The organism is Pantoea sp. EKM20T (assembly GCF_011800485.1).
GTDB classification, from domain to species: domain Bacteria; phylum Pseudomonadota; class Gammaproteobacteria; order Enterobacterales; family Enterobacteriaceae; genus Pantoea; species Pantoea agglomerans.
Genome location: NZ_JAALFW010000001.1, coordinates 363,161 through 476,617 on the forward strand (window position 1 = coordinate 363,161; position 113,457 = coordinate 476,617).

At 55.4% G+C, this 113,457-nt stretch carries 113 protein-coding genes, 2 tRNA genes, 1 pseudogene and 1 other annotated feature (1 of these 117 running past the window's edge); of the genes and pseudogenes, 61 read left to right on the forward strand and 55 right to left on the reverse strand.

The window, feature by feature from the left end:
- Positions 1-2 precede the first annotated feature (2 nt).
- A tRNA-Gln gene (locus HFD94_RS01740) sits at positions 3-77 on the forward strand.
- 99 nt (positions 78-176) lie between these two features.
- Here the strand turns inward: HFD94_RS01740 and ubiF are convergent.
- Positions 177-1,349, reverse strand: coding sequence for a 3-demethoxyubiquinol 3-hydroxylase (gene ubiF / locus HFD94_RS01745; RefSeq protein ID WP_167432721.1), 1,173 nt, complete (start codon positions 1,347-1,349; stop codon positions 177-179).
- Between the two features lie 172 nt (positions 1,350-1,521).
- On the opposite strand from ubiF, the gene miaB reads away from it, so the two are divergent.
- From miaB to HFD94_RS01790, 9 genes are all read left to right on the forward strand, one after another.
- Positions 1,522-2,946 (forward strand): tRNA (N6-isopentenyl adenosine(37)-C2)-methylthiotransferase MiaB, encoded by a 1,425-nt coding sequence (miaB, locus tag HFD94_RS01750; protein ID WP_122889102.1) that lies wholly within the window; start codon positions 1,522-1,524, stop codon positions 2,944-2,946.
- A gap of 209 nt (positions 2,947-3,155) precedes the next feature.
- On the forward strand, positions 3,156-4,217 hold the full coding sequence (locus HFD94_RS01755; protein ID WP_010258952.1) for a PhoH family protein: 1,062 nt from the start codon (positions 3,156-3,158) through the stop codon (positions 4,215-4,217).
- A complete protein-coding gene (gene ybeY, locus HFD94_RS01760) occupies positions 4,214-4,687 on the forward strand; it encodes an rRNA maturation RNase YbeY (RefSeq protein WP_010671280.1) in 474 nt (157 codons plus the stop codon). The genes HFD94_RS01755 and ybeY overlap by 4 nt, the downstream gene beginning before the upstream one ends.
- An 82-nt stretch (positions 4,688-4,769) precedes the next feature.
- Entirely contained in the window at positions 4,770-5,651 is an 882-nt protein-coding gene (gene corC, locus HFD94_RS01765) for a CNNM family magnesium/cobalt transport protein CorC (protein WP_008925004.1), read from the forward strand.
- A gap of 4 nt (positions 5,652-5,655) precedes the next feature.
- Entirely contained in the window at positions 5,656-7,179 is a 1,524-nt protein-coding gene (gene lnt / locus HFD94_RS01770; protein ID WP_010258955.1) for an apolipoprotein N-acyltransferase, read from the forward strand.
- 440 nt (positions 7,180-7,619) lie between these two features.
- Positions 7,620-8,516, forward strand: coding sequence for an amino acid ABC transporter substrate-binding protein (locus tag HFD94_RS01775; RefSeq protein WP_010258958.1), 897 nt, complete (start codon positions 7,620-7,622; stop codon positions 8,514-8,516).
- 280 nt (positions 8,517-8,796) lie between these two features.
- Entirely contained in the window at positions 8,797-9,537 is a 741-nt protein-coding gene (locus HFD94_RS01780) for an amino acid ABC transporter permease (RefSeq protein ID WP_010258960.1), read from the forward strand.
- Positions 9,537-10,214: a glutamate/aspartate ABC transporter permease GltK gene (gene gltK / locus HFD94_RS01785; protein WP_010258961.1), complete on the forward strand. Its 678-nt coding sequence runs from the start codon at positions 9,537-9,539 to the stop codon at positions 10,212-10,214. The genes HFD94_RS01780 and gltK overlap by 1 nt, the downstream gene beginning before the upstream one ends.
- Positions 10,215-10,940, forward strand: coding sequence for an amino acid ABC transporter ATP-binding protein (locus tag HFD94_RS01790; RefSeq protein WP_010258962.1), 726 nt, complete (start codon positions 10,215-10,217; stop codon positions 10,938-10,940). It begins immediately after the preceding gene.
- A 58-nt stretch (positions 10,941-10,998) separates the two neighbouring features.
- Here HFD94_RS01790 and HFD94_RS01795 read toward each other — a convergent pair whose 3' ends face one another.
- Positions 10,999-11,481, reverse strand: a complete 483-nt coding sequence (locus tag HFD94_RS01795) for a zinc ribbon-containing protein (RefSeq protein ID WP_010258963.1) — start codon at positions 11,479-11,481, stop codon at positions 10,999-11,001.
- Between the two features lie 222 nt (positions 11,482-11,703).
- Between HFD94_RS01795 and leuS the strand changes: the two genes are divergently transcribed.
- From leuS to lipA, 13 genes are all read left to right on the forward strand, one after another.
- A complete protein-coding gene (gene leuS / locus HFD94_RS01800) occupies positions 11,704-14,286 on the forward strand; it encodes a leucine--tRNA ligase (protein ID WP_122889103.1) in 2,583 nt (860 codons plus the stop codon).
- 14 nt (positions 14,287-14,300) lie between these two features.
- Positions 14,301-14,900: an LPS assembly lipoprotein LptE gene (gene lptE / locus HFD94_RS01805; RefSeq protein WP_010258965.1), complete on the forward strand. Its 600-nt coding sequence runs from the start codon at positions 14,301-14,303 to the stop codon at positions 14,898-14,900.
- Entirely contained in the window at positions 14,897-15,928 is a 1,032-nt protein-coding gene (gene holA, locus HFD94_RS01810) for a DNA polymerase III subunit delta (protein ID WP_122889104.1), read from the forward strand. The genes lptE and holA overlap by 4 nt, the downstream gene beginning before the upstream one ends.
- A complete protein-coding gene (gene nadD, locus HFD94_RS01815) occupies positions 15,921-16,565 on the forward strand; it encodes a nicotinate-nucleotide adenylyltransferase (protein WP_122889105.1) in 645 nt (214 codons plus the stop codon). Before holA ends, nadD begins: the two co-directional genes overlap by 8 nt.
- Positions 16,566-16,657: 92 nt before the next feature.
- A complete protein-coding gene (gene rsfS, locus HFD94_RS01820) occupies positions 16,658-16,975 on the forward strand; it encodes a ribosome silencing factor (RefSeq protein WP_010258968.1) in 318 nt (105 codons plus the stop codon).
- A 3-nt stretch (positions 16,976-16,978) separates the two neighbouring features.
- The gene (gene rlmH, locus HFD94_RS01825; RefSeq protein ID WP_010258969.1) at positions 16,979-17,449 is read left to right on the forward strand and encodes a 23S rRNA (pseudouridine(1915)-N(3))-methyltransferase RlmH; all 471 of its coding nucleotides are present in this window, start codon (positions 16,979-16,981) and stop codon (positions 17,447-17,449) included.
- Positions 17,450-17,483: 34 nt separating this feature from the next.
- Positions 17,484-19,388: a peptidoglycan DD-transpeptidase MrdA gene (mrdA, locus tag HFD94_RS01830; RefSeq protein WP_010258971.1), complete on the forward strand. Its 1,905-nt coding sequence runs from the start codon at positions 17,484-17,486 to the stop codon at positions 19,386-19,388.
- 8 nt (positions 19,389-19,396) lie between these two features.
- Complete coding sequence (gene mrdB, locus HFD94_RS01835) at positions 19,397-20,509, forward strand: peptidoglycan glycosyltransferase MrdB (RefSeq protein WP_167432749.1); 1,113 nt, start codon at positions 19,397-19,399, stop codon at positions 20,507-20,509.
- A gap of 10 nt (positions 20,510-20,519) precedes the next feature.
- Positions 20,520-21,617, forward strand: coding sequence for an endolytic peptidoglycan transglycosylase RlpA (gene rlpA / locus HFD94_RS01840; RefSeq protein WP_010671273.1), 1,098 nt, complete (start codon positions 20,520-20,522; stop codon positions 21,615-21,617).
- A gap of 131 nt (positions 21,618-21,748) precedes the next feature.
- Positions 21,749-22,960 (forward strand): D-alanyl-D-alanine carboxypeptidase DacA, encoded by a 1,212-nt coding sequence (dacA, locus tag HFD94_RS01845; protein ID WP_010258977.1) that lies wholly within the window; start codon positions 21,749-21,751, stop codon positions 22,958-22,960.
- Between the two features lie 100 nt (positions 22,961-23,060).
- Positions 23,061-23,324 carry a DUF493 family protein YbeD gene (gene ybeD / locus HFD94_RS01850; protein WP_003854030.1) on the forward strand — a complete coding sequence of 88 codons (264 nt, stop codon included), beginning with the start codon at positions 23,061-23,063 and terminating at the stop codon, positions 23,322-23,324.
- An 80-nt stretch (positions 23,325-23,404) separates the two neighbouring features.
- Positions 23,405-24,064 (forward strand): lipoyl(octanoyl) transferase LipB, encoded by a 660-nt coding sequence (gene lipB, locus HFD94_RS01855; RefSeq protein WP_122889106.1) that lies wholly within the window; start codon positions 23,405-23,407, stop codon positions 24,062-24,064.
- Positions 24,065-24,233: 169 nt separating this feature from the next.
- The gene (gene lipA / locus HFD94_RS01860) at positions 24,234-25,199 is read left to right on the forward strand and encodes a lipoyl synthase (protein WP_010258979.1); all 966 of its coding nucleotides are present in this window, start codon (positions 24,234-24,236) and stop codon (positions 25,197-25,199) included.
- 112 nt (positions 25,200-25,311) lie between these two features.
- On the opposite strand, the gene tatE is transcribed toward lipA, so the two are convergent.
- From tatE to HFD94_RS01890, 6 genes are all read right to left on the reverse strand, one after another.
- Positions 25,312-25,515 (reverse strand): twin-arginine translocase subunit TatE, encoded by a 204-nt coding sequence (gene tatE / locus HFD94_RS01865; protein ID WP_010671272.1) that lies wholly within the window; start codon positions 25,513-25,515, stop codon positions 25,312-25,314.
- Between the two features lie 92 nt (positions 25,516-25,607).
- Positions 25,608-26,378 carry an amino acid ABC transporter ATP-binding protein gene (locus HFD94_RS01870; RefSeq protein ID WP_010258981.1) on the reverse strand — a complete coding sequence of 257 codons (771 nt, stop codon included), beginning with the start codon at positions 26,376-26,378 and terminating at the stop codon, positions 25,608-25,610.
- Positions 26,375-27,319 (reverse strand): amino acid ABC transporter permease, encoded by a 945-nt coding sequence (locus HFD94_RS01875; protein ID WP_122459065.1) that lies wholly within the window; start codon positions 27,317-27,319, stop codon positions 26,375-26,377. Before HFD94_RS01875 ends, HFD94_RS01870 begins: the two co-directional genes overlap by 4 nt.
- Positions 27,316-28,203, reverse strand: coding sequence for an ABC transporter substrate-binding protein (locus tag HFD94_RS01880; RefSeq protein ID WP_122889107.1), 888 nt, complete (start codon positions 28,201-28,203; stop codon positions 27,316-27,318). The genes HFD94_RS01875 and HFD94_RS01880 overlap by 4 nt, the downstream gene beginning before the upstream one ends.
- Before the next feature lie 22 nt (positions 28,204-28,225).
- Positions 28,226-29,014, reverse strand: coding sequence for a deaminated glutathione amidase (locus HFD94_RS01885; protein ID WP_064689942.1), 789 nt, complete (start codon positions 29,012-29,014; stop codon positions 28,226-28,228).
- A complete protein-coding gene (locus tag HFD94_RS01890; protein WP_022626059.1) occupies positions 29,014-29,982 on the reverse strand; it encodes an ABC transporter substrate-binding protein in 969 nt (322 codons plus the stop codon). The genes HFD94_RS01885 and HFD94_RS01890 overlap by 1 nt, the downstream gene beginning before the upstream one ends.
- 120 nt (positions 29,983-30,102) lie before the next feature.
- Here HFD94_RS01890 and HFD94_RS01895 point away from each other — a divergent pair, with 120 nt between their 5' ends.
- Positions 30,103-31,458 (forward strand): PLP-dependent aminotransferase family protein, encoded by a 1,356-nt coding sequence (locus HFD94_RS01895; protein WP_060679642.1) that lies wholly within the window; start codon positions 30,103-30,105, stop codon positions 31,456-31,458.
- Here the strand turns inward: HFD94_RS01895 and HFD94_RS01900 are convergent.
- Together HFD94_RS01900 and cspE are read right to left on the reverse strand one after the other, a co-directional pair.
- Complete coding sequence (locus HFD94_RS01900) at positions 31,436-31,867, reverse strand: GNAT family N-acetyltransferase (RefSeq protein ID WP_010258992.1); 432 nt, start codon at positions 31,865-31,867, stop codon at positions 31,436-31,438. The two genes, HFD94_RS01895 and HFD94_RS01900, sit on opposite strands and share 23 nt — an antisense overlap.
- 226 nt (positions 31,868-32,093) lie before the next feature.
- Positions 32,094-32,303, reverse strand: coding sequence for a transcription antiterminator/RNA stability regulator CspE (cspE, locus tag HFD94_RS01905; protein WP_006118399.1), 210 nt, complete (start codon positions 32,301-32,303; stop codon positions 32,094-32,096).
- A 1,297-nt stretch (positions 32,304-33,600) separates the two neighbouring features.
- Here cspE and HFD94_RS01910 point away from each other — a divergent pair.
- Positions 33,601-33,846 (forward strand): hypothetical protein, encoded by a 246-nt coding sequence (locus HFD94_RS01910; RefSeq protein ID WP_010258994.1) that lies wholly within the window; start codon positions 33,601-33,603, stop codon positions 33,844-33,846.
- A 190-nt stretch (positions 33,847-34,036) separates the two neighbouring features.
- Here the strand turns inward: HFD94_RS01910 and gntT are convergent, their stop codons facing one another.
- Complete coding sequence (gene gntT, locus HFD94_RS01915; RefSeq protein ID WP_010258995.1) at positions 34,037-35,353, reverse strand: gluconate transporter; 1,317 nt, start codon at positions 35,351-35,353, stop codon at positions 34,037-34,039.
- Positions 35,354-35,644: 291 nt separating this feature from the next.
- Here gntT and HFD94_RS01920 point away from each other — a divergent pair, with 291 nt between their 5' ends.
- On the forward strand, positions 35,645-36,793 hold the full coding sequence (locus HFD94_RS01920; RefSeq protein WP_122889175.1) for an iron-containing alcohol dehydrogenase: 1,149 nt from the start codon (positions 35,645-35,647) through the stop codon (positions 36,791-36,793).
- Between the two features lie 165 nt (positions 36,794-36,958).
- On the opposite strand, the gene HFD94_RS01925 is transcribed toward HFD94_RS01920, so the two are convergent.
- The 4 genes from HFD94_RS01925 to HFD94_RS01940 form a co-directional block, all read right to left on the reverse strand.
- Positions 36,959-37,795 carry a Cof-type HAD-IIB family hydrolase gene (locus HFD94_RS01925; protein ID WP_033756869.1) on the reverse strand — a complete coding sequence of 279 codons (837 nt, stop codon included), beginning with the start codon at positions 37,793-37,795 and terminating at the stop codon, positions 36,959-36,961.
- A gap of 102 nt (positions 37,796-37,897) precedes the next feature.
- Positions 37,898-38,362, reverse strand: coding sequence for an RcnB family protein (locus HFD94_RS01930; protein WP_122889108.1), 465 nt, complete (start codon positions 38,360-38,362; stop codon positions 37,898-37,900).
- Between the two features lie 278 nt (positions 38,363-38,640).
- Positions 38,641-39,738: an ABC transporter substrate-binding protein gene (locus tag HFD94_RS01935; protein WP_033756865.1), complete on the reverse strand. Its 1,098-nt coding sequence runs from the start codon at positions 39,736-39,738 to the stop codon at positions 38,641-38,643.
- 241 nt (positions 39,739-39,979) lie between these two features.
- The gene (locus tag HFD94_RS01940) at positions 39,980-41,266 is read right to left on the reverse strand and encodes an HAAAP family serine/threonine permease (protein ID WP_122889110.1); all 1,287 of its coding nucleotides are present in this window, start codon (positions 41,264-41,266) and stop codon (positions 39,980-39,982) included.
- Between the two features lie 364 nt (positions 41,267-41,630).
- On the opposite strand from HFD94_RS01940, the gene HFD94_RS01945 reads away from it, so the two are divergent.
- Both HFD94_RS01945 and HFD94_RS01950 read left to right on the forward strand, forming a co-directional pair.
- Complete coding sequence (locus HFD94_RS01945) at positions 41,631-42,221, forward strand: hypothetical protein (RefSeq protein ID WP_033771112.1); 591 nt, start codon at positions 41,631-41,633, stop codon at positions 42,219-42,221.
- Positions 42,222-42,371: 150 nt separating this feature from the next.
- Positions 42,372-43,565 carry a zinc-dependent alcohol dehydrogenase gene (locus HFD94_RS01950; RefSeq protein WP_010259005.1) on the forward strand — a complete coding sequence of 398 codons (1,194 nt, stop codon included), beginning with the start codon at positions 42,372-42,374 and terminating at the stop codon, positions 43,563-43,565.
- A 64-nt stretch (positions 43,566-43,629) separates the two neighbouring features.
- Here HFD94_RS01950 and HFD94_RS01955 read toward each other — a convergent pair whose 3' ends face one another.
- On the reverse strand, positions 43,630-43,836 hold the full coding sequence (locus HFD94_RS01955) for a hypothetical protein (RefSeq protein WP_122889111.1): 207 nt from the start codon (positions 43,834-43,836) through the stop codon (positions 43,630-43,632).
- A 188-nt stretch (positions 43,837-44,024) separates the two neighbouring features.
- Between HFD94_RS01955 and HFD94_RS01960 the strand changes: the two genes are divergently transcribed.
- On the forward strand, positions 44,025-44,777 hold the full coding sequence (locus tag HFD94_RS01960) for a GNAT family N-acetyltransferase (protein WP_010671262.1): 753 nt from the start codon (positions 44,025-44,027) through the stop codon (positions 44,775-44,777).
- On the opposite strand, the gene HFD94_RS01965 is transcribed toward HFD94_RS01960, so the two are convergent.
- Positions 44,774-45,466, reverse strand: coding sequence for a DUF421 domain-containing protein (locus HFD94_RS01965; protein ID WP_167432722.1), 693 nt, complete (start codon positions 45,464-45,466; stop codon positions 44,774-44,776). The two genes, HFD94_RS01960 and HFD94_RS01965, sit on opposite strands and share 4 nt — an antisense overlap.
- 600 nt (positions 45,467-46,066) lie before the next feature.
- Here HFD94_RS01965 and HFD94_RS01970 point away from each other — a divergent pair.
- Positions 46,067-49,828 (forward strand): NAD(P)-binding protein, encoded by a 3,762-nt coding sequence (locus HFD94_RS01970; RefSeq protein ID WP_122889112.1) that lies wholly within the window; start codon positions 46,067-46,069, stop codon positions 49,826-49,828.
- 13 nt (positions 49,829-49,841) lie between these two features.
- On the opposite strand, the gene HFD94_RS01975 is transcribed toward HFD94_RS01970, so the two are convergent.
- The gene (locus tag HFD94_RS01975) at positions 49,842-50,171 is read right to left on the reverse strand and encodes a hypothetical protein (protein WP_010259013.1); all 330 of its coding nucleotides are present in this window, start codon (positions 50,169-50,171) and stop codon (positions 49,842-49,844) included.
- Positions 50,172-50,523: 352 nt separating this feature from the next.
- On the opposite strand from HFD94_RS01975, the gene HFD94_RS01980 reads away from it, so the two are divergent.
- On the forward strand, positions 50,524-51,747 hold the full coding sequence (locus HFD94_RS01980) for an AI-2E family transporter (RefSeq protein WP_033756854.1): 1,224 nt from the start codon (positions 50,524-50,526) through the stop codon (positions 51,745-51,747).
- A gap of 304 nt (positions 51,748-52,051) precedes the next feature.
- Here the strand turns inward: HFD94_RS01980 and HFD94_RS01985 are convergent, their stop codons facing one another.
- The 3 genes from HFD94_RS01985 to HFD94_RS01995 form a co-directional block, all read right to left on the reverse strand.
- Positions 52,052-52,369 carry a hypothetical protein gene (locus HFD94_RS01985; protein WP_010259015.1) on the reverse strand — a complete coding sequence of 106 codons (318 nt, stop codon included), beginning with the start codon at positions 52,367-52,369 and terminating at the stop codon, positions 52,052-52,054.
- 138 nt (positions 52,370-52,507) lie between these two features.
- A complete protein-coding gene (locus HFD94_RS01990; protein WP_060679626.1) occupies positions 52,508-52,933 on the reverse strand; it encodes a DUF4186 domain-containing protein in 426 nt (141 codons plus the stop codon).
- Between the two features lie 12 nt (positions 52,934-52,945).
- A complete protein-coding gene (locus tag HFD94_RS01995; protein WP_010259018.1) occupies positions 52,946-53,218 on the reverse strand; it encodes a cupin domain-containing protein in 273 nt (90 codons plus the stop codon).
- Between the two features lie 171 nt (positions 53,219-53,389).
- On the opposite strand from HFD94_RS01995, the gene HFD94_RS02000 reads away from it, so the two are divergent.
- Complete coding sequence (locus HFD94_RS02000; RefSeq protein WP_122889113.1) at positions 53,390-54,286, forward strand: lipid kinase; 897 nt, start codon at positions 53,390-53,392, stop codon at positions 54,284-54,286.
- 37 nt (positions 54,287-54,323) lie between these two features.
- Here HFD94_RS02000 and HFD94_RS02005 read toward each other — a convergent pair whose 3' ends face one another.
- The 6 genes from HFD94_RS02005 to HFD94_RS02030 form a co-directional block, all read right to left on the reverse strand.
- Positions 54,324-54,557 carry a hypothetical protein gene (locus HFD94_RS02005; protein ID WP_010259022.1) on the reverse strand — a complete coding sequence of 78 codons (234 nt, stop codon included), beginning with the start codon at positions 54,555-54,557 and terminating at the stop codon, positions 54,324-54,326.
- A gap of 255 nt (positions 54,558-54,812) precedes the next feature.
- Positions 54,813-55,268: a DUF421 domain-containing protein gene (locus HFD94_RS02010; protein ID WP_010671255.1), complete on the reverse strand. Its 456-nt coding sequence runs from the start codon at positions 55,266-55,268 to the stop codon at positions 54,813-54,815.
- Positions 55,269-55,280: 12 nt separating this feature from the next.
- Positions 55,281-55,790 carry a hypothetical protein gene (locus HFD94_RS02015; protein ID WP_228379703.1) on the reverse strand — a complete coding sequence of 170 codons (510 nt, stop codon included), beginning with the start codon at positions 55,788-55,790 and terminating at the stop codon, positions 55,281-55,283.
- A 131-nt stretch (positions 55,791-55,921) separates the two neighbouring features.
- Complete coding sequence (locus tag HFD94_RS02020; RefSeq protein WP_010259025.1) at positions 55,922-56,887, reverse strand: magnesium and cobalt transport protein CorA; 966 nt, start codon at positions 56,885-56,887, stop codon at positions 55,922-55,924.
- Positions 56,888-56,990: 103 nt separating this feature from the next.
- Positions 56,991-58,010: a DUF481 domain-containing protein gene (locus tag HFD94_RS02025; RefSeq protein WP_010259026.1), complete on the reverse strand. Its 1,020-nt coding sequence runs from the start codon at positions 58,008-58,010 to the stop codon at positions 56,991-56,993.
- Between the two features lie 104 nt (positions 58,011-58,114).
- Complete coding sequence (locus HFD94_RS02030; RefSeq protein ID WP_050498552.1) at positions 58,115-58,711, reverse strand: DUF1349 domain-containing protein; 597 nt, start codon at positions 58,709-58,711, stop codon at positions 58,115-58,117.
- Between the two features lie 355 nt (positions 58,712-59,066).
- Between HFD94_RS02030 and HFD94_RS02035 the strand changes: the two genes are divergently transcribed.
- Complete coding sequence (locus HFD94_RS02035) at positions 59,067-59,303, forward strand: DUF2171 domain-containing protein (protein ID WP_003854080.1); 237 nt, start codon at positions 59,067-59,069, stop codon at positions 59,301-59,303.
- Between the two features lie 346 nt (positions 59,304-59,649).
- On the opposite strand, the gene HFD94_RS02040 is transcribed toward HFD94_RS02035, so the two are convergent.
- From HFD94_RS02040 to HFD94_RS02055, 4 genes are all read right to left on the reverse strand, one after another.
- On the reverse strand, positions 59,650-60,453 hold the full coding sequence (locus tag HFD94_RS02040) for a carboxymuconolactone decarboxylase family protein (protein ID WP_122889115.1): 804 nt from the start codon (positions 60,451-60,453) through the stop codon (positions 59,650-59,652).
- A 25-nt stretch (positions 60,454-60,478) separates the two neighbouring features.
- A complete protein-coding gene (locus tag HFD94_RS02045; RefSeq protein ID WP_122889116.1) occupies positions 60,479-61,201 on the reverse strand; it encodes a putative quinol monooxygenase in 723 nt (240 codons plus the stop codon).
- An 80-nt stretch (positions 61,202-61,281) separates the two neighbouring features.
- Positions 61,282-61,845, reverse strand: a complete 564-nt coding sequence (locus HFD94_RS02050) for an NAD(P)H-dependent oxidoreductase (RefSeq protein ID WP_033766663.1) — start codon at positions 61,843-61,845, stop codon at positions 61,282-61,284.
- Positions 61,846-62,057: 212 nt separating this feature from the next.
- A complete protein-coding gene (locus tag HFD94_RS02055; protein WP_122889117.1) occupies positions 62,058-62,381 on the reverse strand; it encodes a superoxide dismutase in 324 nt (107 codons plus the stop codon).
- Between the two features lie 141 nt (positions 62,382-62,522).
- Between HFD94_RS02055 and HFD94_RS02060 the strand changes: the two genes are divergently transcribed.
- From HFD94_RS02060 to HFD94_RS02070, 3 genes are all read left to right on the forward strand, one after another.
- A complete protein-coding gene (locus HFD94_RS02060; RefSeq protein WP_122889118.1) occupies positions 62,523-63,422 on the forward strand; it encodes a LysR substrate-binding domain-containing protein in 900 nt (299 codons plus the stop codon).
- A 302-nt stretch (positions 63,423-63,724) separates the two neighbouring features.
- Complete coding sequence (locus tag HFD94_RS02065) at positions 63,725-64,051, forward strand: SymE family type I addiction module toxin (RefSeq protein WP_022626076.1); 327 nt, start codon at positions 63,725-63,727, stop codon at positions 64,049-64,051.
- A gap of 975 nt (positions 64,052-65,026) precedes the next feature.
- Positions 65,027-65,845, forward strand: coding sequence for a DUF4225 domain-containing protein (locus tag HFD94_RS02070; protein ID WP_122889119.1), 819 nt, complete (start codon positions 65,027-65,029; stop codon positions 65,843-65,845).
- Here the strand turns inward: HFD94_RS02070 and HFD94_RS02075 are convergent.
- On the reverse strand, positions 65,842-66,165 hold the full coding sequence (locus HFD94_RS02075) for a hypothetical protein (RefSeq protein ID WP_050442314.1): 324 nt from the start codon (positions 66,163-66,165) through the stop codon (positions 65,842-65,844). The genes HFD94_RS02070 and HFD94_RS02075 overlap by 4 nt on opposite strands.
- Before the next feature lie 497 nt (positions 66,166-66,662).
- On the opposite strand from HFD94_RS02075, the gene HFD94_RS02080 reads away from it, so the two are divergent.
- Both HFD94_RS02080 and HFD94_RS02085 read left to right on the forward strand, forming a co-directional pair.
- The gene (locus HFD94_RS02080) at positions 66,663-66,890 is read left to right on the forward strand and encodes a DUF333 domain-containing protein (protein WP_071997996.1); all 228 of its coding nucleotides are present in this window, start codon (positions 66,663-66,665) and stop codon (positions 66,888-66,890) included.
- A 129-nt stretch (positions 66,891-67,019) separates the two neighbouring features.
- The gene (locus HFD94_RS02085) at positions 67,020-67,232 is read left to right on the forward strand and encodes a hypothetical protein (RefSeq protein ID WP_033766660.1); all 213 of its coding nucleotides are present in this window, start codon (positions 67,020-67,022) and stop codon (positions 67,230-67,232) included.
- 1,029 nt (positions 67,233-68,261) lie between these two features.
- Here HFD94_RS02085 and HFD94_RS02090 read toward each other — a convergent pair.
- Positions 68,262-68,555 carry a DUF2542 family protein gene (locus tag HFD94_RS02090; protein WP_033766659.1) on the reverse strand — a complete coding sequence of 98 codons (294 nt, stop codon included), beginning with the start codon at positions 68,553-68,555 and terminating at the stop codon, positions 68,262-68,264.
- Positions 68,556-68,698: 143 nt separating this feature from the next.
- Between HFD94_RS02090 and HFD94_RS02095 the strand changes: the two are divergent.
- Positions 68,699-69,402, forward strand: a pseudogene (locus tag HFD94_RS02095) (site-specific integrase); the annotation flags it as partial.
- Positions 69,403-69,417: 15 nt separating this feature from the next.
- On the opposite strand, the gene HFD94_RS02100 reads toward HFD94_RS02095, so the two are convergent.
- Positions 69,418-69,494 (reverse strand) — tRNA-Arg (locus HFD94_RS02100).
- 94 nt (positions 69,495-69,588) lie between these two features.
- On the reverse strand, positions 69,589-70,092 hold the full coding sequence (locus HFD94_RS02105) for a DUF1198 family protein (RefSeq protein WP_033785436.1): 504 nt from the start codon (positions 70,090-70,092) through the stop codon (positions 69,589-69,591).
- A 173-nt stretch (positions 70,093-70,265) separates the two neighbouring features.
- On the opposite strand from HFD94_RS02105, the gene folD reads away from it, so the two are divergent.
- A complete protein-coding gene (folD, locus tag HFD94_RS02110) occupies positions 70,266-71,132 on the forward strand; it encodes a bifunctional methylenetetrahydrofolate dehydrogenase/methenyltetrahydrofolate cyclohydrolase FolD (RefSeq protein ID WP_122889120.1) in 867 nt (288 codons plus the stop codon).
- Positions 71,133-71,345 carry a ribosome-associated protein YbcJ gene (gene ybcJ, locus HFD94_RS02115; RefSeq protein WP_003849455.1) on the forward strand — a complete coding sequence of 71 codons (213 nt, stop codon included), beginning with the start codon at positions 71,133-71,135 and terminating at the stop codon, positions 71,343-71,345.
- Positions 71,346-71,372: 27 nt separating this feature from the next.
- On the opposite strand, the gene HFD94_RS02120 is transcribed toward ybcJ, so the two are convergent.
- Together HFD94_RS02120 and cysS are read right to left on the reverse strand one after the other, a co-directional pair.
- Positions 71,373-72,479 carry an AAA family ATPase gene (locus tag HFD94_RS02120; RefSeq protein WP_122889121.1) on the reverse strand — a complete coding sequence of 369 codons (1,107 nt, stop codon included), beginning with the start codon at positions 72,477-72,479 and terminating at the stop codon, positions 71,373-71,375.
- 33 nt (positions 72,480-72,512) lie between these two features.
- On the reverse strand, positions 72,513-73,898 hold the full coding sequence (cysS, locus tag HFD94_RS02125; protein WP_039388349.1) for a cysteine--tRNA ligase: 1,386 nt from the start codon (positions 73,896-73,898) through the stop codon (positions 72,513-72,515).
- A gap of 212 nt (positions 73,899-74,110) precedes the next feature.
- On the opposite strand from cysS, the gene ppiB reads away from it, so the two are divergent.
- The 4 genes from ppiB (at position 74,111) to purK (ending at position 77,020) form a co-directional block, all read left to right on the forward strand.
- Positions 74,111-74,605: a peptidylprolyl isomerase B gene (ppiB, locus tag HFD94_RS02130; RefSeq protein WP_033756818.1), complete on the forward strand. Its 495-nt coding sequence runs from the start codon at positions 74,111-74,113 to the stop codon at positions 74,603-74,605.
- Positions 74,605-75,321 (forward strand): UDP-2,3-diacylglucosamine diphosphatase, encoded by a 717-nt coding sequence (gene lpxH, locus HFD94_RS02135; RefSeq protein ID WP_033766656.1) that lies wholly within the window; start codon positions 74,605-74,607, stop codon positions 75,319-75,321. The genes ppiB and lpxH overlap by 1 nt, the downstream gene beginning before the upstream one ends.
- Positions 75,322-75,452: 131 nt before the next feature.
- Positions 75,453-75,959: a 5-(carboxyamino)imidazole ribonucleotide mutase gene (gene purE, locus HFD94_RS02140; protein ID WP_010259054.1), complete on the forward strand. Its 507-nt coding sequence runs from the start codon at positions 75,453-75,455 to the stop codon at positions 75,957-75,959.
- A complete protein-coding gene (purK, locus tag HFD94_RS02145) occupies positions 75,956-77,020 on the forward strand; it encodes a 5-(carboxyamino)imidazole ribonucleotide synthase (RefSeq protein ID WP_167432723.1) in 1,065 nt (354 codons plus the stop codon). Before purE ends, purK begins: the two co-directional genes overlap by 4 nt.
- 152 nt (positions 77,021-77,172) lie before the next feature.
- Here purK and ybbP read toward each other — a convergent pair whose 3' ends face one another.
- Entirely contained in the window at positions 77,173-79,590 is a 2,418-nt protein-coding gene (gene ybbP, locus HFD94_RS02150) for a putative ABC transporter permease subunit YbbP (RefSeq protein ID WP_167429853.1), read from the reverse strand.
- Positions 79,587-80,273 carry a putative ABC transporter ATP-binding protein YbbA gene (gene ybbA, locus HFD94_RS02155; RefSeq protein WP_022626092.1) on the reverse strand — a complete coding sequence of 229 codons (687 nt, stop codon included), beginning with the start codon at positions 80,271-80,273 and terminating at the stop codon, positions 79,587-79,589. The genes ybbP and ybbA overlap by 4 nt, the downstream gene beginning before the upstream one ends.
- Here ybbA and tesA point away from each other — a divergent pair.
- Complete coding sequence (gene tesA / locus HFD94_RS02160) at positions 80,241-80,867, forward strand: multifunctional acyl-CoA thioesterase I/protease I/lysophospholipase L1 (RefSeq protein ID WP_010671236.1); 627 nt, start codon at positions 80,241-80,243, stop codon at positions 80,865-80,867. The genes ybbA and tesA overlap by 33 nt on opposite strands.
- Positions 80,868-81,188: 321 nt before the next feature.
- On the opposite strand, the gene HFD94_RS02165 is transcribed toward tesA, so the two are convergent.
- Together HFD94_RS02165 and HFD94_RS02170 are read right to left on the reverse strand one after the other, a co-directional pair.
- A complete protein-coding gene (locus tag HFD94_RS02165) occupies positions 81,189-81,374 on the reverse strand; it encodes a hypothetical protein (protein WP_135980156.1) in 186 nt (61 codons plus the stop codon).
- Entirely contained in the window at positions 81,337-81,981 is a 645-nt protein-coding gene (locus HFD94_RS02170) for a hypothetical protein (protein ID WP_167432685.1), read from the reverse strand. The genes HFD94_RS02165 and HFD94_RS02170 overlap by 38 nt, the downstream gene beginning before the upstream one ends.
- Before the next feature lie 362 nt (positions 81,982-82,343).
- Here HFD94_RS02170 and HFD94_RS02175 point away from each other — a divergent pair, with 362 nt between their 5' ends.
- From HFD94_RS02175 to HFD94_RS02190, 4 genes are all read left to right on the forward strand, one after another.
- Positions 82,344-83,117, forward strand: a complete 774-nt coding sequence (locus tag HFD94_RS02175) for an SDR family oxidoreductase (RefSeq protein WP_022626095.1) — start codon at positions 82,344-82,346, stop codon at positions 83,115-83,117.
- Between the two features lie 79 nt (positions 83,118-83,196).
- Positions 83,197-84,054 (forward strand): co-chaperone YbbN, encoded by an 858-nt coding sequence (locus tag HFD94_RS02180; RefSeq protein ID WP_010259064.1) that lies wholly within the window; start codon positions 83,197-83,199, stop codon positions 84,052-84,054.
- 58 nt (positions 84,055-84,112) lie between these two features.
- On the forward strand, positions 84,113-85,027 hold the full coding sequence (locus HFD94_RS02185; RefSeq protein WP_010259065.1) for an SPFH domain-containing protein: 915 nt from the start codon (positions 84,113-84,115) through the stop codon (positions 85,025-85,027).
- Positions 85,027-85,473: an NfeD family protein gene (locus HFD94_RS02190; RefSeq protein ID WP_167432724.1), complete on the forward strand. Its 447-nt coding sequence runs from the start codon at positions 85,027-85,029 to the stop codon at positions 85,471-85,473. Before HFD94_RS02185 ends, HFD94_RS02190 begins: the two co-directional genes overlap by 1 nt.
- Here the strand turns inward: HFD94_RS02190 and cueR are convergent.
- A complete protein-coding gene (cueR, locus tag HFD94_RS02195; protein ID WP_010671233.1) occupies positions 85,461-85,865 on the reverse strand; it encodes a Cu(I)-responsive transcriptional regulator in 405 nt (134 codons plus the stop codon). The genes HFD94_RS02190 and cueR overlap by 13 nt on opposite strands.
- A gap of 97 nt (positions 85,866-85,962) precedes the next feature.
- Between cueR and copA the strand changes: the two genes are divergently transcribed.
- The 3 genes from copA to ybaK all read left to right on the forward strand — a co-directional run bounded on the left by copA (position 85,963) and on the right by ybaK (position 90,005).
- Positions 85,963-88,476 carry a copper-exporting P-type ATPase CopA gene (gene copA / locus HFD94_RS02200; protein ID WP_167432725.1) on the forward strand — a complete coding sequence of 838 codons (2,514 nt, stop codon included), beginning with the start codon at positions 85,963-85,965 and terminating at the stop codon, positions 88,474-88,476.
- A gap of 71 nt (positions 88,477-88,547) precedes the next feature.
- Positions 88,548-89,351, forward strand: a complete 804-nt coding sequence (locus HFD94_RS02205; protein ID WP_010259069.1) for a TraB/GumN family protein — start codon at positions 88,548-88,550, stop codon at positions 89,349-89,351.
- Positions 89,352-89,525: 174 nt separating this feature from the next.
- On the forward strand, positions 89,526-90,005 hold the full coding sequence (gene ybaK / locus HFD94_RS02210) for a Cys-tRNA(Pro)/Cys-tRNA(Cys) deacylase YbaK (RefSeq protein ID WP_010259070.1): 480 nt from the start codon (positions 89,526-89,528) through the stop codon (positions 90,003-90,005).
- On the opposite strand, the gene HFD94_RS02215 is transcribed toward ybaK, so the two are convergent.
- The gene (locus HFD94_RS02215; protein ID WP_010671230.1) at positions 90,002-90,871 is read right to left on the reverse strand and encodes a LysR family transcriptional regulator; all 870 of its coding nucleotides are present in this window, start codon (positions 90,869-90,871) and stop codon (positions 90,002-90,004) included. The genes ybaK and HFD94_RS02215 overlap by 4 nt on opposite strands.
- Positions 90,872-90,960: 89 nt before the next feature.
- On the opposite strand from HFD94_RS02215, the gene HFD94_RS02220 reads away from it, so the two are divergent.
- The gene (locus tag HFD94_RS02220; protein WP_010671229.1) at positions 90,961-91,392 is read left to right on the forward strand and encodes a multidrug/biocide efflux PACE transporter; all 432 of its coding nucleotides are present in this window, start codon (positions 90,961-90,963) and stop codon (positions 91,390-91,392) included.
- A gap of 34 nt (positions 91,393-91,426) precedes the next feature.
- On the opposite strand, the gene ushA is transcribed toward HFD94_RS02220, so the two are convergent.
- A complete protein-coding gene (ushA, locus tag HFD94_RS02225) occupies positions 91,427-93,142 on the reverse strand; it encodes a bifunctional UDP-sugar hydrolase/5'-nucleotidase UshA (protein WP_220477213.1) in 1,716 nt (571 codons plus the stop codon).
- A gap of 581 nt (positions 93,143-93,723) precedes the next feature.
- Between ushA and ybaL the strand changes: the two genes are divergently transcribed.
- Entirely contained in the window at positions 93,724-95,418 is a 1,695-nt protein-coding gene (gene ybaL, locus HFD94_RS02230) for a YbaL family putative K(+) efflux transporter (RefSeq protein ID WP_010671227.1), read from the forward strand.
- 459 nt (positions 95,419-95,877) lie between these two features.
- Here ybaL and HFD94_RS02235 read toward each other — a convergent pair whose 3' ends face one another.
- The 4 genes from HFD94_RS02235 to HFD94_RS02250 all read right to left on the reverse strand — a co-directional run bounded on the left by HFD94_RS02235 (position 95,878) and on the right by HFD94_RS02250 (position 99,945).
- On the reverse strand, positions 95,878-97,179 hold the full coding sequence (locus HFD94_RS02235; protein ID WP_010255936.1) for an inosine/guanosine kinase: 1,302 nt from the start codon (positions 97,177-97,179) through the stop codon (positions 95,878-95,880).
- Positions 97,180-97,237: 58 nt separating this feature from the next.
- On the reverse strand, positions 97,238-98,197 hold the full coding sequence (hemH, locus tag HFD94_RS02240; RefSeq protein ID WP_167432726.1) for a ferrochelatase: 960 nt from the start codon (positions 98,195-98,197) through the stop codon (positions 97,238-97,240).
- Positions 98,198-98,310: 113 nt separating this feature from the next.
- Positions 98,311-98,955 (reverse strand): adenylate kinase, encoded by a 645-nt coding sequence (gene adk / locus HFD94_RS02245; RefSeq protein ID WP_010671225.1) that lies wholly within the window; start codon positions 98,953-98,955, stop codon positions 98,311-98,313.
- A 129-nt stretch (positions 98,956-99,084) separates the two neighbouring features.
- The gene (locus HFD94_RS02250; RefSeq protein ID WP_122889128.1) at positions 99,085-99,945 is read right to left on the reverse strand and encodes a DUF6024 family protein; all 861 of its coding nucleotides are present in this window, start codon (positions 99,943-99,945) and stop codon (positions 99,085-99,087) included.
- A 186-nt stretch (positions 99,946-100,131) separates the two neighbouring features.
- Between HFD94_RS02250 and HFD94_RS02255 the strand changes: the two genes are divergently transcribed.
- Complete coding sequence (locus HFD94_RS02255; protein WP_010255931.1) at positions 100,132-101,001, forward strand: LysR substrate-binding domain-containing protein; 870 nt, start codon at positions 100,132-100,134, stop codon at positions 100,999-101,001.
- Positions 101,002-101,083: 82 nt separating this feature from the next.
- Here HFD94_RS02255 and htpG read toward each other — a convergent pair whose 3' ends face one another.
- From htpG to HFD94_RS02285, 6 genes are all read right to left on the reverse strand, one after another.
- Positions 101,084-102,958 carry a molecular chaperone HtpG gene (htpG, locus tag HFD94_RS02260; protein WP_029519428.1) on the reverse strand — a complete coding sequence of 625 codons (1,875 nt, stop codon included), beginning with the start codon at positions 102,956-102,958 and terminating at the stop codon, positions 101,084-101,086.
- A 97-nt stretch (positions 102,959-103,055) separates the two neighbouring features.
- Positions 103,056-103,661 (reverse strand): recombination mediator RecR, encoded by a 606-nt coding sequence (recR, locus tag HFD94_RS02265; protein WP_003850420.1) that lies wholly within the window; start codon positions 103,659-103,661, stop codon positions 103,056-103,058.
- Positions 103,661-103,993 carry a YbaB/EbfC family nucleoid-associated protein gene (locus HFD94_RS02270; RefSeq protein WP_003850423.1) on the reverse strand — a complete coding sequence of 111 codons (333 nt, stop codon included), beginning with the start codon at positions 103,991-103,993 and terminating at the stop codon, positions 103,661-103,663. Before HFD94_RS02270 ends, recR begins: the two co-directional genes overlap by 1 nt.
- A 55-nt stretch (positions 103,994-104,048) precedes the next feature.
- A complete protein-coding gene (dnaX, locus tag HFD94_RS02275; protein ID WP_033771084.1) occupies positions 104,049-106,145 on the reverse strand; it encodes a DNA polymerase III subunit gamma/tau in 2,097 nt (698 codons plus the stop codon).
- Positions 104,646-104,707, reverse strand: a sequence feature (DnaX frameshifting element). (Overlaps the previous gene by 62 nt.)
- Before the next feature lie 158 nt (positions 106,146-106,303).
- Positions 106,304-106,855 (reverse strand): adenine phosphoribosyltransferase, encoded by a 552-nt coding sequence (gene apt, locus HFD94_RS02280; RefSeq protein ID WP_010671221.1) that lies wholly within the window; start codon positions 106,853-106,855, stop codon positions 106,304-106,306.
- A gap of 144 nt (positions 106,856-106,999) precedes the next feature.
- Positions 107,000-107,389: a DUF454 family protein gene (locus HFD94_RS02285; protein ID WP_122889129.1), complete on the reverse strand. Its 390-nt coding sequence runs from the start codon at positions 107,387-107,389 to the stop codon at positions 107,000-107,002.
- Between the two features lie 57 nt (positions 107,390-107,446).
- On the opposite strand from HFD94_RS02285, the gene priC reads away from it, so the two are divergent.
- From priC to rsmS, 3 genes are read left to right on the forward strand one after another with little or no spacing between them, the layout of a single operon-like run.
- Entirely contained in the window at positions 107,447-107,968 is a 522-nt protein-coding gene (priC, locus tag HFD94_RS02290) for a primosomal replication protein PriC (RefSeq protein WP_167432727.1), read from the forward strand.
- Positions 107,969-108,025: 57 nt separating this feature from the next.
- Positions 108,026-108,271 carry a hypothetical protein gene (locus HFD94_RS02295; RefSeq protein WP_122889130.1) on the forward strand — a complete coding sequence of 82 codons (246 nt, stop codon included), beginning with the start codon at positions 108,026-108,028 and terminating at the stop codon, positions 108,269-108,271.
- 8 nt (positions 108,272-108,279) lie between these two features.
- Positions 108,280-108,432: a pleiotropic regulatory protein RsmS gene (gene rsmS, locus HFD94_RS02300; protein ID WP_010255907.1), complete on the forward strand. Its 153-nt coding sequence runs from the start codon at positions 108,280-108,282 to the stop codon at positions 108,430-108,432.
- On the opposite strand, the gene acrR is transcribed toward rsmS, so the two are convergent.
- Positions 108,429-109,067 carry a multidrug efflux transporter transcriptional repressor AcrR gene (gene acrR, locus HFD94_RS02305; protein WP_010255906.1) on the reverse strand — a complete coding sequence of 213 codons (639 nt, stop codon included), beginning with the start codon at positions 109,065-109,067 and terminating at the stop codon, positions 108,429-108,431. The genes rsmS and acrR overlap by 4 nt on opposite strands.
- 142 nt (positions 109,068-109,209) lie before the next feature.
- Here acrR and HFD94_RS02310 point away from each other — a divergent pair, with 142 nt between their 5' ends.
- Both HFD94_RS02310 and HFD94_RS02315 read left to right on the forward strand, forming a co-directional pair.
- The gene (locus HFD94_RS02310) at positions 109,210-110,403 is read left to right on the forward strand and encodes an efflux RND transporter periplasmic adaptor subunit (RefSeq protein ID WP_010255904.1); all 1,194 of its coding nucleotides are present in this window, start codon (positions 109,210-109,212) and stop codon (positions 110,401-110,403) included.
- Between the two features lie 16 nt (positions 110,404-110,419).
- On the forward strand, positions 110,420-113,457 hold the 5' portion of the coding sequence (locus HFD94_RS02315; protein WP_010255902.1) for a multidrug efflux RND transporter permease subunit AcrB. It continues 118 nt past the right edge of the window; 3,038 of the gene's 3,156 nt are visible here — the first part of the coding sequence; the start codon lies at positions 110,420-110,422; the stop codon falls past the right edge of the window.

The following is a 113,457-nucleotide window of genomic DNA, read 5'->3' on the forward strand; positions in this document are numbered from 1 at the left end:
ATTGGGGTGTCGCCAAGCGGTAAGGCACTGGTTTCTGATACCAGCATTCCGGGGTTCGAATCCCTGCACCCCAGCCAAATTGCACAACCTGGCCCGCTTTTGCGGGCTTTGTTGTTTTTGTCGTTCCCCTTCCTGATTGCAGGCCCGCCGTGCGGCGAGCCAACATGCGCAATCTGCTATAACCCCAGCGCGTAGCGCAATACCTGCCGCTTCAGTACCCCGGAATGTTCGGCGGCAATCAATCCGAGATTACGTGCAAACCGCAGCGGTGCCAGCTGATTGCTGAAGGCAAAATAGAACAGATCCATACCGCCCTGCATCAGCATATTGTCTTTACGACGTTGCCGGTGATAGCGCTGCAATACGCGCTCGGATGCCCAATCCTCCGCCGCACCGCGTGCGCTGACCAGCACATTAATCAACGCATCAATATCGCGATAGCCCAGATTCACGCCCTGCCCGGCCAGCGGATTAATGGTATGCGCGGCATCACCGACCAGCGCCAGTCCTGGCAGGACATACCGTGAAGCGTGACGCCGCACCAGCGGGAAGCCGCCCGCCGCATGGGCTTTAAAACGTCCCAGCCGCGCCGGGAAGTGGCTGGCTATCTCTTTTTCCAGCAGGGCCATCGGCATCGCCTGTAGCTGACGGACTCTTGCAGGCGCGTCATACCAGACCAGCGAGGCCCGGTTGCCATACAGCGGTAAAAATGCGCGCGGTCCCTGAGGCGTAAAGTGCTGCCAGGTCGCATCGCCAGCCGGATGTTCGCAGGTCACGCTGATCAGTAAACAGGATTGCGCATAGCTCCAGCCATGAATACCGATCCCGGCCATCTGTCGCACCTGAGAGTTCGCGCCATCAGCCCCAACCACCAGGCGTGTATGCAGGGCAACGCCGTCGTTGAGGTCGATGCGCCAGCCGCCATTTTCTGGCTGCAGGTTCTCCAGTGTGGCCGGGCAATAGCAGGTCACGCCCAGCGACTGCATCTCCTCCCATAGCGCCCGCTGAAGCACGCTGTTCTCGACCATAAAGCCCAACTCGGGCAGCCCCAGCGAGGCCGCATCAAAACTCACCTGCGCCGTCTGCCACTCCCAGGTTTCCAGCCTGCGATATGGGGCGCTGCGCATCGCCTCTACCCGTGGCCAGACGTTGAGTTGCTTCAGCAACCCCACCGAGGATGACCCAATCGCCGAAATTCGCAGATCGGGATCGCTGTCGGCATCAAAAGGCGCGGGTTCGGCACGCTCAATCACCGCAACGCGAAAATGTTGCTGCGTCAGTCCACAGGCCAGCGCCGCACCGACCATGCCACCGCCAACAATCACTACATCAAACTGATTATCCTGCATTGCTTATGTCCCTCTCTTATTCCCGCCAGCCTGCGCAACACGGGTCTGAATAAAGCAAAGTGTACCGGAAAACCGGATTGCTGGCAGAAAAGCCCTGAGGCTGGTCACAACAGCATCAAAGCATTACAATACGCGCCCCGCACTTCACTGCACTGAATCAATGGTTAGCGCGATGACAAAAAAACTGCATATCAAAACCTGGGGATGTCAGATGAATGAGTATGATTCATCCAAGATGTCTGATCTGCTGAACAGTACGCACGGCTATACGCTGACCGAGGTTCCTGAAGAGGCGGATATTCTGCTGCTTAACACCTGTTCTATTCGCGAGAAAGCGCAGGAGAAAGTATTCCACCTGCTGGGACGCTGGAGAAAACTCAAAGAGCGCAACCCGGATGTGATTATCGGCGTGGGCGGCTGCGTGGCGTCGCAGGAAGGGGATCATATCCGCCAGCGTGCGCCCTGCGTGGATATCGTTTTTGGTCCGCAGACACTGCACCGCCTGCCAGAGATGATCAACACCGTGCGCGGCACCAAAAGCCCGGTGGTCGACATCAGCTTCCCGGAAATCGAGAAATTTGATCGCCTGCCGGAACCGCGCGCAGACGGCCCGACTGCCTTTGTCTCCATCATGGAAGGCTGCAACAAATATTGTACTTTCTGTGTGGTGCCTTACACCCGTGGCGAGGAAGTGAGCCGTCCCAGCGATGACATTCTGCTGGAGATCGCTCAGCTGGCGGCGCAGGGCGTGCGTGAAGTTAACCTGCTTGGCCAGAACGTTAACGCCTATCGTGGTGCCACCTTTGATGGTGAAATCTGTACCTTCGCTGAGCTGCTGCGCCTGGTCGCCGCCATCGACGGTATCGACCGCATTCGCTTCACCACCAGCCACCCGATTGAGTTCACCGATGACATCATCGAGGTCTACCGCGATACGCCGGAACTGGTGAGCTTCCTGCACCTGCCGGTTCAGAGTGGATCAGACCGTATTCTGACGCTGATGAAGCGTGCTCATACCGCGCTGGAGTATAAGGCGATTATCCGCAAGCTGCGCGCGGCGCGCCCGGATATTGAGATCAGCTCTGACTTCATCATTGGTTTCCCCGGTGAAACTCAGCAGGATTTCGAGCAGACCATGAAGCTTATCGCCGAGATCAATTTCGACGTCAGCTTCAGCTTTATCTACTCTGCCCGTCCCGGCACGCCCGCCGCTGACCTGCCGGATGATGTCAGCGAAGAGGAGAAAAAGCAGCGTCTGTGGATCCTGCAGGACCGCATTAACCAGCAGGCGCAGGCGATCAGTCGCCGCATGGTGGGCACAGTGCAGCGTATTCTGGTGGAAGGCATCTCCCGCAAGAACGTGATGGAAGTCGCTGGCCGCACCGAAAATAACCGCGTGGTGAATTTCGAAGGCTCGCCTGAAATGATCGGCCGCTTTGTGGATGTTGAGATTGTCGATGTCTACACCAACTCGCTGCGCGGCAAACTGGTGCGTACTGAAGACGAGATGGGGCTGCGCATGGCGGAAAGCCCGGCGTCCGTGATCGCCCGTACCCGTAAAGAAAATGAAATCGGCGTGAGTCTGTTCCAGCCGTGATGCCCGCTTTACTGTGCGGCAGCGCGCATCGCGTTGCCGCCAATTTCACTTTGCACCACTTGCTTTCTGAAAGTGTCGCCCAAATATCTCTCCATAAGCTTGCGCCCAGGCGTTACGGCATAAATAATTTCGTTATGGTGCATCCGGTTAAGCTTAACGGTGCGTCAGACACATCCCATAACTGGCCCTGAGTGACCCAAAGGATTCGTTTGAATATCGAAACTCGTGAAATCGCCCTTGAACCGGCTGATAACCGTCGTCTGATGAGCCTGTGTGGGCCTTTCGACGATAATGTAAAACAGCTTGAGCGTCGTCTGGGCATTGAGATCAATCGTCGCGACAACGTTTTTAAGCTGTCAGGACGTCCACTTTGCGTCAATGCCGCAGCAGATATTCTGAAAACTCTGTATGTCGATACTGCGCCTGTGCGTGGCGACATCCCGGATATCGAGCCTGATCAGATTCACCTGGCGATCAAAGAGAGCCGGGTACTGGAGCAAACCGCTGAGAGCGTGCCGGAGTACGGTAAAGCGGTCAATATCAAGACCAAACGCGGTGTGATCAAGCCGCGCACCCCAAACCAGGCCCAGTACATCGCTAATGTGCTCGACCACGATATCACCTTTGGTGTCGGTCCGGCTGGTACCGGTAAAACCTATCTGGCGGTAGCCGCGGCAGTGGATGCGCTGGAGCGTCAGGAGATTCGCCGCATCATGCTGACCCGCCCTGCCGTCGAAGCGGGTGAAAAGCTGGGCTTTCTGCCAGGCGATCTGAGCCAGAAAGTCGACCCTTATCTGCGTCCGCTCTACGATGCGCTGTTCGAAATGCTCGGCTTCGAGCGGGTGGAAAAGCTGATGGAGCGCAACGTCATTGAAGTCGCCCCGCTGGCCTACATGCGTGGTCGTACCCTGAACGATGCGTTTATCATTCTTGATGAGAGCCAGAACACCACCATCGAGCAGATGAAAATGTTCCTGACGCGTATCGGCTTTAACTCTAAAGCGGTGATTACCGGCGACGTTACCCAGATTGACCTGCCGCGTCACGTTAAGTCAGGCCTGCGTCATGCCATTGAGGTGCTGGCGGACGTTGAAGAGATCAGCTTCAACTTCTTCCACAGCGAAGATGTGGTGCGCCATCCGGTGGTTGCCCGCATTGTCACCGCCTATGAAGCCTGGGAAGCGGCCGATCAGACCCGTCGTGACCAGCAGGCCGAAGAGCGTAAACGTGAAGCACTGGCTGCACAGAGCGCCACGCAGGAGAGCAAATGAGCGAGGTGATTCTCGACCTGCAGGTCGCCTGTGACAGCACCGCTGACCTGCCTGATGAAAGCCAGTTTCATCGCTGGCTGTCAGCGGCTGTCACCCCTTTTCAGCCGGAAAGCGAAGTTACGGTGCGTCTGGTTGATGAAGCTGAGAGTCATGAGCTTAATCTGACTTATCGCGGCAAAGACAAGCCGACCAACGTCCTCTCTTTCCCGTTTGAAGCACCGCCAGGCATTGAGCTGCCGCTGCTGGGCGATCTGATCATCTGCCGCCAGGTCGTTGAGCAGGAAGCCGCTGAACAGGGTAAAAGCGCTGAAGCCCACTGGGCACATATGGTGGTACACGGCACGCTGCATCTGCTGGGTTACGACCATATTGAAGACGACGAAGCGGACGAGATGGAAGGGCTGGAGACCGAGATAATGCTTGCTCTTGGGTATCCTGATCCGTACATTTCGGAGAAAGAAGACGCCTGAATCCTGAATTCAGTCAATCCTGCTGTCAGTACAGGCTACTGACAGCACCTATTCCTCACCAGAGAGATCTATAAAAACCGCCATGAGCGACGACCATTCTCAAAACAGCGATGCACCCAGTAGTAAAAAGGGATTTTTCTCCCTGTTGATCAACCAACTCTTTCACGGTGAACCAAAAAGCCGTGATGAGCTACTGGAGCTGATCCGCGACTCGAATAACAAAGAGCTGATTGACCAGGACACCCGCGACATGCTCGAAGGGGTACTGGATATTGCGGAGCAGCGCGTGCGTGACATCATGATCCCGCGCTCGCAAATGATCACCCTGAAACGTAATCAGAGCCTCGAAGAGTGTCTGGATGTCATTATCGAATCCGCCCATTCTCGTTTCCCGGTGATCAGCGAAGATAAAGATCATGTGGAAGGGATTCTGATGGCGAAAGATCTGCTGCCGTTTATGAGCAGCGAATCTGAGCCTTTCAGCATTGAGAAAGTGCTGCGTCCTGCGGTGGTTGTGCCTGAAAGTAAGCGTGTCGACCGGATGCTGAAAGAGTTCCGCTCCCAGCGTTACCACATGGCGATCGTCATTGATGAGTTTGGCGGTGTCTCCGGTCTGGTGACCATTGAAGACATCCTGGAGCTGATCGTCGGTGAAATTGAAGATGAGTATGACGACGAAGAAGATCGTGATATCCGTCAGCTCAACCGTCACACCTTTACAGTGCGTGCACTGACCGCCATTGAAGATTTCAACGAGGTGTTTGGCACCCAGTTCAGTGACGATGAAGTCGACACCATCGGTGGTCTGGTGATGCAGGGCTTCGGTCATCTGCCCGCTCGCGGTGAAAGCATCGAGATTGAGGGTTACCAGTTCAAGGTGGCGATGGCTGACAGCCGCCGCATCATCCAGGTTCACGTGACTATTCCGGAAAATTCGCCACAACCTCAACTGGAAGACGAATAAGTCTATGGCTTTAGCCTCACTCTACCCGCGTCAGCGGGTTCGCCTGCTGCTGGCTTTAATAACGGGTGCACTTGGCACCCTCGCCTTTTCTCCCTACGATTTCTGGCCCGCTGCACTGCTCTCGCTGTGTGGCTTACAGCTGCTGACTCTTAACCGCTCCAGCCCGCAGGCCAGCGCCATTGGGTTTGTCTGGGGTTTAGGTCTGTTCGGCAGTGGCATCAACTGGGTTTATGTCAGTGTCGCCACCTTTGGCGGCATGCCTGGCCCGGTCAATGTCTTTATCGTAGCGCTGCTGGCGGCTTATCTGGCGATCTACCCGGCGCTGTTTGCCGGCGTACTGAATCGCATCTGGCCGCGAACGACGCTGTGGCGCCTGGCGCTGGCGGCACCGGCATTGTGGCAGATCACCGAGTTCCTGCGCGGCTGGGTGCTGACCGGCTTTCCGTGGCTGCAGTTTGGTTACAGCCAGATCGATGGCCCGTTAAAAGGCCTGGCCCCACTGGCGGGCGTAGAGACGCTGACCTTCCTGCTGATGGTGGTGGCTGGCCTGCTGGCTTATGCCCTGCAACAGCGCAACGTCAGAAGTCTGGTAGCAGCGCTGCTGCTGCTGGCATTGCCATGGCCGTTGCGCTACATCCAGTGGGTTCAGCCGATGCCCGAGCGGGCCGTCGAGGTGGCGCTGGTGCAGGGAAACATCCCGCAATCGATGAAGTGGGATCCGCAGCAGCTGCTCACTACCCTGCGCATTTACAACGGTCTGAGTCAGCCGCTGATGGGCAAAGCGCCGATTATTATCTGGCCTGAATCGGCAATTACCGATCTGGAGAGTAATCAGCAGCCGTTCCTGCGTTCGCTGGATGACGAACTGCGTGAGCGCGGCAGTTCGCTGATCACCGGCATTGTGGACTCCCGGCTGGAGCAGAACCGATATCACGATTACAACACCGTAATCGTGCTGGGCGGTAAAGCGCCGTACAACTACTTCAGCGGCAATCGTTACCAGAAGAATCACCTGGTGCCGTTTGGCGAATTTGTGCCGCTGGCCGATCTGCTGCGTCCGCTGGCCCCGTTCTTCGATCTGCCGATGTCGGCATTCAGTCGTGGCAACTACCTCCAGCCGCAACTCAGCGTGGCGGGCTATAACCTGACCAGCGCCATCTGTTATGAGATCGTGCTGGGTGAACAGGTGCGGGCCAACTTCCATCCCGACACCAACTTCCTGTTGACCGTTTCGAACGATGCCTGGTTTGGTCACTCTATCGGCCCATGGCAGCACTTCCAGATGGCGAGGATGCGTGCGCTGGAACTGGGACGTCCGCTGTTGCGCAGCACCAATAATGGTGTGACGGCGGTGGTCAATGCCAGTGGTGATGTGGAAGCCATGCTGCCGCAGTTTACCCGCGATGTGCTGACCAGCAAGGTTACGCCAACGCAGGGAGAAACCCCGTATGCGCGGGCTGGCATCTGGCCAGTGTGGTCACTGACGCTGCTGGCGGCGGTGATAGCACTCCTGCGCCGTCGTCGATAACCTCCCCTCCTGTGCTCACTGAAGGCGAAGCACGTGCTTCGCCTTTTTCATGGTGACTCTCCGGTTTTTTTCACTCCCCACGCCGCACACTCTGCTGTCTTTCTAACCCATTACCTCTTTCTGGCACGATGATTGCAAAATGTTTCACTGCTTTTCGCAAACAGGCTGATTGCAGGCGCTGATGCCGGGCGGGTTGCACCAAAACAATTGACGCTGCTGCACCATTAACGCGCAGGGTGAAAAAATTGCCTTTTTTTGGTGCGTATCACCTCGCAAAAAAGAAACTTTTTTGTTTCATTGCGTTAACAATCCGCTATGTTAATGACTCTTCTGCGCCCGTTTAAACCGCAGAATGAGCAGAAACGCAGCAGAAAACAGACACAACATCATAATCAGCGCAGGTTATATCCTGTGCCTTTTTCATACGAAGGAGTTGGAACATGCAACTACGCAAAGTGGCATTATCTCTTCTGCTGATCAGCGCAGCGGCGGGAGCGGCCCAGGCGGAAGATCTCAGCGGCACCCTGAAGAAGATCAATGACAATGGCGTCATTGTGGTCGGGCATCGCGAATCATCAGTTCCCTTTTCTTATTATGACAACCAGCAAAAAGTCGTCGGCTACTCACAGGCTTACTCAAACGCCATCGTTGAAGCGATTAAAGCAAAGCTGAACAAGCCTGATCTGCAGGTCAAAATGATCCCGATCACCTCACAAAACCGTATTCCGCTGCTGCAAAACGGCACCTACGATTATGAGTGTGGCTCGACCACCAATAACCTTGAGCGCCAGAAACAGGCCGCCTTCTCAGACACTATTTTTGTTATCGGCACCCGTCTGCTGGTGAAGAAAGATGGCCCGATCAAAGATTTCGCTGACCTGAAAGGCAAAACCGTAGTGGTGACCTCAGGTACCACCTCTGAAGTGCTGCTGCACAAACTCAACGACGAACAGAAACTGGATCTGCGCATCATCAGCGCAAAAGATCACGGTGACTCCTTCCGTACGCTGGAAACCGGTCGTGCCGTGGCCTTTATGATGGATGATGCCCTGCTGGCAGGCGAACGCGCCAAAGCCAAAAAGCCGGACAACTGGGAAATTCTGGGCACGCCACAGTCAAAAGAAGCCTATGGCTGCATGCTGCGTAAAGATGATCCGCAGTTCAAAGCGCTGGTGGATGAAACCATTGCTAAAGCCCAGACCTCTGGCCAGGCAGAAAAATGGTTCGACACCTGGTTCAAACAGCCGATTCCACCAAAGAACCTGAACATGAACTTTGAGCTCTCTGATGACATGAAAGCGCTGTTCAAAACACCAAATGATAAAGCACTGAATTAACAACAAAATACCCAATGGATTTCAGATTGCATTGAGGCAGCAGAAAAATGACTCCCGATGAGCCTGCTCCGGTGAGTGATTCGGGTGAGTGAATGTAGCCAACAAAAATGCAGCCTGAAAGACGACGGGTATAACAAGGGCGGCCTGGCTGCCCTCTCGATTGCTGAAACCGCGGCATGGACAGACAGACTGACACGGGTCGTTCCCCTGAGTCAGGAAATACAACGCCGTTCATCAATCTTCAGGGTAGCTTAGCTACCCTTTTTTTCCGGAGCTCGTTATGGGTATCGATTGGAACTGGGGCATATTCCTCGAACAGGCCCCGTTCGGTAACACGACCTACCTCGGCTGGCTGTGGTCCGGTTTTCAGGTGACGATTGCCGTCTCCTGCTGCGCCTGGATTATCGCCTTCTGTGTGGGTTCATTTTTCGGCATTCTGCGCACCGTGCCTAATCGCCTGCTGTCGACCATTGGCACCTGCTATGTCGAACTGTTTCGCAACATCCCCCTGATCGTCCAGTTCTTCTTCTGGTATCTGGTGGCGCCCGAGCTGGTGGGCGAAAAGCTTGGCATGTGGTTTAAGTCTGAGCTGGATCCCAACATTCAGTTCTTCCTCTCCTCGATGATCTGTCTTGGCCTGTTTACCGCCGCCCGCGTCTGCGAGCAGGTGCGCGCAGCTATTCAGTCACTGCCGAGTGGACAGAAGAATGCCGGTCTGGCGATGGGATTAACCCTGCCGCAGACCTATCGCTATGTGCTGCTGCCGAATGCGTATCGCGTGATTGTGCCGCCGATGACCTCGGAAATGCTGAACCTGGTGAAGAACTCCGCTATCGCCTCCACCATTGGTCTGGTCGATATGGCGGCGCAGGCGGGCAAACTGCTCGACTATTCTGCCCACGCCTATGAATCCTTTACCGCCATTACACTGGCCTACGTTGCGATTAACCTGGTGATTATGTTGTTGATGAGTCTGGTCGAGCGCAAAGTCCGGCTGCCAGGCAATGCGGGAGGCAAGTAATGTACGAGTTTGACTGGAGTTCGATTACACCCAGCCTGCCCTATCTGCTTAATGGCTTAGTGATCACCTTTAAGATCACGATTACCGCCGTGGTCTTCGGCATCCTGTGGGGCACTCTGCTGGCGGTGATGCGCCTGTCGACGTTTAAGCCTATCAGCTGGTTCGCTAAAATTTACGTCAACCTGTTCCGCTCAGTGCCGCTGGTCATGGTGCTGCTGTGGTTCTATCTGGTCGTGCCGAGTTTTCTGCAGCAGGTGCTGGGCCTGTCGCCCAAAACGGATATCCGACTGATTTCAGCCATGGTCGCCTTTTCGCTGTTCGAAGCGGCGTACTACTCTGAAATTATTCGCGCCGGCATCATCAGTATCTCGCGTGGACAGGGCAGTGCGGCTCTGGCGCTGGGCATGACGCAGTGGCAGGCAATGCGACTGATCATCCTGCCACAGGCGTTTCGCGCCATGGTTCCGCTGTTACTGACGCAGGGTATCGTGCTGTTCCAGGATACCTCGCTGGTTTATGTCTTAAGCCTGGCGGACTTCTTCCGTACCGCGTCCACCATTGGTGAGCGTGATGGCACCCAGGTTGAAATGGTTCTGTTTGCAGGTCTTGTCTACTTCGTTATCAGCCTGAGCGCATCGCTGTTGGTCAGCTATCTAAAAAGAAAAAGGACGGTTTAAATGATTAGCCTGAAAAATGTTTCTAAGTGGTATGGTCACTTTCAGGTGCTGACCGACTGCTCAACCGACGTCAAAACCGGTGAAGTGGTGGTGGTGTGCGGCCCGTCCGGCTCCGGTAAATCAACGCTGATCAAAACGGTGAACGGCCTTGAGCCGATTCAGCAGGGCGTGATTGCGGTGAACGGCACCGAGGTGAATAACAAAAAGACTAATCTTGCGCAGCTTCGCAGCCAGGTCGGGATGGTGTTCCAGCACTTCGAGCTGTTTCCGCATCTGAGCATTATCAACAACCTGGTTCTGGCGCAGGTGAAAGTGCTGAAACGCGACAAAGCGGCAGCCCGCGATAAAGGGCTGAAGCTGCTGAAGCGTGTGGGTCTTTCCGCCCATGCTGAGAAGTTTCCCGGCCAGCTCTCAGGTGGTCAGCAGCAGCGTGTGGCGATTGCGCGAGCGCTCTGCATGGACCCTATCGCGATGCTGTTTGATGAACCCACCTCCGCGCTGGATCCGGAAATGATCAACGAAGTGCTGGATGTGATGGTTGAACTGGCACAGGAAGGGATGACGATGATGGTGGTGACCCATGAGATGGGCTTCGCCCGTAAAGTGGCCAATCGCGTGATCTTTATGGATGAAGGGAAAATTATCGAAGACACCAACAAAGATGACTTCTTTAATAATCCACAGTCTGAGCGCGCTAAAGATTTCCTCGCAAAAATTCTACACTAAACCTGACGAACAGGCGGGTCACCCAGGGTGGCCCGCTTCATTTAGCTACGCCGCACTATCAGGGTTCGAAAGGCTGACGCTGGAACTGGTCGTTGCCGCATTCCGGACAACGTGACAGCGTTTCAGGCGTGTAGATTGCCCGGGTGAACTGGCATTTCTCACAGACCAGATTGCCCAGCCCCACCACTTCCCCGCTCTGATAAACGCCGTGGTGATGCAGATCCTGGAAGACCTCTCGCCACTCCAGCTGACTTTTATCGGTGATATCCGCCAGCTCTTTCCAGACGCTCTCGCGGATGATGCGCATAAACAGTGAGTCCGCCAGCGGTTCTTCCACATCGGTGTAGCTGCGTGCAAACTCGCCCAGATCACGGCGCACTGAGCTGAGCGCCTGGTCAATCTCCTGTTCCGTCATATCATCGCGCACCAGCAACTGGCTTCGTCGCCCGGCAATCAGCTCATCAAGGTTACGATCGCCCTGACGAAGACGTTCGGTCAATACGGCTAACGACTCGCGATATTCCTGAGCCACTTTATTCATTTTGTTCTCCTTTATGCAGACCCTCGCTGAACTAAGTTTAGTCGTAATGTTGCTTTTGCCGTGTCGTCTGTACAGTGAATTACAAAAGGGTGAAGGCTCTGACGCTTTCGGCAGAAATCGTGCCGGCAAAAGTGGGAAGTGTTGTTGATACGCGGCCTTATGGGTATGCTATGCGGATCTTAGAGCCAGAAAAATGTTTTTCATAAAGGACCACAGGCAGCCATGCAAGAGCAATACCGCCCGGAAGAAATTGAATCCCGTGTGCAGCAGCACTGGGATGAAAACGAAACGTTTAAAGTGACTGAGCAGGAGGGTAAAGAGAAATACTATTGCCTCTCCATGTTGCCCTATCCTTCTGGCCGCCTGCACATGGGCCACGTTCGTAACTACACCATCGGCGACGTAATCGCGCGTTATCAGCGTATGCTCGGCAAAAACGTACTACAGCCGATTGGCTGGGATGCTTTCGGCCTGCCTGCGGAAGGCGCTGCGGTGAAAAACAACACCGCTCCGGCCCCGTGGACTTACGACAATATCGCCTACATGAAAAACCAGCTCAAACTGCTGGGCTTTGGCTATGACTGGAGTCGTGAACTGGCAACCTGCCAGCCAGAGTACTATCGCTGGGAACAGTGGTTCTTTACCAAACTGTATGAAAAAGGCCTGGTCTATAAAAAGACCTCTGCCGTGAACTGGTGCCCGAACGATCAGACGGTGCTGGCGAACGAGCAGGTGATCGACGGCTGCTGCTGGCGCTGCGACACCAAAGTTGAGCGTAAAGAGATCCCGCAGTGGTTTATCAAAATCACCGATTATGCGGAAGAGCTGCTGAACGACCTGGATACGCTGGAAGAGTGGCCTGAGCAGGTCAAAACCATGCAGCGTAACTGGATTGGCCGCTCTGAAGGTGTCGAAATCACCTTCGATGTGGCTGACAGCGAAGAGAAGGTCACCGTCTACACCACCCGCCCGGATACCTTTATCGGCGCAACCTATGTTGCCGTTGCTGCAGGCCATCCGCTGGCGACTCAGGCGTCGGTCAATAATCCGGCGCTGGCTGACTTTATCGCTGAATGTCGCAATACCAAAGTGGCCGAAGCCGATATGGCGACCATGGAGAAGAAAGGCATGGCGACCGGCCTGTCTGTTGTTCATCCGCTGACCGGCGAGCTTATCCCGGTCTGGGTTGCCAACTTCGTACTGATGGAATATGGCACCGGCGCTGTGATGGCGGTTCCGGCGCACGATCAGCGCGACTGGGAGTTTGCCACTAAATATGATCTGCCGATTAAGCCGGTCATCCTGAATCTGGATGGTTCCATTCCTGATGTCAGCATCGCGGCGATGACTGACAAAGGTGCGCTGTTCAACTCAGGTGAGTTTAACGGCATGGATCACGCCACCGGTTTTAACGCCATTGCGGATTCGCTGGCGGCAAAAGGCGTGGGCGTGCGTAAAGTGAACTACCGCCTGCGCGACTGGGGTGTCTCCCGTCAGCGCTACTGGGGTGCCCCTATCCCGATGGTGACGCTGGAAGATGGCACCGTTATGCCTGCACCAGAAGACCAGTTGCCGGTGATCCTGCCGGAAGATGTGGTGATGGATGGCATTACCAGCCCAATCAAAGCGGATCCGGAGTGGGCTAAAACCACGGTAAACGGCCAGCCTGCCCTGCGTGAAACCGACACCTTTGACACCTTTATGGAGTCTTCCTGGTACTACGCGCGTTATACCTGCGCCAGCTACAAGGAAGGCATGCTGGATCCGGCAGCGGCAAACTACTGGCTGCCGGTCGATCAGTATGTGGGCGGTATTGAACACGCCATCATGCACCTGATGTATTTCCGCTTCTTCCACAAGCTGCTGCGTGACGCGGGCCTGGTGAACTCCAATGAGCCAGCCAAACGTCTGCTGTGCCAGGGCATGGTGCTGGCTGACGCCTTCTACTACCTTGGTGCCAACGGCGAGCGTAACTGGGTTTCACCGGTTGACGTTGAGGTTGAGCGGGATGAGAAAGGCCGCATTGTTAAAGCCACAGACACGAAGGGCCGCGAAGTGATCTACGCGGGCATGAGCAAAATGTCGAAGTCGAAAAACAACGGCATCGACCCACAGCTGATGGTTGAGCGTTACGGCGCGGATACCGTGCGTCTGTTTATGATGTTTGCTTCACCGGCGGATATGACGCTGGAGTGGCAGGAGTCGGGCGTTGAAGGGGCGAACCGCTTCCTGAAACGTGTCTGGAAGCTGGTCTTCGAGCATACACAGAAAGGTGCGACCGTGGCACTGGATGTGGAGAGCCTGAATGACGAGCAGAAATCGCTGCGTCGCGATCTTCACAAAACCATCGCCAAAGTGGCGGATGATATTGGCCGTCGTCAGACTTTCAACACCGCCATTGCGGCGATCATGGAGCTGATGAACAAACTGGCACGCGCCCCGCAGGAAAGCGAGCAGGATCGCGCCCTGATGCAGGAAGCGCTGCTGGCCATCGTCCGTCTGCTCTATCCGTTTACCCCGCACGCCTGCTATGTTCTGTGGCAGACGCTGGGTGGCGAAGGCACTATCGATGAAGCGAGCTGGCCGGTTGCGGATGAAGCCGCTATGGTTGAAGATTCGCTGCTGGTAGTGGTTCAGGTTAACGGTAAAGTGCGCGGTAAAATCACCGTGCCAGCCGATGCAACACAGGAACAGGTTCAGGCACGCGCTGCGCAGGAGCATCTGGTAGCGAAGTATCTGGACGGCGTGACTATCCGTAAAGTCATTTATGTACCGGGCAAACTGCTTAACCTGGTCGTAGGTTAAGTTCAGGAGGAACTGTGCGACATCCGATTATCAGGCTGTTTGTCATGCTGGCGGTGGTGATCACCGCTGGCTGTGGTTTTCATCCGCGCGGCACCACTCAGGTGCCCAGCGAACTGAAAACCCTGATTGTTTCAACCGGCGATCCTTATGGGCCGCTGGCGCGTACTGTGCGTCAGCAGCTGCGTATCAACGATGTCAAAATTGTTGAAGACAGCAAACAGAATCGCACGGATATTCCAACGCTGCGCCTGGGGCCTGAATCCTCGGGCCGTAACACGGCTTCGGTCTTTATCAGCGGCACCACTGCCGAGTATCAGCTGGTGATGACCCTCACCGCGCAGGTGCTGCTGCCGGGCAAAGGTATCTATCCTATCAGCACCACGGTTTATCGGTCGTTCTTCGATAACCCGAACGCTGCGCTGGCAAAAGATGCCGAGCAGGATCTGATTACGCAGGAGATGCGTCAGCGTGCTGCTGAACAGCTGGTACGTAAACTGCTGACGGTACACGCCGCGCAGATCAACAGCAAAGAGACCTTACCGGCGTCAGTGATTCCGGTGCCGGGTCAGGGTTCACAGGAAGCGCCCACTTCCTCTGCTACCAGCCTGCAATGATCAGGATTTATCCTGAGCAACTCAGCGCGCAGCTCCGTGAGGGGCTGCGCGCCTGTTATTTGTTAGCCGGTAACGAACCGCTGCTGCTGCAGGAAAGTTCAGATGCGATTCGCGTCGCCGCAACCGCGCAGGGATTCGAAGAACATTTTAGTTTTACGCTGGATGCACAGACTGACTGGGAGAGCCTGTTCGTCAGTTGCCAGTCACTGAGTCTGTTTGCTCAGCGTCAGACCATGACGCTGCAATTCCCCGATAATGGCCCTAACGCCGCGATGTCAGAGCAACTGGTTAAGCTGTCGCAGTTGCTGCACGCCGATATTCTGCTGTTCTGCCGGATGGCGAAGCTGACCAAAGCGCAGGAAAACAGCGCCTGGTTTAAAGCGTTGTCCGCCTCTGCGGTATTGGTGCCCTGTCAGACGCCTGAACAGGCGCAACTGCCACGCTGGGTCGTTAATCGCGCTAAGGCGCTGAAATTATCGGTGGATGACGCAGCCGTGCAGCTATTGTGTTACTGCTATGAAGGCAATCTGCTGGCGCTGGCGCAGGCGCTGGAGCGGCTCTCGCTGCAGTGGCCCGACGGCAAGCTGACCCTGCCCCGGGTTGAAGAGGCGGTCAGTGATGCCGCGCACTTTACTCCTTTCCACTGGGTGGATGCCCTGCTGGCGGGAAAAAGCCGCCGCGCCCTGCATATTCTGCATCAGCTGGAGAAAGAAGAGAGCGAAGTGGTGATACTGCTGCGTACGCTGCAGCGTGATCTGCTGACGCTGCTGCATCTGCAACGCCACCAGACAGCGCAGCCGCTGCGTACGCTGATGGATCAGCAGCGCATCTGGCAGAATCGCCGTGCGCTGTTTACCGACGCGCTGCAACGAGTGGATGCCACGCGTCTGCAACGCGCCATTCATCTGCTGAGTCAGATTGAAATCACCCTGAAGCAGGATTATGGACAGCCGGTGTGGCCGCAGTTACAGACCCTGACGCTGCTGCTCAGCAGTCGTGCTTTTCCGACGAGCTTTGCCCATGTCTGAGTTACACGCACTGTTTGGCGGCACCTTTGATCCGATTCATTTTGGCCATCTGCGCCCGGTCGAAGTGCTGGCGCAACAGACCGGCCTGCAGCGTGTGACGCTGCTGCCCAACAATGTGCCGCCGCATCGTCCGCAACCGGAAGCCAGCGCTGCCCAGCGGGTTGCTATGCTGCGCTGCGCTATCCGCGACCTGCCGCTGTTTGAGATCGATACCCGCGAGCTGGAACGCGACACGCCGTCCTGGACCGTGACCACCCTGGAAGCCTGGCGCACCGAACGCGGTGCAGAACAGCCGCTGGGGTTTATTATTGGTCAGGATTCATTGCTGAGCTTATCAAAATGGCATCGCTGGCAGGATCTGCTGTCACTCTGCCATCTGCTGGTGTGCCAGCGCCCCGGCTATCCGACCCGGTTCGACTCGCCTGACATGCAGCGCTGGCTTGAGCAACACCTCGCTCAGGATATCCGGCAGCTGCATCAGCAGCCCGCAGGCCATATCTGGCTGGCGGACACCCCTCTCTATGACATTTCGGCCACTGAAATTCGCCGCCGTCGCCACCAGAATCAGTCCTGCGACGATCTGTTGCCCGCTGCGGTTATCGATTATATCGACCGCGAAGGCTTATATCGCGACTGATCCGGGCATGCTATACTACGCCGCTTAATTTTTTGGCTGCACTCTCCGGGCTTACAGCCGGCTCGTTACCACCAGATTCCAAGGGGAACCTTTTGCAAGGTAAAGCACTCCAAGAGTTCGTTATTGATAAGATTGATGATCTCAAAGGCCAGGACATTGTTACCATCGACGTTCAGGGCAAATCCAGCATCACCGATTTCATGATCATCTGCACCGGCACCTCCACGCGTCATGTGACTTCGATCGCAGAACACGTAGAGCAGGAGTCGCGTTTAGCAGGCCTGATGCCATTAGGCATTGAAGGTAAAAGCGCGGCAGACTGGGTCGTGGTCGATCTGGGTGATGTCATCGTGCATGTGATGCAGGAAGAGAGTCGCCAGCTGTATGAGCTGGAAAAACTCTGGGGCTAATCGGTGAAACTGCAACTTGTTGCCGTCGGCACGAAAATGCCTGACTGGGTGCAGACCGGTTTTATGGAATATCTGCGCCGCTTCCCGAAAGATATGCCGCTTGAGCTGACCGAAGTGACCGCAGGTAAACGCGGTAAAAATGCTGATATCAAACGCATTCTTGAAAAAGAGGGTGAAGCGATGTTAGCGGCGGTCGGCAAAGGCAATCGCATCGTCACGCTGGATATTCCTGGTCATCCGTGGGAAACCCCGCAGCTGGCACAGCAGATTGAACGCTGGAAGCTGGATGGTCGCGATGTCAGCCTGCTGATTGGCGGGCCTGAAGGCCTGGCCCCCGCCTGTAAAGCGGCGGCAGAGCAGAGCTGGTCACTGTCAGCATTGACGTTGCCCCATCCGCTGGTGCGCGTGCTGGTAGCCGAAAGTCTGTATCGGGCCTGGAGCATAACGACAAATCATCCTTATCATCGTGAATGACCGATCAGCCCACATCAGACATGACAAGTAGCGGATGAAATTACAAAGCAACGCCTTTCGCGATTACAGCGCCGAACAGAAACTCTTTGTCCGTCGGGCCTTTATCGCCTTCGTCGGTATCTTACTGCTCTCTTCAGTACTGGTGGTTAACCTTTACCACCTGCAGATCCTTCGCTTTGATGATTACAGCACCCGCTCCAACCAGAACCGTATCAAACTGGTGCCTGTGGCCCCCAGCCGCGGCATAATTTACGATCGTACCGGCACGCCGCTGGCGCTGAACCGCACCATCTATCAGGCAGAACTGGTCCCGGAAAAAGTTGATAATCTGCAACAGACCCTGGAAAACTTACGCCCGATTCTTGAGCTGACTGACGACGACCTCGAAAACTTCCAGAAAGAGCGTAAACGCTCGCGTCGGTTCACCTCTATCCCGGTTAAAACTGGTCTGAATGACGTGCAGGTCGCGCGCTTTGCGGTCAATCAGTACCGATTCCCCGGCGTGGAAGTTAAAGGTTACCAGCGCCGCTACTACCCTTACGGTGCCACGCTGACGCATGTGGTCGGCTACGTCTCAAAAATCAACGATCGTGACGTTGCACGCCTCGACAAAGAGGGCATATGGCCTAACTACGCCGCGACGCACGACATCGGTAAGCTGGGCATTGAAGCCTATTACGAAAATTTGCTGCACGGCAAAACCGGCTTTGAAGAGGTTGAGGTCAACAACCGTGGCCGGGTCATTCGCCAGCTGCATGAGGAGTCCCCTCAGGCAGGCCGTGATATCTATCTGACTATCGATCTCAAACTGCAGCAATATGTCGAGACCCTGCTGGCGGGCAGTCGCGCGGCCGTCGTGGTCAGCGATCCGCGCACCGGCGAAATCCTCGCCATGGTCTCAACGCCAAGCTATGACGCCAACATGTTTGTCGACGGTATTTCCAGTAAGGATTACCGCGGCCTGCTGGAAGATGAAAACCGTCCGCTCTATAACCGTGCGATTCAGGCTGCCTATCCACCGGCTTCGACGGTTAAACCTTATGTGGCGGTCTCTGCCCTGAGTGCTGGCGTGATTAACCGTAATACCAGCCTGTTTGATCCCGGCTGGTGGCAACTTCCTGGTTCAGAAAAACGCTTCCGCGACTGGAAAAAATGGGGCCACGGACGTCTGAACGTCACCAAAGCGCTGGAAGAGTCTGCCGATACCTTCTTCTATCAGGTTGCCTATGACATGGGTATCGACCGGCTGTCGGAGTGGATGAATAAATTTGGTTACGGCAGCCGTACCGGCATCGATTTACCGCAGGAGAGCGCCGGTAACATGCCGACCCGTGACTGGAAACAGAGACGCTTTAAAAAGCCGTGGTATCAGGGCGATACCATTCCGGTGGGGATCGGACAGGGTTACTGGACCGCCACGCCGTTGCAGATGAACAAAGCGATGATGATTCTGATCAACGACGGCGTCGTCAAGGTGCCGCATATGCTGCGCGCCACCCGCGAAGGCCGTACCCTGGTACCTTATCGCCAGCCGCCTGAAGCCCCGATTGGTGATATCCATTCCGGCTACTGGGAAATTGCCAAAGATGGCATGTATGGCGTGGCGAACCGGCCCAACGGCACCGCGCACAAGAGCTTCGCCGATGCGCCCTATAAAATCGCCGCCAAGTCCGGTACGGCTCAGGTCTTTGGCCTGAAAGAGAACGAAACCTATAACGCCCATAAAATTGCTGAACGATTACGCGACCATAAATTAATGACCGCGTTTGCCCCTTATGACAAACCTCGGGTCGCCGTGACCATTATCCTGGAAAATGGTGGCGCCGGTCCGGCTGTCGGCACCGTCATGCGCCAGATTCTGGATCACATTATGTTGGGTGATAACAATACAGTCCTGCCGGACGCCGCTCCTGTGCCGCCCGGTTATGAAGGTGAATAAACATGTCGATGCAAGATAGTCCGCAGAAACGTTCGATCTGGATGCGCATCCACATCGATCCGCTGTTTATGCTGATCATTCTCGGCCTGCTGACCTACAGCGCTGTGGTGATCTGGAGCGCCAGTGGTCAGGACCCCGGCATGATGGAGCGTAAACTCGGTCAGATCGCGATGGGGCTGGTCATCATGATTGTGCTGGCGCAGGTACCGCCGCGCGTCTATGAAGGCTGGGCGCCCTATCTCTATATTGTCTGCGTCATTCTGCTGATGGCGGTAGATGCCTTTGGGCAGATCAGTAAAGGCGCTCAACGCTGGCTCGATCTCGGCTTTGTGCGTTTTCAGCCCTCTGAGATTGCCAAGATAGCAGTGCCTTTGATGGTGGCGCGCTTTATCAATCGCGATGTCTGTCCGCCGACGCTGAAAAATACCGGCATTGCGCTGATTCTGATCTTCCTGCCCACCCTGCTGGTGGCGGCACAGCCCGATCTCGGCACCTCGATTCTGATTGCCGCCTCCGGCTTGTTTGTGCTGTTCCTCTCGGGTATGAGCTGGAAACTGATTGGCGTAGCCGTGTTGCTGGTCGCCGCCTTTATCCCGATTTTGTGGTTTTTCCTGATGCATGATTATCAGCGTGACCGCGTGATGATGCTGCTCGACCCGGAAACGGACCCGCTGGGTGCGGGCTATCACATTATCCAGTCGAAAATTGCTATTGGCTCGGGAGGCCTGCGCGGTAAAGGCTGGCTGCAGGGCACCCAGTCTCAGCTGGAGTTTTTGCCGGAACGTCATACCGACTTTATCTTTGCGGTTCTGGCCGAAGAGTTAGGCCTGGTTGGCGTGCTGCTGCTGCTGGCCCTTTATCTGCTGCTGATCATGCGGGGATTGGTGGTGGCAGCCCGGGCGCAGACCACCTTTGGCCGGGTAATGGCGGGCGGTTTAATGCTGATTTTATTCGTTTATGTTTTCGTTAACATTGGCATGGTTAGTGGTATCTTACCGGTAGTTGGCGTGCCGCTGCCGCTGGTCAGTTATGGCGGCTCCGCGCTTATCGTGCTTATGGCGGGATTTGGCATTGTGATGTCGATCCACACTCACCGAAAAATGTTATCTAAAAGTGTCTAAGAGGCTGCAGATGCGTAAGGAATGGCTTGGCGTTGCACTGGCATCACTGGTTCTGGCGGCCTGTACCACGCCGGAACCCCAAAATACGGCGCCGCCGCAACCGGCTTACAATGGACCGGTGGTGGAGATTCCAGGCGTTGAGCCACGTTATGAGCCGATCAATCCAGGCACCAGCCAGGATTACAGCGTGAACGGCAAAAATTATCGCGTCATCAAAGATCCGTCGAACTACAGTGAAGTCGGCCTGGCCACCTGGTACGGCGAAGAGGCGCAGGGCAACCGCACCGCTACCGGCGAAGCCTACGATCCTGATGCACTGACCGCGGCCCACCCTACTCTGCCGCTGCCGAGCTATGTGCGCGTGACCAATATCGCGAATGGCCGTCAGATTGTGGTGCGCGTTAACGATCGCGGCCCTTACACGCCAGGACGCATTATCGACCTGTCGCGGGCTGCCGGTGACCGCCTGAATATCTCCAACAATTCGCGCGTGCGGGTTGATTACATCAAGGTCGCCCCAGACGGTTCGCTCTCTGGCCCCGGCACCATCGGGACCGTCGTGGCAAAACAGAGCTACTCTCTGCCTGCCCGTCCGGACCTGAGTGGTGGCGCGGTGATGAACGGCGGCAGCGCAGCACCCTCAGAGCCGCCTGCGCAAAATGTTGAGGCCATCAGCAACAGTACGCTGCAAAGCGGTGACAACATGGGCGCGCCGGTGCAGAGCAGCGGCTTTCTTGGTGCACCCCAGCCATTAGCAACCGGCGTACTGGAAGGTAATGAACCGCCAGCCGCCGCACCCGCCAGTTCCGCACCGGCAGTTAGCAATGCTGCTCCCGCAGCAGCCAGCGCCGCGCCTGCAGCCAGCAGTGGTGGTGCCGACGGATATGTAGTGCAGGTCGGTGCGCTGAATGACCCGGCGCGTGCCCAGCAGATGATGAAAAGCCTGAGCCAGCGTTATGGCGTGCCCGGTAAGGTAGAAGACGCGGGCAACAATGTGTATCGCGTTCAGCTCGGCGGTTACGCCTCCCGCGCCGAAGCGGCAGCGCTGCAACAGCGTCTGAGCAGTGAAGGCCAGGCCGCCTCATTTATTACTAACACGCGTCGCTGAACCGTTTATCAGACAGCTGCACGTTACGTCTGCTAACAACCCAATCATCACGTCCGGTGCCAGTTAATCTGGCATTGGGTATGATGAGTGACATTTTCAACCTCAAACTCACGGATGTTGTAGTCCTACACATGAACACGCTGAAATCATCTCGTTTGCTGAAACGCCTGACAGTGGGATCACTGATCGCTTTCTCTCTCAGCCATGCTGCTATTGCTGATGACGTCAATCTCAAGACCATGATTCCGGGCGTGCCGGACATTGATGCCGAAGCGTACGTCCTTATCGACTACAACTCAGGCAAAGTGCTGGCAGAGAAAAATGCCGATGCACGCCGCGATCCTGCCAGTCTGACCAAGATGATGACCAGCTATGTCATTGGTCAGGCCGTTAAAGCGGGTAAAATTCATCAGGACGATATGGTCACCGTCGGCCCGGATGCCTGGGCGACCGGCAACCCGGTGTTCAAAGGCTCCTCGCTGATGTTCCTGAAGCCAGGCGACCGCGTGCCGGTCTCTCAGCTGACCCGTGGGATTGTGCTGCAGTCCGGTAACGATGCCTGTGTTGCGATGGCTGACTATGTCGCTGGCAGCCAGGATGCGTTCGTTAATCTGATGAACAACTACGTCAAAGCGATTGGCCTGCAGAATACCCACTTCCAGACCGTTCATGGTCTGGACGCGGAAGGTCAGTACAGCTCCGCGCGCGATATGGCGTTGATCGGTCAGGCGCTGATCCGTGACGTGCCGGAAGAGTATGCTGTCTATAAAGAGAAAGAGTTCACCTTCAATAATATCCGTCAGATGAACCGTAACGGTCTGCTGTGGGATACCAACCTGAATGTGGACGGCATCAAAACCGGTCATACCAACTCAGCCGGTTACAACCTGGTGGCGTCTGCGACTGAAGGCCAGATGCGCCTGATTTCTGCTGTGATGGGCGGTCATACCTACAAAGGCCGTGAAACTGAGAGTAAGAAACTGCTGACCTGGGGCTTCCGTTTCTTTGAAACCGTGGCGCCACTGAAAGCGGGCAAAGAGTTCGCCTCTGAGCCAGTCTGGTTCGGCGATAACGACCGTGTGCAGCTGGGCGTGGAAAAAGATGCTTACCTGACCATCCCACGTGGCCGCATGAAAGATCTGAAAGCCAGCTATGTGCTGACCAACACGGAACTGCATGCACCACTGAAGAAAAATCAGGTGGTCGGCAGCATCAACTTCCAGCTGGATGGCAAGACTATCGAACAGCGTCCGCTGGTGGTACTGAACGAGATCTCTGAAGGAGGTTTCTTTGGCCGTATCGTTGATTACATCAAGCTGATGTTCCATCACTGGTTCGGTTAAGCGTGGCGGGTGATTGAAAAATCACCCCTTCGCCCCCATTACACGATATTATGTTGCTCCCGCTCAGGCGGGAGCCTGTTTTTTATGCACCGGAGTTAATATGAAAACCAAACTGAATGAGCTGCTCGAATTTCCTACCCCATTTACCTACAAAGTAATGGGTCTGGCACAACCGGAGCTGGTTGATCAAGTGGTTGAAGTGGTGCAACGCCATGCGCCAGGCGACTACAGCCCTGAAGTTAAGCCGAGCAGCAAAGGCAACTATCACTCCGTCAACATCACTATCACCGCCACCCACATCGAGCAGGTAGAACGCCTGTACGAAGAGCTGGGCAACATCGAAATTGTGCGGATGGTACTGTAATTTACGGGTCGGCAAGGCGCCTCTGCCTGACGGTTTGCCGACGTTATCCTCAGCGTTATTTCCTTTAGCGGGCTATCGTTTTGTCAGTTGAAACTCTTCTTGTCCGCCAGTCAGGTCTGCGCGACTGGCAATCTGTCTCCGACGCCATGCATCACTATACCGACCAGCGCAACGACCAGAGTCGTGATGAAATCTGGCTGGTTGAACATCCTCCGGTCTTTACTCAGGGTCAGGCGGGCAAAGCAGAGCATCTGCTGATGCCAGGCGAGATCCCGGTGGTGCAGAGTGACCGTGGGGGTCAGGTCACCTATCACGGGCCAGGACAGCAGGTGATGTACGTCCTGATCGATGTAAAACGCCGTAAGCTCGGCGTACGCCAGCTGGTGACCATTCTGGAAGAGACGGTTATCGCCACCCTGGCAGAGTTTGGCGTCAGCGCCCGCGCCCGTGCTGATGCACCTGGCGTCTACGTCGGGGAAGAGAAGATCTGCTCACTGGGATTACGCATCCGTAAAGGCTGCTCGTTTCACGGTCTGGCGCTGAATGTTGCTATGGATTTGTCGCCCTTCCTGCGCATCAATCCCTGTGGTTACGCCGGCATGAGCATGACCCAGTTGAAAAAATTCCAGCCAGAGGTGACGACGGAGCAGGTACACTCTCCGCTGGTCAGCGCGTTTGCGCGGCTGTCAGGTTATGAAAATGTTGAATGGATTTCAGGGGATCTCCCTGTTAAACCTTAACGCAGAATGCGAATTTACAAATATGTAACTTATCCGCGCTGACTGTGGCTGCTTCGCAGGCGATGTGATGATATAATTTTTGCACTTTTTTCAAATAAAGTTGAAAGCAGCCTTCCCGGTTTGAGTGGGAACGCTTTCAAATCGCAATCCGACCGGAACCTGCTGATTTATGAGTAAACCAATTCAGATGGAACGCGGCGTCAAATATCGTGACGCAGACAAAATGGCGCTGATCCCGGTGAAAACCGTGGCTGTTGAACGGCAGGAGATGTTGCGTAAGCCGGAATGGATGAAAATCAAGCTGCCAGCTGACTCCAGTCGTATTCAGGGCATTAAAGCCGCGATGCGTAAAAACGGGCTGCACTCAGTCTGTGAAGAGGCATCCTGCCCTAACCTCGCCGAATGCTTCAACCACGGCACCGCCACCTTTATGATCCTTGGCGCAATCTGTACCCGTCGTTGTCCGTTCTGCGATGTGGCACATGGCCGCCCCAATGCCCCTGACGCTAACGAACCCGCTAAACTGGCGCAGACGATTGCCGATATGGGCCTGCGCTACGTGGTGATCACCTCGGTTGACCGCGATGATTTGCGTGATGGTGGCGCACAGCACTTTGCCGACTGCATCAGCGCGATTCGCGAAAAAAATCCGACGATCAAAATCGAAACGCTGGTGCCGGACTTCCGTGGCCGTATGGATCGCGCGCTGGAGATTCTTACCGCGACGCCACCGGATGTGTTTAACCACAATCTGGAAAATGTACCGCGCGTCTACCGCCAGGTGCGTCCGGGCGCGAACTACGAGTGGTCACTGAAGCTGCTTGAACGTTTCAAAGAGGCGCATCCTCACATCCCGACAAAATCGGGTCTGATGGTGGGCCTGGGCGAAACCAATGCCGAAATCGTTGAAGTGATGCGCGATCTGCGTCGCCATGGTGTCACCATGCTGACGCTGGGCCAGTATCTGCAGCCGAGCCGCCACCACCTGCCGGTTCAGCGCTACGTCAGCCCGGCTGAGTTCGATGAAATGAAAGAAGAAGCGATGGCAATGGGCTTTACCCATGCCGCGTGCGGTCCGTTTGTCCGTTCTTCCTATCACGCGGATATGCAGGCCAAAGGCGAAGAAGTGAAATAAGCACGCTTTTGCTTCAGGAAGCCCGAAAAACAAAAAACCAGACTGGAAACAGTCTGGTTTTTTTATCTGTGCCTGAAATAAAAAGTAACAGTTATTTGCAGCAAATAACCGATTAATCTTTATGAACGACGCGTTCTGCCGGCACGTCTTCAGCCGCAGTTCGGGTTGCGCTGGTATCTTCATCTTTCATGGCTTTTTTAAAGCCCTTGATTGCGGAGCCCAGATCGCCACCCAGTGAGCGCAACTTGTTGGTACCAAAAAGCAGTACGATAAGCGCACCGATAATCAGCAGCTTGGCAATACTGATACCTTCCATATTTAACCTTTCAACTTTATCGAATCACGGTGACTGATATTTACGCGCAGTTTGCCTGCGGCGACAACTGGAATCTGTAACAGAGTAAGATCTCAGATGAAGCGACTCAGGAACGCCTGGGTGCGCGGATGCTGTGGATTCGCGATCACCTCTTCAGGCGTGCCCTGCTCCACCACCACACCCCCATCCATAAAGACCACGCGATCGGCGGCTTCCCGCGCAAAGCTAATCTCATGAGTCACCACAATCATCGTTAATCCCTGGTCGGCCAGGGTGCGCATGGTCGCCAGCACTTCGCCCACCAGTTCCGGATCGAGCGCGGAGGTCGGTTCATCAAACAGCATCAGCTGCGGCTTAATCGCCAGCGCCCGCGCAATCGCCACACGCTGTTGCTGTCCGCCCGAGAGGTGACGTGGCCAGGCGTCCGCTTTATCGCTTAACCCCACCGTCGCCAGCAGCGATCGGGCATGGGCCATCGCCTCCTGACGCGGGAATTTATGCACGCCGATGGGCGCTTCAGTGATGTTCTGCAGCACGGTCATATGGGGGTAGAGATTGAACTGCTGAAACACCATGCCAATTTTCTGGCGCTGACGGGCGATCTGGCGTGGCGACAACCGGTGCAGCACATGCCCTTTAAGTACATACCCGATCTGCTCATCGCCGACCCGAATCGATCCGGCGTTCATCTCTTCAAGATGATTGATGCAGCGCAGAAACGTGGATTTACCGGAACCAGACGGCCCGAGGATCACCACTACTTCACCGGGCCAGACATCCAGATCGATCCCTTTCAGAACCTGATTGTCGCCGTAATTCTTCTGCACGTTGCGGGCGCAGACCAGGGGTTCACGCTGACTCATTGCTCCTCCTGCTGGGGTTGCACGTTAGCCGCGATGGTGGCGCGTCTGGGGGCGCTGGCCACCCGACGAGTGCCACGCGCGTAGTAACGCTCGATGGCGGACTGGCCCAGATTGAGGATCGAGGTGATCAGCAGATACCAGATCACCGCCACCATCAGCATCGGGATGATCTCGAAGGTACGGTTGTAGATCGCCTGCACCGAATAGAGCAGATCGCCCATTGCGATTACGCTGACCAGCGACGTCGCCTTGATCATGCTGATCAACTGGTTGCCGGTGGGCGGAATAATCGATCGCATCGCCTGCGGAATGATGATGCGCCGCAGCGCCCGTGAACGACTCATGCCAAAGGCCTGGGTAGTCTCTACCTGACCGTTATCCACCGACAGCAGACCGGCGCGAATAATTTCCGCCATATAGGCCGCTTCATTCAGCGCCAGCCCGGCAATAGCGGCCGTCAGCGGGGTTATCAGATCGTTGGTATTCCAGCTAGCCAGCGTGATATCGGTCCACGGCAGCGTCAGCGACAGCGCCGGAAACAGCGTAGAAAGGTTGTACCAGAAGATCAGCTGTACCAGCAGCGGCGTGCCACGAAAGAACCAGATATAGAGTCCGGCAACGCCGCGCAGCAACCGGTTCTCAGAGAGCCGCCAGACGCCCAGCAGCAGACCGAGCAGCGTGCCGAGTACCATCGACACCACTGTCAGCCCCAGGGTGACCTGCAACCCTTTGAGCACGGATCCTTCGGTAAACCACTTAAGCACCACCTGCCATTCAAAGTTAGGGTTGGTCGCCACCAGCCACAACAGATTGGTGCCGATCACCAGCACTAAAATCCAGCTGATCCAGCGTCCGTAAGTGGGCGCGCTGCGAGCGAACGCCACGTCGCGCAGCTGTGCCTCGCCTCTGTCACCGCTGTGGAGATGGCGCGGCGGGCTCATTTGCTGGCCTCTTTCGCCAGATTCAGTCCGGGTGCTGTGGTCATGTTGCCCTCAAGCTGCCACTTTTTCATGATGGCCGCATACGTCCCGTTCTGATACAGCTCTTTGTAGGCATCCAGCACCACCTGACCCAGCGGCGAGCCTTTCGGCACCACCGTGCCCTGGAAAATGTCGCCAAAGCCGTTTTTCTGCCCTTTGCCCGCCAGCTCAAGTTGCCCCTTCGCCTGATTAACAAAGTAAGTCAGCGGCGCCTGTGATGAGAAGAACGCATCGGAGCGTTTAGAACGTACCGCCAGAATTGATGAAGGCTGATCGGTCAAAGCCTGCACTGTCACGGCCGGCTTCCCGTCGGCCACACACCGGGCTGACTGCTTACGGATAACCTGTTCCGCAGAGCCAGCGGCCATGACGGCAATGCGCTTGCCGCAGGTGTCGTCCAGCTGATTGATTCTGGCCGGATTGCCCTTTTGCACGCCAAATACCACAAACTCCTGCACAAAATCGATGAAATCCACTTTCTGCTGACGGTCCGGATAATCACCAATCGGCCCAATCGCCAGCTGATAACGACCCGCATTGATGCCGGTGAGTACGCCCGATAAACCACTCACCGTCGCATGCTCGATCTTCACACCCAGCAGTTGTGCCAGCGCAGTCGTTAATTCGGCCGAAGCGCCCTCCATTGAGTGCGGGCCATTCACAATTTCATAGGGCGGAAATGAGCCGTTATTCACTGAAATCATTTTGCCCGATTTTTTGATCTCATCCGGCAGCCTGTCATGCAGCGCCTGGTCAACTTTTTGCACCGGAATAGCGTCGGCAGCCTGCGCCAGGGATGCAGTCAGCCCCAGCGCCACGATTAAGGCGGTTGCTCTCTTCGTCATAATGGATTCCTGGTTCAGCGGATCAGTTGAGTTCGGGACGGGCAAAGCGCCGGTTTTCCAGTACCGGTAGCACCCGGCGGGCATAGGCGACGCGCTCAGGATCGAGATCGGCAAACAGCAGCGCCGGTGATTCCGCCGCATTTGCCACCGCCACGCCCAGCGGATCGACCACCAGACTGTTGCCGATATTGCGCGGGCCGCACTCCCCCACCGCCACCATATAGCAGGTGTTCTCCAGCGCGCGGGCGCGGGTCAGCAGTTCCCAGTGCATCTCTTTCAGCGGACCTTTAACCCAGGCGGCAGGCAGCACCAGCACCTCTGCACCATCCAGCACCAGCCGACGCGCCAGCTCCGGGAAGCGCACGTCATAGCAGGTCATTAATCCGACTTTCATACCCGCGACCTCAATCAGCGGCGGAATGACGTGGCCGGGATTCACCCGCTGCGACTCCTGCATCGCAAAGGCATCGTACAGATGCAGCTTTTCATAGGCGGCGATGATCTCACCGTTGCGGATCGCTACCAGCACGTTGAGCGCTTTCTGCTCCCCGGTGGGAACGTGAATGCTCATCATGGTGGTCAGCGCAGTCTGCTTGCTGGCGGCCAGCAGCTGGCTCAGAAAAGGGCCATCCAGCGGCTGCGCCGCCTTCAGCACTAAATCGGGGTCGGCTATATCACGTGCCAGTACCCCTTCCGGCAGTACCAGCAGATCGGCGCCACCTTCTGTCGCCCGCTGCATTAAGTCCAGACAGATACGGGCGTTCTCCTGCCATTCGCGGCTCACCGCAAATTGTCCCAGTGCTACTTTCATCATTTCTCTTCTCCCGCAGCGGCCGGAAACATTGCTTCCGGCGTCAGTACCTGGTGAGTCAGCCCTTGCTCATAGAGCTCGCGACCAAAGTCCGCAATCATCTTTCTGTTAACGCTAAAACCATTCTGATTCCAGTCAGCGGGCAATTCCTGCGCAGTGCGTCGCAAATCGTCCAGCAGCCACGGCGTGGTGTCGGCATATTTCTCTCTTTTCTGCATCCACAGCCGGTAAGAGCGATCGATGACCTCACTTAACGCCGCAGGCAGCCACGGATGCTCCGCCGCCAGTGCCGGTTTCAGCGCCAGAATGTGGATGCCTGGCACATAGCCGACACGATTAAAGTAGTCCCGTTCCGCCTGATAAAAATCGGTCTGTAGCTGCCGTAATCCTGAACCCGGCAGGAAAAAGCCCTCCGGCATAAATGGCGTGAAGATGGCATCCAGCTCACCCGCCTGCAGCATCTCTATCAGCGGTCGTTCGTCAGGCGCGGGTTCAATGCGGCCCGGGCGGCCAAATCCCGCCAGCCGATCGACAATCGGATGATCGGCAGTAAGACGACCGGCATACCAGAACACATCATCGATTTCGACGCCTGCTTCACGCAGCACCGTGCGTGTCCAGGTATTGCCCGAATCCTGCCAGCCGGTGACGCCGATTCTCTTACCTTTCAGCTGCGCAGGCGTGGTGATGGGGCTGCTGCTGCTGGTGATAATGCAGCGCTGGCGGAAGCCGCGCATCAGGAAGTGTGGCAGGCCAAGCAGTGTTTCGTCTCCTCTGGCCCGGCCCTGAGCATAGCGGCTGAAGGAGACTTCGCCCGCGTCATAGTCGGGGCTGGTCGCCAGATCATTCACAAGTGTGCCGACGCGGTCGATCTGCAGTTCAAAACCTTCTGGTCTGATATCGCCCAGCGCCAGCGGGGTGAAGTAGTCCCAGTCGCGTACCGCCAGTCTGATGAGTAGCCTTGCCATGATCTCTCCGTTTACGCTGCACCGTCGGGACGGGGCATAAAATAGTGCTTGAATTTGATACTAGATCCGGAATACTTACCTGAACAATCATTAATTTGTTACTGAACAAAGTATTTTCTTATGACAGAGAGCGTCGACCTCAACTGGTTTTGCAGCCAGATAAAATCGCCTTCAGTGAAAGGCATTGCACAGGCAGCCTCCGCGCTGATTCGTGACGGACAGATCGCGACAGGTATGCAGATGCCTGCGGTGCGGGAGATAGCGGAGCAGCTGGGTGTCAGCCCGGCAACCGTTTCTGCTGCCTGGGCGCAACTAAGAAAGCAGAAAGTGCTGGCGGGCAAGGGGCGCAGTGGTGTCTGGGTCAGTAGTAATACGGTGATGCCGCGTCCGATTCGCTTTGAGAAGATCGGCAACTACGGTGATAACATCCGCGCCGATCTGACCCTCGCCGCGCCCGACCCCGCCCTGCTGCCTGACCTGCAGCGTGCGCTGCAGGCGGCCCTGCACTCACCGCAGCTCAACAGCTACACCCGTGAGGCGATTTCCGCGCCGCTGCTTCAGGCGATCGCGCCGCGCTGGCCCTATGCTGCAGAGGCGTTTCTGGCGACAGATGGCGGTTTTGACGCGATGAATCTGCTGGTGCAAACCCTGGTCTCGCCGGGAGACCGCGTGATTATTGAAGATCCGACCGCGACCCGGCTGCTCGATATACTGGATAACGTCGGCGCAGAGATTCTGCCGCTGGCGTGTGATGATCAAGGCCCGCTGCCAGAGGTTCTTTCTCTTCTGCTGGAGCAGGCACCGGTAATGTTGATCTATCAGCCCCGCACCCACTCGGCCACCGGGAACAGCATCAGCCCGGCGCGACGTCAGGCAATGGCGCAGGTTCTGCAACAGAGCAACACACTGATCGTTGAGGATGATGGTATTGGCGATCTCTCCGCGGAGGCGAGCTGGAGCCTGGGTTCAATCTTTCCTGAGCGCACGCTGCACATCCGTTCGTTTTCCAAAGCCTATGGACCGGATCTGCGACTGGCAGTGCTCTCTGCCACCTCGGAGATGGTCAGGCGCATTCAGTCATGGCGAAATTTTGGCGTCAGCTGGACCAGCCGCATTCTGCAGGATGCGGTGGCGTGGCTGCTGGAGGATGAGGAAACGCAACGGCAGATCGCCACCGCACGCGCGACCTACCGGCAACGGCGTGAAGCGTTGCTCGCGGCGCTGGCACAGCGTGGGCTTGATCTGCCGCTTCGCGACGGATTAAGCCTCTATATTCCGGTGACTTCAGAGCAGTTTGCCATGATCACGCTGGCTGCCCGCGGTATTGCGGTCGTGCCAGGCGAGCGCTGTCGGCTCGGCCCAACCCAATTTATTCGCGTCAGTATCGCCAGCCTCAGGGATGAACAGCGGGAGATGATTGCCGGGGCGCTGGTCATCGCCAGCGGACGGGAATTTAACTCGCTTGCAGATCTTTGATGAGATAACAGGGGGATTCAACATAGCCTTCACGGGCGTAGAACTGGTTCGCCTTGAGACGTGACTGATGGCAATGGACTTCCATGCGATCGCAGCCACGACGAGCCGCCAGCATTTCTGCATGCTGAATCAGCTGCTGGCCGACGCCTTTACTGCGCTCACCTTCTGCAATGCAGAAATAGCTGATGCGGGCGAAATCACCGGCCAGCGCCAGCTGAGGAATAAAATGTAAGGAGAGAAACCCCAGCACCTGACTGCCATGTTCAGCCACCAACAGCGCTTCACTGGGATCGCTGCATAACTGCGCCAGGCGCTGTTCAATAAAGCTTTCAGTGCCGCCGTAGCCTAACTCGCTCAGTAATGCACTCAACGCAAAACTGTCTTTCAACTCTGCCTGACGTATGTTCATCCTGCCTCCTCACTCACCGGGTTCTGTCGCACAGTTATATAGCGTCGCAAGCCAAAAAGCTGCATCTCGGGTTGTTATAAATATGTTACGGTTATTTAGTGTGAACCGCCGCGCAGTTTGTGCGCCAACACGCCGAGAGTGAGAGTACGACAGGGGGGATGAAGCGCAGATTACAGCCATAAAAAAACCCGCCATAAGGCGGGTTTTTAGAATTCTGACTGTTAACTTACAGACTGATAACGTTAGCAGCAGATGGGCCTTTAGCGCCGTCGGTGATTTCAAACTCTACGCGCTGACCTTCAGCCAGAGTTTTGAAGCCGTTGCTCTGGATTGCAGAGAAATGTACGAATACATCTTTGCTGCCATCTTCAGGAGTAATGAAACCGAATCCTTTAGATTCATTAAACCACTTAACGTTACCTTTGATCTTAGACATCTATATTACCTTTACATGAAAAATGGACACTAAACTGTGTCGGGGTCTAGTACAGCAATTGCTGAGGGATTTGTCCAGCATGATTTGATGAAAAAGTGATAAATATCGACATTCTGTACATCCATCACACTTTCCTGCTTTTCGACTTGCGAAACATCGCTCAACGCGTATCAGGCGCAGAGCGGGTATCGGTCGCTAACCTGCTGGAAACGAAACCCTTTTTAATTTTAAGCGGTTACGTTACTGACGTTAAAAAGAAAAATCTGATTAAGATATATTCCTGTTCTTAATGACGTTTACGCCGCTAAAAGGTCAATTTTTTTCTATCATCCGGACGGTAAGTCCCATGACCTTAAACCCGTTTTTCTGCTTTTTCAGGCCTGCGTCCTGCCAGTGGCTATTTATTGTACGATAAATCTTAAATTCACTGGCGCAGATCCCGCTCCCTCGCCAAAAAAAATGAGTCGGCTGTGCCATTATCATCAGTCATGGCAGGCTATTCGCGGATATTTTAGCCAACAACTAATAAACACTGATCTGGATCAATGAAATGCTTTTTAGTGGCCGAATGCGCATTTGGCAACAAACAATCAAAAGCATAAGAAACTACTTTTCTTATCGCAGTGCGAAATAATATTGCCGCGCAATAGATAAAGTCCGCTTAACCTGTCAGGCACAGGCATCCGTTAATGCTGAGTAAAAGGAGGGTGAGACACAGGATGGTGATGAAGATACGTTGCGGTCAATGTGGAAGCGCCCGATTCGTTTTTACTGATTACCGCGAGGGCCAGCGAAACTTTCATGGTGCCTGCTGCGCATACTGTAAGAAACCTCTGGGCTCACAGGATCTGCTGCCCAATACGCCGATGGATCCCATTACAGACGCTCTGTTGGCCAGCCAGAAAACACAGCGGGCACCTGATTAGGTGCCCGCTGTTGCTGAAGCGTTAACAGATATCAGAAAATCAGTTTGAACACCCCTGTCAGGGTCAGTAAGCCAACGATAAAAATGATCGCAATAATCCACAGAATAATTTTCATTTCCTTTCCCCTCACCAATTAAACACTTTTCCTGTAAGCATTATAGACAGGAAAATGCGCCCTGCCGCTTCACTTAAGGCTCAACTGGTCATAAGTTCATCAACCCTGAGCTTTATTTAAATTCTGAGATAACGATCGCAACACCACTTTTTAACGGCTCTCTTTCTTCGTTTTACAGAACACTCCTGGCTAAAATTTAGGCGGCAAGGCAGGCCTCAAGAGTGATGAGATTGAAAATGAGTCGCGAGGAGATCTTATGAGCACGATTAATACCAGCATGGGCCGCTACAGCCTCAAGGCAAAAAACAGCGGTAACCACATCAAAGGGACTTTCGCCATCAACGATGAAGGCGGCACGCAGCTCTCTCTGCAGGAGTTTGACGAGCACTACCTTGATGATGTGGTGAATAACGTTATCTACCCCGTTACCGGTGGCAACCGTGACATTGCACACGCGCTGCGGGAACAGATGGTGAAAGCCGGTTTTGAACCGCCTCATTAACGTGGCAGATTCAGACTGAATCTTCTCTGTCAGGCCGCACCTTGCGGCCTTTTTTATGCTGTCTGTCCCGCACATCCCGGTTTAACCGGCAACAGGGGCAGCAAGCGCGACGGGATGTTCAAAGCTCAAAGAGGCAGCGGGAGAGACGCGAAAGCAGAGAGCCGCTGGCAGGCTTGCCAGCGGCCAGAGGTTAAATCGCCCAGGAGAGCAGCAGGCAACCCACCAGACCACAGACCGAAATAATGGTTTCCAGCGCCGACCAGGAGCGGATGGTTTCGCCAATCGTCAGGTTGAAATACTCTTTGAACAGCCAGAAGCCCGGGTCATTAACGTGCGAGAAGATCACGCTACCGGACCCTACGGCGATGACCATCAGTTCCGGGCTGGCGCCGCTGGTAACAATCAGCGGTGCCACAATTCCCCCGGCGGTAATGGCCGCTACCGTGGCAGAACCCAGAGCAATACGCAGCACCGCGGCAATCGACCAGGCCATAAAGATTGGCGACAGCTGAGTAGAATGCATCATGCTGGCAATGTATTTATCCACGCCGCTATCCACCAGCACCTGTTTGAAGGCACCACCACCGCCGATGATCAACAACATCATGGCGATGATTTTGATCGAGTCGGTCAGGGTATCCATGACCTGTTCCATCGTGCGGCCGCGATTCAGTCCAAAGGTGAAGATTGCAATCAGCACCGCAATCAGTGTCGCCATCACCGGGTCGCCAAAGAACTCCGCATAGGGCAGCAGCACATGGCCTTTAGGCAGCAGCATCTCTGCCACCGCACGCAGCGCCATCAGCACCACAGGTACCAGTGCCGTCCAGACGCTGACGCCAAACCCCGGCATTTCCGCCTCGGTAAAGGTTTTCGGGTTATAGAGACCCTCAGGAATCGGTTTGTCGATGCCTTTCAGGAAGCGGGCGTAGACCGGACCCGCCAGAATCACCGTAGGAATACCCAACAGCGTACCAAACAGCAGCGTTTTACCCATGTCAGCGTTAAACAGCGTCGCGATTGCGGTCGGGCCAGGATGCGGCGGAAGAAAGCCGTGCGTCACGGACAGGGCAGCTGCCATCGGCACCCCGACATAGAGCAGCGGCACACGTGCCGATGCCGCAACGCTGAACACCAGCGGCAGCATCAGTACAAAGCCGACTTCATAGAACAGCGCAAATCCGACGATAAAACCGGTCAGCACCAGCGCCCACTGAATATGCTTAGTGCCGAATTTTTCAATCAGGGTGGTGGCAATACGCTGCGCACCGCCGCAGTCGGCCAGCAATTTACCGAGCATGGCACCAAAGCCCATGATCAGCGCCAGGCTGCCCAGTGTGCCACCCACGCCCGCTTTGATTGAGGTAATCACTTTATTAACCGGCATGCCCTGCATCACACCGACCGCCAGCGCCACCAGGATCAGCGCGATAAATCCATTAAGCTTAAAGCGAATCATCAGCAGCAGCAGTAACGCGACGCCAATCGCCACATAGAGTAATGGCATAGCTTTTCTCCACCTTGTGCACTGAACATCATTCAGTGTCGGTTTATTATCATGATCCCCTGAGGGCTACAAAACAGTGCGCTGTAAGATGTTTACACATCCCGACAAACGCTGTTACCGATAACATGTTAAGGGTAACATCAGCAGGAAAGCACCACCCCGCCGGGGGTGAATTTCTGTTTTGCGAAGGTGATCAACTTTTTGCCAATGCGTTATCAGAAAGTTTGCCAGTCCCGGCGCCTTGCTTTTCGTTACACTCAGATTTTAGCGAAATGTAAAAAGGATGCGCTGGTGAGTGAGAACCTGAGTGAGCTGTACAGTAATCAACGAACCCTCTTTGGCCGGGGCAGCCTGGATAAACTGGTACCGCTGCTGGCCGCCCGGTCACAGCCTACCCTGCTGTTTTGTGGACAATCTTTTCTGCAAGGCCCCGCATATGCCCGGCTAAAAGCCGGACTCAACGATCATATTATTGGCTATGAAATTGTCAGCCATGAAGCCTCACCCGCCGAGATTGATGGCTGGGTTGCGCGCTGGCGCGGTCATGTCGATCGGGTCGTCGCGATTGGCGGCGGGAGCGTACTGGATGCGGCGAAAGCATTTAGCGCGATGGTGCAACATCCGTTGCCAACCGCCCGCTATCTGGAAAAAGTGGGTGACACCGCGGTTCAGCCCATCACGTTGCCGCTGATTGCTATTCCGACCACCGCCGGTACCGGCAGTGAAGTGACGCAAAATGCGGTAGTGACTGACCAGCGTGACATTCAGATAAAAGCGTCACTGCGCCACCCGGTCTTTGTGCCGGAGGTGGCAATTCTCGATGCCGATCTGCTGAAAGGTGCGCCTGACCGGGTGCTGGCAACCTGCGGTATTGATGCGTTTACCCACCTGTTCGAAGCGTATCTCTCCGGCAAAGGCAACCTCTTTACCCGCCAGATGGCGCTGACCGGCCTGCGTCAGTTTGTTCAGGCCTGGCCTGCACTTAATCGTGAGGATGCTGCTGGCGACGCGGCACGGGAAGCGATGATGATGGCGTCGTGGCTGGGCGGTGTCAGTCTCAGCAGTGCGGGTCTGGGGGTGATCCACGGTATTGCAGGGGAACTGGGCGCGATAAAGCCGTTCCATCACGGTGAAGTGTGCGGACGTCTGCTGTTTCCGTTCCTGGATCTGTTGTCCGACAGCGAACAGCCACTGCAGCGTAAGCTGATGGCGGAACTGCACCCGCAGCTGTTCAGCGAAACCACGGACTCACCGGCGCAGTTTCTGAAACAGTGGCTGCAGCAGCAGGCGATCACCCCATTCTGGCAGGATGGCCCTTCACTGAGCCGCGCCGAGGTGGAGTGGATTCTGGCGCAAGCCAACAGCAAAAATTCGCTGGTGAATTACAGCCGCGAACAGATGCAGATGATGATCGCGCAGGCCTGGGAAATCACGGCGTGATCAGGAGCCGCGTTGCCCGCATTCGCTGACCAGGCACAACCGGGCCTGCCAGCTTCGCCCGGCTTTGCTGCTCCTCAGCGCTATCCTGTTGCACCCGCTCTCTGAGCCAGGCGGCTGGCTGAATCACGGCGCTAACCGCCCTGGCTTAATCGCAGCGCCAGACGGCTAAGCCTGCGTGGCGCTAAAAGGCCCCTCACCTGCCAGCATCTGCTCAATCACCTGCAGCACGCCCTGCTCGTTGTTAGAAGGTGCGGCATAGCGTGCCGCCTGTTTCACCCGCTGTGGCGCGTTGTCCATGGCAAAACTGAAGCCAGACTGTCTGAGCATCTCCAGATCGTTACCGCCATCACCAAAGGCCAGCACCTGGTCGTGCGCGATCCCCCAGCGTTGTGCCAGCAGATCCAGACCGTGCGCTTTATGATTCCCCGGCACGATCAAATCCACCGAGCCGTGACCGCTTGAGGTCGCTGCCACACGCCCCTGATGCAGACGTTCAATATCCGCCATCAGTGGCTCGATATAGTCATCAGAGAGATTCAGCGCGAACTTAAACAGCCGGTCATGCTGCACCTCATCCAGATGATGAATCGGCTTCAGCCGGTGACAGTAATGGCGCATCTTCTTCAGCCAGTTCTCTTCCATGCCGTCGAAGTACCAGGCGCTCTCCCGGCCACACAGCAGGTAACGCAGACCCGGATAGTCGCCGTTTTGCAGGGTATCGATCACCGCGTCAACATCGCGGCGTTCAAAGGCACCGCAAAACAGTTCCTCATCACGATCGATAATCCATGCGCCGTTTTCGGCCACAAAGGCGATATCGCTGGCGATCTCCGGGAAGAAGGATTTGAGCTGGTAATACTGATTGCCGCTGGCCACCACAAATTTGATGTCACGGGCGGTGAGTTGCTGATAGCAGTCGAGAAAGCGGGATCGATTGTACTGCTTGTTATCGTCCAGAAAGGTGCCATCCATATCTACCGCAACCATCTTAACCGTCGTCATCATGACTCCTTACACAGGGAATTTTCAGCGTGGAGTGTCAGGATAGCCGCTGGCGCAGCAAAACGGAAAGAAAGAGGGATGGCCGCAGCCATCCCCTGGGGATCAGTTCAGGGCGCTGTTCAGCACCAGCGCAGTAATTACCCCGGTTGCAGCAGCAATCAACACATAGTTGCCGTCGATGTTTGCCCATTGATAACCGCGCGGTGGTTCACGCAGACCGCGCTCATGCCAGTCGGCTACGCGATAATGGTCGCCGCGGTACGCCTGCGGGACAGGATGCCCGCGACGGAAGTCGTGTCCCTGCCAGGCGAAATGGTCGCGATCATTACGTGCCTCTCTGCCCCGACCGTTGTTGTCCTGATCCGGGCGATGATTGACGCTGTCATGACGGTTGTTGCCACGCTCCTGATTCTGGTCAGAACCGCGATTGTCAGCACGATGGTCACCGTTCTGATGCGGCACAGGCTTGCGGTGCGCGTCATCACGATCGTCTGCCCGTGAGGCCTGAGAAAAGAGTGTGCTGCATGTTAAAAGTGAAGCGATAAGCGTTAATGTTGTTTTTTTCATGATACTGCCTCCGAAAATAACGGCTGTTCAGGCACCGTTGATCGGCATCATGGCAATAATTGTGGCGGGAGACATCTGTAAAAGTCTTAAAATCCGGTAACTTACACACTATTACGCTTGCTTATCGCTTTCTTAACACAGGACATGCGATGACAACGTTGCTGACGCAATCCAGAGGTTAACCGGGCAACCTGCGCTGTCTGATAATCACGCTCTGGTTGACGGATGATGGCCGATGAAAAGTCAGGATGCTGAAACGCACCCTGACATTTTTGCGGTTATGGCGTGCTGAGGATCACTGGCGCATCCGGTAACCCGGTAAAGTGCGTCACGATGTGGTGGTAATCAGCCGTCGGGTCCAGATCGCGGAACACTTCCGGATAGAGATCTTTTGCCAGAATTTCCATGCCGATAATGTTGTAAGGGTGATTATAAAAATGGTGATAAACGCCATACACCCGCTTCTGTTTCACCGGTTCGATCTGCTCCAGACCGGTGCGGCTCTGCAGGCGGTTAAAGGTGGCGGTCACGTCGGTCTGACTGGCACCGTAACCAAACGGCAGCACGTTACTGTTCGGGCGTTTAGAGCCGGTCATGATATAGACGTCCGGCTTCATGGCGATAATCTTCTCCAGCGACACAAATCCTGAGCTGCCGGGCAGCAGTGCAGAACCGATATTCTTGCCACCGACCGCTTCCACCAGCGCGCCCCAGCCGTTATGACCGTGGGTAAAGCAGCAGTTGTCGCTGTTACCGGCAATCGGTTCAATAAACACGGTTGGCTTGTGGGGCACCTGCGCAATCTTCTGCTGAAGCATCTGCCAGCGCTGCTGGTAAAAATCGGCGTAGGCTTTCGCCTCGGCTTCGCGATTCAGAACGGTGCCCAGCACTTTCACGCTCTTCAGGGTGTTCTCTTTCGGATGAAGTTCAACATCAAGGAACAGCACCGGGATATGGAGATTTTTCAGGGTGGCGAGCACGCCTGACTGCGTCAGGGCCGGTTTGGCGCGCAGTTGCGCAATCATCAGATCGGGCTGCTTCGCCAGCACGCTCTCCAGATTGACCTGCCCCTGATCGTTAAAGCCCATATCAACAATCGATGCCGCCTGCGGCCAGCGCTGCTTCAGCAGGTCCCAGGTCTGGGTATCCTGCTTTTTCGGCAGGTTGTTCCAGGCAACGACACGCTGAAACGGGTTCTGGCGATCCAGTAATGCCAGCGCCATCACGTCACGCCCATCCTGTAAAATCACATGCTGCGGCTCTTTTTGCAGCGTAATTTTCTGACCATCCATATCGGTCACCGTGACCGGATAGGTGGTAGCCGCACAGGCGGTTGACAGTAAAAGTGTGGTGGCAGCAACTATCCCGATTTTCATTTTTCTCCTGTCCTTTTAGGGAATAATAATTATTCGCGTTAACTCTACCATGCTGATAAGTACCAAATGTAACTATTGCTAACCAGATGCGTCTGAGAGGCGGCATTAACAACGCGGCAGCGGGCTTAAATCAGGGAGCGATATCGCTGAATACGTGGAGGTGCACGGAGAGAATGGCGAAGGGCGGGCAGAATGGCAGGCGCATCCCAGGGGGATTGAGATGCGCCTGTTGCGCTAAGTGTTACTTCACCAGCGAATAGAAGATTGCGGAGATGGCAATAAGTCCGATCAGCACGACAAACAGATTGCTGATGTGACCGCTGTACTTCCGCATCGCGGGTACCTTCTGGATAGCGTACATCGGCATCAGGAACAGAATCATCGCAATGACCGGCCCGCCAAGCGTCTCAATCATGCCGAGAATATTGGGATCCAGCGTTGCCACCAGCCAGGTCGTCAGCAGCATAAAGAGTCCGGTCAGGCGATTCAGTCTGGCGGGCGCGATGGTTTTGCCGCGACTGCGCAGCGCCTTATTAACCATGCCGTTAAATCCTTCGCGCGCGCCAAGATAGTGACCGAGAAACGATTTCGTGATCGCCACAATGGCAATCAGCGGTCCCAGCCAGGCGATCATCGGCACCTTAAAATGGTTCGCCAGATAGGAAAGAATGGTGATGTTCTGCGCCTTGGCGGCGTGTAAATCTTCAGGCGACAGGCTCAGCACGCAGCTGAAGACAAAGAACATCACCGTCACCACCATCATCAGGTGCGAGCAGGCCAGAATGCGCGAACACTTTTTCTCTGCGGCATCGCCATACTCTTCCCGCTTTGCCAGCGCGAATGAGGAGATAATCGGCGAGTGATTAAAGGAGAAGACCATCACCGGAATCGCCAGCCACAGCGTCATCCACAGGCTGCTGCCCGCGGGCTGAACGTTCAGGGTCGAAAGCACAGCGCCGTGCCAGTGCGGGATCAGATAGCAGGCCATCAGCATCAGCACCGCCACAAAGGGATAAACCAGCACGCTCATCGCTTTGACAATCATCTTCTCGCCGAAACGCACAATGGTCATCAGTCCGACAATCAGCAGCAGCGACAGCAGCACACGCGGTGGCGGCACCAGGCCGAGCTGATTCACCATCAGGCTCTCAACCGTGTTGGTGATCGCTACGCTGTACATCAGCAGAATCGGGTAGATAGCGAAGAAATAGAGCAGCGTAATCAGCTTGCCCGCACCAACGCCAAAATGCTCCTCGACCACCTCGGTGATATCCCCGGCCGGATTTTTACCGGAGAGAACGAATCGGGTCAGGGCGCGGTGCGCAAAAAAGGTCAGCGGAAACGCCAGTATCGCCATGATGATCAGCGGGATCAGCCCGCCGACGCCAGCATTGATAGGCAGGAACAGCACACCCGCCCCAATCGCCGTGCCGTATAAACCCAGCATCCACATGGTGTCGGTTTTACGCCATCCCGTATCGGCGTCACTCTCAAGCGCGCCCAGCGTGCCAGTTTGCGTGGTTTTCATCAGATCTTCCGTTTTAAAAGCCGCCAGTAACCTGAGCCGTCAGGCAGGCAAATGTCCGCCCCACTCTGCGCCTCAGCTGCAACCGGATCAGTCAATGTGATGCTGACCCGTCCGTGCATAGGTAATCGATTGCGTGCGCCACTTTTTACACTACCTGACGATAAAAGTTCAAGCCGTGCAGATAAACACGCATGGATTGCTGAAAAAATCGTCAGGTTGTGCAAAGTGACTGCGCGGCGATCATGCCATCTTTGTGGCGGTTTTACCGCCCCTAAAAAGGTGATCCCTGTAACGGATCAGCGCAACGGGCTACGCTTAAACAGATTCTGTCGCGATCACGCCGACAGGTGCACTGGAGAAGAGAATGAAAATTGCCTGCCTCGGATGGGGTTCGTTAATCTGGAAAGCTGGCGCATTGCCGGTGGCCAGTCAGTGGCATCATGATGGTCCTGAGCTACCGATTGAGTTTGTGCGCATCGCTGACGGCGGCGAGCTGTCGACCGCGATCTGCCTCAACGCCAGCCCGGTGCCAGTGTACTGGGCCTGGCTGAATACCGCCTCACTTGAGAGCGCCTGCCGCGCATTGCGCCTCCGTGAGGCCATTCCGGACAGCCGTATCGATGGCATCGGGATGATGACGGTGACGGCGACCTCAGCGGGACCACTGGCAGAGTGGGCTAAGACCAAAGGCATAGAAGGTCTGATCTGGACCGGTCTGCCTGCCCGCATGGCGGGTGTCGAAGGCCAGATCCCGACGCTGGACGACGCGCGGCACTATCTGCAGCAACTCACCGGTGAAACGCGTGAGCATGCCTGGCACTACATCGAACAGGTTCCGGCACAAATCGACACGGTTTATCGTCGTGCGTTTGCCGACCTCGCTCTCTGGCAACCCGACACCCGAGCCGTAACGGTCGCCACAACGCAGGTTCAGCCGCCCTGTCAGCCCGGCTGAAACTGACCAGCCTGCTGCACCGCTCTGCTTACTCCTTAAAGGATTACTACACTTCAGGCAGGTTTCGATTTCAGGTTTCCTGAGTCTTTCCCGTGCGTGGCCACGCCTTCTGGCCTGGCCGCCGTCCCCTAATCATCAGGAGATGAACAGATGAAAGCATTAACTTATCACGGCCCCCATAAAGTCAGCGTCGATAACGTTCCCGATCCCGGTCTGGAAGCCGCAGATGACATTATTCTGCGTGTGACCGCCACCGCTATTTGCGGTTCAGACCTGCACCTTTACCGCGGCAAAATCCCCGGTACCGGGCACGGAGATATCTTTGGTCATGAGTTTATGGGCGAAGTGGTTGAAGCAGGCAGCGCAGTGACCGCCGTGGCCAAAGGCGATCGGGTGGTGATCCCGTTTGTTATCGCCTGTGGCGACTGTTTTTTCTGCCTGATGAGCCAGTATGCTGCCTGTGAAAATACCAACAGCGGACGGGGTGCCATCCTGAACCGGAAAAACATCACGCCGCCCGCGGCCCTGTTTGGTTTCAGCAAACTCTATGGCGGTGTGCCTGGTGGACAGGCGGAATATGTCCGGGTGCCGAAAGCCAATACCGGCCCGTTTAAAGTGCCGTCGGTACTGTCGGATGAGAAAGTGCTGTTCCTGTCAGACATTCTGCCCACCGCGTGGCAGGCGGTGAAAAACGCCGAGGTGAAACCCGGCTCCAGCCTGGCGATTTTCGGTGCCGGACCGGTTGGCCTGCTCAGTGCCGCCTGCGCCCGACAGCAGGGTGCCGAACAGATCTACATGATCGACCACAACAACTACCGCTTAAACTTTGCCCGTGAGCGCTACGGTGTTATCCCGATTAACTTCGATGAGATCGATGACCCGGCCGGCTGGATTATCGAACACAGCACCGGAAATCGCGGTGTGGATGCAGTGATTGATGCAGTAGGATTCGAGGCAAAAGGCAGCATGACCGAAACCGTGCTCACCAATCTCAAACTGGAAGGCAGCAGCGGTAAAGCGTTACGTCAGTGTATTGCCGCAGTAAGGCGTGGCGGTATCGTCAGCGTGCCGGGCGTCTACGCCGGATTCATTCACGGCTTCCTGTTTGGTGACGCCTTTGACAAAGGGCTGACCTTTAAGATGGGACAGACCCACGTACACGCTTATCTGCCCGACCTGCTGAAGCTGATCGAACAGGGTCATCTGACGCCAGAAGAGATTGTGACCCACCATCTGCCGCTGGAAGATGCTGCGCGTGGCTACGATATTTTCGCCAAACGCGAAGAGGAGTGCCGCAAGGTGATTCTGGTGCCTGGCATGGCAGCGACACAGGCCACAATATAATTTCACAACGGGTCTGAAACGCTTAACCCTGGCTCCCCGGCTGTTTTCCGCCGGGGATCTCATCTCAGAACGGCTTGCGTTGCAGGCTGCTTCGCCACTCCCGCCTCTCCAGCAGATGTTCATCCGGCGAATCCGCCGTATCAACCTGACTGCTCTGCTCCAGCCATCGCGCACTGCGTGAATGGGGATGACTTTCGCTGATAACCTGTTGTGAAAACGCGCCAAACGATAACAGCAAAAACAGTAATGCACTGGCCAGCCTCACTTTCATACGCACACCTCTTTGGTAATGGTGCCGCTATGCTGCCCGAAGGGTTTTCATTTTCTGTCAGTAACAGGCAAAGTTATGTGGTAAGCGGGAACAAGCTGCGACGGGTTTAACCGCGGTTCAGGATAGTCCGTCAGCCCGGCATCATAAGTTTCCCGGCTAACCGTCCGTTTTCTTTCAGGAGAATGCTATTGAACCTCAATCAGTTTGATCAGCCGGTCGGTGAGGCTCTGCCCGACTGGCAACCGGTCACCAGACCACCCTGTATGCCACTCACGGGTCAGCACTGCCTTCTCCTGCCGCTAAGCATCGATCATGCAGAACCGCTATTGCAGGCATTTATGCTGGCACCGGATGATCGCGACTGGACCTGGCTGAGCGCAGAGCGGCCCGCCTCTCTGCCGCAGATGCAGCACTGGATTGCGGATAAAGTGGCGGATGCGGCCCTGGTGTCCTTCACGGTCTGCTCGCCAAATCAGCAGCCCTGCGGCGTGGTCTGCTTCGCCAGCATTGAGCCGGGACACGGCACTGTTGAAATCGGTCACGTCACCTGGTCGCCGCTGATGCAGCGCAGTGTCATTGGCAGCGAGGCGATTTATCTGCTGCTGCAACAGGCTTTCTCGCTCGGCTATCGGCGAGTGGCGTGGCGCTGTGATTCAACCAATATCGCATCACGACGCGCAGCAGAACGGCTGGGGTTCCGCTTTGAGGGCCGTTTTCGTCAGGTTATGACGCGTAAACAGCGTAATCGCGATACCGACTGGCTATCAATTATTGACCGTGAATGGCCAGATGTTCAGCGCGCCCTGAGTGCCTGGCTAAGTGCGGATAATTTCGCTGCCGGGGGACAGCAAAAGCGCCCGCTCAGCGCCTGCTTCGCCGACGTTAACCCGGCTGATGCAAACGCGACAAGTCCTGAACGCGGAGCGGATGCTGGCGATTAATGCACCCGACGCACGGTCAGTGCCGCGGACCAGCGCTGTCGCTGACAGCGCGGGCAGACAGCCTGCTGCTCAGCCTCAATGATCTGCGTCTGGCCGCAATGGGTGCAGGCATAGAGCGCGCTGACCGGTACAGTGCTGTAATCCTGCCGGTGCTCAGGGGGCAGTACGCTTAACCCGGCGCGCATCTCATCGTCATCGTAGAAATAGAGGCTGAGCTGACCATCGACCTCCACCAGCGCCAGCCGGATCTGCCCCAGATGCTCCACACCACTCTGCCGTAACTCCATATAAAACTCATCTTCAGAAATATTCAGACGATCCAGACTCTCCAGCACATACAATCCCTCTTTAATCAGGGTAATCACGTCGCCCTGAATAAGCCGTGAAAAGCGCGGGCTGTGCGCCGTCAGCCAGGTCGTGAAGCGGTAGAGCGCCAGCAGGACTACAAACACCATAATGACCGGCAGTACCGGCACATCATCGTAAAATGTCACATCACCGGACGCGGAACCCAGCGTCAGGATCACCACCAGCTCGAACAGCGACAGCTGGCGCACGCCGCGTCGTCCTGAGACTTTCAGAAAGGTGAACACCACCAGATAAGCGATCATGACCCGTACCACCACCTCAAACAAAAAGGTGGCCGGTTGATCGTTAAGTAAGAAACGGTGCCAGTCGAATGAGAACATAGTCTGTAAAACATCCTGTTTTAGGGGGCGCGCATCGTCGCATCACCCGTTGATGACCCGCAGATTCAGCCCAGTGATAAGTAAATCTTGTCGCCAGCCCGCCAAAAGGCAAGCGAAGCTGTAACGCGAAAGTGGGCGAGTCTGACCTCTCTGCATGTTGAGGAAAAGGTTAACAAAGCTGAAAATGGCGCTGACACTATTCACGCTGCGCTTATCGGGCCGTTCGCAAAACCGCATGCTAAAACTTCCTGTTTCTGGCTGGATAATTTTTACCGCTGCGCTTTTTTCTTTTACTTCAATAAATTGCGAACCAAACCTTACTGCCTATACTTTCCAGTAAGGCTTCCGCAAAACCTTTCAACATCCAGAGAAGCCAGCCTTTTTCTGCCGATAGCGTCACTGGCCTATACCTGCTATCTCACTCGTCCACACCGCGACAGGCCCTGATGCCTGCAACTCAGTGTCTGTGGCTTATGGCATGGATCGCCCGTCCGTTCAGAGTGGTCAGATCGATCAGTCTGCAATGCATACCCTAACGCCCTGACCCGTTTCACGACGGCTCGTCAGCGGGAAGCGTGTTGCTTTTTTTCGGGAGATGCCATGACGCCCTTTTCCAGTTTCTGGCAGGCCGGCTACGAAGGTGCCGATCATATCAATCCTGCCGGCCTTGCGCTGTCGATGAACGATCTTAACCAGCATCAGGCGCGTGCAGCAGAAGATTATGCCGCGCTGGCCCCCTTTTCCATTCGCACAGTGCGCGAAAGCGTCGGCTGGCGGTTATGTGAGCACGATGGCCGCTATGACTTCTCGACGGTCGCGGCCCGGATGCAGGCCGCAGAGCAGCAGGGCATTCAGCTGAGCTGGACAATCTGCCACTACGGCTGGCCCGCTGGCGTCAGCCTGTTTGACCACGACTTTGTCAGCCGTTTCGCCGCCTTCTGTGGCGCACTGGCCCGCTTCCTGGCCCCCTGGTATCAGCAGGCGCCAGTCTACTCTCCGATGAATGAGATCTCCTTTGTCAGCTGGGGTATCTCGGTAGGGCTGTTCACCTGTGAGGCGATCCCTGAAGCGGATCGGGCGGATGCCGCCAAGCAGCAGCTGGTGCGCGCTACGCTGGCAGCCTGTGATGCCATCTGGCTGGCCGATCCGCGAGCCCGTCTGCTGCACTGTGATCCACTGATCCATATCGTGCCCGATCCCGCCGATCCGGCCAGCGATGTGCTGGCACGTGAGATGTGTGACACCCAGTTTCAGGCGTGGGACATGCTGAGCGGCAGGCTTAACCCGGAACTGGGCGGCGCCCCACGCTATCTCGATCTGATTGGCGTGAATTACTACCACGACAATCAGTGGGAGCAGGGATCAAACCGGCGGCTTTACTGGCATCTGGGCGACAGCCGACGCCTGCCGCTGCATCGGATGCTGCAGCAGGTCTGGCAGCGTTATCAGCGGCCACTGCTGCTGGCGGAAACCAGCCACGTCGGCAGCGGACGCGGAAGCTGGATCCTTGAGATCGCCGCGCAGGTTGCGCAGGCGCAACTGGCAGGCGTTGAGCTGCACGGCATCTGCCTCTATCCGATCCTCGATCGTCCCTTATGGGAGGAGACGACTTTCTGGACCCGCAGCGGTTTGTGGGATCTCGATCTGCTGGGGGCCGATCCCTATGCCCGCCAGCTACAGCAGCCTTATGCCGACGCATTACGTCAGGCGCAGCGCTTTTTGCAGCACATCCACTCCTCAAAACACCCCTGTCAGGAGCACCCTATGAAACCACCTGTTCTCATTGTTTTCAGCCATTTACGCTGGGGATTTGTTTTTCAGCGTCCGCAGCAGCTACTGACACGACTGGCACAGCACTATCGCGTGCTGTTTGTCGAAGAGCCGGTCTGGCAGGCGGGGCCACAGGGTCTGCATCAGAGCTCGCCTGCCGCTAACATCACGGTGATCCAGCCGCATACCGACAGCGACGCGCCTGGTTTCCACGACAGCCAGATCGCCTCGCTGCTGCTGCTGCTGACGCCGCTGCTGGAGGAAGATGAACAGCCGCTGATCTGGTTCTATACGCCGATGGCGCTGCCGTTGCTGACCCCTTTTGATCCGTCACTGGTGATTTACGACTGCATGGATGAGCTTTCCGCTTTTCAGAATGCACCGCGCCAGCTACAGCAGCGCGAATCCGCGCTGATGACCCGCGCCGATCTGGTCTTTACCGGCGGCACCAGCCTCTATGAAGCGAAGCGTGACAAACATCCTCAGGTTTACTGCTTTCCCAGCAGCGTTGATGCTATCCACTTTGAGCAGGCGCGCGATCGCAGCAATCGACATCCGATGCAGGATGCAATTCCGGCACAGCGTCTTGGCTATTACGGCGTGCTGGATGAGCGCATAGACCTGCCGCTGATTGCGGCGCTGGCGGACAGCCACCCCGAATGGCAGATCATTATGGTCGGGCCGGTGGTAAAAATTGATCCCGCCAGCCTGCCGCAGCGCGACAATATTCACTGGCTCGGACAGCAGCCCTATCAGGCGCTGCCGCAGTTTCTGGCGGGCTGGGATGTCTGTCTGATGCCGTTTGCCATCAATGCCTCGACCCGCTTCATCTCACCGACCAAGGTGCTGGAGTATATGGCGGCGCAGCTGCCGATTGTCAGTACCGCGATTATTGACGTAGCGCGGCATTACGCAGAGGAAGTGGCGGTGGCAGAGAGCCCCGCTGAATTTATTGCCGCCTGTGAACAGGCAATGGCGATTGGTGCCGCAGAACGGCTGGCGCTGGCGGGACGGATGCAGGCAAAGGTCGATGCCACCTCATGGGATCGCACCGCTGAACAGATTCATGGACTGATCCAGCAGGCGCTGACGCAGCGTCAGCCCGCACTAAGGTCGGCTAGCCAGGGCAGCGCGCAGGCGAATATCACGCCGTTAACCCCATTGATGCTGGAGAGTGAAGCCGTGCCCTGCCTGATTATCGGAGCCGGGCCAACCGGGCTGAGCGCCGGTTATCACTATGGCGAAGGCGCAGTGTTGCTGGAGAAAAATGCCACGCCTGGCGGCTGGTGCCGCTCGATTGACGATCAGGGTTTTACCTTCGACTATGCCGGTCACATTATGTTCTCGCAGGATCCCTACGTCTTGCAGCTGTATGAGATGTTGCTGGGCGACAACCTGCACTGGCAGGCGCGTGAAGCCTGGGTCTACAGCGACGGCGTTTATACCCGCTATCCCTTCCAGTCCGCGCTGCACGGCTTGCCGGTCGAGGTGGTAAAAGAGTGCGTGCTGGGCGCTATCGAGGCGCGTTATGGCGAAACGGCCGCCGCCGCGGTGCCACTGGATCGGGCGCGGGCACGGCGGGACTGCTGCGCAGATGGCGCGATCCCCGATGAGGGCAGCAGCACAGGCGTGGTGGAAGGCGAAGAGGATTTCCAGCACTTCATTATGCGCACCTGGGGCAAAGGCATCGCGCGTCACTTTGCCCTGCCCTACAACCAGAAACTGTGGAAGGTGCCGCTGACCGACATGGAAACTTCATGGCTGGGCGGACGCGTACCGCTGCCCGATCTGGCGCAGATCATTGATGGCGCGCTGCAACCGCTGGCGAAACCGGTTGGCCCCAACGCCCGTTTCGGCTATCCGCTGCGCGGTGGCTTCCAGGCGCTGATGTCCGGCTTTTTGCCGCACCTGAAATGTACGCTGGAAACGGATGCCACCCTGACCCGCCTCTACCCGCAGGCGCACGTCGCGCTGCTGGCGGATGGCCGCCACTACCTTTATGAACAATTGATCAGCACCATGCCGCTGCCGGAGCTGATTAAACTGATGGGCGATGAAGTGCCGGATAGTGTGCAACGGGCGGCGCAGCAGCTGCAGTTTGTCTCGGTGCGCTGCGTTAATCTGGGAATTGGCCGCGCCGACCTGACCGAAAAGCACTGGATTTACTATCCTGGCGATACGCTGTTTCACCGCATCTTTGTGCAGGGCAATGCGAGTCCGCACTGCAACCCGCCGGGCGGTTTCGGCTTAACCTGCGAAATCACCTATAACGCGGCCAATCCGCTGCCGCTGGCGGGGGATGCGCTGATTGAGCGCTGCCGTCAGGATTGCATCAGAGTTGGCATGATCACCGCGGACGATCCGCTGCTCTGTGCCTCAGAGGTCGATATGCCCTACGCCTACGTGGTCTATGACCATGCGCGCAGCGCTAACGTGGCGCTGATCCGCCAGTGGCTGCTGACCCAGGACATTCATCTGTCAGGCCGCTACAGCGAGTGGGAATATTACAACTCGGATCACGCCTTCCTTGCCGGTAAACGCGCCGCCGAAAATGTCCGGCTGCAGCATGTCAGCGAACGGACGCTCGGCTGACCCGGCGCAGTCGCTACGAAAGCCGCTGGCTGCACTTCGCGGCTTTCAGCGACTGCAACTGCGTCAGTCGCCGCTCCGCCTTCTGGCTGGCATTGTATTTCGCAATGCCATTGCCCAGCCCGAAATCCCCGACAAAGCCCAGCACGGTCAGTGCATCGAACTGGCCGGTCTGCTCAATATCACTCTGCACGCTGTGCGCTTTCACCAGCTCCTGATCCAGCGCGCTGCAATTCAGCATCGCCGTCTCTTCCGGGGTGACCGCGGACGCCTGCGGATACTGCTTGGTGGCGCAGCCGCTTAATACCAGCGTCAGCAGGACAATTAAAACGCTCTGTTTACTCATTTTTCACTGCCTGTTTTTTATCCAGTTAATATTGTTATCGGCAGCATCCCCCGGGATCATGAGTCTCTGACCTACCAATAATGGTCGAAACCGCTACGCTAATGTAGGATTCAGCGCGCTGCTGTCAGTTGCAGCGTGTTACCTATAGGAAGTCACGCAGCGAACGCACATTGCCCGTTCATCACTTCTGCCAGACCTTTCAAAGAGTTAGCCAGCATGATGCTGTCATCAGCAGCGTTTAAAAAGCAAAGCCTGACCGATAATCAGTGATCGAGGCCGCCGCATAAGCAAAGCCAGACACAGAAAATTCGCGCGTCGGGTTTATCAGAGTTGTTCGAGATGAGGTTTTTCCATGCGTTTTAAAGGATTGAACATCGGGTTTTTCATTTTGATTCTGGCTATCGCCACCCTCGGTTTTTTCGAGGTGCTTTCGCCCTATTTCTCGCCGATTTTATGGGCGGCGATTCTGGCGGTGATTTTCCATCCGCTGAAAACGTATCTGCGGGTCCGAATGGGCGAACGCAATGGCCTGGCCGCGTTGATTACCCTGCTCTGTATCTGTCTGATTGTGTTCACGCCGCTGGCTATTATCGCCTCATCGCTGGTGGTCGAAACCAACGCGGTCTATCACAAACTGCAGACCAATTCGGCGCAGTTCCCGGCGGTCTTCGCCGATCTGTTGCAGCATCTGCCGCGCTGGGCAAAACATTATCTGGCTGAAAACAACCTGGATAACGCCGAACAGATTCAGCAGAAGCTCTCCTCGTTTGCCCTTAAGGGCGGTCAGTATGTGGCAGGCAGCGCCTTTATCATCGGTAAAGGGACGTTCAGCTTCACCGTCGGCTTTGGCGTGATGCTTTATCTGCTGTTCTTCCTGCTGAAAGATGGCTCCTATCTGGTGCATCTGATCCTGGAAGCGCTGCCGCTCTCAACCTACGTGAAGCATCACCTGATGGTGAAGTTTGCGGCCGTGGCGCGCGCGACGGTGAAAGGCACGGTGGTGGTCGGTATTGTTCAGGGTATTCTCGGCGGGCTGGCATTCTGGTTTACCGGTATCGACGGCAGCCTGCTGTGGGGCGCGCTGATGGCCTTCCTCTCCCTTATTCCGGCAGTCGGTTCCGCCATTATCTGGGTGCCTGCGGCGATCTTCTTCTTCGCCACCGGTGCACTGTGGAAAGGGCTGTTCCTGGTGGGCTTCTTCGTAGTGATCGTCGGACTGGTGGATAACATCCTGCGTCCGCTGCTGGTCGGCAAAGACACCAAAATGCCTGACTATCTGATTCTGATCGCCACGCTGGGCGGCATGGAAATCTACGGCATCAACGGTTTTGTTATCGGTCCGGTGATTGCCGCCTTGTTTATCGCCTGCTGGAACCTGCTCTCCGGACGCGATAACCGCGAAAACATCGAAGCCATCGACGAAGAGTTTATCGAAGAAGGTAAGAAACAGTCTGATACTGCGGCAGAGGCTGCGGCTGAAGCGGCGGCGGCCTCCGCCGATGCGGCTGCAGAGACGGAAAGGAAAGTCTCTGCGTTAGCCGCCTCGGAGAAAGAAACAGCGGAAAAGAAAGCGTAATCCGCGTCACCCATAAAAAACCTACTTTTCAGTGGGTTACAGGCAGCTTACCTGGTTGAATCAGGTTTACTCTGACAGCAATGAATAAGCTCACAACGCGCAGGGTTCTGGGTCAGAAGAGGAAAGCGTCCCGCGCCAGGACGGCGCGGGCCGAGCATGTCATGGATGACGGCCTTTGCGTCTTTCCGATCTGACCCAGTACCCTGAGCAGGCTCGATCCAGCAGCAATCCAAAGCCAGAATTTCCCAACCATAAAAAAACCCACCTTTCGGTGGGTTTTTTTTAACCTCAAAACAGCCGCGAATTAGTTAGTCGCTTTGTTTTTCAGATCTTCAGCACCCTGCTTGGTTTTATCCCAGCCTTTCTCAGTGCCTTCTTTGGTTTTGTGCCAGCCTTTCTGCGTACCTTCGGTGATTTTACTGCCGGTGGTATCGCTTTTGCCTTCAGCGGCGTGCTCAGACTTCAGCTTCAGCTCTTTGCCTTCGTTCTGGGTCTGATGCAGTTTTTCCTTCGCGGTATCGGCGCCTTTATGCGCTTCCGCAACGGTGTTGTCTGTAGTGGTAGCAGCAAATACCGGCGAGGCCAGCAAAATAGCAGACAGTGCAATAATTGATTTCTTCATAATTCCCTCTGTATGAATCGTTGCCGTGTAGGTTTTAATCCTGGCATAGTGTTCCCAGGAAAGATTTAAGAATAAACCAGGAATGAAAAAGGGCCAGTTTTCACCAGAAAAAGCCGCCGGTTGTAGCTTTTTCGTCCATTACCAAAGTGCGAGTTGCGGATTTTCATCCGGTTTCGGCTGGCTTCGGCTGACGCGAGCAGGCGGTGCAGGCTGCTGCATCTGATGAGTGATCCACTGCAGCAACACCGTCACTATATAGGTCTGCTGCTCCGCGCTCAGCGGCTGGTGCTGTCCGATGTTGTGCCACTTACTCAGACAGCCACGACAGCAGGTTGCGGTGGCGTGCTGAGCGATAAACACCGGGTGGCCGCGCATCGGCGTCTGCTTGCCATCATTTTCAGGCTGCGCAGGCGCCAGCCGCTGTGCCACAAACTCAGCGGCGTGCTGGCGCAATACCGGCTCGCCTTTGCTGCTCGCATAATCATATTCCGCGCGTCCCAGACGAAAGCGCTGGCGGAACGGCGAGCGTGACAGCCGGGTAAAAAGATCGTCAGAAACCTTCATGCTGATTGCCAGTCACTCATATTTACGTCCCGCCAGATAGCGTACGCCCTGCGACCCGAACGCCTCACGATGGAGTTCATTTGGCTGCAGATGAAATGTCTCACCGGGATGATAGGTGGTATCGCCTTGTTCGGTACTGATGGTGATGTCACCACTCAGAATCAGTGCCAGTGCTTCAAAGGGATGTACATGATTATCAAGCTGGGCGGCGGCTGCACGCTCAATCAACAGAGGCTCGTCAAAACCCTGTTCGGCTAACAATTTTCTGAATTCGTGTTCTGTCATCGCAACTCCTCAGTGTGGATCTGACCCTTAGCAGTGTAGACGATCTTTATCGCCGCTTATGGCACTCAACAGGTTACGTAAAGTAGCGCAAGCAGGGTTGTTCACCGGTCAGGCCAGTGCTGTACTTGCCGTCTCGTTACAGCCATTTTGACATCGGGATAACGCAAAAGTATGTCTCAACAGGAGAAAACTGCCCTGCTGCTGATTAATCAGCGCTCGCGCAAAGGACGCGCCGAGGCCAGCCGCGCACAGTCGCTGCTGGCTCAGGCCGGGTTCACCCTGCTGCAACCGGCCGGAGATGATACCCGCAGCTACAGCGAATTAATCGCGGCGTATGCCCATCGCGTTGATGCGGTGATCGTCGGCGGTGGCGACGGCACGCTTAATGCGGCCGCGCCAGGACTGATGCAGACCGGCCTGCCGCTGGGCATTTTACCGCTGGGCACCGCCAACGATTTTGCCCGCACGCTGGGCATTCCTGCCAGCCTGGAGTCCGCGATAAAGATTATCGCTGACGGGCAGTTGCGCGCAGTGGACCTGGGTGAAGTGAATCAGCACCTGTTTCTGAACGTCTCCAGCATCGGCTTTTCGGTGGAACTGGCGCGCAACCTCACGGCGGAATCGAAAAAACGCTGGGGAGTGGGCGGTTATGCCCTGGCGGCTTTGCGGGTGCTGCGGCAGAGCCGTCCCTTCAGCGCCACGCTGATGCATCAGGGCCACCGGACGCCGATCAAAACGGTTCAGGTGTCGGTGGGCAATGGACGCTTTTATGGGGGCGGCATGACAGTGGAACAGCGTGCCGCACCGGACGATGGGTTACTGGATGTCTACAGTCTGGAGCTGCAGCATAGCTGGCAGCTCATTGCGCTGCTGCCCTTTCTGCGGCGCGGCACTCACGGTCGCTGGCGTAACGTGCGGGCATTCAGCGCCACGGAGCTGACGATTGAGACGCGCCGTCCCCATTACATCAATGCAGATGGTGAGATTATCGGTCAGACACCCGCACATTTTCGCCTGATCGCCAGTGCACTGCGGGTTTATGCACCGGGCGACAGCGCAGCAAAATAGCCCTACGGTGGGCGCGGTAATCGATCGCGGTGAGAAACTAGTGCTGGGTGCTCTTTTTTTCAGCGTAGTCGATGTGTTCGGAAAGATTGGCGACCAGCTTTTTCGCCATTTCGAGGGTCAGACCCAGAAACAGGGTCTCCTGCGGGCCCTTTTCACGCGGGGCATTGGGATCGATATAACCGAATTTCACTACCAGTGCCTGATGGGTATTCAGGGGACCAATATGCCAGCCGGTAACCGGGTAGAAGGTAAATCGCGTAAATTCATTCATTTAATCCTGACTGTAAAAGCATAACGCTGATTGATAGTCAGGCCAGCTCTGATGATAAAGCATGAGTGGAATACTCAGTCTGAACGAAATCGACAGGATTACAAGGGAAGCGGCATAACAAGCGCAGCGTGACGCAATGAGGATCTGTAATGCATTCAGGGCCTGCTGCAGCAAGGGGATGAGGATATTTCAGGCGTGTGTAACCTGCGCGGCTCCGGCACGGGCGCTCTCCTGTCAGGCCAGGGCGAACGCCCCTCAGGACTCTTTATCGGCTCGGGGAATAATCGAGATATGCCCGTTAACCTCCAGCACCGCATATTTAATCTGATCAAATCGCTCCAGGCCCTGCCCGGAGCGCGCCGCTTCCAGCACATCATCAGGACTGATGCCGGTCATCTTCATGCGGTCAGTCAGCAGATTACCATTCTCGACCAGGATCACCGGGCCGCCATCGATCACCTGCTCCACCACCGGAAAGCGACTTTTCAGTTTGCCCAGCACAATATCAATCGCTACCAGCGTGATAATAGTCAGCGCCGCGCCGGTAACAGAAAAATCGTCGCCCAGCAGCGCCTGCTGAGTTGCTTCACTGATGATCAATAGCAGAATCAGATCGAAAGAGGTCATCTGCAACAGAGTGCGTCTGCCGGCAATTTTGAACACGACCATCAGCACCAGGTAGATCGCTGCGGCACGTAATACCGTTTCCATAAAGCGCCTCTGTCAGGGATAAATCCATTGGGTAAAACGGGCCGGGGCATGGCCGTCACCATGAATAGTGACGTGAATGCGGCCCGCATTGCGCGGCTGCAGGCCAAGCCAGATCGCGTGATCCGGTCCGGTGTTGCGGGCCGAAAAGGTCAGCCGCAGATCGCTGCCAATCGTCACCGCCTCCAGCGGTTGAGGCTGCAGCGTCTGGATTTGCAGGTTATCCAGGGCACCACCGCCAATCGTAACGGTAAAGCGATCGGTTACCGGTGCGTTGTAGCGAATGCGCATATCCATATTGCTCTCAACCCGGCCAAACCGTTCATACTCCACCTGGATGGTCCCGTCCGGCGAGCGGGCGCTGCCGTTACTCAGCACGCCTTTGGAAAAGAGTCCGCACGCACCCAGAATCACCAGCGCAATCAGGACGTATTCACCGATACGCTGAATCAGCCATTCACGGCGTATCCAGCGGAGGTTTTCCTGAATCGGTACTGCCTGACCGCTGCTATCCTCTTTTTTCACCGTGACCTCACACACTGTTGGCTCAGGAACAAAAACTGCACGCTGCGTTAAGCATAGCCAGACAGTATCGGTTCACTATCTGGCGGGTCGTGACCTTTTCACCGGGACAATCTGGCACCGCATCCTGCCGTTTACAGCCAGCCGGAGCGACGCAGTTTGGCCCACAGCCCGCCGCAGGCCAGCAGGGTCAGCCCAACCGCCAGCGGATAGCCATACAGCGACTTCAGCTCCGGCATATGCTCGAAGTTCATGCCATACATACTGAAGACCACGGTCGGGATCACCAGGATCGCACCCCAGCCTGCCAGCTTTTTCACCACTTCATTCTGCTGCACCGTCACCAGCGCCAGATTGACCTGCATGGCGCTGGTCAGCATCTCGCGCATATCTTCCGCGTCGGTGACGACATGCCGGGCGTGATCCTGCACGTCGCGGATGTAGGCGCGCAGCGGACGCGGGATCAGATCTTCATGCAGGTGGATCAGCTGATTGCAGATCTCCTCTACGGGCAGCGCCGCGTTGCGCAGTTTCAGCAGATGACGCCGCACGGTGTAGACCGACTGCACCGACTTGCGATCAAATTCGCTGGTGAAGAGATCGTTCTCCATCTGCCCGACCCGTTCATTCAGTGAAGTGGACAATTCGGCATAGCGATCAACGATAAAATCGAGCAGGCAATAGAGCGGATAAGCGGGACCAAACTTCAGCAGCGCCGGGTTTTCAGCCGCCCGCTGCCGCACCGGGGTGTAGCTTTCAGAGGCGCCGTGACGGATGCTGATCAGGAAGTTTTTTCCGACAAAAAGATGCGTTTCGCCCAGTTCGCAGCTGTCATCCTTAGCGCACACCGTTTTCACCACGATAAACAGCGATTCGCCATAATGTTCAATTTTAGGTCGCTGATGGGCATTGAGTGCATCCTCAACCGCCAGTTCATGAAGGCCGAACTCCTCTTTAATCTTCGCCATAAACTCAGCGTCTGGCTGCCACAACCCGAGCCAGATAAACGCCTCCGGCTCTTTGATCACTTCACTGATATCATCGACTTCGACCTCTTCGCCCGCGCATCCCGGACGATACACCCTGCTGCTTACGATCATCTTCTGCTTTCCCGTTGTGACAATACATGCAGCTTAGCCAATCCCGCGCCTGTAACCGGATAAAAACCGTAAGGATTTGCTGCGACGCTGTTCGATCAGCGGCTTACCACTTCAGCCCTAATCCGGTGGAGAAAATGCCTTCGTTCAGGGTATCGGGTATGCCGCTGACCAGATTACGGTGATAGCCAACATGCAGCGTTGACCACGAAGTCAGGCTGTAGCGCAGCCCGACTTCGGCATCCAGCATAAATACGCCGTCATCATCCAGCGAATGGCCAACATCGCCATTGCTGTAAAGCGTGACCGACTTGCCCAGCAGATAGCGCTGATAGTTCCAGCGCAGCGAGCCGCCAAAGTGCCGCTCTTCCCGGTCATCGCTGTAGCCATACTCAAAGGCACCGCCCAGCACCGAGAGTGAGAACGCGCTGAGTTCGGTGTCCCACAACTGATAACCAGGCCCGGTGCCGATCAGCGCCTGACGTGACAGATTTTCCACCCAGTCGCGCTTGTAGGTGGCGCGGGTCTGCCAGAAGAACTGCTCTCTGACCAGATAGTCAAAGGCGTAGCGCAGGCTGTAGTTATCGGTATTGATGTTCTCGTTTTCCTGCTCGCGATTGTAGGTCGCGCCGATATCATGACGCCATTTTCCCTGATTCAGTTTCGTGTTGAGCGCGAAGCTGTAGTCGTCAGTTTTGGTCGAGGCTTTTTTGACCTTCACGCCCGCATCGATGTTGCCGGTCCAGGCGAGCTGATCGCTGCGGACTTTGGCTTTCATAAACTCATCAATGCGCCGCAGAGAGACCTGCTGCTCCTGCTCGTTGCGTTCCACCCAGACATAGCCGGGATCGGATGAGGAGAGCCGCACCTGATAATGTTCGCCGGTCTTTTTGTTTTCGACATTCACCGGATTCTCGCTGGCGAGCGTACTGACCGCACTCCAGTCCAGCGTGACGGTACCGGCGTAGTGTGTCTCTATCCCCAGCTTGCCGTCGCTGAGATAACGAATCGTACCGGTCAGCCGATCGCCATTATTCAGCCAGACGGTATCGGCAGTGGCCTGCTGTGCCCATCCGGCGCAGCAACTGATGACCAGCAGCGGGATAAACGAGGTGGCGCAACGCATAGCTTTCCCTGTTAAGGCGTCGTCTTGCACGGGCGACGCGTCACCGCAAATTCTGACCTGACAATTAAGCCGATTCTGCGACGATATGCAATGCGCCGCCTGGCTCAGGAGAGATCGTGCAGTGCTTTGCCGAGCGGTGGAGTAATAGCGAAGTCCGTAAAACTCATCGCCAGCCCTTCACGTTCAGGCGAGCAGCCCATCACTCCGACAAACCGCCGCGCCTGACCGGGCCACGGGCAGAGCCGTAACAGCGGCCAGCTCACGCCGTCGGTGGAGTACTGAATTCTTAAGGCCGCATTTTCCAGCGTGGCACGCAGCCAGAACTGGCGCGCATCGCCGGGAAACACACCGGTAGACCAGTCGGAAAACTCGCGCGTCACCACGCTGCCAATGGCGGGCTGGTCATCGTTAAACTCAATGCCCGCCTTAACCCAGTGCGTTTCGTTATCCTGAATAAACAGCCCGGCCTGATCGTAGAGCTGACTGAAATCCGCCCTCACCTGCACCTGAACGGTAAAGTCGTTTTCCACCCAGAAGCCAAAAGCGTGGCCGCTGTGCCGTTCGAACCCGTACCAGGTACGCTGCCAGAAATCGCTGTTCAGCGCGGTTTCGAACCTCAGCGTATCGCCATCCAGACTGTGTACCGGCGGCTGATTAATCCAGACGCCACCTTCAGTGGTAATGGAACTGACTGCTGTCATAGGCACTCCTTTGGGTAAGTTAAACCGCCCGCGTTCTAGGCGATCTGCGGCGTGGTGATTGACCTGATTATCATAGCGTTGATTGGTGAACAGGCGGCAGACGATTGCGGCAAATCTGATGGTGTCGATGTGGCAGGCAGTGAGGTCAGCAGACCCGTGGCTGCAGATACTCCGGCTCTGTTTGCGGTTTCGCTTATATGCCCTTTATTCTCCTGCCGCAAATAAATAACTGCGACCAGGTCCAGTTCACTGAACTATTTCATTTTGTTAATCCCCTGGCGAAAACAGCATTTAACAACCAGGCTTGTTTTGTCTGAGGGCAACTGAACTCATTAAATATAAGGATTAAGCCACCATGGTAGATAAATCAGAAATTTTAGATCACGCGCAGGTTGTTGATGTGAATGGCGAACATGTCGGGATTGTCGACCACTTCGAAGGCGACGACAAAATTAAGCTGGCGAAAAGCGATCCTGAAGCGGGCGGCAAACACCACATTATTCCATTCAGCTGGGTGAAAGAGGTTGATGATAATAAAGTCATCCTTTCTAAAGCCAAAGCGGATGTTGAAAGTGAGTGGCAGTCTGCATAAAACATTAGCCGTGGCGCCCGCCACGGCTTATTTCATTTATTCCGCGATGTAATTTCTGCGTCCTGCCCTGCCCATCTTTAATTTATTACTGCTTTATATTTCACACCGCCTGAATCGTCTTCAGCAATATCTGTCAGATTTTTACTTTCCATGACGCGGTGCTCCCTGTTTTTATGCCCGGTGGCGGGTTGTCGTAAGTGGAGGGTTTGGAGCGGTCATCATGGCATTGCGGCGGGAGGGGAAAAACCACCAGAATGGCGCAGCACTTTGCCGGATCTCTGTCGGTATCCGGCGGGCGTAAGAAACGGCGGGTGAAGTAAAACCTGAGCTCCTCACCCGCTGCGGGTTATTCCTGTTTTGCTGCGCGATCCCGCAGCACTTCCCCCACCACCGGAACCGCTGAAAAGGCATTTGGCCAGCCAGCATAGAACGCGGCCTGAGTGATAATCTCGCCCGCTTCTTCAGCCGTCAATCCGTTGTCCATCGCCCGGTTGAGATGGTAGCTAATTTGCGCACTTTGTCCCGAAGCAATCAGTGCGCTGACCGTCACCAGACTTCTGTCTCGAGGCTGTAGCGCTGGCCGCTGCCACAGATTGAGAAACAGCGGATCGGCGGTGAATCTGACCAGCCCGGGCGAGATCGGCCCCACATTTTTCTCTACCGTTGCAGAACGCTGCTGTTCTGCTGTCTGATTCAGTGGCAGCAGTGCCGGAGAGGCTTCGGCCAGTTGATCGGCACCAATGCCTCGCGCCTGAAACACATTTTTGGTCACCGCAATTGCGGACATCGCATTAGGCCAGCCGGAATAGAACGCCAGGTGAGTAATTATTTCGGAGACTTCAGCAGGCGTCACTCCACTATCGAGCGCCACACCAGCGTAATGCTGTAACTCAGCAGGCTGGTTGCGGGCGATGAGAATGGCAAGCGTGACGATACTGCGGTCTCGGATCGAAAGTGCGTCGCGTTTCCAGAGATCGTCGGTTATCGCTTCACGTCCGAAACGAGCCAGTGCGGGAGAGACGGACTCAATGTCGGCAACCGAAAGGCTGGATGGATTAACGTTCAACATAGTTTCACCTCTTTTGGGTTCAGCAGCGGCCAGGTCGGCCAGCATCATGGAGATCGCGGCGGCGGCAATCACTTTTTTCATCCTCTGATCAGCTTCCTGGTAAAGGTCAGTTAACAAAAGCATTAAGAGCGCCACGGTTTTTCAGCAGAGCTGGCACCACGGGGATCGCCTCTTTGCGGTCGGTCATCTCAGCTGTCAGCCGGATATAGTCGCGAAAATGGGGCGTTTCGCGGTGTTGCTGATAGGCGGCGTCACTGGCGTAGATTTCATAGAAGAACCAGCGATATCTGTTTTTTGCATCGGTCGCGGCATACATCGCCAGTACGCCCGGTTCCACCTTCAGTGACTCTGCCATTTCAGGCAGCACAATATCGCGGAATGCCTGCTGATCGGCCGGTTTCACGTCAACAATCACCAGGTTATTGATGGTTTCTTTATTCTGTACGAAGGGTTTATCACCCAGAAACTGCGGCTCCAGCACGGCGCTCTTTTTCTGGCCGATAAGATCAGGTGCGCGTGTAATAAAAGACCGGTACGGCTCTGAACTGAGATGTTGCTGGTATGCCTCTTCACTCGCATAAATTTCAATCATATAAGCCTGATGAGCATTTTCTTTATGTTTCAGTGAATACATCGCCAGCGTACCTGGTTGCTCTGCCAGCGAACGGGTAATATTATCTCTGGCAACTTCATCGTACTGTCCGTTTTTTCCGGCCTTAATTTCCATTTCATGCAGATTAATGACACGATTTGTGGGTTCTGTTAAAGCGGCTGCCGATGCCGGGCCGGCCATCAGCAGAGTCAGAGTCAGAGCGGTAATATTGTTCACGGTCTGCCTTAATTATCGGATGAGGTGATTTGCGATTCATTCGGTGCATTAACCGGCGCGATTTCTGTTTCATCTGGCTATTAAGCCGTCGTGAGTTCCGCATTAAGTTGAGCAATTAATCGCGACGCGTGTTGCTTTGCTGCAGCAATTTGCTGCGTGATAATAGCTTCATTACGACTGGCATAGCTTATCCCGCAGGTATAAACCGGTTTCTGCATCTCCAGATTGCAGAGTCGGGCGGTGGTTTCAAACTGAATCAGATAATCCTCCAGCTGATGACCAAAGACGCCATCTGCCGCGTATAACGCCTGCGGTGCGCCAGTGGTGAAGGAGAGGATCAGTTTTTTACCGCCGAGTCTGGCCGTCGATCCGTGCGCAAACCCATGAACAAATACGTCATCCAGCCATAACTTCATGAGCCCTGGCAGCGAATACCATGAGAAGGGAAATTGCCAGACGATAATATCTGCCTTCAGCAGTGCATCCTGTTCGGCGCTGACATTGATATTGTTGTCCGGATAAAGTGCATCCAGACGACGGATTTCAGCATCAGGCAGCGCAGAAGCGACTTCATTAAGAATGGTAGCATTACCGACCGAATGGCTCAGGTCAGGATGACCGGAAATAATTAATATATTTTTCATTTTCAGTTTTTAATCATCTATTTTTTAACAGATAGCCAGGCGTTGGCGATGCCATCACGCGCTGGTTACTTTTTGCCGTCCGGCACCGTTTAATCAAATCCACTCGCTACGGCTTCCGCCTTTCCTGCCGTTAGCGCTTCACGCGGCGTTTTTACTGCGCCGCCTCCCTGACACCTGTCGGATGACAACACACGGTAGCGGTTTGCGACTGATCATTGAGTCGCGCCCTCTTGCTGAGGCTTATACTCTGCAGCGAACAGGCTTTCCCAGTTGGTGAATGCACCTAACGGGATGCAGTCAAAACTCAGCAGACCGGATTTTGCTAGCGGAAAGTCAGCCAGCAGGCTTTGAGCCTGTTCCACCGAGTCGCATTCAAGGAAGATCGCGACACCGGGTCGATCCTGTCGGTAGTAAATATCGCGTAGCGCACCGGATTTAAGCAGACTCCAGGCATGGAAAGCTTCGGCAGCCATATGAGGATGATACTTTTCCAGCGTGGCATCGGGGGCGGGTTTATCCAGACACAAAATTCGCATATCAATCTCCTGAGATTCACGGCCAGGGGGAACTGATAAGGAGTATATGCTCGCGATTTAGTGAAGATTAGGCCACTATTGACTCAAAGATATTTAGTCTGCGGCTAATAATAAGCAGCCCGATTGTGTCAGGATTATCCCGTGAACAACGCCATCTATAACCAGATACGCATCTTCCAGAGCATCGCCCGCGAAGGGAATATTTCATCGGCAGCGCGCAAACTGGAGATTACTCCCCCCTCTGTCAGTAAGGCGCTGAAGCTACTTGAAGCGCACATCGGTCATCCGCTATTTGTGCGAACCACGCGCCGGATTGAGCTGACCGATGCCGGACAGCAGCTGCTGGAACAAACTTCAGCAGCGGTAGCCTCGCTGGAAAAATCGCTGGAAAGCATCCGTGACCAGAATCAGGAACCGTCGGGACTGGTCAGAATCACCCTTTCGCGCTTTGCCTATCTGCTGGTGCTGAAACCTGCGATGGCCGATTTCTGCCAGCAATATCCCGGTATTCAGCTGGAAATTTCGGTATACGATGGCACCGTGAACATCATTGATGAACGTTTTGATCTGGGGATCCGGTTTGGCGACATTCTGGAAGGTGGCGTGGTGGCGCGACCGCTGATGAAGCCGTTTCGCGAAGGTTTGTATGCCTCTTCTGCCTATCTGGCAGCGTTCGGTATTCCAGAGTCTCCGTCTGACCTGCATCAGCACCGGCTTATCGGTTACCGGTTTATCACCAATAATCGTATTCTGCCGCTGATTCTGGATCATCATGGCGAACAGCTGACCGTTGAGATGCCGGGTCAGTTGATGAGTAATGATATTGAGGTGATGGCTGATGGCATTCGCAACGGGCTGGGTATCGGGCGACTGTTTGAACCGGTTCATAATTTACAGCCGGATAAAGAGGCATTTATTCCGGTGATGGAGCGTTACTGGAAAACTTATCCGCCGGTTTATCTCTATTATCCTAAAAGCGCGGGTAAAACGAAAAGAGTAAAAACGTTAATCGACTTTCTGCTTAAGCACACTGCGGGTTAAGCACCTGTTACTGATAGCGGGCTTACTGAATACGGCTAATGGCAGATATTTATGACGAGATATCACCTGTGACTTTTCTTATATTCCGAACAATGAATGCTTTCAGTTAATTGCATTTTTTTGAGATCGTTATCGTAAAACTCGCTGTTTATCAGATGATTAAAGTCACTGATTTACATCGATTTTCAGCTGGACTTTTCCTGCAATAGTTGATTATATGTACAGGTATTTAGCGCGATACAGAGGTGTTGGAGCACTCCTGTATCGCTAATCACAATCACTATTGAAAAGGAATAGAGATCATGACTGAGTCAGAGTGTAATGCAGTTGGTTTAAATTCAGAAGCCCCTTCCGTTTCCCAGCGCAAATTAACGGTGAGTTACGCCAGCCGGTATCCCAGTTACGCGCGTATTCCGTCGATTATCATGAAAGGCCAGTGGCTGGCTGCCGCCGGATTTACCACCGGCACCGAAGTAGAAGTAAAAGTCACGGCGGGCCGTATTGTGCTGACCGTGAAACCACCAGAGCCGGTCGATGAGCAGCTGGTTAACGCGTTAGCGCAGCTGAATAAGCTGCCTGCAAGAAAACAGAAGCAGGTTCTGGCTTTGTCGGGTGTGGTTGCGGGTTAGTGGCGTTGAGGTAAAAGGATGCCGCTTCTGGTTGGGGAGCGGCAGATCAGTATTGCTGGCAATAATTATCCGCGTTTCTATATTTAAAGGATCTTTTGCCCCGCTAGCGTAGCGCTCCCCCGTTTTAATCGCCTTTTATAATGAGATTACAGATAATCTATAGATTGGAATGATTTCTGAAGAATTATTAAATGTTTATTATCAGATTGTTATCGAAAAATACAGATTATCGATGTACACACTATGCTTTTGTAAGAATCGCACTACTCTAAATGAGTAAAAAAAAACAAAGCAGGCAATTAAAAATGGACAAAAAATTAACACTTACATTCTCTGGTAAGCATATCTTTTAGTTTTATGAGATCTTTAGCTGAGAAAATATTTGAAGAAAATTTTGCTCAAATTTGTTTATCAGATTCCTCCTGAAGGATGTTTCTATGCGTACGAAGATACCATCCTGACCAACCTTTTTATATAATCTAATCCGCCATCAGTGTTTATCTACCCTGGATGAACCTTTTTTAAACTTGCTGAATATCCTACAGCGCCAGAAATTAATCGGCGAATGCAAACATCAGAACTGTCAATAAACAGGTTTTGACTTTACTAAGCTCCAGACAAAGCCATAAATAGGTGCCATATCCAAACCACCGCATAATCAAAGTACGGCTATTAAATACGTTCGTACGAACGAAAGCAAACTATTGAGGTATTATGACGTCAGTAAGAAAACAAAGAATATGTGGATGCTAAACAGAAGATAGGATTGGGTGCCCTAAAGGATTTACTCCTGTTAGAAAGCATATTGATCTAAAAATTTCTTTATTTGAATTTGTTGCATGCTCCTGAGGCACCCCTTACTAAAATTGTCTCCACTCCTTAAAATCTTCAATTTGTAATCTCTAAAAACTCCAGCTATTTTAGGATCTGATTAACCATGTCTGGTGAGAACGACGTTTATATAAAGGTATTGTTATGGACAACTATTGGGACACGAAAAGACTCTCAAACTACTTTCTAACGATGGCAAATTTGGAAGCTAATCAGTTAGTTAATGTAGCAACCTCTCTCTCTCACTTTCATCTTAAAGATGCTCTTTTAAGAGTGAAATTTCAGGATGAAGTTCGTGGATTCGCTCGACTACAGCTCCATACGATTCGCAATTCGACTTCGGATGATCAGTGTCAGGAGTGTATCCAGAATCTGAAGCAGGAAAGCCAGTATCTTAAGATTCAGGACCGAATGCTCAGAACCGGTGAAGCTGTCGTATCGTCTTCGGTGCAGTTTTACTATGACCATGAAAAGGTCATTGGATATGTAATCAATGGCATCGGCGTGGTGTTGAGTGGCTTACAAATCGTGGCTGGGGTCGGTCTGATTGTGGGTTCTGTCACCACGGGTAATATTTTAGGTGTTGTAGCGGGTTCCACCCTTGTGATGAATGGAGTGGGATCAGGGATTGAGAGCATAGGTAGACTTAGCGGTGTGGCTCATCCATCTAACCCAATAAGAGATAAATATGAAGATGTTGCAGATTTCTTTGGCTTTGATAAGCGACTGGGATTGCTAGCCTATCAGGTCGTTGATTTGACCACTTCATACTATGGCATTTTCAAGCTGACTTTGAAGCCAGAGGCCTGGAGGCTATACAAATATCTGCCAACTGACTATTACCGCAAAGTACAGGTTATGAGTAAACCAGCACTTGCTTTAAAAGGCGCTGGAGCAGCCTATAAGGGGAGTGGAATAGGTATCAACCTTTATCAAATGCAAAATAGCTCCTCTCAAAACTAACTTCTGGTTTTTCTGACAAATTTGTAGGATTTCCATGCCAGTCTCATAGGCGTAACAAAATAGACCACAAGGAATGCAAACGTCAGAACAACAATATATGGAATGGCATTTGAAGCATCTGCATTGAAAATGCCATCCAGTCCAATAAGCATCAAAATAATAAGAGCAATAACTCCGCCCCAGAAGCGTTTACTTAGATCAATCACGAGGCTCTGAAGTGTATCTTTTTTTGACTCGTCTTTTTTTATAATACTTTTGAGTTTACCGATCTCTTTAGCAGAGAAGCCATTATTAAAGAGTTCTTTCTCAAATTCGTTCATCTGATTCATCCTGAATGACGTTGCGATACGAGCGAAATATAGCACAGTGAACCCGGCCCATGCTAACCCACCTCTTTACGTAGCCGACACCGGTACCGCCCGATGAAATTGTCTAGGCTACTTTCATTGCTGTGGTGTAACCCGTTAATCCCGCGATGGCTGCCCTCCTTAAGTGCTCTATCAATGCGCCTGTTACAGCTGACGAATAAGCGGCCAGCAATGCAGCTGCTGAAAGCCGGTTGGTGTGGCCAACGCAGCTCTGGCTGTACCCTGATGAGATGCGATCCCAAAGGTAAGGGATAGAGGTGATGCACCTAATGAACACGATGTATGTATAAATCCACACTAACTGGCGGGATTAAGCCCAGGTTATGATCTGATTTCAATGGCTACCCAAGGTCACAATAGCCGGTTAATTAAACAGAAAAGCCAGCGCGAGATGAAGCAGCGTGGATATAACAATTAACCCTCCTCAATCTCTTCAGATAAGGTTAAAAATGAAAGCAATTACAATCGCAGCGACCACTTTATTACTCACAGCCTGTGTACCCCATAATGACAGACAACACGCTGTGGGCATGGCTAACCCAGCCTCTGTGCATTGTGAAAAGAGGGGCGGCAAGCTGGACATAGTTAAGGGCCCGGATGGTGAATCAGGTTACTGTACTCTGCCAGGCGGAGAGCGCATCGAGGAGTGGGCACTGTACAGAAGGGATAACCAATAGACTCGTTAGTCGGAAGGCATATCAGGGCAGCGATCAAGGAGCCGTAAGAATGGGACGTTGCTTTATGAAAGGAGGATTACCAGCATACGGCCGCATTGATGTTCCTGATTTCACAAAGTGTGTAGTGCGATGAAAATACTGATATTTATTTTAATCTTCTCCGCAACCTGGTTTCTCATACCTGAAGGGATCATCAGATCCCTGGTAGAAGGCCACATTAGCGGTGACGGTGAAGGCGCTATGGATAGTTTCGAATTCACAGTGATTGCACTTAAGGCGGTGCTTTCGGTTCTGCTGGCCTTTATCGGTGTCTGGCTATATCGCAAAGCTAACCAACGATAACGAAGCGACATTCAAGAAGATGTTCATCGACGGCCAACAGAAGGACCTCAGGGGCTTAGCCTGAGCATTCATTCGCGCAAGGTTGGTGTAGTTGTCAGACAAAGCGGCTAAGCCGTTTTGAGAAATGGTAATTACTTTATCCATTTCTTCAGCTTTGATTCGTCGAAGTTAGTGCCTGTGTAGACGCGGCCGGAAAGCAATGTTGCAATAACCGCACCAAAAATCAGCTTCTTCATATCCCTATACCCAAAATAATAGACGGGATAAATCCTCGCATGGAGTAGTCGAAAAAAAGTGGAAAATGATCAATTTTGCTAAAAGTCATAGCGCGCCTGCCGATAAGCCAGAGAACGCAAATCACGGAGAAATCACAATGGAACACCCAAACCCACTCGCAGCGATGACGTTCATAATCTGGTTTTTTATGTTTATTCCATGCTTTCGTATGGCTCAAAAGGCGGGATTCGGATGGAAAATGGCTTTGTTACTATCATTCCCCGGCTTGCATTTCTTTACACTCTATATCTTCGCTTATAAGAAGTGGCCCAATCTGCCCAATGCTTGAGACCTGATAGCAAAAAAACCACCTGAGTGGGCTATGCCATTATGCACTTTATGAATTTATGGAAAGGCACTAGCGATTCTTTGTTGCAACAACTTCATTAGTCTTTTCATAAATTCTGGCTCTTCGAGCCCAATACTCCCTGAGTGCTCCCCCAGACTAACAAGAATCTCATCATCGCCACCTAAAAGGTGTGCAGCAAAAATGGTATAGCTACCTGAAGATTATAACCATCATGCGAAATATGGATTACCCATTCAAATTTTAATTCCTTTCAAACACTTCTCGCTGCTCAGCCCTAAATGTCTCCAATCAGAGGGTTGAGGTTCTACTGAGCCAGTTGAATGCCTTTTACTTGAATGCCCATAGCTTTCTCCGGGCAATAAAAAAACCGCAAGTTAGAGGTTTAAGATTGGGTAAACGATGAGGTTGTTTTTCCTAAGCAAAGGTTGAACTGCGAACGAGACCTAAAACCAAAATGCTGGCATTGTGCGGATTTCATTGTACCAATGGTTAACTGCGGGGATTTCCTGTAAGAACCAGAAGCCGATCCCAATCATCATGATGCTAATTCCAAAATGAAGAATAGTGCTGATCCAATATTCAATAGGTTTGGCATCCTTGTAGATGAATTCCTTGCGACTCGTTCCCTTAAAGGTTTTGGTATAGATTCCCCGATGCATGTAAATGAAAGACTCAGCCAGCGTTATTAGACCAACTATAAAGGCGGCACATACTGTGAACCAATACTGAAATCCCATTATTTTTCATCCCAGCCAATTTTTTAGGTTCATTATTACACAGCTATATAAGATTCCAGTAAGGGTGGCGTAATATTTCGCCACTCACTCAAAAGTGTCTGCATATTGAATGCCTGAATAACCTCATCCATGCAGCCCTTATGCAATCGCTGCTGCGTGCAGCAGCAAATGAATGGGGCTGGATAAAGACAGCGCCGGTTATCAAAACAAAGAAGCCTGTCAGCTAGCGCATCCGCTGTTAACGCGAGAGGAAGCGAACCGGCTGATTGATTGCATGCCGGAAAGCATAAAACCAGTGGTCATATTTGCGCTGGCTACCGGCCTTCGCCTTTCAAACATTCTGGATCTGGAATGGACGCAGGTTGATATGCAAAGGAAGGTCGCCTGGATTAATTCGGAGAACGCCAAAGCGGGCAAGGCTATTGGCGTGGCTCTGAATGATACGACATGCAAAGTGCTGAAGGGGCAGATAGATAAGCAGTCACGTTAGGTGTTCGTACAAACCAAGGCGAAGCATCGCAGCGATGGAACGCTGGCACCGGCAGGCAGGAAAATGCGCAGTGATGATAACACGGCGTGGAATATCGGTCTAAAAGCGCCAGGCATAGAAGACTTCCGCTTTCATGACTTACGGCATACGTGGGCGAGCTGGTTAATCCAGTCTGGTGTTCCGCTTTCCGCGCTGCAGGAAATGGGTGGATAGGAAAATATTGAAATGGTGCGTCGGTATGCTCACCTCGCACCTAACCACCTGACCGAACATGCGCGCAAAATTGACTCACTTTTGGGTGAGAGCGACACAAATACGACACAAGAAGATAATCAGGTAGGATTGAAGCTGGCGTAAACCGATGATTTTATTTGGTACGCCCTACAGGATTCGAACCTGTGACCTACGGCTTAGAAGGCCGGTGCTCTATCCAACTGAGCTAAGGGCGCATGGAGATGGCACGGATTATACGTCGGGAAGCGGGTACGTCAACGTTTTTGCCGTTTCTCCGCAGCGAAGTGCTGCGGTAATGACCAATTGGCGTCAGTGACGCCTGCGCCATTCGCTGAGCGACACGAGTTTACTGTTGTCGGTAAATTCTCCTTCCAGCTCAATCCCTTGTGATGTGAAACGCGCATTGTATTGCTCACGAAGTGCATGCAGCGCCTGGATGTCCGGCTCCAGTTGGCGCAGAAAGCCCAGCGCGAGCAGCAACTGCTGGCGGTTAATAAGCGGTGGAAAACCGGCACGACTGAGAATCGCATGCCAGCGCTGGCTGTTCTCCTCGCTGCCGTCAACAATGAACACCTGCCAGATCAGCAGTACCGCGGCGCCATTATGCAGGTGCGTTTCATTATCCTTGCTGAGATAGTCGGTAAACTCTTTCGCCGCCTCTTTCCCCATCATAGAGATCATTGATTCCACCTGTACCGGTGGCAGCTGCAGCCGTTTGCTGAGCCGCTGAGCGGCGTGGCGTGAGCCAGCGGTGAGCAGCTGAAATCCAGCGACAAACACCACCGCCAGAGTAGCAAGTATTATCCAAATCATTACATCGTCCCCGGATTGTCCTGCAGATATCATACGCATGCAGGCTGGCACTCGTCGCGACGAAAAAGCCGGAAAGCACATACGCGGCTGAAACTGTAACTGACAGCGCGCCGCGCTTCTGACAAAATACCCCCCTTCCCCGATTCAACACAACACAGTGGATTTCCTCTCTGATGGCAGCAAAAATTATTGACGGTAAAACGATTGCGCAGCAGGTGCGCGTTGAGGTTGCGGAAAAAGTGAAGCAGCGTCTGGCCGCCGGAAAACGCACGCCGGGTCTGGCAGTGGTTCTGGTGGGTGAAAACCCGGCATCACAGATCTACGTGGCCAGCAAACGCCGCGCCTGTGAAGAAGTGGGTTTCCACTCCCGCTCTTACGATTTGCCTGCCACGACCCGCGAAGCTGAGCTGCTGGAGCTGATTGATGCGCTCAATCAGGACGACGAAATCGATGGCATCCTGGTGCAACTGCCACTGCCAGCCGGCATTGATAATGTCAAAGTGCTGGAGCGCATCACGCCTGATAAAGATGTCGATGGATTCCACCCTTATAACGTCGGTCGCCTCTGTCAGCGTGCGCCAACCCTGCGTCCCTGCACGCCACGCGGTATCGTGACGCTGCTGGAGCGCTACAACATTGACACCTACGGCCTGAATGCCGTGGTGGTTGGCGCATCCAACATTGTTGGTCGTCCGATGAGTATGGAACTGCTGCTGGCGGGCTGCACCACGACCGTCACTCATCGCTTTACCAAAGATCTGCGCCATCACGTTGAGCATGCCGATCTGCTGGTCGTTGCAGTGGGTAAGCCAGGGTTTATTCCGGGTGACTGGATCAAACCGGGCGCCATCGTCATCGACGTGGGCATTAACCGGCTGGAGAGCGGCAAAGTGGTGGGCGATGTTGATTTTGACAGTGCATCCGAGCGCGCCTCCTACATTACCCCGGTGCCGGGCGGTGTTGGTCCAATGACAGTAGCAACACTGATTCAAAACACGCTGCAGGCGTGCGAAGAGTTTCATGATAAAGAGGTGGTTTAAATGACAAGTTTTTCACTGGGTAAATTCCCGCACGTCGATCTGTGTGACCTGCTGAAACTGGAAGGCTGGGTTCAGAGCGGCGCACAGGCGAAAGTCGTGATTGCCGAGGGTGAAGTGAAGGTCAACGGTGCGGTAGAAACCCGCAAGCGCTGCAAAATCGTAGCCGGTCAGACCGTGGAATTCGCGGGTTTCCGCATTACTGTGGTCGAGTAATTTCCGGGCGTCCCTGCGGGGACGCTGTTACACCCGCTCATCCCCCTTTACGCATGTCTCCCCTTCCCGCTGTTCCAGTGCAATATGATTCACCGCCGTATGCTGCGCTATCAACGTCGCGAGCCGGGGTGAATGGCTGGTGATCCAGAGCTGACTGAACTCGCTGGCTTCGGCGATTAAGCGCGCCAGCGCAGGCAACAGATCTTCATGCAGGCTGTTTTCCGGCTCATTCAGTGCCATAAAGGCAGGCGGACGCGGGCTGAGCAGTGCGACAACCAGACAGAGAAACCGCAGCGTGCCATCAGAAAACTCCGCGCTCTCCAGCGGACGCAGAATGCCCTGGCGCGTCATCAGCATCTGGAAACGGCCATTCTGCACATCGACATCAAACTGGCTGTCGGGAAACGCCTTTTCCATCACCTCAGACAGGAGTTCGGAATGACCGCGCTCAACAATGGTCGCCCAGGCCGCCGCCAGATTGCTGCCATCATGGCTCAGCACCGGCGCACGCACGCCAATCTGCGGTGCCCGTATCGGTGAGCCAGGCCAGACCGCAAACTCATGGTAAAAGCGCCACTGCTGCAGACGTTCGCGCAACTGCGAAAGCTCCGGATAGCGATGCGGTTCGCCAAGCTGACCAAACAGCGACTCTTCGGGATGCAGCACCGCCGGATAGGCGACGCGCTCGCCCTCAACGTTGTGCAGAAAGGCGGTCTGATTTTCGCGCTGCATAATACAGGCGGAAGGACGGCGCTGCTGACCGCTCAGCCAGAGTCGCTCCTGCTTCACCAGCGGATCGAGATTGAACAGGCTGGTCACCAGCGGCTCGGGAAAGCCGATCTCCAGCTGGTAATCCATGTCATCCATCACCACGGCCAGCTCCAGCCGCTTTGGATCGTGTCGGCGATCGCCCCGGCGTAAGCCGCCCGCCCACATCGCTTTCTGAATGCCGCCTTCTTCAGCCAGCGCCAGTGCCAGGCGACCGCTGGCCGCCTCATGCAGCAGCCGCACCGCTTTGTAGAGGTTGGATTTACCGCAGCCGTTGGGACCGCTCACCACATTCAGCTGCTGCAGCGACAGCGTCAGGTTACGTATCGAGCGGAAGCCGCGGATCTGAATCTGTTCAATCGCCATAATAAAAAAGGGCGATTGCTCGCCCTCTCCGGTTTATTTTCGACGCCAGCTGGAGCCCTGTGGCCCATCCTCGACGATGACACCCAGCGCGTTAAGCTTGTCGCGCGCGATGTCCGCTTCCGCCCAGGCTTTGGCGGCGCGCGCATCGGCACGGGCTTTCACCCAGTGCTCAATCTCGGCAACCTCTTCGTCATTGACCTGCGCGCCGCTTTGCAGGAACAACTCAGGGTCCTGCTGCAGAATGCCCAGCACGTTGGCCATCTCGCGCAGCTTCGACGCCAGCCCGTGCGCTGAAGCGCCATCTTCACTTTTCAGGCGGTTCACTTCACGCGCCATGTCGAACAGCACCGAATAGGCTTCCGGGGTGTTGAAATCATCATCCATCGCGCTGCGGAACCGCGCTTCAAACGCTTCGCCGCCGTGGGCAGGCACGCTGCTGTCGGTGTGACGCAGTGCCGTATAGAGACGCTCCAGCGCCGCACGCGCCTGATTCAGGTTATCTTCGCCGTAGTTAAGCTGGCTGCGATAGTGACCGGACATCAGGAAGTAACGCACCGTCTCCGCATCATAATGTTGCAGCACGTCACGCACGGTGAAGAAGTTACCGAGCGATTTGGACATCTTCTCGCGGTCAACCATCACCATGCCGGAGTGCATCCAGTAGTTGACGTAAGGACCGTCATGAGCGCAGCTCGACTGGGCGATTTCGTTTTCATGGTGCGGGAACATCAGATCGGAGCCGCCCCCGTGGATATCGAAATGGGTGCCCAGCTGTTTGCAGTTCATTGCCGAGCACTCGATGTGCCAGCCGGGACGACCGTTGCCCCACGGCGATGACCAGGCTGGCTCATCCGCTTTGGACATTTTCCACAGCACGAAGTCCATCGGATTGCGTTTCACGTCGGCGACTTCAACACGCGCGCCCGCCTGCAACTGCTCCAGATCCTGACGCGACAGCGCGCCGTAATCGGTGTCGCTAAGCACATCGAACATCACATCGCCGTTCTCCGCCACATAAGCGTGACCGCGAGCGATAAGTGTTTCCACCAGCTCGATAATCTCAGCGATGTGACGGGTAGCGCGCGGCTCCTCATCGGGCGGCAGAATCCCCAGCGCGGCGAAGTCATTGTGCATCTCGCCAATCATGCGGTTAGTCAGGGTTTCGATGCTCTCGCCGTTTTCGTTGGCGCGCCTGATGATTTTGTCATCAATGTCGGTGATGTTACGTACATAATTAAGCTGATAACCGAGGTAACGCAGGTAGCGCGCCACCACGTCAAACGCCACGAACGTCCGCCCATGACCAATGTGACAGAGGTCATACACCGTGATGCCGCAAACATACATCCCGATTTTACCGGCATGAATGGGTTTGAATTCCTCTTTCTGTCGACTCAGGGTGTTATAAATCTTAAGCATTGAACGGTTCCGTTTTCGCGTGTGGTTGGCACTTTTAAGTATCCAGACATTGTGCCGTATTTTTATCGCTCGCGCGACGCAAAGCAAGCCAACTGCGCCGCGCTGCTGACGCGTCATTGGAAATTATGATATAAGAACGGTCGACAAAAAGGGGGACGCCCATCGACAGAGCGACCTCAGCAACTGATGACAACCTTTACAGGACGACAAAAATGGTAACTTTCCAGACGAACCATGGCGATATCGTAATCAAAACTTTCGATGATAAAGCGCCGGCAACCGTAAAGAACTTCCTGGATTACTGCCGTGAAGGTTTTTACGACAACACCATTTTCCACCGCGTAATCAACGGCTTTATGATTCAGGGCGGCGGCTTCGAGCCGGGCATGAAGCAGAAAGAAACTAAAGACGAAATTCAGAACGAAGCCAGCAATGGCCTGAAAAACACCAAAGGTACGCTGGCAATGGCACGTACCTCTGCGCCGCACTCTGCGACCGCACAGTTTTTCATCAACGTAGCTGACAACGACTTCCTGAACTTCCGTGACGAAAGCGTTCAGGGCTGGGGCTACTGCGTGTTCGCTGAAGTGGTTGAAGGTATGGATGTGGTCGAGAAGATCAAAGCGGTCTCTACCGGCCGCAGCGGCATGCACCAGGATGTGCCAAAAGACGACGTCGTTATCCAGAAAGTGACCGTCAGCGAGTAATGTCGCGCACGCTGTTTATCGCAGATCTCCATCTGTGTCAGGAAGAACCGGCGATTACCGCCGGTTTTCTGCATTTTTTACAGCGCGAAGCGCCCCACTGCGACGCGCTCTATATTCTCGGCGATCTGTTTGAAGCCTGGATTGGCGACGACGATCCCAATCCGCTGCATCAGCAGGTTGCCCGCGCCCTGCGCGCCCTGCCGGTTCCGGTTTACTTTATCCATGGCAATCGCGACTTCCTGATTGGCCGACGCTTCGCGCAGGCTTGCGGCATGACGCTGCTGCCGGAAGAGCAGGTGCTGACGCTCTACGGCCATCGGTTGCTGATCATGCACGGCGATACGCTCTGTACCGACGATGCGGGTTACCTGCGTTTTCGGGCCAAAGTGCATAATCCCTGGATCCAGCGGCTGTTTCTCGCGTTGCCGTTGTGGATACGTAAACGTATTGCCGCCCGGATGCGCGCCGACAGTAAACAGGCCAACCAGCATAAATCCCAGACCATCATGGATGTGAATCAGGAAGCGGTCGTCGCCACTATGCTGCGCCAGCAGGTGCCGCTGTTAATTCACGGCCACACTCATCGCCCGGCGATTCATACGCTGAGCCTGCAGGGTGAAACGGCGCAACGCGCGGTGCTGGGTGCCTGGCACAGCCGGGGTTCCATGATCCAGCTCGACGCCAGTGGCATTCAGCTTATCCATTTCGACTTTTAATCTGCGGTTAAATCCACGACCTTAAGCCCGACGCAACCGTTTTCCTTGCGTGCTTCTCATGCTATTCTCGGTGCCCTTCAAAACCTGTCCGCCCGGCCAGGTCTGTTTGTTCATTCACAGGAGTTGACCCCATGTCATCCAACGCCCCGGCCCGCATCGCCATTGTTATGGGTTCCAGAAGTGACTGGGCCACCATGCAGTTCGCCGCTGAAATCCTCTCCAGCCTGGACGTCCCTTTTGATGTTGAAGTGGTCTCTGCGCACCGCACCCCGGATAAACTGTTCAGCTTCGCCGAAACGGCAGCCGACAAGGGTCTTCAGGTGATTATTGCTGGCGCAGGTGGCGCGGCACATCTGCCGGGTATGCTGGCGGCAAAAACGCTGGTGCCGGTGCTGGGTGTGCCGGTGCAGAGCGCAGCACTGAGCGGCGTCGATAGCCTCTATTCAATTGTGCAGATGCCGCGCGGTATTCCGGTCGGTACGCTGGCGATTGGCAAGGCGGGCGCAGCCAATGCCGCGCTGCTGGCGGCGCAGATTCTGGCGCTGCATGACAGTGCGCTGGCGTTACGCCTGACCACCTGGCGTCAGAGCCAGACCGATGAGGTGCTGAACCATCCCGATCCGCGGGTGGATGCATGAAGCCGGTTTGCGTACTGGGCAACGGCCAGTTAGGTCGTATGCTGCGTCAGGCGGGTGAACCCCTGGGCATCGCGGTTTATCCGGTGGGCTTAGACGCCGATCCTACCGCGCTCCCTATCGCCGACAGCGTGATCACCGCCGAAATCGAACGCTGGCCGGAGACGGCGCTGACGCGTGAGCTGGCCAGCCATCCGGCCTTTGTTAACCGCGATATCTTTCCGCGTCTGGCGGATCGTCTGACGCAGAAACAGCTGCTGGATCAGCTGGGACTGGCCACCGCGCCGTGGCAGTTGCTGGCGGATAAAAGCGAATGGCCAGCGGTGTTCGACTCGCTGGGCGAGTTAGCGATTGTGAAAAGCCGCACCGGCGGTTACGACGGCCGGGGTCAGTGGCGTCTGCGTGCCGATGAGACTCACACCCTGCCGGAGGCGTGCTACGGCGAATGCATCGTTGAGCAAGGCATCAACTTTTCCGGTGAAGTCTCACTGGTGGGGGCGCGCGGTCACGATGGCCAGGTGGTGTTCTATCCGCTGACGCATAACCTGCATCAGGATGGCATTCTGCGCACCAGCGTTGCGCTGCCGCAGGCGGATCAGACACAGCAGCAGCAGGCAGAAGCGATGCTGAGTGCGATCATGCAGGAACTGAACTACGTCGGCGTAATGGCGATGGAGTGTTTCGTTACGCCAGAGGGATTGCTGATCAATGAGCTGGCGCCGCGCGTCCATAACAGTGGGCACTGGACGCAGAACGGTGCGTCGATCAGCCAGTTTGAGCTGCATCTGCGCGCCATTCTTGGCCTGGCATTACCGCAGCCGGTGGTGTTTGCGCCGTCGGCGATGGTCAATCTGATTGGCACCGACGTGAATCTGAGCTGGCTGCAGCAGCCGCTGGTGCATCTGCACTGGTATGACAAAGAGGTGCGTCCGGGTCGTAAAGTGGGCCATCTGAACCTGACCGACAGCGATACAAAGCGGCTCAGGGCTGCCCTTAACGCGCTGGTGCCGCAGCTACCGGAAGCGTACGCCAGCGGCATCGCCTGGGCGGTTGAAAAACTGTAATCCTCCGCACCGCCTGATAATGCCTTTATCAGGCGGCTCAGAAGGTTAATGTGATGGACGTATACGCCGGTAAGTCAGAGGCAGACGCCGGTAACGGGTGCGATCGGGATCAAGGTCAAAGGCGGCCTGTGCCGCCTTATTCCAGCACTCCCTTACGCCGCATCAAACTTCCTGAACAACGCTTTCCCTTTGAGTAATCGGATCCCCAGCCAGCCACCGCACAGCGATAACAGCAGCGCGCCACACAACGGCAGCGCCAGCCACAGGGTCCAGTCAGGCTGCCACGGGAAATCGAAAATCTTTGTCTGTAATCCCCATAACGCCGCTTCTGCCCCCATCGCGGCCGCCACGCCGGAGACCACGCCGAGCAGGGCAAACTCACACCACAGCGTCGTGCGCAGCAGGCGTTTACCGGCACCCAGCGTGCGATAGACCACCAGCTCCTGACGCCGCTGGCGCATACCGACCTGAATCTGCGCCAGCAGCAGCAACACGCCGCAGGCGGTCACCAGCACCACCATGATCTCCAGCGCCTGGCTGACCTGCGCCAGCACCTGACCGATCTGCCGCATTATGCTGCCGATATCCAGCAGACTTAGCGCCGGAAAAGCACGGTTAAGCTGCGCCAGCAGAACAGGATTCGCCTCCATGCGGAAGCTGGTGAGCCAGGTCTGCGGCTGGCTGTCGAGCGCGCCCGGCGGGAAGATAAAGAAGAAGTTCGGCTTCAGGCTTTCCCAGTCCACTTTACGCAAACTGGTAATGCGCGCGCTGAAGGTCTGCGTATCGCCGTCGAACGTCAGGGTATCGCCGAGCTTCAGCCCCAGCCGATCGGCCAGCTCCACTTCCATCGACACTTCACCCGCTTTGGGTGGCCAGTTGCCTGCCACCAGCGGATTATGATCCGGGCGATCGGCCAGTTCCGTCAGGTTGAGCTCACGGTTCAGGGCATTATCCAGCTTCGGATCGGCCGGTTTGCCGTTGAGTTCACTGAGCCGCACCCGCGCAATCGGGTAAAAGGTCCCGGGCGTGATCTGATGCGACTGCAGGAAATCACGCACCTGCGGCACCTGATCTGCCGTCATGTTCAGCAGGAAGAAGTTCGGGCTATCCGCCGGTAACTGCTGCTGCCAGCGATCCAGCAGATCGCCACGCATTACCAGCAGCAGCGCCAGCAGCATGAACGACAGCGAAAAGGCCGCAAGCTGGCTCAGCGTCATGCCGGGCTGGCGCAGCAGCCGGTTGATCGCCAGTCGTAACGCCAGGTTGCGCACTACCAGCCGACGCAGCAGCAGCAGGGTTCCCCAGCCGAGTAGTGCCAGTAATCCCGCCAGCACCACCACACCCGCCAGCAGCGCCCAGAGCATTTTACTGCCGCCAACCAGCAGCGCTAACAGCGTCACCACAACAGCAATCATCACCGGAATATAGATCTTCAGCGGCCAGAGGTTCGCCACCGCATCGCGCCGCAACACCCGCAGCGGCTGCGTCGCCAGCAGCAGACGATAGGGACGCAGACCCACCAGCAGCGAAATCACAAACAGCGATCCCACCGCCCAGATCCATGGCCAGACGCTGGCCGCCGGTAAGCTGGCAGGCAGCACGGGTTTCAGCATCGCCATCAGGATCGCTTCAACGCCCTGCCCCACCAGGCCACCGGCAATCGCCGCCAGCAGCAGTACCGCCAGCCACTGACCGATGATCAGCCGCTGCAACGCGCCGTGCGTCGCACCCAGGGTTTTCAGCACCGCCACCAGATCGTAGCGGCTGCGGCAATAGTGGCTCATGGCAACCGCCACGGCCGCAATCGCCAGCATCAGCGTCAGCAAGGCCGAGAGCAGCAGGAACTGCTGCGCGCGCTGCATCGAACGGCCTAATGCATCTTCCGAGTTCTCCACGCTGATCCAGCGCTGGTCCGCCTTCAGCTGCGGTTCAATCCAGCGGTCATAGCTGGCCAGCTGATCGGGATTACCGGAGAACTTATAGCGCCAGGTGATGCGGCTGCCTGGCTGAATCGCACCGGTTTTGGCGGCATCCGCCAGATTGATCAGCAGACGCGGCGCCATCTCAAACGGGTTAAAGCCGCCATCCGGCTCCTGGATCACCTCCCCGCTGATGCGCAGCTGGGTGTCACCCACTTCCAGCGTGTCGCCCACTTTCAGGTTCAGCAGCGCCATCAGGCGCGGTGCCGCCAGCGCGGTACCCGCCTGCGGCCTCAGCCCTGGCGGCTGCGTCTGCAGCGTGCCAAACATCGGGTAGCGATCGTCCACCGCTTTTACTGAGGCAAGCTGCGGGGACTGATCGGCAAAGGTCATGGTCATAAAGGTCAGCTGACGGCTCACCGTCAGACCGCTTTCAGCCGCTTTTGCCAGCCAGGCTTCTGGCGCTGCATCACTGCTGCGCAGCGTACGGTCGCCGGCCATAAAATCACGGCTCTGCTGATTCAGCCCTTTTTCCATGCGATCGCTGATCGACCCCAGCGCCAGCACGCAGGCCACCGCCAGCGTCAGCGCAAGCCAGACAATCAGCAGCGAGGGCGAACGCCACTCGCGCCAGAACCAGCGCCAGATCATTGCTCCTCCCACAATTTACCGTCGCGCAACCGCAGGCGACGATCGCAGCGCGCCGCCAGTTGCTCGTCATGCGTCACCAGAATCAGCGTGGTGGCGAAGTCGCGGTTAAGCGAAAACAGCAGATCGGCGATGCGGTCACCGGTTTTACGATCGAGATTGCCGGTCGGCTCATCGGCAAACAGCAGACCAGGACGGCCACTGAAGGCGCGGGCCAGCGCCACCCGCTGCTGCTCGCCGCCTGAAAGCTGGGCAGGCAGATGATGCAGACGTTCAGCCAGTCCGAGCAGCGTCAGAAGCTCTCTCGCCTGTTCACGGCTCTGACGGTCGCTGTCGCCGCGCAGCAGGGAAGGCAGCTGCACATTCTCCTGGGCATTCAGGGTCGGCACCAGCATAAATGACTGGAATACAAAACCGACCTGCCGGGCACGCAGGGCCGCACGCTGCTCTTCGTTCATCTGATGCAGTGGCTGCCCCAGCAGATGGACTTCGCCGCTGCTGCCATCGTCCAGCCCGGCCAGAATTCCGAGCAGGGTTGACTTGCCGGAGCCGGACTCGCCAATCAGCGCAATGGTCTCAGCTGGTTTGACAACCAACTCAACTCCGGTAAGGATGGTTAACTGATGCTCTCCCTGACCGACGGACTTAGTAAGATGATGAACTTCAACAATGTTTTCCGCTGGCATTATCCCTTCCTGTTATTGATTCTTCTGCTGGTGTCGCGTCTTGCTGCTGCAGATACGCTGATGGTGCTGGGCGACAGCCTGAGTGCGGGCTATCGCATGTCTGCCACTGCGGCCTGGCCCAGCCTGCTCGATAAGCAGTGGCAGCAAAAACCTAAAGTGATCAACGCCAGTATCAGCGGTGATACGGCTGCACAGGGGCTGGCGCGCCTGCCCGCACTATTAAAACAGCATCAGCCGCAATGGGTGTTAATCGAATTGGGCGGTAACGATGGTTTGCGCGGTTTCCCGCCCGACGCTATCGCGCAGAATCTGAGTAAAGTTATCGACGATGTTAAAGCCGCCAATGCGAAGCCGCTGCTGATGCAGATTCGTCTGCCTGCCAACTATGGCCGCCGCTACACCGAAGCGTTCAGCGGCATCTATCCCGGATTAGCGCAGCAGCATAACATTCCTCTGGTGCCCTTTTTCATGGAGCAGGTTTATCTGAAACCCGAGTGGATGCAGCAGGATGGCATTCATCCTAATCCTGATGCCCAGCCTTTTATCGCCCAGTTAATGGCGAAAGACCTGGCCCCCTTAGTTAAGCAGCCGTAGCGCGCCGGGATGCGCAAAAAGGGTAAAGAAATGCAAAAGCACTTTGCCGCATATAATAAATCATTTAAATCAATAATTTAATATTGGTTTTTTTGTTATTGGCGGCAAAGTGGTGACAGCGGCTTTACATGTGCCGCGCTGTGAAGATGATCTATATAGGGTTATCAAGTGTGATGACCGCGCTTTTGTGTGGCGCAGCGGGCGTCTGTGGCGTTCTGGTGGCAGGTTAGTTTAAAACGATCTCACCATTAAATAAAAAATTGAGCCAGAACTACTCAACTCAATTATTAATAGCTGCAAAATCGCAGCAGCAATTCAGGTTCAGCCACCTCTGATTTTCGCCGCTCCGTATGAAATCACATAGCCAACTATTAATGCTCCGATACACCCGGTAAGTTTCAGCCATGTGCTTTCAAACCAGAAAAAAGAACCCATAGCAAAAATCACAGACAAAAAGGTAATGGTTCCTTCAATTGCGTGGGACATTAACGATTTTACAAATTTCATCTTGTATTCCTTTACAATTAATAGGATGTCCTTCGATGAACACAAGGTAAGGCTCTAATTGTCGTTCAACAAGGAAATAAACCATATCTAAATTCTCTTTTGATAGCCTGGCGTACGTAGCCGGATATTTGTTTTTCATCCTTCTTGACGCTCTTGCTGACTCTTCAATTATCCCCTGTAACATCACCACGTTTAGAGAGGCTGAAGCACTGAATCGGATGAAATGCCTGTATGCCTCGTCAATAGCCAACCGACGCAACATCATACTTGCTGTTGTCTGTGCCAATGTAATTTGCCCGGCTGTTCGTCCTGCAATGCTTCCAGCGCCGTACCCCAATTTATTGTTAACAGCCTCCTTTCCTTCATCATCAAGCTTTTGATAAAACCAGGTGAAAACAAGAGTAATTAGTCTGCGTAAAGGTGACTCAGCATTACCCAGGCTTTTGAGCATATAGAAAAAACGCTCCGTCTCAGCCTGATTTCTTTGTTTAGCACTCTGCCCTGCGAGTCCGCTACCCTCCCAACTCCTGACCATACCCATGTAAGCTGTATTTGGTATGGAAGATATCCCATCGAGAATTCCCAGTGCAGCCTGTTTAATGTCCATATATCATCCCTGCGGTCCTGAATCTGTACGAATAATAACTAAAGTTCATGAGTGCTTCCAGACGATTTCTTGAGTTTACCCGCCAGCCAGAATTTCCTCCTGTGCCACGCCAGATCTGTCATTTCGCCAGATGATGTAAGCAAAACCAGTAACATCAAAATGGCAGAGACTTTATGCCCGGTCTGGGTCTGATCATTATTAAGATGTTATCGTAATCACTCATTTTTCACGGCAGACTCCTGGTAAATCAGGAGGAAGATAAAAGAGAAACGTGAAATGCTGACTCATTGCAATCAGGTATATATTCAGAAGAAATAACAGCTTAATTTAAAAAAACATGAGATTCGAAGGGGGATGAATTTGTGCAAAAAACCATTCTGATTACAGGTTGTTCGAGCGGTATTGGCCTGGTTGCCGCTCACGATTTACTGGCGCGGGGCTACCGGGTGATCGCCGCCTGCCGTAAAGCAGAGGATGTCGCCCGCATGGAAACACTGGGCTTTACCGGGCTGCAGCTGGATCTCGACGATCCGCAAAGTGTGGATCAGGCCGCCGACACAGTGCTCGCGCTCTGCGATAACCGTCTGACGGCGCTGTTTAACAACGCCGGATTTGGTCTCTATGGCCCGCTGCACACCCTCTCCCGCCAGCAGCTGGAACAGCAGTTTTCCAGCAACTTTTTCGGCGTCCATCAGCTGACACTGCGTCTGTTGCCCGCGTTGCAGGCCAGCGGCGATGGCCGCATTATTAATACCAGCTCGGTGCTGGGGCTGATCTCCACACCAGGCCGGGGTGCCTATGCCGCCAGTAAATATGCGCTGGAAGCCTGGAGCGATGCATTGCGGCTTGAAGTGCGCAGCCGCGGCATCCGGGTCAGCCTGATTGAACCGGGTCCGATTCAGACCCGTTTTACCGACAATGTGACGCAGGGCGAACAGCATAACCCGGTGCGTAACCCTGGCATCGCGGCACGTTTTACTCTGCCACCAGAAGCCATTCTCCCTAAACTTCGTCATGCACTCGAGAGTAAACATCCGCGTTTACGCTATCCGGTGACACTGGTCGCACACATAATGAGCCTGCTGAAACGGTTACTGCCCGGCTGGATGCTGGATCGCATTTTGCGCAGCCATTAAGCAGCCATGCGCAATAGCGCTTGAAGCCGGGCCAGTTGGCCCCATATTCTTAGAACACTTTTTGCAAAGAGACTTATCCATGTCACCACAAGCTTCTATCATCGACATCAACGAATCTAACCTGCAGCAGACCCTTGAGCAGTCGATGCAGCTGCCGGTGCTGTTCTACTTCTGGTCTGAGCGCAGCCAGCACTGTCAGGATCTGACGCCCGTGCTGGAGCGCCTGGCGCAGGAGTACGCGGGTCAGTTTATTCTCGCAAAACTGGATTGCGACAAAGAGCAAAGGGTGGCGTCGCAGTTTGGTCTGCGTTCAATCCCGACCGTCTATCTGTTCCAGGATGGTCAGCCGGTTGACGGTTTCCAGGGTCCACAGCCGGAAGAAGCGATCCGCGCCCTGCTGGAAAAAGTCCTGCCGCGCGAAGAAGAGCTGAAAGCGCAGCAGGCGATGGCGCTGATGCAGGAAGGTAAACCGCTGGAGGCGCTGCCGTTGTTAAAAGATGCGTGGCAGCTGAGCAATCAGTCCAGCGAGATCGGTTTCCTGCTGGCTGACGTACTGATTACCCTGAACCGCAGCGATGAAGCGGAAGCGGTGCTGAAAGTGGTGCCATTGCAGGATCAGGATACCCGCTATCAGAGCCTGATGGCGCAGATCGATCTGCTGAAACAGGCAGCTGATACGCCGGAGATTCAGCAGCTGCAATCCCAGCTGGAGGCTGACCCGACTAACGCCGGGCTGGCTGCTAAACTCTCGTTACAGCTGCATCAGGTGGGTCGTAATGAAGAAGCGCTGGAACTGCTGTTCAGCTTCCTGAAATCCGATCTCAATGCCGCTGATGGCCAGGCGCGTAAAATGCTGCAGGAGATTCTGGCGGCGCTGGGTACCGGCGATGCACTTGCCGCGCGTTATCGTCGTCAGCTCTATTCCCTGCTCTACTAAGCGGCAGCACCCCGGGCCGAAGCGACTCGGCCCGTTAATCTGACAACGCGGAGGTTGTATGATAACTGTAATTCCTGCCCTGATTATTCTGGCGCTGGTGGCGGTCTGGGCCACCGTCAAGATCGTGCCACAAGGTTTTCAATGGACGGTTGAGCGCTTTGGCCGTTATACCCGCACCCTGCAGCCAGGATTAAGCCTGGTGGTGCCGTTCATGGATCGTGTCGGTCGTAAGATCAACATGATGGAACAGGTACTGGATATTCCCTCGCAGGAGATCATCTCCAAAGACAATGCCAACGTCACCATCGATGCGGTCTGCTTTATTCAGGTCGTTGATCCCGCGCGTGCCGCGTATGAAGTCAGCAATCTTGAGCAGGCGATTCTTAACCTCACCATGACCAATATGCGTACCGTGCTTGGCAGCATGGAGCTGGACGAAATGCTGTCACAGCGCGACAGCATCAACACCCGCCTGCTGCATATCGTGGATGAAGCGACCAATCCGTGGGGCGTCAAGATCACCCGCATCGAGATCCGCGATGTGCGTCCGCCGCAGGAGCTGATTGGCGCGATGAATGCGCAGATGAAAGCGGAGCGAACTAAACGCGCCGATATTCTGACAGCCGAAGGGGTGCGACAGGCGGCGATCCTGCGCGCTGAAGGGGATAAGCAGTCGCAAATCCTCAAAGCAGAAGGTGAACGGACCTCGGCGTTCCTGCAGGCAGAAGCGCGCGAACGTCAGGCGGAAGCGGAAGCTAACGCCACTAAGATGGTCTCGGAAGCGATCGCATCAGGTGATATTCAGGCCATTAACTACTTTGTGGCACAGAAATATACCGATGCGCTGCAAAAAATCGGTGAAGCTAATAACAGCAAAGTGGTGATGATGCCGCTGGAGGCGAGCAGTCTGCTGGGTTCGATTGCGGGCATCGGTGAACTGCTGAAGGAATCACGCACTGAGTCGAAACGCTGATGCTGGTCGATATTATCGCGCATCCGCACTGGTTCTGGCTGACGCTGGGTGGGTTACTGCTGGCGGCTGAGATGCTGGGCACCAGCGGTTACCTGCTCTGGAGCGGGCTGGCGGCGGTCATCGTCGGCCTCATTGAGTGGTTTGTGCCGGTAAGCTGGACGGCGCAGGGCTCTCTGTTTGCCGTGCTGACGCTGATCTGCGTCTTTTTATGGTATCGCTGGATGCGCCACCGTGAAGCGCGTCAGAAACCCAATGCCCTGAACCAGCGCGGCAGTCAGATGATCGGGTTGCAGCTGACGCTGGATACCGCGCTGCATAACCGCACCGGCCATGTGCGGATCGGGGACAGCAGCTGGCGGGTCGAGGCGGAGCAGGATCTGCCTGCGGGCACAGCAGTGGTCATAACCGGCATTGAGGGGATTACGCTGCGTATTCAGCCACGCTGACCGCAGCATCCAGCCAGATTGTTGATAATCGGACATTCGGCGCCGTCATCGCCGGGACAGGCCTCTGCCAGCGCCAGCAGGCGAGCGCGCATGACGTGCAGCTCTTCAATATGCGCCGCAATTTCCTCCGCTTTCTGCAGAGTACGGGCTTTTACATCGGCACTGTGGCGCGACGGATTGTTAAACAGCGCCACCAGCTCACGACACTCATCCAGCGTGAAGCCAACCTGTCGTGCCTGACGTAACAGGTTCAGCTCCTCAAGATGGTGTCCGTTGTAGCTGCGGTAGCCATTTTCACTGCGCAACGGCGGCGTCACCACCCCCTTCTCTTCGTAAAAACGTATCGCCTTGCTGGTCAGTCCGGTCTTTTTTGCCACATCGCTGATGTTCATTTTCGTCCCCTTGACCTTCCCCTTGATGGAAGGTTTATGCTTAAGCATGAATCGAAAATGACCAATCGGTCAAATGGGATTACAGAAGGAGTTGATTATGTCACACACTATTTCTCTGGCACTGGACGGCTTATCCTGCGGCCACTGTGTCAAACGTGTCAAAGAGGCACTGGAACAACGCGATGATGTTGACCAGGCCGACGTGACCCAACAGGAAGCGCAGGTTTCCGGTCACGCAGATGCGGCCGCGCTGATCGCCACCGTGGAGCAGGCGGGTTATCACGCGACGCTGAAAACCGCGGACGCTTCCCCAAAGTCTGAACCGTTGACAGCATCAGAGCCGCCGCCGGAGGCGCTGACAACGGAGACTGCTTCCCGTCCGGCAGAAACAACCCTCCCCACCCATATGCTGCTGATTGAGGGCATGACCTGCGCCAGTTGCGTGAGCCGGGTGGAAAAAGCACTGCAGCAGGTCGCAGGCGTCAGCCAGGCGCGCGTAAATCTCGGCGAACGCAGTGCGCTGGTGCTGGGCGACGCTGATCCGCAGCAGCTGGTAGCGGCCGTCGATGCCGCGGGTTATGGCGCGCAGGTAGTGGATGACGAGCAGGAGCGACGGGAGAAGCAGCAGCTCAGCGCCCGCAGCGCGATGCGGCGTTTCAGCTGGCAGGCTGCAGTCGCCTTAGCGTTTGGCCTGCCGCTGATGATCTGGGGCATGGTGGGCGACAACATGATGCTCACCGACCACAAACACGGCGTCTGGCTGACGCTGGGCATCGTGACTCTGCTGATCATGATCGTCACCGGCAGCCATTTTTACCGCAGTGCCTGGCGCAGTTTACGCAATGGCAGCGCCACCATGGATACGCTGGTGGCACTCGGCACAGGCGCCGCCTGGATTTACTCCTTTAGCGTGGTGCTGTGGCCCGACTTTTTCCCGCCACAGGCGCGCCATCTCTATTTCGAAGCCAGCGTCATGATCCTGGGCCTGATCAACCTGGGGCATGCCCTGGAGCAGCGGGCGCGTCAGCGATCTTCTAAAGCGCTGGAAAGATTGCTGGATCTGACGCCAGCCCAGGCTCGGCAGGTTGATCAACAGGGCGACAGGCTGATTCCGGTCAGCGATGTGCAGCCCGGCATGACGCTGCGCCTGGTCACAGGCGATCGGGTGCCGGTTGATGGCGAAATCACCACGGGTGAAGCCTGGTTTGATGAAGCGATGCTGACCGGCGAAGCGGTGCCGCAAAGCAAGACCCCGGGCGCAGCCATCTTTGCCGGCACCCTGGTGCAGGATGGCTCGGTAGAATTTATCGCCCGGGCGACGGGTAATCACACCACCCTGTCGCGCATTATCCGGCTGGTGCGTCAGGCGCAGAGCAGTAAACCGGATGTGGGCCGTCTGGCGGATCGCATCTCCGCCGTTTTTGTCCCGGTGGTGGTGTTGATCGCACTGTTCAGCGGCGCAGTATGGTATCTGTTCGGGCCGCAGCCACAAATTGCCTACATGCTGGTGATTGCGACAACCGTGCTGATTATCGCCTGTCCTTGTGCGCTGGGCCTGGCGACGCCGATGTCGATTATTGCCGGTGTTGGCCGCGCCGCCGAGCTGGGGGTGCTGGTGCGCGACGCCGATGCCTTGCAGCGCGCCAGTCAAATCGACACCCTGGTGTTTGATAAAACCGGCACACTTACTTCCGGCAAGCCGCAGGTCAGTGACGTGCAGGTCTGGGGCGATGCCACCCGTGAATCAGTGTTAGCGACAGCAGCTGCGCTGGAGTTCTCTTCGGGTCATCCACTGGCGAAAGCGATTGTCGTCGAAGCGAAACTGACCCAGCCGCCTCTGTTAGCGCAATTTCGTACAATACGCGGCAAAGGGGTCAGCGGTAGTCTGGATGGCAGAACGCTGCTGCTGGGTAATGCCGCGCTGATGCAGGATAACGGCGTCGATTACCAGGCGGCGGAAGCAGAGATTGCGCGGCTGACGCAACAGGGTGCAACGCCGGTGTTACTGGCTGAGCAGGGCCAGCTAACCGGGCTTATCGCGCTGCGCGATCAGCTTCGGCCGGAAAGCGGCGCAGCCCTGAAGCGACTGCATCAGCAGGGTTTTCGCCTGATTATGCTGACCGGCGACCATGAAAATACCGCGCGCGCCATTGCTGCCGAGGTCGGTATTGATGAAGTGATTGCGGGCGTGATGCCGCAAGGCAAAGCGGCTGCAATTGAACACTTACAGCAGCAGGGCCGTCGCGTCGCGATGGTGGGCGATGGCATCAATGACGCGCCCGCACTGGCGCAGGCCGATGTGGGCATTGCCATGGGTGGCGGCAGCGATGTAGCGGTGGAAACCGCGGGCATCACGTTGATGCGTGCCGACCTGAACAGCGTGGCAGACGCATTAGCGCTCTCTTCCGCGACCCTGCGCAATATCCGGCAGAACCTGTTTGGGGCATTTATCTATAACAGCATCGGCATTCCGGTGGCAGCGGGTGTGCTCTATCCGCTGACCGGTACCCTGCTCAGCCCGATTGTGGCGGGTGCAGCGATGGCGCTCTCCTCCATTACCGTGGTCAGCAATGCTAACCGCCTGCTGCGTTACCGGCCACCACGCGAGTGATCGCCGTTTCAGCGCTGTTTTTCACGCGCTGAAGTCGCTAGCATGGGGTTTTGAATCGCAAAGGACCGGGAATGACAGGCAACATCTGGCGCTCACTGCGCGGCTTTATCAGCCAACTTTTTCCCGCCAGTTACCGCTGGCCTGCGATGGATGTCCGGCTTGGCGATCGTCAGCTGCATCTGGTCGGCAGCATCCACATGGGGACGCGCGACATGCAGCCGTTGCCCGCCCGTCTGCTGCGTCAGTTGCAGCAGGCGGATGCACTGATTGTGGAAGCGGATATTACGCAGGGTGGTTCACCCTTTGATCACCACGGCGATCGTCCCGCGCTTTCCACCCGGCTGGATAGCCACGCGATGCAAACGCTCACCGCACTCTGTCAGGAGATGAGCCTCAATCTGAGCCTGTTTGATAATCTGCCCGCCTGGCAGGTGGCGCTGATGTTACAGGCGCAGCAGGCACAAAGGCTGGGATTGCGACCTGACTACGGCATCGATTATCAGCTGTTGCAGGCCGCGAAAGGTCTGAACAAACCGGTGATTGAACTGGAAGGCGCAGAGGCGCAGATCGCCCTGCTGACTGCGCTGCCGGATGACGGCATGGCGCTGTTGCAGGATACGCTGCTGCACTGGCACACCAATGCGCGCCTGCTGCAGATGATGGTGAGCTGGTGGCTCGATACGCCGCCACGCCAGCCGGAAATCACCCTGCCCGCCACCTTCAGCCAGGCGCTGAATGATACGTTGATCGGTCAGCGAAATGCGCAGTGGTGTGACCGGCTTCAGGGGTTATCGGCGGGAAACTATGTGGTAGCGGTCGGTGCTCTGCATCTCTATGGCGAAGATAACCTGCCTGAGATGCTGAAGAAGCCCTGAAAAAAAGAGAGCCGGTAATATTATCGGCCCGTCAAAGAGGAATTTGTTTATGATTTTGGTTATCGCTCAGCAATCGGATTGCTGGCGCGCGGCTAATTTTCACTCAAAGAACAAAGTTTCGCCACCTTTTTCCACGATTCTGCGTAATAAGATTATTCTCAGTAAGGAACCTGTATGACGCCCGCCGTAAAATTGCTGGAAAAACAAAAAGTCAGCTTCACCCTGCATCCCTATGAGCATGACAGCAGCGAAACCCATTTTGGTGACGAAGCGGTACGTAAACTCAATCTGGATGCGCGCCAGGTCTATAAGACGCTGCTGGTGGCGCTGAATGGCGAGGCGAAACAGCTGGCAGTGGCGATTACGCCGGTTTCGACGCAACTGGACCTCAAGAAGGTGGCAAAAGCGCTGGGCGCGAAGAAAGCGGATATGGCCGATCCACAGCTGGCGCAGCGGGTCACCGGCTATCTGGTGGGCGGCATCAGTCCGCTGGGCCAGAAAAAACGGCTGCCTACGGTGATCGACCACTCTGCCAGCGCGTTTGACGCCATGTTTATCTCAGGCGGCAAGCGTGGGCTGGATATCGAACTGGCTCCCCGGGATCTTTCACGACTGCTGGACGCCCCGTTTGCGGATATCGCCCGCCACGACTAAACCCGTGGCTGGGCGCAGAGCTGATCGATCATCCAGCGACCCGCCGGACCGGGTGGCGTACGGCGTGACCAGACCACCTCAATGGCGATATGCTGCGGCCAGCCCGGCATCGACAACTCTTTCAGAACGCCATGACCAAACTGTTTCACCAGCCAGCGCGGCAGAATCGTCCAGCCAAATCCCTGCTCCGCCATCTCCAGCAGTAACAGATAGGTCGGTGCCGACCAGATGCGCCCCATTGGCGCGGGTTCAGATGCCTCAACCCAGGTATTTAATCGCAGGTGACGAACCCCTTCCAGCTCGCTTTCGCTCAGGGTCTTAAGCTGAGCCAGCGGATGATCGCGATGTAAAAAGACCGCCATCTGTGCTTCAACCTGCAGTCGCGCCACCGCGATATCCACCGGCAGATTGGGCTGTGCCCGCACCACGCCCAGATGTACCCGCCCGGCCTGCAGCAGATCCAGCACATCACCATCCTCGGCAATCATGACCTCCAGTTCAATCTCCGGATAACGGGCATCAAATTGCCTGAGCAGATGCTCGTGATGATCGGTTTGCCAGAAGTCTGACATGGCAAAGCTGAGCCGGGGTTCAACGCCCTGCGACAGACGTATCGCCAGCGCATCCAGCCGCTCGCTGGCTGCCAGGATCTGCTGAACCTGAGGAATAACGCGGCGTCCCTGCTCGGTGAGGACCGGCTGACGACCTGCCCGTTCAAACAGCGCAAAGCCGAGATCGTCTTCAAGACTGGCTACCGCCGCGCTGATGGTGGACTGACTTTTACCCAGCGCGCGCGCAGCGGCAGAGAAAGAGCCGCTCGCCACAGTCTGCATAAAAGCCTCAAGGGATTCCGGGGAGTAACGCATCTGAACCATCGCTTTTTTCGATAGGTGTTCATTTTATCTTAGCATTCCGACGTGTGAAAATGCGCCGCATTATTGAAGGAGAACTCACAATGCGTACCCGCTCACTTAAAGAACGTATTCTTCATGCTGTCTGCTTTGAAACGCTGGCGATTCTGACCGTTTCGCCGCTGGCGGCATGGGCAATGAATAAACCGCTGTTTCAGATGGGATCGCTGGCGATTATGCTCTCTACGGTCGCGATGCTATGGAACATGATTTACAACAGCGGATTTGATCGCCTCTATGCGCCAGGCCAGAAACGTGGCCCGGGCGTGCGTGTATTACATGCGCTGGGATTTGAAGGCGGATTTATCCTGATTGGTCTGCCCATTGCCGCCTGGATGCTGGATATCTCTCTGGGTCAGGCTTTCCTGGTCGAAGTGGCTTTTTTCCTCTTCTTCCTGCCCTACACCATGGCCTACAACTGGGTGTGGGACAAACTGCGCGAGCGCTGGATCAGACGTCACGCCTGCCGGGCGTAAGAAAAACGGGAGGCGCAAGCGCCTCCCGGTCAGTTCAATGCGTGGCGGCTGTTTCATTCCCCCACGGCCAGATCCACGCCAGGATCATTTTTGGATAGTTACGCTTGCGCGCTTTTTCCGCAGCTTCATCCCGCGCCCGGATCTGCTCATCGCTCAGATGCACAATCTGCCCTTTCGGCTGATAGTCGCTGGCTTTGACCGGCGAGTGCGTCTTGATCCAGTCACGCAACACCTGCGCATCGACTACCCCGCTGTTGAGATAACCCGCATGATTATCCAGACGCGGATAACCGTCGCCGCCAGCCGCATTGAAGCTGTTGGTTGCCATGCGATAATGCTGCGCATCCTGCAGCGGTTTACCGTTAATGCTGACGTCGCTGACATGTTTACCGTCTGCGGTCAGGCTGATGCCGGCAAACTGGGCGTAGCCACCTGAGTCAGGCTGAATATTGGCGACCACATCCAGATATTTTTTGATCTCCGCCCCGGTCAGGCTGACCGAGACCACCTGATTGCCAAACGGCTGGACCTGCAGCAGGTCACGCCAGCTCAGCTTGCCCGATTTCAGCGAGGTGCGAATACCACCGCCGCTCATCACCGCAAAATCGGCTTTGGTGTGCGCCATCTGGGCGCGCAGAATCAGCTGGCCGAGATTCGTCTGCTCAAAGCGAACCTGCTCTTTTTCACCGCTGAAGCTGCCGTCGGCACTACCGACATTCACGGTTAACTTCGCCTCAGCCCGTTTCTGGAATGGCATCAGCAGTTTCATCATGGCGGTGTTTTTCGGGATCTCTTCCTGCCAGGTGAGCCAGGTTTCGCTGCCATCTGCGTTCTTTATCTGATGTTTAAGGTTGACCGGCACCAGCTGATAAGCCTCCAGCGTCACCTGCCCATTACGGAAGGTGAAGTCACCACGTCCGACATATTTGCCCCATTTATCCGCCTGCATAATCCAGATCCCGTTCTGCTGATCGGGTTTGCAGGGCTGGCCCGGCTGATAATTTTTGACGCTGACGTTCTCTTTTTCCATGCAGACCGCATCATGCGAATGACCACCCACAATCAGATCGATGGTGCCGGCAGGCAGGCTGCGCGCCAGGGTGACGTCATCAATGCCATTGCTGCCATGCTTACCGTCGTCATAGTGACCAAGGTGGGTCAGCGCGACAATCACGTCCGGCTTCTCTGTGGCGCGCAGTTCGGCAACCGCCTTCTCCGCCTCCGCAATCGGATCGCGGAATTCGGTATCTGTCAGACCCGCCGGATTGGCCAGTTTCGCCGTATCCGGGGTGATCAGCCCGACCACCGCAATTTTCAGCCCGAGACGATTGAATACCGCCCAGGGCTTAAACAGGCGCTGACCGGTACTTTTCTGATAAACGTTAGCGGCGAGCAGCGGGAATCGTGCCCACTTCTCCTGCTTGCGCAGGACCGCGATGGGCTTGTCGAACTCATGGTTGCCCAGCGCCATGGCATCATAGCCAATCAGGTTCATCGCGCGAAAATCGGGTTCAGCGTCCAGCTCATCGGACTCCGGTACGCCCGTGTTCACATCACCGGCAGAGAGAATCAATGCGCCGCCGCCTCTGGACTGCACATCGTAGCGCATCGTATCCATTAAGGTTTTCTGCGCCGCCAGACCATATTCACCCTGCTCAGTAAACCAGAAATGACCATGCTCATCGTTGGTGTGCAGCAGGCTGAAACGATAGGTGCGATCGGCCTGGGCGGCCTGTGAAAACAGCGGCATCAGGGCCACCAGTAGTGCCACGCCCGCCCCTGTCCATTTAGATAACAACACTGTGATTCTCCTTAATTTGCCGTCTGGCCCGATTTTCTGCCGGTTTGCCCCACTGTGTCGCACATTCCCCCGGCGAACTCAAGGCCAACGCACATTCGCCTGTCTCTGTATGCCGCTCTTTTTATCTCCGGACCGCTTTTGCTGAGCATGACAATAGCCGCAAGGCCGCGCCCGCGTCAGACTGGTTTGTTCCGGATAAGCCAGAACGGGTAGCCAGGCCTGATGTTAACCAGTTGTTTACCCCTGCAAAAGTGCCGCTGACGGGCTTTACCCTGTCTGTGCGCGCATTTAACCCTTATTTGTGTCATACCCACGGCATTTAGGGATGCTAATTTTTATTTACCCGGACCGCTTTAAACCGTCAAATCAGCCAATATTATGGATAATGAACAAAAACACCCTTTCGATTGTGCATTTGACTTTTTTTCCTGCTTTTTTAGGGTATTCCCGCAAATTGCTCAGCGAAAGAATAGATTTTGTTTTAAACTCATTTGTTACAAGCGGATACATTTGTATACAAGGAGACAGGCATGCATCACACCACACCGTTGATCACTACCATTGTCGGAGCACTGGTTCTGGCATTTCTCCTTGGGATGCTGGCGAACCGCCTGCGTATTTCGCCCCTGGTTGGCTACCTGATGGCAGGCGTGCTGGCTGGACCTTTTACTCCCGGCTTTGTTGCCGATACCAATCTGGCTCCTGAACTGGCAGAACTCGGCGTGATTCTGCTGATGTTTGGTGTCGGCCTGCACTTCTCAATGAAAGATCTCATGTCGGTAAAGTCGATAGCCATTCCCGGTGCCATCGCACAGATCGCGGTCGCGACGTTACTGGGAATGGGCTTATCGTGGACAATGGGATGGTCGTGGATGACCGGCCTGGTGTTTGGTCTCTGCCTCTCTACCGCCAGTACCGTGGTGTTACTGCGCGCGCTTGAAGAGCGGCAACTGATCGATAGCCAGCGCGGGCAGATTGCGATTGGCTGGCTGATTGTTGAAGATCTGGTGATGGTGCTGACGCTGGTGCTGCTGCCTGCGATTGCCGGCATGATGGAACAGGGCAACGCCAGCGCCGGACTGCTGGCCTGGGACCTGCTGTGGACCATCGGCAAAGTCGCCGCCTTTATGGTGCTGATGATGGTGGTGGGACGTCGTGCCGTCCCCTGGATCCTCGCCCGCAGCGCCGCCACTGGCTCGCGTGAGCTGTTTACTCTGGCGGTATTAGCGCTGGCGCTGGGCATCGCCTTTGGTGCCGTTGAATTCTTTGATGTTTCGTTTGCGCTGGGCGCTTTCTTTGCCGGTATGGTGCTGAACGAGTCGGAACTGAGCCACCGCGCCGCGCGCGATACGCTGCCGCTGCGTGATGCCTTTGCCGTGCTGTTCTTTGTCTCGGTCGGCATGCTGTTTGACCCGTCGATTCTGGTGACGCAGCCGCTGGCAGTGCTGGGCGCGCTGGTGATTATTGTGGTGGGTAAATCGGTCGCCGCCTGGCTGCTGGTGTCGCTGCTCGGCCACTCACGTCGTACGGCGTTGACCATTTCGGTTAGTCTGGCGCAGATTGGTGAATTCGCCTTTATTCTGGCCGGTCTGGGTATCTCGCTGGGCCTGCTGACTGACGAGGGCCGCAACCTGGTGCTGGCCGCCGCCATCCTGTCGATTATGCTTAATCCGATCCTGTTTACCCTGCTGGAGCGTTTCCTGGCGAAAACGGAGACGATGGAAGAGCAGACGCTGGAAGAGGCGATTGAAGAAGAGAAGCAGATCCCGGTGGATTTCTGCAATCACGCGGTAATTGTAGGTTACGGCCGGGTGGGCAGTCTGATTGGTCAGAAGCTGCTTGAAGCCAATGTTCCGCTGGTGGTAGTTGAAAACTCCCGCGCCCGTGTTGAAGCGCTGCGCGAGCGCGGTATTAAGGCGGTGCTGGGTAATGCAGCCCGCGCTGACACCATGGAACTGGCCCGACTCGACTGCGCCCGCTGGCTGTTACTGACTATTCCGAATGGCTATGAAGCGGGTGAAGTGGTCACCGCCGCGCGTGAAAAACATCAGAATATCGAGATTATCGCCCGCGCCCACTATGACGATGAAGTCGAGTACATCATGGAACGGGGTGCCACCCGTGTGGTGATGGGCGAACGTGAGATCGCCAGCAGTATGCTGCAAATCCTGCAGGATGAGATGACCCAGGGCGAAGATTTACAGCCCTGCGATGTCGTGCGCTGATTCGTGTTAAGCAAAGCCTGGCAGGCTTCTGATCTATCAAAATCAGGGTGAATTTTACCGCAACGAATAAACTCAACACGCAGGGAACACGGGCAGAAGAGGAAAGCGTCCCGCCGCCCGGACAAAAACGCCGGGAGCGTTTTTGAACAACGCGAAGCGTTGGCCCGGCTACGGGCGCACCTCAGGGATGAGGTGCGTACTAAAAACGCCGGGAGTGTTTTTGAACAACGCAAAGCGTTGGCCCAGCTATGGGCGCACCTCAGGGATGAGGTGCGTACTAAAAACGCCGGGAGCGTTTTTGAACAACGCAATGCGTTGGCCAGGGATGGCTTAGCAATTTTCCGATCTGACCGTGTTCCCTTAACAGGCTCGATCTCATCGCTAACCGAGCCAGACGTTGCCAGTCTTCTAAGGCCCTTCTCTTCAGAAGGGCTTTTTTATGCGCGGCAGCTGCCAGCTTTACCGATCCCAGTAAGACTCTTCCAGACTGTCTTCCCGCTCCGGCAGACCGCGGGTCAGACGCGGCGAATGCTGATTCAGCACCTGGTAGCTGACGCGGTTGGCATATTTACATACCTGCGCCAGCGACGAGTAGGTCAGGTAAGGACGCGCATGTTTGCTGGAGTTTGGCACATTCAGGCTGTGATAGTTGTTGGCGGTGATGTCATGCAGTAACGCCGCCAGTGCACCATCTCCGGCGCCGTTGGTGTTCATGATCTTTTCCGGTCCGCCCATATAAGGCGCGATGTGCGAGAAAATGCGCAGCGGCTGCTGGCAATCCTGCTGCCGCATCACCCGGCTGAACTCATACTGGTTGAATTCAGCAATCGCGCCAGGCAGCAGCGGATGGTTGGTTTTGCGTTTGAACTCTTCTTCGGTGTAACCCGCCATATAGAGCCCAATCGGGCCAGCAGTACACAGCACCAGATCGACCCAGTCCAGCGCCATATTGGCGGCGAGCAGCGGATCGCTTTCGCCGGTCAGCGCCAGCGCTTCCTCTTCATTCATCGCCACGATGCTGACATGCTCGCGCAGGAAATCGCGCCAGAACTGAGGGTTGTCGCCAATCACATGTTTGGTGCCCAGCGTCAGCACCACCGGCACGTTGTGGCGTTTGGCATACTCAATCGCCCGCAACGTTGCCTGTGGCATCGGTTCACCTTCGGCACAGCGCACCAGATAGGAGGTCAGTACCAGCGCAGAGGCTCCGGCGATCACCTCTTCCGGTACGTTATCCGGATGCAGCTGGTTCATCTGGCCGGGGCTGATAGCAAAGGTTCGCTCGCCATGTTCGCCAATCAGCGTAAAGCAGCGTCCAATGGCGCCATCCACGCCCTGCAGATAGTTAAGATCGACCCGGCTTGAGGTGTTACAGAGATAGCGATAGGCGTAGCCGCCAATCTGGATGTTATTGCACATGACGCCCAGCAGCACGGAGCGGTCATCGGCCAGCACCGAGAAATTATGCAGCGTGTTACCGATGGTGCCACCAGCAAACTGATGGGTGATCAGCGCTTCCTGCATCAGCTCGTTGTACAACGCTTCCGCGACGGCATTATCGATAACCAGCGAGTGCCCGGCACTCAGGCCATAACGTGCGAGAAAAGCGTCATCGACTTTGGCTTCGATATCCACCAGCGTCTGGTCGATACCCACCACCCAGCTGCCTGCATCAACATCGTGCTGGGCGGGCTGTAACAGGGGATCGCGTGCGCTGACAGGAAAGTAGTGTTTGGATTTGCGTTTGCCGGGAAATTTCATCGGGAGGTGCCGTCTGGAAAAACAGGCAGAGAATGATATCACACTCTCCGCCTGCGCTTTAACGGCGTGCGTCGACCAGTTGCACCATCATGTCGATATGCGCCTCATCGGCGTTCAGCGCAGGGATATACTCAAACTTCTCACCCCCGGCATGCATGAAGATTTCGCAGTTTTCACCACTGATCTCTTCCAGCGTCTCCAGGCAGTCTGACGAGAAGCCCGGGCTCATCACCTGAACATGTTTGATCCCTTTAGCGGGCAGGCTTTCCATGGTTTTATCGGTGTAGGGCATCAGCCACGGCTCACGACCAAAACGCGACTGGAAGGTCATCATATACTGATCATCACGCAGGCCCAGCGCTTTGACCAGGGCCGCCGTGGTATCCGCACAGCGCTGCGGGTAGTCATCGCCTTCGTTAGCAAAACGTTGCGGAATGCCGTGGAAGGATAACACCAGCAGATCGGGCTGACCGTGCCGCTCAAAGGATCGCTCCACCGTCGCTTTCAGCGCGGCGATATAGGCCGGATGTTCGGCGTAGTCGCGGATAAACTGCACATCAGGCAGCGAGCGGTAATCTTTGAATACCGCGGTCAGGCCATCCCACACTGCCGCCACGGTGGAGCAGGAGAATTGCGGATAGAGCGGCAGCACAATCAGGCGGGTCACGCCCTGCGCCATTAGCTTATCAACCGCGCTTTTCAGGCTGGGATTACCGTAGCTCATGCCCACCTCGACGGGCATATCGACCCGTGCCGCCAGCGCATCGCGCTGACGCATGCTGTAAACCAGCAGCGGTGAACCGCCTTCCATCCAGACCGATGAGTAGAGCTTAGAGACGCGCGGCGAGCGAAACGGCAGAATAACGGCATTGATAACCGGCCACCAGAGCCAGCGCGGCGCATCGACCACGCGCGGATCGCTTAAAAACTGTTTCAGATAGCGTTTAACTGCAGGTGTGGTGGGCGCGTCTGGCGTACCTAAATTAACCAATAACACGCCGGGCTTATCTTGCCTCATTTGAGTTCCTTGATAACAACGGGGATGCGTGAAAACGGGAAAATTGTAGCGGAATTAGTGGGAGGTAAAAGCGATTACTGCAAAAGGGGCCAGTAATACCGGCCCCTGTGAACTTAGCCCAGGATCTTAGCCAGCTCGGCACTGACTTCGGTCACCTTACGGGTGCCGTCGATTTTATGATAGGCAGTGTTGCCCGCTTCCGCTTCTTTGCTGTAGTAAGCAATCAGCGGCGCGGTCATCTGATGATATTCCACCAGGCGCTTACGCACGGTCTCTTCCTGATCGTCTTTACGCATGGTCAGCTCTTCGCCAGTCACATCATCTTTGCCTTCCACTTTCGGTGGATTAAAAGTGACGTGATAAACGCGGCCTGATGGCGTGTGAACGCGACGGCCCACGATACGCTCAACGATCAGTTCATCCGGTACGGCGAACTCCAGCACGTGATCAACGGTGATCCCGGCCTCTTTCATTGCATCTGCCTGAGGAATGGTGCGCGGGAAACCGTCCAGCAGGAAACCGTTTTTGCAGTCTTCCTGGGTGATACGCTCTTTGACCAGCGCAATCACCAGCTCATCGGTCACCAGTTTGCCAGCATCCATAATGGCTTTCGCCTGGTTGCCCAGCTCGCTGCCTGCTTTTACTGCTGCACGCAACATGTCGCCGGTGGAGATTTGCGGAATGCCATACTTCTCCATGATGAATTGGGCCTGAGTCCCCTTACCTGCGCCCGGAGCTCCGAGCAGAATAATACGCATTGCGTAAATCCCCTTGCGAATCGCATTGATCTATCTTAGAAGCGAAAGAACATACCATTATGACCCGCTCATCACAAGGAAGGGCGCGGATCGCGCAGGGCGACCTGAGTCGCTTTTTGGCCCTGCCCCCTACCTGCCTGGCCTGCCGGACGCTTTTTCAGATTTACCGCCTGAGCCGAGCAGGAATTGCAGTCGTCGGCTCAGATGATGGGTCATATTCACGCTTTTTTTGCCGCTGCCGCGCACGTTAGCATTCAGCAGCAGCCGCGCCTGCTGCGGCCATTTCACCACATCTTCCGCATCTGACAGCGATGTGATCACGCAGGCCGGGACATTAAAGCTGGCAAACGGCAAACCGGGCTGATGGCAGGAGTTCAGCGGCAGCGGGTCTGACAGGGAGAGCGCATCGACGGTGGCGGCATTGTAAGGCCGCCAGTGCGGATCGTCGAAGCGGCGCAGTGCCTCATGCGTGGCGGTCAGGGTCAGCCCCTGTTCGAAAAGCCGCAGTTCGCTGCGCACCAGCGTACTGAAGTCATGTGTCCGCAACGCCACCAGCACCAGATCGCTGCAGATCTCGGCGTGGCGATCCAGTCGGGTGACAAACAGATGGGCTTCGTCGATCAGTTTCTGATGCAGTACGCTGGCAAAACTCTCGCTCGCCTCCGTCACGCCCTGGTTCTGGCAATCCCGCAGCGGACGCACGCGGCCATTGGGCAATTCGACATGCGGTACCAGCATGATGCTGCCTGCGATCAGCGGAACTGCTGGCAGGATGTTGAGTTCGGTTACCGGAAAGTGCGAGGCGTAACGGTGCTGATTGCGCGCCTGCTCCTGCCGCAGAAAGAGCTGAGAAAGAAGGACCTGCGCCACATGCAGCGAGGGCGCGAAGAAGAGATCGAACTGCTCCAGCCGGTAAAAGCGTGAGAGCGCCAGGCGTAACCGATGGCGCGCCTCTGCTGAAGTTTCAGAGGATAAAGAGCGGTGTGCCATGGTTGTCTCGCTTCGGGGAGTGTGCGGCGTGAACGCAGGTTAAGCGAGGCGGAATACCCTGAAAAATCACAGATATAAGGCTGAGTCAACCCGCCATAATTTGCCCTACAGAGTAGGTCAATGCGGCTGGACTTTAAAATGATATAAATTGACAATCCCTGTTAGATTTTTGCACAGGGGAAGAGGATGAACAGACTGCCGCCACTGAGAGCGCTGCACTATTTTCACCAGGCAGCCTTACACAGCAGTTTTAGCGTGGCGGCTGAACATCTGCATGTTACGCACAGCGCCATCAGCCATCAGATTCGCCAGCTGGAGAGCTGGATGGGCAAACCACTTTTTATCCGCAGCCATGGCCGCGTGAAACTGACCTCACACGGTGAACGTCTGCTGCTGAGCTGTCAGCAGGCGTTCAGTGAGTTGCGCAGCAGCTGCGAAAGCATTCGTACCGGGCTGCTTCAGCAGATTCGGGTCTCCTGCGCCCCCAGTTTTTTGTCGCAATGGCTGATTCCCCGTATCGCCAGCTTTTATCAACGCTATCCGGAGATTGAGGTTCACTTCCAGCCGCTGACGCAGATCTCGCAACTGCGTAGCGAACATGTAGATGTACTGATCCTCAGTCACGGCGAGCCCCCTGAATCTGACATAGACGCCACGCTGGTCAGCGAGGATGAGATTGGGCCGCTCTGCGCACCTCACTTTGCTTCGCAACTGCGGGTCGGCGAGGATCTGGCCGCGATGCCCCTGCTGCATGCGGATACCCGGCTGCACGCCTGGTCAGAGTGGGCGGACAAAGCTGGGGTCAGCGGCCGCTTTAACGGCGGAAAGCATTTTGAGAGTCTGACACTGGGGATTCAGGCTGCACGAAGTGGTCTTGGCGTCCTGATGGCACCGCGTTTACTGGTACGCAAAGAGCTGGAGGATGGCACGCTGCTAGCACCGCTTGGCTTTGTACGCGTCGAGCGGGCCACATGGATGATGACGAAACAGAGCCGTCGGCACGATACAGAGATCAGCCTGTTTCGCGACTGGCTGCAGGATGCCGCAAAACCATAAAAAAAGCCGGTGAGGATCACCGGCTTGATGCTGTGGCTTTATCAGCCGTCTGAGGCCGGTGAAAACCACCGGCCTGTTGCCGTTATGCGGTCAGCAACTGGTTCATGCGGCGGATAAACTGGTTAGGATCGTCCAGCGTGCCGCGCTCGGCCAGCAAGGCCTGATCCAGCAGCAGCTCAATCCACTCACCGAAGCGTGCTTCATCCTGCGTATCCGCAACACGTTTCACCAGCGGATGATCCGGGTTGATTTCGAACAGGTACTTCACTTCCGGTACTTCCTGTCCGGCCGCGGCAAACAGCTTCGCCATCTGCGTGGTCATCTCGTTTGCGTCGGTGGTGACAATCGCCGGAGTATCGGTCAGGCGATGCGTCAGACGCACCTCTTTCACACGTTCGCCCAGCAGAGTTTTCACCCGCTCAACAAAAGGCTCCAGCGCTTTTTCCGCCTCTTTCTGCTCTTCGGTCTCTTCATCCGCCAGCTTGCTCAGCGATTCATCCGCTTTGCTGACTGACTGGAAGGTTTTACCATCGAACTCAGTGAGATAGCTCATCATCCATTCGTCGATGCGATCGGAGAGCAGCAGCACCTCAATGCCTTTTTTGCGGAACAGTTCCAGATGCGGGCTGCTCTTCGCGGCGGCATAGCTGTCAGCGGTGATGTAGTAAATCTTCTCCTGACCTTCCACCATGCGGCTGACGTAATCTTCCAGCGAAATGGTCTGTGCCGAACCTTCGCTCTGGGTGGTGGCGAAACGCAGCAGCTTAGCGATCGTCTCCTGGTTAGCGTGATCTTCCGCCGGGCCCTCTTTCAGCACCAGACCAAACTCATTCCAGAAGGTCTGATATTTCTCGTTGTCATCTTTCGCCAGTTTTTCCAGCATCTGCAGGGTACGCTTCGTCAGCGCGGCGCGCAGACTCTGGGTCACGCGGCTATCCTGCAGGATCTCACGGGAGACGTTCAGCGGCAGATCGTTGGAGTCAATCAGGCCACGCACAAAGCGCAGATAGTTCGGCATAAACTGCTCAGCGTCATCCATGATAAAGACGCGCTGTACGTAGAGTTTCAGGCCATGTTTCTGATCGCGGTTCCACATATCAAATGGCGCACGCGCCGGAATGTAGAGCAGGCTGGTATATTCCTGCTTACCTTCCACCCGATTGTGGCTCCAGGCGACCGGATCGCTGTAATCGTGGGCGATATGCTTGTAGAACTCGTTGTACTCTTCGTCGCTGATCTCAGATTTGTTGCGGGTCCACAGCGCCTGGGCTTTGTTAATCTTCTCCCAGTGTGTCCCTTCGCCTTCTTCATCTTTGCTTTCGATCTCAACCGGCAGCGCGATGTGATCGGAATATTTGCTGATGATGTTGCGCACGCGCCATGCATCCAGGAACTCATCCTCGCCTTCGCGCAGATGCAGGGTGATCTCGGTACCGCGATCGGCTTTCTCAATCTCAGCCAGGGTATATTCGCCCTCGCCTGCGGATTCCCAGAACACGCCTTCTTCGGCTGACGCGCCCGCGGCACGGGTACGCACAGTGACTTTATCCGCCACGATGAATGCAGAATAGAAACCGACACCGAACTGACCAATCAGCTGGCTATCTTTCGCCTGATCGGAGCCCAGCGATTCAAGGAAGGATTTGGTGCCTGACTTGGCGATAGTCCCGAGGTTCTCAATGACCTCATCGCGACGCATACCGATACCGTTGTCGCTGAGCGTAATGGTACGGTTGTCCTTATCAACAGAGAGACGAACGTGCAGCTCGCCATCACCTTCATACAGGCTGGAATCTGACAGGGCACGGAAGCGCAGTTTGTCTGCCGCATCCGAGGCGTTGGAGATCAGCTCACGCAGGAAAATTTCTTTGTTTGAATAGAGAGAATGGATCATCAGGTGCAGAAGTTGTTTTACTTCCGACTGAAAGCCACGGGTCTCTTGTCCTTTCATGGTCATTGCTACCTCAACAAAACAGGTTGAACAAACGTTGAGGTTGATGTGGGGGTGACAGGGAGATTTTCAAGCCGGTGTCTGTCACAACACCGGCAAGTGATTAAAATTTAAACTTCTGGCGGCCCGCCAGTGAATGGGACAGCGTGGTGCCATCAACCATCTCCAGCTCACCGCCCACCGGCACGCCGTGCGCGATACGGCTGGCGTCGACGCCATACTGACCACAGAGTTCCGCGATGTAGTTCGCGGTCGCCTCGCCTTCAACCGTCGGGTTGGTGGCGAGGATCACTTCCTGCAGGGTTTCACTCTCCAGTCGCTGCTCCAGACGATCCAGGCCAATATCAGCCGGACCGATGCCGTCGAGCGGCGAGAGATGTCCCATCAGCACAAAGTAGCGACCGCCAAACTGGCCGGTTTGCTCAATAGCGTGAATATCCGCCGGGCTTTCCACCACGCAGATTTGACCATTCTGCTGACGCCGTGGATTGGCGCAGATGGTGCAAATTTCCTGCTCGGTAAATGTCCGGCAATCGGCGCAGTGTCCGATCTCCGACATCGCCCGGGTCAGCGCCTGCGCCAGCCGCATGCCACCGCTGCGATCGCGCTGCAGCAGCTGAAACGCCATGCGCTGCGCCGACTTCGGCCCAACGCCAGGCAGACAGCGCAGCGACTCCATCAAAGATTCAAGCAGTGGACTGGTTTGCATCAGAACGGCATCTTAAAGCCTGGTGGCAGCTGCATGCCTGAAGAGACAGAAGCCATCTTCTCTTTCTGGGTTTCATCAATGCGACGTGCCGCATCGTTGAACGCGGCTGCAATCAGATCTTCCAGCATATCTTTGTCATCTTCCAGCAGGCTGGGATCGACTTCCACGCGACGGCAGTTGTGCGCGCCGTTAATGGTGACTTTTACCAGGCCAGCACCAGACTCACCGGTCACTTCAATCGCGGCAATCTCTTCCTGAACCTTGGCCATTTTGTCCTGCATCTGCTGGGCCTGTTTCATCAGGTTGCCCAATCCGCCTTTACCACCAAACATAGTTTTCTCTCTCAGCTGAGGCTACAACGCTATCGTTAAGATAGCAGCAGCGTGTTCAAACAGGTCGGATACTCTCCTCATCCAGATCGGCATCAAAAAAGCGCTGCAGCGTCTGGATGTGGGTATCACAGGTGATGGACTGACGCGCCTGCGCCAGTTTCTCTTCGTAAATGGCCTGACGCCATTCAAGTGGCGTCAACACCGATGAATTATCGTCTTCAACTACCGAGAGTTCAACTCTCTGCCCGGCATGCTGACTCAGCGCATCGCTTAATACCTGCTGCGCCGACGGTGAATTAAGGTGACGCTGGCTGCTACGCAAATGCAGGCAGACCCCAGTTTCGGTGGTCTCTTTCCAGGCATTTAACGCCAGCTGCTGCACCAGTTTCGGCAGCGGCAGGATCGCAATCTCTGCGGCCCAGGGATCGCGCTGCTGCGCTTCTTCGGCCAGACGCGCCGCCAGCTCAGGGGTTTTCTCATGCTCCAGCGCAGAACGCAAGGCCTTTGGCGTCGCCACCGGCTCCGCCACTTCCACCGGCTGATTAACCGCTTTCCAGCGGTACGCTTCCTCTTTTACCGGGGCGGCAGGCTCGCGATCGCGGATACGCTGCTGACTGCGCTCGGTGACCGAGGCCAGCCGCTCCAGCGCGGAGTTGGCCGGCCGCGCACCTGGCGCTGCCGGCTCACGCTTTTTTGGCTTGTTCGCTCCCTGACGCAACAACTGAGTGCGCGCCTGCAGGAGCTGACTGGTGGAACTGGAGAGTGCGGTGTCAGGTGTGACATCTGGCGACGGCGAATGCTGCGGTGCAGCATCGGGCGCGGCCATCTGCGGCTGAGCAGCAACCTGCTGCTGCGTCTGCTCCGGCATCTGCTGTTGAGTCTGCTGCGCGACGGGCGACGCGGTGTGCGACGGCGGCGCAGCGGCAGGTGACGGTGAGGCTGGCTGTGCTGCCGGTTGCCGTGCTAACGGCGATGGCCCGGATGCTGCCGGTGATGTCTGCGCAGGGGCGACAGGCGCCGTCTGCTGAGTTAATGCGGGACGCGCAATGGGTTCAGCTACGGCAGCTTTAGGATGAAACGCCAGTGCACGCAGCAACGTCATCTCCACACCCATGCGACGATCGGGCGCAATCGGCAGATCCTTGCGGCCCATCAACAGAGTCTGATAATAGAGTTGCAGATCGGCGGGCGGCACCACCCGCGCCAGTTCACGCAAGCGAAGGGCGTTACTCTCATCATCGTCATTAAGCGAGGTCGGCAGCAGTTGCACCATCGCAATCTGGTGCAGCAGGCGCAGCATTTCTACCAGCAGCGCTTCCCATTCCACACCCCGTGACGCGGCCTGGCTCAACAGATTCATCACCTGCTGACCGTCACCGTCGACCAGCGCTTCCAGCAGCCCCAGCGGCTGTTCATCATCCAGCGTGCCGAGCATGACGCTGACCGTACTGCTGGTCACCGCGCCCTGCCCCATGGCGATGGCCTGGTCGGTAAGGCTCAGCGCATCGCGCATACTGCCATCGGCAGCCCGCGCCAGCAGTTGCAGCGCCCGGGTTTCACTCTCAATCTGTTCCTGCTTCAGAACATGCTCAAGCTGCTGACGGATTTGATCGACATCCAGCGCTTTGAGGTGGAACTGCAGGCAGCGCGAGAGAATGGTCACCGGCAGTTTCTGCGGATCGGTGGTCGCCAGCAGGAATTTAACGTGTGAAGGGGGCTCTTCCAGCGTCTTTAACAGCGCATTGAAGCTGTGACGCGACAGCATATGCACTTCATCGATCAGATAGACTTTGAAGCGGCCACGCGCCGGGGCGTACTGCACGTTGTCGAGCAGATCGCGGGTATCTTCAACTTTGGTACGCGATGCGGCGTCAATCTCAATCAGATCGACAAAGCGGCCCTGCTCAATTTCACGGCAGTTATCACACTGACCACAGGGGGTGGCAGTGATACCGGTTTCGCAGTTAAGGCCTTTGGCCAGCAGACGCGCAATAGTGGTTTTCCCTACTCCGCGGGTGCCGGAGAAGAGATAAGCATGATGGATGCGTCCCAGAGACAATCCATTCGCCAGCGCCGTCAGAACATGTTCCTGACCGACAACATCAGCAAAAGCCTGGGGACGCCATTTTCGCGCAAGTACCTGATAGCTCATGTGGAGTTCGACGAAGTTGGATGGAAAGATGAGCGCAGACGCTCTGCAACCCCTGTATAAGATTGCAGTAGTCTATCAGCTACGCTTTTGGCTGGCACTCGTTATCTTGACGCCGAAGGCGTGACGGCCTCGCCGGGTGGCAAGGCCGAAAGAGTGGCTTAGTGGCCGGGGAATTTAACCAGGCTGTAGCTCTCAACGCCCATGGCATTAAGACGCGTTTCTCCGGTCAGATCGAACAGATTAATAATGAAAGCCGCGTCTTTAACTTCACCGCCTGCACGACGAATCAGTTTAACGGTCGCTTCAATCGTCCCGCCGGTCGCCAGCAGGTCGTCAACCACCAGCACCAGATCGCCTGGCTGGATGGCATCTTTGTGCAATTCCAGCTTATCGGTGCCGTACTCCAGCTCATAGGATTCGCTGTAGACTTCACGGGGCAGTTTGCCGGGCTTACGCACCGGAACAAAACCGACGCCGAGGCCTAACGCCACCGGTGCACCAAACAGGAAACCGCGCGCTTCCGTCCCCACCACCTTAGTGATGCCTTTATTACGGTAACGCTCAACCAGCAGCGCAATCGACGCGGCATAGGCTTTGGGATCTTCCAGCAGGCTGGTGACATCGCGGAACAGGATGCCTGGCTTAGGATAATCGGGAATGCTTTTAATGCTGTTTTTAATGAATTCAAGCTGCTGCGCAGTGTCGGTCATAATGATACGCCTGGTAAAAAATTCTGTTTCGCGCAGCTTCAAAAGCGCTAATACCTGATAACAGGCTCAGCGGAAGTCAATTCACAAAGGGAAGCCACGCACGAAGACGCCCAAATCTAAGCAAATGACCGGCTAAATGCAACTTTATCGCGGCGGCGGCGGTGCGTCCGCTGCTTCTGCCACCACCGGAATACGCCACATAAACAGCAGCAGCGCCGCCAGCATGATCAGCAGCATGATGCGTACCCAGAGCTGATGCACCAGGAAGAGTGAGAGACTAAAGGTGGCGATTATCAGGCAGATAGCGCGTACTTTAGCCCCTGGCGGCATCGCGCGATGCTGCTGCCAGTGGCGCAGATAGCGACCAAATGGCGATTTCCACAGCAGCCAGTGATGAAAACGCGGCGATGAACGGGCAAAACACCAGGCCGCCAGCAGCATGAATGGCGTGGTAGGTAATAAAGGTAATACAATGCCCAGCGTCCCCAGCACAATCGCCAGCCAGCCGAGGGTTAATAACAGAATGCGTTGCATGAATGCCGCCCAACTCTTTCCTCATCAGCGTACGTTAGCACAATTGAGCGTCACGCGATGAGTGCGATCGCCATACAACAGCGCCTGCAACAGCTCCTTATCGCCCTGCGGCAGGAACTCGCCTGCCATTCAGATGGGGTTTGCCGTCTGCCACGTTTTGATACTCAGCTATTTCGCACTAAAGGCACGCGGCTGGCTGATTACCTGCTGGAAGTGGAACAGAATTTTGCCCGGCTGTGCGACAGCAGCCACGATCTGGCCCGCAGTGCCTGGCTGGCTGAACGCCTGGTCGATCAGATAGCCGCCCTGCAACGTGAGGCGAGTACGCAACAGCTACGTACCCGACGCGAACAGCCCGTCAGGAACCCACGCGCCGCAAAATATCAGGAGTATCGTGAATTTGAACGGCGTTTGCTTGCAATGATCGATCAGCGTGAGCAGCGGCTGGCGCTGGCCGAAACGCTGGCGGTACAGCATCAGCTGAAACAGGATCTGGAAACGTTAGAGCAGCGACTGGCACGCTGTCGGCAGGCGATTCGCTCTGTCGAATGGGCCTCGTCGTTGCGCGGCAGCCAATAAAGCGCAGCGTGACAAAAGCGCTCCTATACTGGGTGTGATTCGGCGCGGAGAAGAACCATGGCTTTACTTGTGTGGCTGTTAAGCGGTCTACTGCTGGGGTTGCTGAAGCGCCTGCTGATGCCGGGACCACCGGGCGGCCTGGTTGCTACCCTGACGCTGTCGATGATCGGGGCTCTGATTGGCGGCTATATCGCCACCTATTTTGATCTGGGCACCCTGGCTACGCTGCATATCGGCGCACTGGGCGTGGCGATTATCGGTGCATTAGTGATGCTGCTGGTCGCGGCCCGACTACGTATTTAGGAGAAGAGATGTCACTGGAAAATGCCCCTGACGACGTCAAACTGGCAGTTGATCTGATTCAGCTACTGGAAGAGCATCAACTGCCGGTAGAAACCGTGCTTTCAGCGCTGGCCATGGTGCAGCGCGATTTCGAAAACAAGCGTGATCGCCCATCGGCTTAGTGGTGGGCAGTCAGCGTCGGACTGAGGCGTAGCATATCGATAAAGGCATTGACCAGCGTCGGCGCGTCTCCGGCTAAATCAAAACTGTCCGGCGCAAACAGCCAGCTTTCCATCATACCGTTGACGTAACCGCGCAGGATAAGAGCGGCCTGACGCGTGCTGAGACTGCCCGGAAGTTGTCCGGCTTCAATACACTGGCGCAGCACATCTTCAATTTTGTCGTAGCATTCCAGCAGTAAGCTCTGCTGCATATTCTTCAGCGCCGACATTTCGCCCACAAATTCACATTTGTGGAAAATGATCTCCATCAAGGCGCGGCGCTGCGGATCCTTTGCTGTCGCGTCAAAGATATAGACCAGCATCGCTCGCAACACAGAGAGTGGATCGCCAGGGTATTTTGTCTGATACTCAAGTTCCACATCGTCCAGACCAGCATCACAACGAAGCCATATTTCATGTAATACATCGGCTTTATTTTTGAAGTGCCAGTAGATGGCCCCTCGCGTGACGCTGGCAGCGGTTGCAATATCCGCCAGAGAAGTGGCTGAAACGCCCTGCTGCGAAAACAGAACAATGGCGGCATCAAGAATTTGATGTCGCGTTTCAAGTGCTTGCGCTTTGGTTTTTCGTGCCATAAGGGGCTTTTTTTACAAACAGGTAAGTTTACATACATTTGCGAATGTATGTACCATAGCATGACCTGCGACTTGACACAGCAATGGGTTTTTCAGTTTGTGATCCATTGACCAATTGATATCGGACACTAGAGGTTTATTTATGAATAAAATCAGAGGATTATCGCCTCTGGCGGCCGTCCTGATGCTATCAGGCAGCTTTTTGTTAACAGGATGTGACAACAATAAATCCGAACAAGCCGCCCAGCAACCGCCAGCAGTGGGGGTTGTAACACTGAAAACTGAACCCCTGAAAATCTCGACTGAATTACCTGGCCGCACCTCGGCATATCGTGTCGCCGAAGTCCGTCCGCAGGTTTCCGGTATCATTCTGAAGCGTAACTTTGTTGAAGGCAGCGATGTCAAAGCGGGTCAGTCTCTTTATCAGATCGATCCTGCTACCTATCAGGCCGCCTATGACAGCGCCAAAGGTGACTTAACTCAGGCGCAGGCCAATGCACGCATCGCTCAGCTGACCGTTAAACGTTATAAGCCTTTACTCGGCACCAAATATATCAGTCAGCAGGATTACGACACCGCCGTTGCCACGGCCGCGCAAAACGATGCTGCGGTTCAGGTAGCAAAAGCCAATGTAGAAACGGCCCGCATTAACCTGGCTTATACCAAAGTCACCTCGCCTATCAGTGGCCGCATCGGCAAATCGTCAGTAACGGAAGGTGCGCTGGTACAAAACGCACAAACCACCGCTCTGGCCACTGTGCAGCAACTTGACCCGATGTATGTCGACGTCACCCAGTCGAGCGAAGATTTCATGCGCTTACGTTCAGAACTGGAGTCGGGTCAGCTGAAGCAGAACGATGGCAAAGCCAACGTGACCCTGCTGATGCAGAACGGCAACAGCTATCCACAGACAGGTACGCTGGAGTTCTCTGACGTTACCGTTGATGAAACCACGGGTTCTATCACCCTGCGCGCCATTGTCCCGAACCCGAACCATGCGCTGTTACCGGGTATGTTTGTTCGCGCTCGTCTGGATGAAGGTACCAATCCTAATGCGTTGCTGGTTCCGCAACAGGCGGTAGCCCGTACCCCAACGGGTCAGGCAACGGTCATGGTGGTAGGTGCAGATAACAAAGTGGAAGCTCGTCAGGTCACCACCTCTCAGGCGATTGGCGACAAGTGGTTAGTCACCGACGGTGTTAAAGCGGGTGAACGTGTGATCAGCACGGGTCTGCAGCGAGCCAAGCCGGGCGCACAGGTTACCCCACAAGAAGTCTCAGACGATGCGAAAGCGGCACCCGATTCAAAGCCGCAGTCTGACAAGTCATCGTCATAACAGGAGCCGTTGATTCATGGCTAAGTTCTTTATCGATCGGCCCATCTTTGCGTGGGTGCTCGCCATCATCATTATGCTGGTCGGTGCGCTATCGATTCTCAAACTTCCGATTGAGCAATATCCCAATGTTGCACCGCCGGCGATTGAGATTCAGGCCACCTACCCTGGTGCAGATGCTAAAACGCTGCAGGACTCGGTGACCCAGGTCATCGAACAAAATATGAACGGCATTGATGGACTGATGTATATGTCCTCAAGCAGCGACTCATCCGGTACGCTGACCCTGACGATCTCCTTTGAGTCAGGAACAGATGCCGATATCGCGCAGGTTCAGGTGCAGAACAAACTGCAGCTGGCGACGCCGCTGTTACCGCAGGAAGTACAGCAACAGGGGATTCAGGTTAAGAAATCTTCCAGTAGCTTCCTGATGGTAGCGGGCTTCATCAGCGATGATGACAATATGACGCAGAATGATATTTCTGACTTTATTTCATCGTCCATCAAAGACCCGATCAGCCGTACCAAAGGCGTGGGTGATACCCAGGTATTTGGTGCGCAGTACGCGATGCGTATCTGGATGGATCCGCACAAGCTGAACAACTACAACCTGACGCCGGTTGATGTTATCAGCGCCCTGAATACGCAGAACACCCAGGTTGCTGCCGGTCAGTTGGGCGGTACGCCTCCGGTTCCGGGACAGCAGCTTAACGCCTCGATCATTGCGCAAACCCGTCTCACCTCTACCGATGAATTCGGCAAAATCCTGCTGAAAGTGAATGAAGATGGTTCTCAGGTTCGTCTGCGTGATGTGGCAAGGATTGAACTTGGCGCGGAAAACTACGAAATCGTTGCCCGTTATAACGGCAAGCCTGCGTCCGGTATCGGTATCAAGCTGGCCACCGGTGCGAATGCGCTGGATACCGCCAATGCGGTGAAAGAAGAACTGGCCAAATTGCAGCCGACGTTCCCGGCCGGTTTGAAAGTGGTCTATCCGTATGACACCACGCCTTTCGTTAAAATCTCGATTTTCGAAGTGGTGAAAACGCTGATCGAAGCGATCGTGCTGGTGTTCCTGGTCATGTATCTGTTTCTGCAGAACTTCCGCGCCACGCTCATTCCTACCATCGCGGTCCCTGTGGTATTGCTGGGTACGTTTGCCGTTATCAGCGCTTTTGGCTATTCGATAAACACCCTGACGATGTTCGGGATGGTGCTGGCCATCGGCTTGCTGGTGGATGACGCCATCGTGGTGGTCGAGAACGTTGAGCGCGTAATGGCGGAAGAGGGATTACCGCCAAAAGAAGCGACTAAGCGTTCTATGGAGCAGATCCAGGGCGCACTGGTCGGTATCGCGCTGGTGCTGGCTGCCGTATTTATTCCGATGGCGTTCTTTGGTGGTTCGACCGGTGTTATCTACCGTCAGTTCTCCATCACTATCGTTTCGGCAATGGCGCTGTCGGTGCTGGTCGCCTTTATTCTGACGCCGGCACTCTGTGCCACCATGCTGAAACCGATTAAAAAAGGCGAGCACGGTAAAACCACCGGTTTCTTCGGCTGGTTCAACCGCATGTTCGACAAAAGCACCAACCACTATGTGGATGGTGTGGGTCACATGGTTCGCAGTACGGGTCGCTATATGGTGATCTATCTGGTGATCGTGGTCGGTATGGCGTTTCTGTTTGTGCGACTGCCCTCTTCATTCTTACCGGAAGAGGATCAGGGTCTGCTGCTGGCTCAGGCGCAGCTGCCTGCTGGTGCAACCCAGGAGCGTACGCAGAAAGTGCTGGACCAGGTGACGGATTACTTCCTGACCCAGGAGAAAGACACGGTTAAATCGGTGTTTACCGTTAACGGCTTCGGCTTTGCCGGTCGTGGACAGAACACCGGTATCGCCTTCGTCAGTCTCAAGCCGTGGGATGAGCGTACCGGCAGCGACATGAAAGTACCGGCGATTGCTGGCCGTGCCATGCAGGCGCTGGGCGCGATCAAAGATGCAATGGTCATTCCTTTCAACCTGCCAGCCATTATTGAACTGGGTAACGCGACCGGCTTCGACTTTGAGCTGATCGACCAGAATAACCTTGGCCACGATAAGCTGACGGAAGCGCGTAATCAGCTGTTCGGCATGATTGCGCAGCATCCTGATACGCTGGTTGGCGTCCGTCCTAACGGGATGGAAGATACCCCGCAGTACAAGCTGACCATCGATCAGGAGAAAGCACAGGCGCTGGGCGTATCACTGAGTGATATCAACACCACGCTGGCGGCTTCCTGGGGCGGTTCCTACGTCAATGACTTCATTGACCGCGGTCGCGTGAAGAAAGTTTACGTCATGGGTAAAGCGGACGCCCGCATGCTGCCGGACGACATTGGTAAATGGTACGTGCGCAACAGCAGCGGAACCATGGTGCCCTTCTCTGCCTTCTCGTCAGCGAAATGGCAATATGGCTCACCGCGCCTTGAGCGTTACAACGGTCTGCCTGCGATGGAAATCCTGGGACAGGCTGCGCCAGGCAAAAGTTCGGGTGCGGCAATGGACCTGATGGAAGAGCTGGCGGCGAAACTGCCTGCCGGTATCGGCTATGACTGGACCGGTATGTCCTATCAGGAACGCTTGTCAGGTAACCAGGCCCCTGCGCTCTATGCCATCTCGCTGATTGTGGTCTTCCTGTGTCTCGCCGCACTGTACGAGAGCTGGTCGATTCCATTCTCGGTTATGCTGGTTGTCCCGCTCGGGGTCATTGGTGCACTGATCTTTACCACCCTGCGTGGCCTGAGTAATGACGTCTACTTCGTAGTGGGGTTACTGACAACCATCGGCCTCTCCACCAAGAACGCCATCCTTATCGTCGAATTTGCTAAAGATTTGATGGATAAAGAGGGTAAAGGGCTGATTGAAGCTGCGCTGGAAGCGTGCCGTATGCGTCTGCGTCCTATCCTGATGACGTCACTGGCGTTTATTCTCGGGGTACTGCCGCTGGCGATCAGTACCGGTGCCGGTTCCGGTTCGCAAAACGCCGTAGGTACCGGCGTTATCGGTGGTATGGTCACCGC

Coding starts and splice junctions, on each gene's coding strand:
- HFD94_RS01780 (WP_010258960.1), top strand. CDS start 8,797: ATGGGTATCGATTGGAACTGGGGCATATTCCTCGAACAGGCCCCGTTC.
- HFD94_RS02050 (WP_033766663.1), bottom strand. CDS start 61,845: ATGAAAAATATATTAATTATTTCCGGTCATCCTGACCTGAGCCATTCG.
- HFD94_RS02205 (WP_010259069.1), top strand. CDS start 88,548: ATGACAGGCAACATCTGGCGCTCACTGCGCGGCTTTATCAGCCAACTT.
- ybbP (WP_167429853.1), bottom strand. CDS start 79,590: ATGATCTGGCGCTGGTTCTGGCGCGAGTGGCGTTCGCCCTCGCTGCTG.
- holA (WP_122889104.1), top strand. CDS start 14,897: ATGATCAGGATTTATCCTGAGCAACTCAGCGCGCAGCTCCGTGAGGGG.
- tatE (WP_010671272.1), bottom strand. CDS start 25,515: ATGGAAGGTATCAGTATTGCCAAGCTGCTGATTATCGGTGCGCTTATC.
- HFD94_RS01795 (WP_010258963.1), bottom strand. CDS start 11,481: ATGAATAAAGTGGCTCAGGAATATCGCGAGTCGTTAGCCGTATTGACC.
- HFD94_RS02215 (WP_010671230.1), bottom strand. CDS start 90,871: ATGCGTTACTCCCCGGAATCCCTTGAGGCTTTTATGCAGACTGTGGCG.
- HFD94_RS02085 (WP_033766660.1), top strand. CDS start 67,020: ATGAAAATACTGATATTTATTTTAATCTTCTCCGCAACCTGGTTTCTC.
- HFD94_RS02090 (WP_033766659.1), bottom strand. CDS start 68,555: ATGGGATTTCAGTATTGGTTCACAGTATGTGCCGCCTTTATAGTTGGT.
- HFD94_RS02310 (WP_010255904.1), top strand. CDS start 109,210: ATGAATAAAATCAGAGGATTATCGCCTCTGGCGGCCGTCCTGATGCTA.
- leuS (WP_122889103.1), top strand. CDS start 11,704: ATGCAAGAGCAATACCGCCCGGAAGAAATTGAATCCCGTGTGCAGCAG.
- HFD94_RS01970 (WP_122889112.1), top strand. CDS start 46,067: ATGACGCCCTTTTCCAGTTTCTGGCAGGCCGGCTACGAAGGTGCCGAT.
- tesA (WP_010671236.1), top strand. CDS start 80,241: ATGATGAACTTCAACAATGTTTTCCGCTGGCATTATCCCTTCCTGTTA.
- HFD94_RS02170 (WP_167432685.1), bottom strand. CDS start 81,981: ATGGACATTAAACAGGCTGCACTGGGAATTCTCGATGGGATATCTTCC.
- gntT (WP_010258995.1), bottom strand. CDS start 35,353: ATGCCATTACTCTATGTGGCGATTGGCGTCGCGTTACTGCTGCTGCTG.
- ybaL (WP_010671227.1), top strand. CDS start 93,724: ATGCATCACACCACACCGTTGATCACTACCATTGTCGGAGCACTGGTT.
- cspE (WP_006118399.1), bottom strand. CDS start 32,303: ATGTCTAAGATCAAAGGTAACGTTAAGTGGTTTAATGAATCTAAAGGA.
- HFD94_RS02165 (WP_135980156.1), bottom strand. CDS start 81,374: ATGAAATTTGTAAAATCGTTAATGTCCCACGCAATTGAAGGAACCATT.
- HFD94_RS01995 (WP_010259018.1), bottom strand. CDS start 53,218: ATGACAGAACACGAATTCAGAAAATTGTTAGCCGAACAGGGTTTTGAC.
- HFD94_RS01975 (WP_010259013.1), bottom strand. CDS start 50,171: ATGAGTAAACAGAGCGTTTTAATTGTCCTGCTGACGCTGGTATTAAGC.
- HFD94_RS02250 (WP_122889128.1), bottom strand. CDS start 99,945: ATGGCACACCGCTCTTTATCCTCTGAAACTTCAGCAGAGGCGCGCCAT.
- HFD94_RS01990 (WP_060679626.1), bottom strand. CDS start 52,933: ATGAAGGTTTCTGACGATCTTTTTACCCGGCTGTCACGCTCGCCGTTC.
- HFD94_RS01910 (WP_010258994.1), top strand. CDS start 33,601: ATGAGCACGATTAATACCAGCATGGGCCGCTACAGCCTCAAGGCAAAA.
- ubiF (WP_167432721.1), bottom strand. CDS start 1,349: ATGCAGGATAATCAGTTTGATGTAGTGATTGTTGGCGGTGGCATGGTC.
- HFD94_RS01940 (WP_122889110.1), bottom strand. CDS start 41,266: ATGAAAACCACGCAAACTGGCACGCTGGGCGCGCTTGAGAGTGACGCC.
- corC (WP_008925004.1), top strand. CDS start 4,770: ATGAGCGACGACCATTCTCAAAACAGCGATGCACCCAGTAGTAAAAAG.
- HFD94_RS01870 (WP_010258981.1), bottom strand. CDS start 26,378: ATGAGTCAGCGTGAACCCCTGGTCTGCGCCCGCAACGTGCAGAAGAAT.
- purE (WP_010259054.1), top strand. CDS start 75,453: ATGTCATCCAACGCCCCGGCCCGCATCGCCATTGTTATGGGTTCCAGA.
- copA (WP_167432725.1), top strand. CDS start 85,963: ATGTCACACACTATTTCTCTGGCACTGGACGGCTTATCCTGCGGCCAC.
- HFD94_RS01790 (WP_010258962.1), top strand. CDS start 10,215: ATGATTAGCCTGAAAAATGTTTCTAAGTGGTATGGTCACTTTCAGGTG.
- dnaX (WP_033771084.1), bottom strand. CDS start 106,145: ATGAGCTATCAGGTACTTGCGCGAAAATGGCGTCCCCAGGCTTTTGCT.
- mrdB (WP_167432749.1), top strand. CDS start 19,397: ATGCAAGATAGTCCGCAGAAACGTTCGATCTGGATGCGCATCCACATC.
- HFD94_RS02005 (WP_010259022.1), bottom strand. CDS start 54,557: ATGAATGAATTTACGCGATTTACCTTCTACCCGGTTACCGGCTGGCAT.
- gltK (WP_010258961.1), top strand. CDS start 9,537: ATGTACGAGTTTGACTGGAGTTCGATTACACCCAGCCTGCCCTATCTG.
- HFD94_RS02010 (WP_010671255.1), bottom strand. CDS start 55,268: ATGGAAACGGTATTACGTGCCGCAGCGATCTACCTGGTGCTGATGGTC.
- HFD94_RS02255 (WP_010255931.1), top strand. CDS start 100,132: ATGAACAGACTGCCGCCACTGAGAGCGCTGCACTATTTTCACCAGGCA.
- priC (WP_167432727.1), top strand. CDS start 107,447: ATGAGTGCGATCGCCATACAACAGCGCCTGCAACAGCTCCTTATCGCC.
- ybcJ (WP_003849455.1), top strand. CDS start 71,133: ATGACAAGTTTTTCACTGGGTAAATTCCCGCACGTCGATCTGTGTGAC.
- ppiB (WP_033756818.1), top strand. CDS start 74,111: ATGGTAACTTTCCAGACGAACCATGGCGATATCGTAATCAAAACTTTC.
- HFD94_RS01930 (WP_122889108.1), bottom strand. CDS start 38,362: ATGAAAAAAACAACATTAACGCTTATCGCTTCACTTTTAACATGCAGC.
- nadD (WP_122889105.1), top strand. CDS start 15,921: ATGTCTGAGTTACACGCACTGTTTGGCGGCACCTTTGATCCGATTCAT.
- apt (WP_010671221.1), bottom strand. CDS start 106,855: ATGACCGACACTGCGCAGCAGCTTGAATTCATTAAAAACAGCATTAAA.
- mrdA (WP_010258971.1), top strand. CDS start 17,484: ATGAAATTACAAAGCAACGCCTTTCGCGATTACAGCGCCGAACAGAAA.
- HFD94_RS02285 (WP_122889129.1), bottom strand. CDS start 107,389: ATGCAACGCATTCTGTTATTAACCCTCGGCTGGCTGGCGATTGTGCTG.
- HFD94_RS02025 (WP_010259026.1), bottom strand. CDS start 58,010: ATGCGTTGCGCCACCTCGTTTATCCCGCTGCTGGTCATCAGTTGCTGC.
- ybaK (WP_010259070.1), top strand. CDS start 89,526: ATGACGCCCGCCGTAAAATTGCTGGAAAAACAAAAAGTCAGCTTCACC.
- ushA (WP_220477213.1), bottom strand. CDS start 93,142: ATGCCGCTGTTTTCACAGGCCGCCCAGGCCGATCGCACCTATCGTTTC.
- HFD94_RS01900 (WP_010258992.1), bottom strand. CDS start 31,867: ATGAACATACGTCAGGCAGAGTTGAAAGACAGTTTTGCGTTGAGTGCA.
- HFD94_RS02220 (WP_010671229.1), top strand. CDS start 90,961: ATGCGTACCCGCTCACTTAAAGAACGTATTCTTCATGCTGTCTGCTTT.
- HFD94_RS01935 (WP_033756865.1), bottom strand. CDS start 39,738: ATGAAAATCGGGATAGTTGCTGCCACCACACTTTTACTGTCAACCGCC.
- cueR (WP_010671233.1), bottom strand. CDS start 85,865: ATGAACATCAGCGATGTGGCAAAAAAGACCGGACTGACCAGCAAGGCG.
- HFD94_RS01925 (WP_033756869.1), bottom strand. CDS start 37,795: ATGACGACGGTTAAGATGGTTGCGGTAGATATGGATGGCACCTTTCTG.
- HFD94_RS01875 (WP_122459065.1), bottom strand. CDS start 27,319: ATGAGCCCGCCGCGCCATCTCCACAGCGGTGACAGAGGCGAGGCACAG.
- HFD94_RS02105 (WP_033785436.1), bottom strand. CDS start 70,092: ATGATTTGGATAATACTTGCTACTCTGGCGGTGGTGTTTGTCGCTGGA.
- HFD94_RS02030 (WP_050498552.1), bottom strand. CDS start 58,711: ATGACAGCAGTCAGTTCCATTACCACTGAAGGTGGCGTCTGGATTAAT.
- HFD94_RS02295 (WP_122889130.1), top strand. CDS start 108,026: ATGGCTTTACTTGTGTGGCTGTTAAGCGGTCTACTGCTGGGGTTGCTG.
- HFD94_RS02020 (WP_010259025.1), bottom strand. CDS start 56,887: ATGATCGTAAGCAGCAGGGTGTATCGTCCGGGATGCGCGGGCGAAGAG.
- HFD94_RS01890 (WP_022626059.1), bottom strand. CDS start 29,982: ATGGCAAGGCTACTCATCAGACTGGCGGTACGCGACTGGGACTACTTC.
- HFD94_RS01880 (WP_122889107.1), bottom strand. CDS start 28,203: ATGACGAAGAGAGCAACCGCCTTAATCGTGGCGCTGGGGCTGACTGCA.
- HFD94_RS02055 (WP_122889117.1), bottom strand. CDS start 62,381: ATGCGAATTTTGTGTCTGGATAAACCCGCCCCCGATGCCACGCTGGAA.
- HFD94_RS02080 (WP_071997996.1), top strand. CDS start 66,663: ATGAAAGCAATTACAATCGCAGCGACCACTTTATTACTCACAGCCTGT.
- acrR (WP_010255906.1), bottom strand. CDS start 109,067: ATGGCACGAAAAACCAAAGCGCAAGCACTTGAAACGCGACATCAAATT.
- ybbA (WP_022626092.1), bottom strand. CDS start 80,273: ATGCCAGCGGAAAACATTGTTGAAGTTCATCATCTTACTAAGTCCGTC.
- HFD94_RS02070 (WP_122889119.1), top strand. CDS start 65,027: ATGGACAACTATTGGGACACGAAAAGACTCTCAAACTACTTTCTAACG.
- lpxH (WP_033766656.1), top strand. CDS start 74,605: ATGTCGCGCACGCTGTTTATCGCAGATCTCCATCTGTGTCAGGAAGAA.
- HFD94_RS02000 (WP_122889113.1), top strand. CDS start 53,390: ATGTCTCAACAGGAGAAAACTGCCCTGCTGCTGATTAATCAGCGCTCG.
- purK (WP_167432723.1), top strand. CDS start 75,956: ATGAAGCCGGTTTGCGTACTGGGCAACGGCCAGTTAGGTCGTATGCTG.
- HFD94_RS01895 (WP_060679642.1), top strand. CDS start 30,103: ATGACAGAGAGCGTCGACCTCAACTGGTTTTGCAGCCAGATAAAATCG.
- rlpA (WP_010671273.1), top strand. CDS start 20,520: ATGCGTAAGGAATGGCTTGGCGTTGCACTGGCATCACTGGTTCTGGCG.
- folD (WP_122889120.1), top strand. CDS start 70,266: ATGGCAGCAAAAATTATTGACGGTAAAACGATTGCGCAGCAGGTGCGC.
- lipA (WP_010258979.1), top strand. CDS start 24,234: ATGAGTAAACCAATTCAGATGGAACGCGGCGTCAAATATCGTGACGCA.
- ybeY (WP_010671280.1), top strand. CDS start 4,214: ATGAGCGAGGTGATTCTCGACCTGCAGGTCGCCTGTGACAGCACCGCT.
- ybeD (WP_003854030.1), top strand. CDS start 23,061: ATGAAAACCAAACTGAATGAGCTGCTCGAATTTCCTACCCCATTTACC.
- cysS (WP_039388349.1), bottom strand. CDS start 73,898: ATGCTTAAGATTTATAACACCCTGAGTCGACAGAAAGAGGAATTCAAA.
- HFD94_RS02075 (WP_050442314.1), bottom strand. CDS start 66,165: ATGAACGAATTTGAGAAAGAACTCTTTAATAATGGCTTCTCTGCTAAA.
- HFD94_RS01775 (WP_010258958.1), top strand. CDS start 7,620: ATGCAACTACGCAAAGTGGCATTATCTCTTCTGCTGATCAGCGCAGCG.
- HFD94_RS01985 (WP_010259015.1), bottom strand. CDS start 52,369: ATGAAGAAATCAATTATTGCACTGTCTGCTATTTTGCTGGCCTCGCCG.
- dacA (WP_010258977.1), top strand. CDS start 21,749: ATGAACACGCTGAAATCATCTCGTTTGCTGAAACGCCTGACAGTGGGA.
- HFD94_RS01950 (WP_010259005.1), top strand. CDS start 42,372: ATGAAAGCATTAACTTATCACGGCCCCCATAAAGTCAGCGTCGATAAC.
- HFD94_RS02035 (WP_003854080.1), top strand. CDS start 59,067: ATGGTAGATAAATCAGAAATTTTAGATCACGCGCAGGTTGTTGATGTG.
- HFD94_RS01885 (WP_064689942.1), bottom strand. CDS start 29,014: ATGAAAGTAGCACTGGGACAATTTGCGGTGAGCCGCGAATGGCAGGAG.
- HFD94_RS02190 (WP_167432724.1), top strand. CDS start 85,027: ATGCTGGTCGATATTATCGCGCATCCGCACTGGTTCTGGCTGACGCTG.
- recR (WP_003850420.1), bottom strand. CDS start 103,661: ATGCAAACCAGTCCACTGCTTGAATCTTTGATGGAGTCGCTGCGCTGT.
- miaB (WP_122889102.1), top strand. CDS start 1,522: ATGACAAAAAAACTGCATATCAAAACCTGGGGATGTCAGATGAATGAG.
- HFD94_RS02180 (WP_010259064.1), top strand. CDS start 83,197: ATGTCACCACAAGCTTCTATCATCGACATCAACGAATCTAACCTGCAG.
- HFD94_RS02270 (WP_003850423.1), bottom strand. CDS start 103,993: ATGTTTGGTGGTAAAGGCGGATTGGGCAACCTGATGAAACAGGCCCAG.
- HFD94_RS02185 (WP_010259065.1), top strand. CDS start 84,113: ATGATAACTGTAATTCCTGCCCTGATTATTCTGGCGCTGGTGGCGGTC.
- HFD94_RS02235 (WP_010255936.1), bottom strand. CDS start 97,179: ATGAAATTTCCCGGCAAACGCAAATCCAAACACTACTTTCCTGTCAGC.
- HFD94_RS01945 (WP_033771112.1), top strand. CDS start 41,631: ATGAAAATTGCCTGCCTCGGATGGGGTTCGTTAATCTGGAAAGCTGGC.
- adk (WP_010671225.1), bottom strand. CDS start 98,955: ATGCGTATTATTCTGCTCGGAGCTCCGGGCGCAGGTAAGGGGACTCAG.
- HFD94_RS02065 (WP_022626076.1), top strand. CDS start 63,725: ATGACTGAGTCAGAGTGTAATGCAGTTGGTTTAAATTCAGAAGCCCCT.
- HFD94_RS01980 (WP_033756854.1), top strand. CDS start 50,524: ATGCGTTTTAAAGGATTGAACATCGGGTTTTTCATTTTGATTCTGGCT.
- HFD94_RS01955 (WP_122889111.1), bottom strand. CDS start 43,836: ATGAAAGTGAGGCTGGCCAGTGCATTACTGTTTTTGCTGTTATCGTTT.
- HFD94_RS01965 (WP_167432722.1), bottom strand. CDS start 45,466: ATGTTCTCATTCGACTGGCACCGTTTCTTACTTAACGATCAACCGGCC.
- lnt (WP_010258955.1), top strand. CDS start 5,656: ATGGCTTTAGCCTCACTCTACCCGCGTCAGCGGGTTCGCCTGCTGCTG.
- hemH (WP_167432726.1), bottom strand. CDS start 98,197: ATGAGGCAAGATAAGCCCGGCGTGTTATTGGTTAATTTAGGTACGCCA.
- htpG (WP_029519428.1), bottom strand. CDS start 102,958: ATGACCATGAAAGGACAAGAGACCCGTGGCTTTCAGTCGGAAGTAAAA.
- HFD94_RS02040 (WP_122889115.1), bottom strand. CDS start 60,453: ATGAAAAAAGTGATTGCCGCCGCCGCGATCTCCATGATGCTGGCCGAC.
- rsmS (WP_010255907.1), top strand. CDS start 108,280: ATGTCACTGGAAAATGCCCCTGACGACGTCAAACTGGCAGTTGATCTG.
- HFD94_RS02120 (WP_122889121.1), bottom strand. CDS start 72,479: ATGGCGATTGAACAGATTCAGATCCGCGGCTTCCGCTCGATACGTAAC.